At 39.4% G+C, this 115,343-nt stretch carries 103 protein-coding genes (1 of these 103 running past the window's edge); 51 read left to right on the top strand and 52 right to left on the bottom strand.

Annotated features, from left to right (window positions below; genetic code table 11):
- From nuoE to rplU, 7 genes are all read right to left on the bottom strand, one after another.
- Positions 1-463 carry the 5' portion of an NADH-quinone oxidoreductase subunit NuoE gene (nuoE, locus tag FHK89_RS01650; RefSeq protein ID WP_230655960.1) on the bottom strand. 47 nt of this gene lie to the left of the window's left edge, so the window shows 463 of its 510 coding nt (coding positions 1-463); the start codon lies at positions 461-463; its stop codon lies off the left edge, out of view.
- A 112-nt stretch (positions 464-575) separates the two neighbouring features.
- Positions 576-2,354, bottom strand: a complete 1,779-nt coding sequence (gene nuoC / locus FHK89_RS01645; protein WP_442966545.1) for an NADH-quinone oxidoreductase subunit C/D — start codon at positions 2,352-2,354, stop codon at positions 576-578.
- Positions 2,355-2,471: 117 nt separating this feature from the next.
- On the bottom strand, positions 2,472-3,140 hold the full coding sequence (locus FHK89_RS01640) for a NuoB/complex I 20 kDa subunit family protein (RefSeq protein ID WP_230655959.1): 669 nt from the start codon (positions 3,138-3,140) through the stop codon (positions 2,472-2,474).
- Between the two features lie 65 nt (positions 3,141-3,205).
- Positions 3,206-3,835, bottom strand: coding sequence for an NADH-quinone oxidoreductase subunit A (gene ndhC, locus FHK89_RS01635; protein WP_230656042.1), 630 nt, complete (start codon positions 3,833-3,835; stop codon positions 3,206-3,208).
- A gap of 635 nt (positions 3,836-4,470) precedes the next feature.
- Entirely contained in the window at positions 4,471-5,151 is a 681-nt protein-coding gene (gene lolA, locus FHK89_RS01630) for an outer membrane lipoprotein chaperone LolA (protein ID WP_442966543.1), read from the bottom strand.
- Between the two features lie 336 nt (positions 5,152-5,487).
- Positions 5,488-5,739, bottom strand: a complete 252-nt coding sequence (rpmA, locus tag FHK89_RS01625; protein ID WP_230655957.1) for a 50S ribosomal protein L27 — start codon at positions 5,737-5,739, stop codon at positions 5,488-5,490.
- Between the two features lie 68 nt (positions 5,740-5,807).
- On the bottom strand, positions 5,808-6,119 hold the full coding sequence (gene rplU, locus FHK89_RS01620) for a 50S ribosomal protein L21 (RefSeq protein ID WP_230655956.1): 312 nt from the start codon (positions 6,117-6,119) through the stop codon (positions 5,808-5,810).
- A gap of 206 nt (positions 6,120-6,325) precedes the next feature.
- On the opposite strand from rplU, the gene FHK89_RS01615 reads away from it, so the two are divergent.
- From FHK89_RS01615 to FHK89_RS01600, 4 genes are all read left to right on the top strand, one after another.
- The gene (locus tag FHK89_RS01615) at positions 6,326-7,348 is read left to right on the top strand and encodes a polyprenyl synthetase family protein (RefSeq protein ID WP_230655955.1); all 1,023 of its coding nucleotides are present in this window, start codon (positions 6,326-6,328) and stop codon (positions 7,346-7,348) included.
- A 311-nt stretch (positions 7,349-7,659) separates the two neighbouring features.
- Complete coding sequence (locus FHK89_RS01610) at positions 7,660-9,099, top strand: efflux RND transporter periplasmic adaptor subunit (protein WP_230655954.1); 1,440 nt, start codon at positions 7,660-7,662, stop codon at positions 9,097-9,099.
- 9 nt (positions 9,100-9,108) lie between these two features.
- Entirely contained in the window at positions 9,109-12,276 is a 3,168-nt protein-coding gene (locus tag FHK89_RS01605; protein ID WP_230655953.1) for an efflux RND transporter permease subunit, read from the top strand.
- A complete protein-coding gene (locus FHK89_RS01600; protein ID WP_230655952.1) occupies positions 12,276-14,249 on the top strand; it encodes an efflux transporter outer membrane subunit in 1,974 nt (657 codons plus the stop codon). Before FHK89_RS01605 ends, FHK89_RS01600 begins: the two co-directional genes overlap by 1 nt.
- Before the next feature lie 466 nt (positions 14,250-14,715).
- Here FHK89_RS01600 and FHK89_RS01595 read toward each other — a convergent pair whose 3' ends face one another.
- Positions 14,716-15,192 carry a thioesterase family protein gene (locus FHK89_RS01595; RefSeq protein WP_230656040.1) on the bottom strand — a complete coding sequence of 159 codons (477 nt, stop codon included), beginning with the start codon at positions 15,190-15,192 and terminating at the stop codon, positions 14,716-14,718.
- A gap of 208 nt (positions 15,193-15,400) precedes the next feature.
- On the opposite strand from FHK89_RS01595, the gene hemB reads away from it, so the two are divergent.
- The 6 genes from hemB to argB all read left to right on the top strand — a co-directional run bounded on the left by hemB (position 15,401) and on the right by argB (position 23,751).
- Positions 15,401-16,405 (top strand): porphobilinogen synthase, encoded by a 1,005-nt coding sequence (hemB, locus tag FHK89_RS01590; RefSeq protein ID WP_230655951.1) that lies wholly within the window; start codon positions 15,401-15,403, stop codon positions 16,403-16,405.
- 388 nt (positions 16,406-16,793) lie between these two features.
- Entirely contained in the window at positions 16,794-18,827 is a 2,034-nt protein-coding gene (locus tag FHK89_RS01585) for a UvrD-helicase domain-containing protein (protein WP_230655950.1), read from the top strand.
- A gap of 185 nt (positions 18,828-19,012) precedes the next feature.
- Positions 19,013-20,386: a magnesium transporter gene (gene mgtE, locus FHK89_RS01580; RefSeq protein ID WP_230655949.1), complete on the top strand. Its 1,374-nt coding sequence runs from the start codon at positions 19,013-19,015 to the stop codon at positions 20,384-20,386.
- Between the two features lie 39 nt (positions 20,387-20,425).
- Positions 20,426-20,890, top strand: a complete 465-nt coding sequence (dut, locus tag FHK89_RS01575; RefSeq protein ID WP_230655948.1) for a dUTP diphosphatase — start codon at positions 20,426-20,428, stop codon at positions 20,888-20,890.
- 121 nt (positions 20,891-21,011) lie between these two features.
- Entirely contained in the window at positions 21,012-22,778 is a 1,767-nt protein-coding gene (locus FHK89_RS01570) for a phosphomannomutase/phosphoglucomutase (protein WP_230655947.1), read from the top strand.
- 67 nt (positions 22,779-22,845) lie between these two features.
- Positions 22,846-23,751 (top strand): acetylglutamate kinase, encoded by a 906-nt coding sequence (gene argB, locus FHK89_RS01565; protein ID WP_230655946.1) that lies wholly within the window; start codon positions 22,846-22,848, stop codon positions 23,749-23,751.
- 35 nt (positions 23,752-23,786) lie between these two features.
- Here argB and FHK89_RS01560 read toward each other — a convergent pair whose 3' ends face one another.
- The 9 genes from FHK89_RS01560 to FHK89_RS01525 form a co-directional block, all read right to left on the bottom strand.
- Positions 23,787-24,929 carry a hypothetical protein gene (locus FHK89_RS01560; RefSeq protein WP_230655945.1) on the bottom strand — a complete coding sequence of 381 codons (1,143 nt, stop codon included), beginning with the start codon at positions 24,927-24,929 and terminating at the stop codon, positions 23,787-23,789.
- Positions 24,930-25,057: 128 nt separating this feature from the next.
- On the bottom strand, positions 25,058-25,189 hold the full coding sequence (locus FHK89_RS14870) for a hypothetical protein (protein ID WP_268992904.1): 132 nt from the start codon (positions 25,187-25,189) through the stop codon (positions 25,058-25,060).
- A 411-nt stretch (positions 25,190-25,600) separates the two neighbouring features.
- Positions 25,601-27,919: a type II secretion system secretin GspD gene (gene gspD / locus FHK89_RS01555; protein ID WP_442966544.1), complete on the bottom strand. Its 2,319-nt coding sequence runs from the start codon at positions 27,917-27,919 to the stop codon at positions 25,601-25,603.
- A 321-nt stretch (positions 27,920-28,240) separates the two neighbouring features.
- Entirely contained in the window at positions 28,241-29,191 is a 951-nt protein-coding gene (locus FHK89_RS01550) for a type II secretion system protein N (protein WP_230655943.1), read from the bottom strand.
- An 11-nt stretch (positions 29,192-29,202) separates the two neighbouring features.
- Positions 29,203-30,009 carry a type II secretion system protein N gene (gene gspN / locus FHK89_RS01545; protein ID WP_230655942.1) on the bottom strand — a complete coding sequence of 269 codons (807 nt, stop codon included), beginning with the start codon at positions 30,007-30,009 and terminating at the stop codon, positions 29,203-29,205.
- Positions 30,010-30,239: 230 nt separating this feature from the next.
- Entirely contained in the window at positions 30,240-30,563 is a 324-nt protein-coding gene (locus FHK89_RS01540) for an H-NS histone family protein (protein ID WP_230655941.1), read from the bottom strand.
- Between the two features lie 854 nt (positions 30,564-31,417).
- Positions 31,418-32,077: a single-stranded DNA-binding protein gene (gene ssb, locus FHK89_RS01535; protein ID WP_268992903.1), complete on the bottom strand. Its 660-nt coding sequence runs from the start codon at positions 32,075-32,077 to the stop codon at positions 31,418-31,420.
- 213 nt (positions 32,078-32,290) lie between these two features.
- Positions 32,291-33,655, bottom strand: a complete 1,365-nt coding sequence (locus FHK89_RS01530) for an MFS transporter (protein WP_230655940.1) — start codon at positions 33,653-33,655, stop codon at positions 32,291-32,293.
- Between the two features lie 343 nt (positions 33,656-33,998).
- Positions 33,999-34,574, bottom strand: a complete 576-nt coding sequence (locus FHK89_RS01525) for a biliverdin-producing heme oxygenase (RefSeq protein WP_230655939.1) — start codon at positions 34,572-34,574, stop codon at positions 33,999-34,001.
- Between the two features lie 464 nt (positions 34,575-35,038).
- Between FHK89_RS01525 and FHK89_RS01520 the strand changes: the two genes are divergently transcribed.
- The 3 genes from FHK89_RS01520 to FHK89_RS01510 all read left to right on the top strand — a co-directional run bounded on the left by FHK89_RS01520 (position 35,039) and on the right by FHK89_RS01510 (position 37,940).
- A complete protein-coding gene (locus FHK89_RS01520) occupies positions 35,039-36,454 on the top strand; it encodes an Lcl domain-containing protein (protein ID WP_230655938.1) in 1,416 nt (471 codons plus the stop codon).
- 59 nt (positions 36,455-36,513) lie between these two features.
- Positions 36,514-37,245, top strand: coding sequence for an Lcl domain-containing protein (locus FHK89_RS01515; protein WP_230655937.1), 732 nt, complete (start codon positions 36,514-36,516; stop codon positions 37,243-37,245).
- Positions 37,246-37,457: 212 nt separating this feature from the next.
- Positions 37,458-37,940, top strand: a complete 483-nt coding sequence (locus FHK89_RS01510) for a YbaN family protein (RefSeq protein ID WP_230655936.1) — start codon at positions 37,458-37,460, stop codon at positions 37,938-37,940.
- 95 nt (positions 37,941-38,035) lie between these two features.
- Here FHK89_RS01510 and FHK89_RS01505 read toward each other — a convergent pair whose 3' ends face one another.
- Positions 38,036-40,588: a TonB-dependent hemoglobin/transferrin/lactoferrin family receptor gene (locus FHK89_RS01505; RefSeq protein WP_230655935.1), complete on the bottom strand. Its 2,553-nt coding sequence runs from the start codon at positions 40,586-40,588 to the stop codon at positions 38,036-38,038.
- 589 nt (positions 40,589-41,177) lie between these two features.
- Here FHK89_RS01505 and uvrA point away from each other — a divergent pair.
- Positions 41,178-44,159: an excinuclease ABC subunit UvrA gene (uvrA, locus tag FHK89_RS01500; RefSeq protein ID WP_230655934.1), complete on the top strand. Its 2,982-nt coding sequence runs from the start codon at positions 41,178-41,180 to the stop codon at positions 44,157-44,159.
- Positions 44,160-44,182: 23 nt separating this feature from the next.
- Complete coding sequence (gene nadS, locus FHK89_RS01495; protein ID WP_230655933.1) at positions 44,183-44,464, top strand: NadS family protein; 282 nt, start codon at positions 44,183-44,185, stop codon at positions 44,462-44,464.
- Positions 44,465-44,853: 389 nt separating this feature from the next.
- Here nadS and FHK89_RS01490 read toward each other — a convergent pair whose 3' ends face one another.
- The gene (locus FHK89_RS01490) at positions 44,854-45,297 is read right to left on the bottom strand and encodes a DUF4870 domain-containing protein (RefSeq protein WP_230655932.1); all 444 of its coding nucleotides are present in this window, start codon (positions 45,295-45,297) and stop codon (positions 44,854-44,856) included.
- Between the two features lie 65 nt (positions 45,298-45,362).
- A complete protein-coding gene (locus tag FHK89_RS01485) occupies positions 45,363-45,728 on the bottom strand; it encodes a hypothetical protein (RefSeq protein WP_230655931.1) in 366 nt (121 codons plus the stop codon).
- Between the two features lie 561 nt (positions 45,729-46,289).
- Between FHK89_RS01485 and FHK89_RS01480 the strand changes: the two genes are divergently transcribed.
- The 8 genes from FHK89_RS01480 (at position 46,290) to FHK89_RS01445 (ending at position 51,224) form a co-directional block, all read left to right on the top strand.
- Positions 46,290-46,511, top strand: a complete 222-nt coding sequence (locus tag FHK89_RS01480) for a hypothetical protein (protein WP_230655930.1) — start codon at positions 46,290-46,292, stop codon at positions 46,509-46,511.
- Between the two features lie 11 nt (positions 46,512-46,522).
- Positions 46,523-46,726, top strand: a complete 204-nt coding sequence (locus tag FHK89_RS01475) for a hypothetical protein (protein WP_230655929.1) — start codon at positions 46,523-46,525, stop codon at positions 46,724-46,726.
- A gap of 46 nt (positions 46,727-46,772) precedes the next feature.
- Positions 46,773-46,970, top strand: coding sequence for a hypothetical protein (locus FHK89_RS01470; protein WP_230655928.1), 198 nt, complete (start codon positions 46,773-46,775; stop codon positions 46,968-46,970).
- Positions 46,971-47,279: 309 nt separating this feature from the next.
- The gene (locus tag FHK89_RS01465) at positions 47,280-47,513 is read left to right on the top strand and encodes a hypothetical protein (protein WP_230655927.1); all 234 of its coding nucleotides are present in this window, start codon (positions 47,280-47,282) and stop codon (positions 47,511-47,513) included.
- A 2-nt stretch (positions 47,514-47,515) separates the two neighbouring features.
- The gene (locus FHK89_RS01460; protein ID WP_230655926.1) at positions 47,516-48,307 is read left to right on the top strand and encodes a prolipoprotein diacylglyceryl transferase; all 792 of its coding nucleotides are present in this window, start codon (positions 47,516-47,518) and stop codon (positions 48,305-48,307) included.
- A gap of 157 nt (positions 48,308-48,464) precedes the next feature.
- On the top strand, positions 48,465-48,947 hold the full coding sequence (locus FHK89_RS01455) for a helix-turn-helix domain-containing protein (protein ID WP_230655925.1): 483 nt from the start codon (positions 48,465-48,467) through the stop codon (positions 48,945-48,947).
- A 92-nt stretch (positions 48,948-49,039) separates the two neighbouring features.
- Complete coding sequence (locus tag FHK89_RS01450) at positions 49,040-50,677, top strand: radical SAM protein (RefSeq protein WP_230655924.1); 1,638 nt, start codon at positions 49,040-49,042, stop codon at positions 50,675-50,677.
- Between the two features lie 145 nt (positions 50,678-50,822).
- A complete protein-coding gene (locus FHK89_RS01445) occupies positions 50,823-51,224 on the top strand; it encodes a hypothetical protein (protein WP_230655923.1) in 402 nt (133 codons plus the stop codon).
- Positions 51,225-51,328: 104 nt separating this feature from the next.
- Here FHK89_RS01445 and FHK89_RS01440 read toward each other — a convergent pair whose 3' ends face one another.
- The 4 genes from FHK89_RS01440 to FHK89_RS01425 form a co-directional block, all read right to left on the bottom strand.
- Positions 51,329-51,703, bottom strand: coding sequence for a hypothetical protein (locus FHK89_RS01440; protein ID WP_230655922.1), 375 nt, complete (start codon positions 51,701-51,703; stop codon positions 51,329-51,331).
- A gap of 247 nt (positions 51,704-51,950) precedes the next feature.
- Positions 51,951-53,003, bottom strand: a complete 1,053-nt coding sequence (locus tag FHK89_RS01435) for a pyridoxal phosphate-dependent aminotransferase (protein WP_230655921.1) — start codon at positions 53,001-53,003, stop codon at positions 51,951-51,953.
- Positions 53,004-53,269: 266 nt separating this feature from the next.
- Complete coding sequence (locus tag FHK89_RS01430) at positions 53,270-53,971, bottom strand: transglutaminase-like domain-containing protein (protein WP_230655920.1); 702 nt, start codon at positions 53,969-53,971, stop codon at positions 53,270-53,272.
- Positions 53,972-54,500: 529 nt separating this feature from the next.
- Positions 54,501-54,773: a hypothetical protein gene (locus FHK89_RS01425; protein ID WP_230655919.1), complete on the bottom strand. Its 273-nt coding sequence runs from the start codon at positions 54,771-54,773 to the stop codon at positions 54,501-54,503.
- A 203-nt stretch (positions 54,774-54,976) separates the two neighbouring features.
- Between FHK89_RS01425 and FHK89_RS01420 the strand changes: the two genes are divergently transcribed.
- A complete protein-coding gene (locus FHK89_RS01420) occupies positions 54,977-55,300 on the top strand; it encodes a hypothetical protein (protein WP_230655918.1) in 324 nt (107 codons plus the stop codon).
- Positions 55,301-55,574: 274 nt separating this feature from the next.
- On the opposite strand, the gene FHK89_RS01415 is transcribed toward FHK89_RS01420, so the two are convergent.
- Complete coding sequence (locus FHK89_RS01415) at positions 55,575-56,243, bottom strand: SMI1/KNR4 family protein (RefSeq protein ID WP_230655917.1); 669 nt, start codon at positions 56,241-56,243, stop codon at positions 55,575-55,577.
- 435 nt (positions 56,244-56,678) lie between these two features.
- Positions 56,679-58,796, bottom strand: a complete 2,118-nt coding sequence (uvrB, locus tag FHK89_RS01410; RefSeq protein ID WP_230655916.1) for an excinuclease ABC subunit UvrB — start codon at positions 58,794-58,796, stop codon at positions 56,679-56,681.
- Positions 58,797-58,831: 35 nt separating this feature from the next.
- Here uvrB and FHK89_RS01405 point away from each other — a divergent pair, with 35 nt between their 5' ends.
- Genes FHK89_RS01405 through FHK89_RS01390 form a run of 4 tightly spaced genes read left to right on the top strand, consistent with a single transcriptional unit; the run spans position 58,832 to position 60,993 of the window.
- Complete coding sequence (locus FHK89_RS01405) at positions 58,832-59,290, top strand: hypothetical protein (RefSeq protein WP_230655915.1); 459 nt, start codon at positions 58,832-58,834, stop codon at positions 59,288-59,290.
- A gap of 34 nt (positions 59,291-59,324) precedes the next feature.
- Positions 59,325-60,092, top strand: a complete 768-nt coding sequence (locus tag FHK89_RS01400) for a YrhK family protein (RefSeq protein ID WP_230655914.1) — start codon at positions 59,325-59,327, stop codon at positions 60,090-60,092.
- Between the two features lie 12 nt (positions 60,093-60,104).
- On the top strand, positions 60,105-60,662 hold the full coding sequence (locus tag FHK89_RS01395; protein WP_230655913.1) for a hypothetical protein: 558 nt from the start codon (positions 60,105-60,107) through the stop codon (positions 60,660-60,662).
- A 46-nt stretch (positions 60,663-60,708) separates the two neighbouring features.
- Positions 60,709-60,993 carry a hypothetical protein gene (locus FHK89_RS01390; RefSeq protein ID WP_230655912.1) on the top strand — a complete coding sequence of 95 codons (285 nt, stop codon included), beginning with the start codon at positions 60,709-60,711 and terminating at the stop codon, positions 60,991-60,993.
- 197 nt (positions 60,994-61,190) lie between these two features.
- Here FHK89_RS01390 and FHK89_RS01385 read toward each other — a convergent pair whose 3' ends face one another.
- On the bottom strand, positions 61,191-61,988 hold the full coding sequence (locus FHK89_RS01385) for a hypothetical protein (RefSeq protein WP_230655911.1): 798 nt from the start codon (positions 61,986-61,988) through the stop codon (positions 61,191-61,193).
- Positions 61,989-62,335: 347 nt separating this feature from the next.
- Here FHK89_RS01385 and dps point away from each other — a divergent pair, with 347 nt between their 5' ends.
- Positions 62,336-62,821, top strand: a complete 486-nt coding sequence (gene dps / locus FHK89_RS01380) for a DNA starvation/stationary phase protection protein Dps (RefSeq protein WP_230655910.1) — start codon at positions 62,336-62,338, stop codon at positions 62,819-62,821.
- Positions 62,822-63,057: 236 nt separating this feature from the next.
- Here the strand turns inward: dps and FHK89_RS01375 are convergent, their stop codons facing one another.
- From FHK89_RS01375 to FHK89_RS01365, 3 genes are read right to left on the bottom strand one after another with little or no spacing between them, the layout of a single operon-like run.
- A complete protein-coding gene (locus FHK89_RS01375; protein WP_230655909.1) occupies positions 63,058-63,600 on the bottom strand; it encodes a DUF2127 domain-containing protein in 543 nt (180 codons plus the stop codon).
- Positions 63,593-64,777, bottom strand: coding sequence for a dihydroorotase (locus tag FHK89_RS01370; RefSeq protein WP_230655908.1), 1,185 nt, complete (start codon positions 64,775-64,777; stop codon positions 63,593-63,595). Before FHK89_RS01370 ends, FHK89_RS01375 begins: the two co-directional genes overlap by 8 nt.
- Positions 64,778-64,832: 55 nt before the next feature.
- Positions 64,833-65,924, bottom strand: a complete 1,092-nt coding sequence (locus tag FHK89_RS01365) for an aspartate carbamoyltransferase catalytic subunit (protein WP_230655907.1) — start codon at positions 65,922-65,924, stop codon at positions 64,833-64,835.
- Positions 65,925-66,149: 225 nt separating this feature from the next.
- On the opposite strand from FHK89_RS01365, the gene FHK89_RS01360 reads away from it, so the two are divergent.
- Positions 66,150-67,133 (top strand): class 1 fructose-bisphosphatase, encoded by a 984-nt coding sequence (locus FHK89_RS01360; protein ID WP_230655906.1) that lies wholly within the window; start codon positions 66,150-66,152, stop codon positions 67,131-67,133.
- 130 nt (positions 67,134-67,263) lie between these two features.
- On the opposite strand, the gene FHK89_RS01355 is transcribed toward FHK89_RS01360, so the two are convergent.
- The gene (locus tag FHK89_RS01355) at positions 67,264-68,076 is read right to left on the bottom strand and encodes a lysophospholipid acyltransferase family protein (protein WP_442966542.1); all 813 of its coding nucleotides are present in this window, start codon (positions 68,074-68,076) and stop codon (positions 67,264-67,266) included.
- Between the two features lie 705 nt (positions 68,077-68,781).
- Complete coding sequence (acnB, locus tag FHK89_RS01350) at positions 68,782-71,385, bottom strand: bifunctional aconitate hydratase 2/2-methylisocitrate dehydratase (RefSeq protein WP_230655905.1); 2,604 nt, start codon at positions 71,383-71,385, stop codon at positions 68,782-68,784.
- Between the two features lie 610 nt (positions 71,386-71,995).
- Between acnB and lipA the strand changes: the two genes are divergently transcribed.
- A complete protein-coding gene (lipA, locus tag FHK89_RS01345) occupies positions 71,996-73,075 on the top strand; it encodes a lipoyl synthase (RefSeq protein WP_230655904.1) in 1,080 nt (359 codons plus the stop codon).
- 167 nt (positions 73,076-73,242) lie between these two features.
- Positions 73,243-73,635, top strand: coding sequence for an ADP-ribosylation/crystallin J1 (locus tag FHK89_RS01340; RefSeq protein ID WP_230655903.1), 393 nt, complete (start codon positions 73,243-73,245; stop codon positions 73,633-73,635).
- 66 nt (positions 73,636-73,701) lie between these two features.
- On the opposite strand, the gene FHK89_RS01335 is transcribed toward FHK89_RS01340, so the two are convergent.
- The 6 genes from FHK89_RS01335 to FHK89_RS01310 form a co-directional block, all read right to left on the bottom strand.
- The gene (locus FHK89_RS01335) at positions 73,702-74,313 is read right to left on the bottom strand and encodes a Fic/DOC family protein (RefSeq protein WP_230655902.1); all 612 of its coding nucleotides are present in this window, start codon (positions 74,311-74,313) and stop codon (positions 73,702-73,704) included.
- On the bottom strand, positions 74,310-74,588 hold the full coding sequence (locus FHK89_RS01330; protein WP_230655901.1) for a hypothetical protein: 279 nt from the start codon (positions 74,586-74,588) through the stop codon (positions 74,310-74,312). The genes FHK89_RS01335 and FHK89_RS01330 overlap by 4 nt, the downstream gene beginning before the upstream one ends.
- A gap of 110 nt (positions 74,589-74,698) precedes the next feature.
- On the bottom strand, positions 74,699-75,601 hold the full coding sequence (locus FHK89_RS01325) for a zeta toxin family protein (protein WP_230655900.1): 903 nt from the start codon (positions 75,599-75,601) through the stop codon (positions 74,699-74,701).
- A 39-nt stretch (positions 75,602-75,640) separates the two neighbouring features.
- Positions 75,641-75,943 carry a hypothetical protein gene (locus tag FHK89_RS01320; protein ID WP_230655899.1) on the bottom strand — a complete coding sequence of 101 codons (303 nt, stop codon included), beginning with the start codon at positions 75,941-75,943 and terminating at the stop codon, positions 75,641-75,643.
- A 172-nt stretch (positions 75,944-76,115) separates the two neighbouring features.
- On the bottom strand, positions 76,116-76,796 hold the full coding sequence (locus FHK89_RS01315; RefSeq protein WP_230655898.1) for a histidine phosphatase family protein: 681 nt from the start codon (positions 76,794-76,796) through the stop codon (positions 76,116-76,118).
- A gap of 78 nt (positions 76,797-76,874) precedes the next feature.
- Positions 76,875-77,477 (bottom strand): HAD family hydrolase, encoded by a 603-nt coding sequence (locus FHK89_RS01310; protein WP_230655897.1) that lies wholly within the window; start codon positions 77,475-77,477, stop codon positions 76,875-76,877.
- Positions 77,478-77,858: 381 nt separating this feature from the next.
- Between FHK89_RS01310 and FHK89_RS01305 the strand changes: the two genes are divergently transcribed.
- On the top strand, positions 77,859-79,316 hold the full coding sequence (locus FHK89_RS01305) for an anion permease (RefSeq protein WP_230655896.1): 1,458 nt from the start codon (positions 77,859-77,861) through the stop codon (positions 79,314-79,316).
- A gap of 228 nt (positions 79,317-79,544) precedes the next feature.
- Here the strand turns inward: FHK89_RS01305 and FHK89_RS01300 are convergent, their stop codons facing one another.
- Entirely contained in the window at positions 79,545-79,964 is a 420-nt protein-coding gene (locus FHK89_RS01300; protein WP_230655895.1) for a helix-turn-helix domain-containing protein, read from the bottom strand.
- A gap of 745 nt (positions 79,965-80,709) precedes the next feature.
- On the opposite strand from FHK89_RS01300, the gene exaC (FHK89_RS01295) reads away from it, so the two are divergent.
- The 5 genes from exaC (FHK89_RS01295) (at position 80,710) to FHK89_RS01275 (ending at position 86,287) form a co-directional block, all read left to right on the top strand.
- A complete protein-coding gene (gene exaC, locus FHK89_RS01295; protein WP_230655894.1) occupies positions 80,710-82,236 on the top strand; it encodes an acetaldehyde dehydrogenase ExaC in 1,527 nt (508 codons plus the stop codon).
- Between the two features lie 235 nt (positions 82,237-82,471).
- The gene (adhP, locus tag FHK89_RS01290; protein ID WP_230655893.1) at positions 82,472-83,500 is read left to right on the top strand and encodes an alcohol dehydrogenase AdhP; all 1,029 of its coding nucleotides are present in this window, start codon (positions 82,472-82,474) and stop codon (positions 83,498-83,500) included.
- 114 nt (positions 83,501-83,614) lie between these two features.
- Positions 83,615-83,947 (top strand): DUF779 domain-containing protein, encoded by a 333-nt coding sequence (locus FHK89_RS01285; protein WP_230655892.1) that lies wholly within the window; start codon positions 83,615-83,617, stop codon positions 83,945-83,947.
- A 283-nt stretch (positions 83,948-84,230) separates the two neighbouring features.
- A complete protein-coding gene (gene exaC, locus FHK89_RS01280) occupies positions 84,231-85,757 on the top strand; it encodes an acetaldehyde dehydrogenase ExaC (RefSeq protein WP_230655891.1) in 1,527 nt (508 codons plus the stop codon).
- 200 nt (positions 85,758-85,957) lie between these two features.
- On the top strand, positions 85,958-86,287 hold the full coding sequence (locus tag FHK89_RS01275) for a DUF779 domain-containing protein (protein ID WP_230655890.1): 330 nt from the start codon (positions 85,958-85,960) through the stop codon (positions 86,285-86,287).
- 47 nt (positions 86,288-86,334) lie between these two features.
- On the opposite strand, the gene FHK89_RS01270 is transcribed toward FHK89_RS01275, so the two are convergent.
- Positions 86,335-86,829 (bottom strand): hypothetical protein, encoded by a 495-nt coding sequence (locus tag FHK89_RS01270; RefSeq protein ID WP_230655889.1) that lies wholly within the window; start codon positions 86,827-86,829, stop codon positions 86,335-86,337.
- Positions 86,830-86,996: 167 nt separating this feature from the next.
- Between FHK89_RS01270 and FHK89_RS01265 the strand changes: the two genes are divergently transcribed.
- Positions 86,997-87,740: a hypothetical protein gene (locus FHK89_RS01265; RefSeq protein ID WP_230655888.1), complete on the top strand. Its 744-nt coding sequence runs from the start codon at positions 86,997-86,999 to the stop codon at positions 87,738-87,740.
- A 20-nt stretch (positions 87,741-87,760) separates the two neighbouring features.
- Here the strand turns inward: FHK89_RS01265 and FHK89_RS01260 are convergent, their stop codons facing one another.
- Both FHK89_RS01260 and serS read right to left on the bottom strand, forming a co-directional pair.
- Positions 87,761-88,156 (bottom strand): hypothetical protein, encoded by a 396-nt coding sequence (locus FHK89_RS01260; RefSeq protein WP_230655887.1) that lies wholly within the window; start codon positions 88,154-88,156, stop codon positions 87,761-87,763.
- 37 nt (positions 88,157-88,193) lie between these two features.
- The gene (serS, locus tag FHK89_RS01255; RefSeq protein ID WP_230655886.1) at positions 88,194-89,477 is read right to left on the bottom strand and encodes a serine--tRNA ligase; all 1,284 of its coding nucleotides are present in this window, start codon (positions 89,475-89,477) and stop codon (positions 88,194-88,196) included.
- A gap of 274 nt (positions 89,478-89,751) precedes the next feature.
- On the opposite strand from serS, the gene FHK89_RS01250 reads away from it, so the two are divergent.
- Both FHK89_RS01250 and FHK89_RS01245 read left to right on the top strand, forming a co-directional pair.
- Positions 89,752-90,402: a YcxB family protein gene (locus FHK89_RS01250; RefSeq protein WP_230655885.1), complete on the top strand. Its 651-nt coding sequence runs from the start codon at positions 89,752-89,754 to the stop codon at positions 90,400-90,402.
- A 207-nt stretch (positions 90,403-90,609) separates the two neighbouring features.
- Positions 90,610-91,080 carry a Dps family protein gene (locus FHK89_RS01245; RefSeq protein ID WP_230655884.1) on the top strand — a complete coding sequence of 157 codons (471 nt, stop codon included), beginning with the start codon at positions 90,610-90,612 and terminating at the stop codon, positions 91,078-91,080.
- 111 nt (positions 91,081-91,191) lie between these two features.
- Here FHK89_RS01245 and FHK89_RS01240 read toward each other — a convergent pair whose 3' ends face one another.
- The 3 genes from FHK89_RS01240 to FHK89_RS01230 form a co-directional block, all read right to left on the bottom strand.
- A complete protein-coding gene (locus FHK89_RS01240) occupies positions 91,192-91,842 on the bottom strand; it encodes a DUF2057 family protein (RefSeq protein WP_230655883.1) in 651 nt (216 codons plus the stop codon).
- Positions 91,843-91,953: 111 nt separating this feature from the next.
- Positions 91,954-92,760: a DnaA ATPase domain-containing protein gene (locus FHK89_RS01235; protein WP_230656034.1), complete on the bottom strand. Its 807-nt coding sequence runs from the start codon at positions 92,758-92,760 to the stop codon at positions 91,954-91,956.
- Between the two features lie 355 nt (positions 92,761-93,115).
- Positions 93,116-94,222, bottom strand: a complete 1,107-nt coding sequence (locus tag FHK89_RS01230) for an AI-2E family transporter (protein ID WP_230655882.1) — start codon at positions 94,220-94,222, stop codon at positions 93,116-93,118.
- A 266-nt stretch (positions 94,223-94,488) separates the two neighbouring features.
- Here FHK89_RS01230 and purM point away from each other — a divergent pair, with 266 nt between their 5' ends.
- The gene (gene purM, locus FHK89_RS01225) at positions 94,489-95,562 is read left to right on the top strand and encodes a phosphoribosylformylglycinamidine cyclo-ligase (RefSeq protein WP_230655881.1); all 1,074 of its coding nucleotides are present in this window, start codon (positions 94,489-94,491) and stop codon (positions 95,560-95,562) included.
- Positions 95,563-95,616: 54 nt separating this feature from the next.
- Positions 95,617-96,375 (top strand): phosphoribosylglycinamide formyltransferase, encoded by a 759-nt coding sequence (gene purN, locus FHK89_RS01220; RefSeq protein WP_230655880.1) that lies wholly within the window; start codon positions 95,617-95,619, stop codon positions 96,373-96,375.
- A 174-nt stretch (positions 96,376-96,549) separates the two neighbouring features.
- Here purN and FHK89_RS01215 read toward each other — a convergent pair whose 3' ends face one another.
- The 4 genes from FHK89_RS01215 to FHK89_RS01200 all read right to left on the bottom strand — a co-directional run bounded on the left by FHK89_RS01215 (position 96,550) and on the right by FHK89_RS01200 (position 101,342).
- Positions 96,550-96,789 carry a DUF2789 domain-containing protein gene (locus tag FHK89_RS01215; RefSeq protein WP_230655879.1) on the bottom strand — a complete coding sequence of 80 codons (240 nt, stop codon included), beginning with the start codon at positions 96,787-96,789 and terminating at the stop codon, positions 96,550-96,552.
- Positions 96,790-97,017: 228 nt separating this feature from the next.
- Positions 97,018-98,001 carry a malate dehydrogenase gene (locus FHK89_RS01210; protein WP_230655878.1) on the bottom strand — a complete coding sequence of 328 codons (984 nt, stop codon included), beginning with the start codon at positions 97,999-98,001 and terminating at the stop codon, positions 97,018-97,020.
- Positions 98,002-98,340: 339 nt separating this feature from the next.
- Positions 98,341-99,045, bottom strand: a complete 705-nt coding sequence (locus FHK89_RS01205; RefSeq protein WP_230655877.1) for a ribonuclease T2 family protein — start codon at positions 99,043-99,045, stop codon at positions 98,341-98,343.
- A 215-nt stretch (positions 99,046-99,260) separates the two neighbouring features.
- A complete protein-coding gene (locus FHK89_RS01200) occupies positions 99,261-101,342 on the bottom strand; it encodes a lytic transglycosylase domain-containing protein (RefSeq protein ID WP_230655876.1) in 2,082 nt (693 codons plus the stop codon).
- Between the two features lie 887 nt (positions 101,343-102,229).
- Between FHK89_RS01200 and miaB the strand changes: the two genes are divergently transcribed.
- The 4 genes from miaB (at position 102,230) to truD (ending at position 107,914) form a co-directional block, all read left to right on the top strand.
- Positions 102,230-103,690 carry a tRNA (N6-isopentenyl adenosine(37)-C2)-methylthiotransferase MiaB gene (gene miaB / locus FHK89_RS01195; RefSeq protein WP_230656032.1) on the top strand — a complete coding sequence of 487 codons (1,461 nt, stop codon included), beginning with the start codon at positions 102,230-102,232 and terminating at the stop codon, positions 103,688-103,690.
- Positions 103,691-104,097: 407 nt separating this feature from the next.
- Complete coding sequence (gene recA / locus FHK89_RS01190; protein WP_230655875.1) at positions 104,098-105,159, top strand: recombinase RecA; 1,062 nt, start codon at positions 104,098-104,100, stop codon at positions 105,157-105,159.
- A 284-nt stretch (positions 105,160-105,443) separates the two neighbouring features.
- Positions 105,444-106,451 (top strand): regulatory protein RecX, encoded by a 1,008-nt coding sequence (locus FHK89_RS01185; RefSeq protein WP_230655874.1) that lies wholly within the window; start codon positions 105,444-105,446, stop codon positions 106,449-106,451.
- Positions 106,452-106,807: 356 nt separating this feature from the next.
- Complete coding sequence (truD, locus tag FHK89_RS01180; protein ID WP_230655873.1) at positions 106,808-107,914, top strand: tRNA pseudouridine(13) synthase TruD; 1,107 nt, start codon at positions 106,808-106,810, stop codon at positions 107,912-107,914.
- A 224-nt stretch (positions 107,915-108,138) separates the two neighbouring features.
- Here truD and FHK89_RS01175 read toward each other — a convergent pair whose 3' ends face one another.
- Positions 108,139-109,464, bottom strand: a complete 1,326-nt coding sequence (locus FHK89_RS01175) for a GGDEF domain-containing protein (RefSeq protein ID WP_230655872.1) — start codon at positions 109,462-109,464, stop codon at positions 108,139-108,141.
- A gap of 165 nt (positions 109,465-109,629) precedes the next feature.
- Positions 109,630-110,526, bottom strand: coding sequence for a PHP domain-containing protein (locus tag FHK89_RS01170; RefSeq protein ID WP_230655871.1), 897 nt, complete (start codon positions 110,524-110,526; stop codon positions 109,630-109,632).
- Positions 110,527-110,984: 458 nt separating this feature from the next.
- Between FHK89_RS01170 and ispZ the strand changes: the two genes are divergently transcribed.
- The 4 genes from ispZ to mnmC all read left to right on the top strand — a co-directional run bounded on the left by ispZ (position 110,985) and on the right by mnmC (position 114,585).
- Positions 110,985-111,545: a septation protein IspZ gene (gene ispZ, locus FHK89_RS01165; protein ID WP_230655870.1), complete on the top strand. Its 561-nt coding sequence runs from the start codon at positions 110,985-110,987 to the stop codon at positions 111,543-111,545.
- Positions 111,546-111,611: 66 nt separating this feature from the next.
- Complete coding sequence (locus FHK89_RS01160; protein ID WP_230655869.1) at positions 111,612-111,917, top strand: YciI family protein; 306 nt, start codon at positions 111,612-111,614, stop codon at positions 111,915-111,917.
- A gap of 6 nt (positions 111,918-111,923) precedes the next feature.
- Positions 111,924-112,430, top strand: coding sequence for a hypothetical protein (locus FHK89_RS01155; protein WP_230655868.1), 507 nt, complete (start codon positions 111,924-111,926; stop codon positions 112,428-112,430).
- Positions 112,431-112,503: 73 nt separating this feature from the next.
- A complete protein-coding gene (gene mnmC, locus FHK89_RS01150) occupies positions 112,504-114,585 on the top strand; it encodes an FAD-dependent 5-carboxymethylaminomethyl-2-thiouridine(34) oxidoreductase MnmC (protein ID WP_230655867.1) in 2,082 nt (693 codons plus the stop codon).
- 44 nt (positions 114,586-114,629) lie between these two features.
- Here the strand turns inward: mnmC and yiaA are convergent, their stop codons facing one another.
- Complete coding sequence (gene yiaA / locus FHK89_RS01145; RefSeq protein ID WP_230655866.1) at positions 114,630-115,172, bottom strand: inner membrane protein YiaA; 543 nt, start codon at positions 115,170-115,172, stop codon at positions 114,630-114,632.
- Between the last annotated feature and the right edge of the window lie 171 nt (positions 115,173-115,343).

The following is a 115,343-nucleotide window of genomic DNA, read 5'->3' as shown; positions in this document are numbered from 1 at the left end:
GGCCATAAGTGTCTTCATCAATCAATACCGCTGGCCCTTTATCACAGTTGCCTAGGCAGCATATCGGTAACAAAGTGAATCTGCCATCACTGGTTGTCTGACCATACTCAATACCCAACTGATTTTTTAGCTCAGCGGCAAGTGCCTCATATCCAGTTAAATAACAAGCGATGGAATCACAAATCAAGATCACATGCCGTCCTACAGGTGAACGATAAATGCGATTAAAAAAGGTAGCAACCCCTTCTATATCAGTCACTGGTACTTGCAAAATATTGGCAATGGCATTGACCTGTGCATCATCAACCCAACCATTGCGCTTTTGCACCAATTTTAGGGCATCTAAAGAAGCTGCTCGTGACTGCGGATAATGATGCATATATTCATGAATCCCTGCAATCTCTTGTGCCGTCAAAATTTTGCTCACATCAACACTTGGGGTTTTGTCGGTCACAATTCTCATGACAACCTTCCTTTCATGGCAAACTTTCTTTTATAAATTAAGCTAAAGGTAATAACTACACTAAAACGACGAACATGGCGCAACCAATACCGATATAAAAAATTCTTTTATATCAGCGATCTGTATCCGCCATCACAATATCAATCGACGCCAAATAAATAATCAAATCTGAAACCAAACTGCCATTAATCACTGACGGCATCTGCTGCAAATGCGCAAATGTTGGCGTGCGTATGCGCGTACGATAACTCATGGTGGATTTGTCTGAAGTGATATAATAGCTATTGATACCTTTGGTCGCTTCTACCATCATTGATGATTCACCAGCGGGCATCACAGGACCCCACGATACAGAGATAAAGTGATTAATTAACGTCTCAATATCATTTAATGTGCGATCTTTTGGCGGTGGCACTGCCAATGGATGATCGGCTTTATAAGGACCTTCGGGCATATTATCCAAACACTGGCGAATGATGCGTAATGACTGGCGAATCTCTTCAATTTTTACCAAACAGCGGTCATAAGCATCACCGTTATAAAATACGGGCACTTCAAAATCAAAGTTTTCGTAACCCATATAAGGACGTGCTTTACGTAGATCAAACTCCACACCTGTTGCACGTAAACCTGCACCTGTAACACCCCAAGCCAATGCTTGTTTGGCATCATATTGAGCAACATTTTGTGTGCGTGCTTTTAGTACTGAGTTTTTCATCGCTGCTTTGACATATTCATCAAGCCGTTTTGGCATCCAGTCCAAAAACTCACGCACCAAACGGTGCCAGCCACGAGGTAAGTCATGCGCTGTACCACCGATACGGAACCAAGCAGGGTGCATACGATAACCTGTGACTGCTTCAATCACATCATAAGCTTTTTGGCGATCGGTAAACATATAGAATACAGGCGTCATACCACCAGCATCTTGAATAAACGTACCAAAATATAACAAGTTATTGGTGATACGGAAAAACTCACTCATCATGATGCGAATGGTTTGTGCTCTATCAGGCACCTTAATGCCTGCCAGTTTTTCAACCGACATCACATAGGGCAGCTCATTCATCACCCCACCCAAATAATCAATGCGATCGGTATAAGGAATGAATGAATGCCACGTCTGACGCTCAGCCATTTTTTCTGCACCGCGATGGTGATAACCAATATCTGGAATACAATCAATGACTTCTTCACCATCGAGCTGTAGTACTAAGCGAAATGCACCGTGTGCAGAGGGGTGGTTTGGCCCGAGGTTCAAAAACATAAAGTCTTCATCACGACCCGAGCGTTTCATACCCCACTCTTCAGGTACAAAACGCAAGTTTTCTTGCTCAAACTGCTGCTTAGCTGCATTCAAAAAATAGGGAGTAAATTCGGTTGCACGTGCATGATATTCTTTACGTAGAGGGTGTCCTTCCCAATATTTTGGTAATAAAATACGGGTTAAATGTGGATGCCCATCAAAGACAATGCCAAACATATCCCATACTTCACGCTCATACCAATTGGCATTTGGCCAGATCTTGGTGGCTGTTGGCGTATTTAAATCACCTTCTTTTAATGCCACTTTTACCCGAATATCAGAGTTACGCTCAAGTGACATTAAATGATAAAACACAGTAAAGTCACTGTCTGGTAAGCCTTGACGATGTTGGCGCAAACGCTCATCAATAGCAGACAAATCAAGCAACATCACATAAGGTTTTGGTAAAGTACGCAAAAACATGAGTACATTGACAACAATATCTCGTCCTACCCAAATAGTCGGAATATCATCTGCCGTTGTTTGCTGAACATATTTTCCAGCAAATTTATGGTTAAGCTCACGCAATACCATTGGCAGAGAATGGGGGTCTGCACTACGATTACCTTGACTGTTCATGTCCATAACCATAAATAAGGCTATCCCTTGTCAACACTTAAATTAAATATCTATTACACATCATCAAGTGATGGTTATAATATCTTTGCTGTTTAAATACTATTTTTTTGCAATGTCCTGTACTTAAATACTATCAGGACTACGTAAATTTCTAACTGCGATGCGATCAGCTTGTTTGCGATCCCGCTCAGGTAACATCTGTGGCTGATAAATGCCTTGATCTTTAACATGAATTCCCAGCGGACGACGCTCTTTACTGATCGACTCTTGTAGGAGCATTAAAGCTTGGATTAATGCTTCAGGGCGCGGTGGACAACCCGGTACATACACATCCACAGGGATAATCTTATCCACCCCTTGTACCACTGAATAGATATCATACATACCACCAGAGTTGGCACACGAACCCATAGATATCACCCATTTAGGCTCCAGCATTTGCTCATATAATCGTTGGATTACAGGTGCCATTTTCATAAAACAAGTACCCGCCACAATCATCACATCTGCCTGACGAGGAGAAGCCCGAATCACCTCTGCGCCAAATCTTGATAAATCGTGTACTGCTGTCAGTGTGGTGGCGTACTCAACATAACAACAAGATGTACCAAAGTTAAATGGCCATAGTGAATGTTTACGCCCCCAATTTGCTGACGCATTTACCATCTCTTCAAGCTTACCCATAAATACATTTTTATTGACTTCTGACTCAATCGGATCATCTACTGTCTGCCGTGTTTGTGCAGGATAGGCATTGGCATCAGGGTTGGCTCGAGTTAAGGTATATTTCATTACTATCACCTATCATAAAATGGCTAAGCATTTATTAATGTCACTATTAATGTCACGAATACGAATTATTGCTGTGATTGCCGTGGCTTACTATTGTTTGGGGTAGCAAAATCTACCGTAGTAATATTACCTGTGGTATTGATATGATCAATATTATTGAGATGGGCACGATTGACTTCGATGTCATTAGACACATTAATTTGTCCAGAAGACTGTGCTGGTACTTTTCCAGTGGGATCAGTATGTAGCTCATCAATACCATTAAATTTGGTAATATCTGCCAAACTAAAGCCTGTTGGAGCAGCATATAGGCGTTCTTTTTTACGTCGCTTATCAGCAGGTGCCCAATTTAAAGCCCCAATACTCAAGGCATAAACTAATCCTACCAATAAATCCACCACAAACGTAGTGACTGTAATAAACCCTGCCCAGCCCACTTCACGTACTGAGACTGCATAAGCATACAAATACAGTGCTTCTAAATCAAAAATAACAAAGAAAATAGCAACCAGATAAAATTTGGCAGATAAACGGATACGTGCATTGCCTGCACCCACGACACCCGACTCAAATATTTCTTCTTTTTGTTGCCCTTGGGAGCGACCACCAAGAAGACGAGGCACAACCAGCATAAAAATAACCAGCCCAATTGCGGCTAGGATAAACGCTAAGGCTGACCAGTTAAAGGCAGACATCATGATAAGTGCTCCTCACGACATTAAAGATGCAATAAGATGTTATCAGTCATGATAATTAAAGACAGCACCAGTAATAGCAGAGGCGTGCGTATAGGAGAGAAAAAACCCACTATATAGGTTAGATACACCATACATCAAAGTGTATGACTCGCTGGCTATAAAGTACGATTTTTGCCTCTCACATAATCACAACATCTTAAATCAACCCTATCTAAAACATAAGTTTGTAAAAGATAATATGTTGATAATATGTTACAAAAGCATCAATCCTAGCAATAACTGGCATAAATTTGAGACACTACTATACTTTTTTTACCACACAAAAGCTAGTTCTTCATTAGAACTTAAAGAAATTCTTTTTTGTTGAAAAAATAAATTTGACTCAAATACCCCCATTATATACAAACATAAAAAATGGTTGCTTATTTTCTTAAGCAACCATAAGTTATGTAAATAACTAGGGATATTGATAATATCTATACTTCTAAACACCCACATAAATACCATGATAATTTAACCTGCCCAGAGTAAAAATGAAGACATCTTCTATGGAAACTAAAGCAAGTCGAAACTTTTTATTACAAAAAATTTAGCTTTCAAAATGCTGCTAAATGACTAACTCACTTTACTAACTACTGGCTAATCACATCAATACCATCTGGTGGGGTAAAAGCAAACTGTGCACTGGAAATATTGGTATTTAATTTTACATTACTAAATTTAATAGATGTTGTCTGTCCCAATGAATCATTTAACACCATCATCACAGGTTTCTTTTTATTAAAGCTAATTGCCAAGCTTTTAAAATTGGCATCACTGGCTTTTGGGTACAAAACATAATAATTCTTACCAGTATTGGGCTGAGTGATTTTAAAGTTATCAGCAATTTTATTAGGATCTCCAGATAGCAATAACGCTGGTGTATTACCCATTTGTTTATCTACATTTTGACGCGTCGCTTGCTTTATGTCTTTATCATAAATCCACAATCTACTACTATTACCCACAATTAACTGCTCAGCAGGTACTTTGGTCTCCCAACGAAACTGATTTGGTCTTTGTACACTCATACTGCCAGAAAAAGTACCATTTTTTGCACCAGAAGCACTACTTGCACCTTGTGTGGTTTGCGAAAAATTGGCAGTCATACTTTTGGTTTTAGCGAGCAACTCATTTAAGCGATTAGCAGCTGTTATATTATCGGCGGCGGCGGCATTGGCTGTTTGACTCACTACCATCATTGGTATAGTAAATAGCGCTGATGCTGATAACACACTTCCTAAAATGGCTTTGCTTATCTTCTTCATCTTCATGTATATCCTTGTAATCTTATTAAAAAATTAAAAATGATATTACTTAGAGCTGTATCACTTATGGCAAAGATTTTGACACTTTTTTTATTGCCTCGCTAGTCTTAAATTGCAACCAACACTACAGCCTTGTAACTCACTGCATCTAAGTGGCAATTAAGGTGACAGACGTTTTATTTTTTTAAAATATACTGAAAAGTATTAAAAAAATTCAACATTAAAAAACCCCAATCATAGATTTATGACTGGGGCTTTTTGTGATAGCTAAAATTTATCTATACAACATATCTATTTATATTATACATAATGCTATAAATAAAATAGTGCATACCATAAATTTTACTGTACAGAAACGTAACGACGGTTGAATTTACCTTTGGTGTCAAATTTAACCACACCATCTACTAGGGCAAACAACGTGTGATCACGACCCATACCCACACCCACACCAGGATGGAATTCAGTACCACGTTGACGTACGATGATGTTACCAGCAACCACGTCTTGACCACCGAATACTTTAACACCTAGCATTTTAGGATTTGAATCACGACCGTTTCGAGTCGAACCTGCGGCTTTTTTATGTGCCATGAGAAAATCTCCTTGTAAATATGACTTATCGTTTATGCATCAAAAGCAAATAGCATTTTAAAATAAAATTAGGCGTTAATTGCTTTAATTTTTAGCAAAGTATACCATTGGCGATGACCTTGCTCTTTATGATAATGCTTACGACGTCTGTGCTTGATGATGCGGATTTTTTCGCCACGACCATGTGCAATGACTTCAGCTTCTACGCTTGCGCCTTCTACAATAGGTTGACCAATTTTGACATCTGAACCATCAACAACCATCAAGACATCTTCAATCTTGATTGTTTCGCCTTTTTCAGCTTTCAATAGCTCAACTTTTAACGTTTCATCGTTAGTGACGCGATGTTGTTTACCACCACTTTTAATGACTGCGTACATCTTAGACTCCGTTTAACCCGTGTGCCGTGGTTACCGTGATGATAACGCTTTTCTAACGAACACGACAGGGAAAAATATTAAAGGCGAGATTCTACGTAATTTTTAGTATAATTGCAAGAGATGATTGCCATCTTGAGCTATGCTATCATACATAGCAAATTGCAAACAACACCATAATAATCATTCATATTAATTAAGTAGCCTCCATGACATCTTCTTCTTTACCAACAACACTTACTACCCTATCTTATGCAGACATCCAATCTATCGTCGCTCAAGATTTTGCTATCATGGATAAACAAGTCTTTGGTAGTCTCAATTCCAAAGTTCAATTGGTGATGAGTGTCTCCCAGCATGTGATTGATGCTGGTGGCAAACGTATGCGCCCACTCATCACCTTATTATGTTCACGCTTATGCGCTGATATGCAGTCAAAGCCTGCCATGCACTTAGCTGCCATTACTGAGATGCTGCATACTGCCACTCTCGTACATGATGATGTCATTGATGAATCAGGACTACGCCGCGGCAAACCAACCGCTAATGCCACATGGGATAATGCCACGGCGGTATTAGTTGGTGACTATTTAATTGCACGTGCGTTTAATTTATTGGTAGGATTTGATAGTCTGCCTTTACTCAAGCTTTTCTCCGATGGCACGTGTGATATTGCTGAAGGTGAAGTATTACAGCTCCAACATCAACATAACCCCAATGCCACAGAAGACGACTATCTACGTATTATTGATGGTAAAACCTCACGTTTATTTATGATGGCAACTCAAGGGGTAGCTATCTTGCATGATAAGCCAGAGCTTATGGAGGCTTTTGCACAGTTTGGACAACACTTTGGTAATGCCTTTCAGATTATAGATGATGTGCTAGATTATAGTGGTGATAGCGCGGTGATGGGTAAAAATCTCGGTGATGATTTAGCAGAGGGTAAACCAACGCTACCCACCATCAAAGCATTAGAAATACTTAAACAACAAAACTCAGAGCACTATAATACCCTACGTATTGCTGTACAAACAGGCAAAACAGAGGATGTGCACTTTGTTATTAATTTAGTACAACAATCTGGTGCATTAGAGTATTGCCGACAACGGGCACTGCAAGAAACAGCCATGGCGCAAGCCGCTTTAGATGCACTGCCTATAGATAATAATAACTGCTATTTACAAGGATTGTGGCAACTAACTGAACTGGCAAGCTCACGTTTGCTATAACTAAAATAAAGTATATTTTAAATAAAATTGGTCTAAGTGATGATCCAAAGTGCAATATAACTTAGAGATATTAAGCATTAAGCGATGCTAGAGTCAGTAATAGTTGCGCCATTATGTTACTTATACAAATAAAATATTTTATATAATTACTATAATTAAAATTAAGCTTATTATTCCACTTGACTATGGGGTATACCCCATAGCTTACAATGAACAATCTTTTTACTAACTTTACCCTTCAACCCCTATTTTTTAACTTTGTCATATTAGAAATAATAAAGTATAGATACAGCTATTTATTGAGGACTTGCATGAAACACACCCAGACTCTGTTAGCGACTTTCATTGTCGCTATCAGCCTAACCACGACCAGTCTCACCTTGGTAGGCTGTGACAAAAAAGATAGCTCGGCTCAGCAAGCAGCAGCGCAACAACAAATGCCACCAAGTGTGGTCAATGTGATGCCCGTGCAGTTTCAACCAGTCCCCATACAGCAGACCTTCGCTGGACGAACGGCTGCTTATCAGAGTGCCGAAGTACGCCCTCAAGCTTCAGGTATTATTGACGAAGTCTTATTTCAAGAAGGTAGCATGGTAGAAAAAGGACAACCTTTATATCGTATTAACATTGATAATTACCAGTCTGCACGGGTGGGTAATGAAGCGGCTCTACAGCAAGCTCAAGCTAATATTGATACAGCAAAAGCCAGTTATAATAGTACATTAGCAAACCTTAGCTCACAACAAGCATTACAAGAACAAGCTTATGTTGATCTACAAAGAGTACAACCATTACTTGAGATTCAAGCCATCTCACAACAGCAAGTCGACCAAGCGGTGACCAAATACAAAACAGCTCAAGCTGCCGTTGCCAATGCTCAAGCTGCCGTTGATCAGGCTCAAGCTAATATACGTAGTGCGCAAGCCGCCGCCGCCACCGCCCAAGCCAAACTCGATACCAGTACCATTGATTTAAATCGTACCATTGTACGTGCACCTATTTCTGGTAAAACAGGACTTTCGAATGTCACTGCAGGTGCATTGGTCAGTGCCAGTCAAGGAGAACCTTTAGTCACGATTGAACAACTCAATCCTATATATGTTGATATCAGCCAATCATCTGCCGATTTACTCAAACTAAAACAACAACAAGCTACAGGTGAACTGCAAGCAGGTAATAGCACTGTTGAGCTAATGCTAGAAGATGATTCTACTTATCCAGTATTAGGGCAACTATCACTGATAGATGCCAAGGTCAATGCTGATACGGGCGGCGTGACCTTAAGAGCCATCTTCCCAAATGAACAAAACCTGTTGCTTCCAGGTATGTTTGTCACTGCCAAACTGACCCAAGGTGTGCTTAATAATGCTGTTTTGCTACCCCAAAGTGCCATTATGCGTACACCTAAAGGTGATGCCCAGGTTTATATTGTCGATGCAAATAGTAAAATCCAAGTTCGTCCTGTCACCATAGATGGTACATTTGGAAACAAGTGGATTGTCACTGATGGACTAAAATCTGGTGAAAAAGTGGTGATTATGGGGGGGGCAAAAGTCAAACCAGAACAACAAGTGGTTGCTAAGCCAATGCCTCCAGAAGATAGTCATGCACAGGCAGGCACAGCACCTATTAGTCAAGTTGCACCGACTTCTGGTCAAGGACCTATTGCACCAAAGGCAAACAAAGTAACACCCGAAAATAAGAGTAGCTCCGCCACAGATAATAGCAAAGCAACAACACAAACAAACTAGGAGCGTATGATGTCAAAGTTTTTTATTCATCGCCCTATTTTTGCTTGGGTGATCGCCATTTTAATCATGGTAATGGGTGTCATTGCAGTTATCAATCTACCCATTGAGCAGTATCCTCGTATTGCACCACCAACCATTACCATCAGTGCTACCTACCCTGGTGCTAATGCACAGACATTAGAAGATTCAGTGGTACAAATTATTGAGCAACGTATGAAAGGGCTAGATGGCTTAATGTATATGTCATCATCAAGTTCATCAAATGGATCGGCTTCGATAACCCTAACCTTTGAAAATGGTATTGATCCAGATCAAGCACAGGTACAAGTACAAAACAAACTACAAGCCGCCACCAGTCAGCTACCTCAAATCGTACAAAGACAAGGGATCAATGTTGCTAAATCATCCAGTGGTTTTTTGATGGTGCAAGCATTTATCTCAACTAACGGTAACATGGATAGAGCGGATATTGCTGATTATATTAATACCAATATCACCGATCAGCTTAGCCGTGTGGAAGGGGTTGGTGATGTCACTGTGTTTGGTTCTCCTTATGCCATGCGTATTTGGCTTGATCCTGAAAGTCTACGCAACTACCACCTAATGCCCTCAGACATTATCCATGCCATACAGGCACAAAATGCCCAAGTGTCTGCAGGACAACTAGGACAAGCACCTGCTGATGCTGAGCAACAAGTTATTAATGCCACAGTAACAGTACAAAGTTATCTACAAACTCCCGATAATTTTAAAAATATCTTACTAAAAACAGATACAGCTGGTGCACAAGTTCGTTTGGGTGATGTGGCAAGGGTTGAAATTGGTAGTGAAGACTATAGTGTGATATCTTCCTATAATGGAAAACCTGCGGCTGGTATGGGGATTGCTTTAGCCTCAGGAGCAAATGCTTTAGATACCCGAGAAGCGATTGCTGAACGCATGGCTGAGCTAGAGAAAAACTTTCCCTCTGGTTTAGAAGTCAAAGTCCCCTATGACACCACACCATTTGTTAAGTTATCCATTGAGCAAGTAGCTCATACTCTACTAGAAGCCATTGTATTGGTGTTTTTGGTAATGTTCTTGTTTTTACAAAACTGGCGTGCCACCATCATTCCCACACTTGCTGTCCCTGTGGTGTTACTAGGAACATTTGGAGTTCTTTATGCCATTGGTTTTAGTATCAATGTATTAACCATGTTTGCAATGGTACTATCTATTGGTCTACTAGTCGATGATGCCATTGTGGTGGTCGAAAACGTAGAGCGATTGCTTGAGGAAAATTCTGACATTTCTGTCAAAGATGCTACTTTAGAGAGTATGCGAGAGATTAGTAAAGTGGTCATCGGTATTGCAGTCATCTTATCGGCTGTCTTTGTACCCATGGCGTTCTTTGGCGGCTCAACTGGGGTGATTTATCGTCAATTTGCCATCACGCTTATCAGTAGTATGACCTTATCTGCCATTGTGGCATTGATTTTCACTCCTGCATTGTGTGTCACTATCTTAAAACGTGGCAAAAGCCATGACAAACAAGATGAAAATCGTAAAGGATTTTTTGCATGGTTTAACCGTAGCTTTTATAGCTTAAGTAAACGCTATGAGGGCTTTGTTGGCAAAAGCTTTGGCGTAAGATGGTTGTACCTTATTCCTTATGTGCTTATTATTGGCTTGTTGGTTGCTGTATTTATGCGTATTCCAGGTTCATTTTTGCCTGATGAAGACCAAGGCATTATGCTGACATTAGTGCAATTACCAGCAGGCTCAACATTGGATGAAACTCAAGATGTGATGCACACAGTGACTGAATACTTTGAAACTCAAGAAAAAGGGAATGTTTCAGATGTCTTTGCTGTTTCTGGCTTTAGTTTTGCAGGTGCAGGACAGAATATGGGTATTGCCTTCGTGCGCCTCACTGATTGGAGCGAACGTCTTGGTGCAGCAAACTCGGCAAAAACCATTGCTGAAAAAGCCAATGGCTACTTCTTTACTCAGTTTAATAAAGCAACGGTTTATAGCACCATTCCACCTGCCATTCCTGAGCTTGGAGAAGCCAGTGGCTTTGAATTAATACTACAAGACACTGGCAATATTGGACATGAATCCCTCACTGATGCTCGCAATATGCTTATTGGTATGGCAATGCAAAATGAGACCATCGGTCAGATACGTCCAAGTGGTCAAGAAGATGCACCTCAGCTTAAAGTGAATATCAATCAAGACCAAGCGGCGGCTTATGGCTTGTCGATGCAAGACATTAATGGAGTATTAACCACAGCTTGGGGCTCTACTTATGTTAATGACTTTGTCGATCGAGGTCGGATTAAACGTGTCTTTGTTCAAGGACAGCCCAATAGTCGTACCAATCCTGAAGATATTGGTAAATGGTCGGTGCGCAATAACTCTAATGAGATGATTCCCTTTGGTGCCTTTACCAGTACAGAATGGACTTATGGCTCACCAAGACTCACCCGTTATAACAGCTTCTCTTCGATGAAGTTGCAGGGCTCAGCCACACCAGGACTCAGCTCTGGAGATGCCATGACTGCCATGGAGCAGATGGTTGCACAGCTACCTGCTGGGGTTGATTATGAATGGACTGGTATGTCACTTGAAGAGAAAAAATCAGGCGACCAAGCCCCTATGCTATATGCATTATCTATCTTAGTTGTATTTTTGTGTCTGGCGGCATTGTATGAAAGCTGGTCCATTCCTTTTGCAGTGATGTTAGTCATCCCACTGGGTGTCTTGGGTGCTGCCTTAATGACATGGGGACGCGACTTTGCCAATGACGTTTATTTACAAGTTGGCTTATTGACGGTGGTCGGTTTGTCTGCTAAAAATGCTATCTTAATCATTGAATTTGCTAAAGAATACCAAGAAGCGGGCTATAGCCTAAAAGAATCAGTAATGACAGCGGCTAGGCAACGCTTACGTCCTATTATTATGACTTCACTTGCCTTTGGTATCGGTGTTGTGCCATTATTTATCGCCACAGGTGCAGGTTCTGGTAGCCAAAATGCCATCGGTACCAGTGTATTGGGTGGTGTATTAAGTGCTACCTTACTAGGAATTTTCTTTATTCCCATGTTTTATATCTGGGTACGTTCAATATTCCCAAATAAAGTCCATAATAAACCACTCAAGCAACAGCCAACACATTCTGGAGAAAACTTATAATGACGATTGTCCATTTATACTCACGCCATCGTTATACCTGTGCTAAGTGGTTGCGTTTGTCTGGTATCACCGCTTTAGTTGCCAGTATGGCAGCATGTAACAGCATACCAGCGGCACAAAACACCCCTATTGTCGCTCGTCCCAATATTTCTACCAGTGACAGCTATCCTTTGCTTGCTAGCCAAAATAACACACAACCTAGCAGCCAAGCAGCACTACGCTGGCAAGATTTTTATACTGATGACAAACTAAAAGCACTGATTGCTATTGGTTTAGAAAATAACAAAGACATCAGCCAAGCCGCTTTAGCAATTAGAAAAGCACAAGCCCAATATGGTATTAGTGAGACTGATGACCGTATCAGTGTTAATGCCAATGGTGGCTATACCCGCTCTGCAAATCATGCCTTAGATAAAAACCCGAGCGGTGGCTATAACGTCAATCTAGGTATGGCAAGTTATGAGCTAGATTTTTGGGGCAAAATTGCCAATATGAAAGAGCAAGCATTGCAAAACTTTTTGGCAACCACCGCTGCCAAAGATACAGCTCAAGTGAGCCTTATTAGCAATATTGCTGCCAGTTATGTCAACCTAAGCTACCAATTAAAACAATTTGAGTTAGCTGAGCAAACGTATTTAACCCGCCTTGAATCACTACGTATTACCAAAGCTCGCTTAGCAGCAGGTATTGATTCTAAAGCCCCCTCATTACAATCTGAAATTGCCGCAGAAACGGCTCGCATTGCTATCTTGGAGGCACAAAGCAACATCGAAAAAGCCAAAAATGCGCTGCAATACCTCGTTGGTGTACCAATACCAACACAGCTAATGCCTGCCCCTGCTGTACCCAGTATTGCCACTGATAAAATTAATAATCCTGGGTTACCCAGTGAGCTACTGCGTTATCGTCCAGATATCTTACAAGCAGAATATAACCTAAAAGCTGCTGGAGCTAATATTGAAGTGGCTCGCACTGCATATTATCCCAGTATCAGCCTAACAGGACAGCTTGGCTACTCTAGCAGTGATTTGAGCAATCTACTCAAAAACACCTCTACAAGCTGGTCTTTTGGCCCTTCTATTAGCATCCCTATCTTTGATGCAGGCAAACTAGATGCCAATTATGCTATGGCACAAATTGAACGTGAACAAGCATTAAATAACTATGAAAAAGCCATCCAAACTGCTTTTAAAGAAGTCAATGATGTACTGGCAGACAAAGCCACTTTAGCAGCTCGCCTAGATGCACAATACCGCTTACAACAAAGCTATGATGAGCTGTATAATATCTCTGAAGCCCGCTATAAAGCTCAAGTTGATGATTATCTAAGTGTACTTGATGCACAGCGTTCATTGTTTTCTACCCAGCAAAGCATCTTAAACCTGGAACGTGAAAAACTAACCAGTCAAATCGACTTATATAAAGTATTGGGTGGTGGGGCAAATCTCATTGAACCTGTCGCCATACTAACCCCACAGCATCGCAATTTGGTTAACATTTTGACTCCTGAATCCAATGAAACGATTGCTGAAAATGCCATCAAAGCAGCCAGCTCAGCACCTATGATTACTGCTGAAGAGGCCCAAGCCATTGAGCTTGAATCACCCGTAACAATCACTCAGCCTAAAACTTTGGCAAAAGTTGATTTAAACCGTGATTCTAAAGTAGATGCTGCTATTGTTCAGCTAACCCAAGTGAACATACCGCAAGCAAAAATGCTGTTAGAAAATAAAGAAGCTACCAAAGAGACTATGACCAAAGAGACCATGGAAACTGAGACGCCTGTACTCATAGAAGAACCTGTGGTTATAGAAGAAACTTCAGAGACAGAGCAAAATAATATACCCGATGATGTGGCAGTATTTGACAAACAAAAAATGCTATCACTTTTAGAAGAACACCCCATGCCCACCGAAGAGGTTGTCGAAGAAGCTGTTGAAGCTGTTATTGTCACTGTACCAACTGATAAATAACGAACTTAAGTAACCTATCATACTTAAAAACACAAAGGGTTGTCTAAAAAATAGACAGCCCTTTATTCTTATAAAGTATACCCCACTCTCAACTTTATTTGATAAAATCATATATGACCCCTCCCATACCCTCCCCTTGAAGTAAGGGGAGGACTTAAAAACCAGTTCCTCCCCCTTTTTAAGGGGGAGGTTAGGAGGGGGTCTTATAAGTTGAGAGTGGCGTAAAGTATATAAAAATAATGTAGTACTCATAACTGGTGTCTTATTAACCAGCCAAATTTCAAATAAAGCAATGTTAGATTAAGAACCTGTATTCATAATCCAAAATCAGGGGAGTTTTAAACTAAAATTGCGTAATACAAGGCAAATTTTGGGGCGAATAGTCACTCTATTTAACCCAAAATTTAACGCTGTAGTACGTCTATTTTAGGCAAAAAGCCACCATTATGGGTTGTGAATATAGGTTCTAAAAGGCAAAGCTTGCCATACCCACTGCAATTAATTTACCTTCATCATTAACCATTTGCATACGTGTGGTACAGCCTTTGCGTCCCATTCTTATTACCTCAGCAGTCGCAATAAACTGCTTACCTAATCCTGGAGAAATATAATCAATACGCAAATCGACAGTGGCGAGGCGGCTGATTTTTTTCATCTGCTCATTCATATCACCTTGATTGCGGCGCAAAATCTCAAACATCGCCACAACACCACCAATGCTGTCCAACATTGTCGCCGCCACACCACCATGTAGAATATTAAAATTAACATTACCGATGAGCTCTTCTCTGGTATCAAAATAGCCTCGTATCTCACCTTCTTCAAAACGCATTTGCATCTGATTAAACTGTAAATACGGGCTATTATTAAAGACTTCAATCACCTTCTTACCGACAAAATCAAGAAACATAGATGAATCTATTGCATTATTTTGGCTCTGCATAGCTAGCAAAACGTCATGGTCATTCATTAAATCAGAATACTCACTACTTTCACCTACATCATCAGTTTGAGTCGTCATAAAACCTTCCTTAGGCTATAATGGGAAAATAATTCTATCATAACTCAACCCCATCATCTTGTTACTTTATTGACCATTATTTCTATATAAAATATCCACTTACGAATCAATAACTCTCCTAGGAGCTTTTATGTCTTACACTTTTAATCGCCACTATCCACATACACGCCTACGTCGTTTGCGTTTTAATGACAATGTCCGTGCGATGATACGTGAAGCTGAATTACACCCCAAACATCTGATTGCACCAGTATTTGTGCTAGAAGGCACAAACCAACGCGAAGCAGTCAAAAGCATGCCCAAAGTCGAACGTTTATCAATTGATTTATTGATTGATTATGCCAAACAGCTTTTAGCAGAAGGCGTCACCACCGTTGATATATTTCCTGTCATTGACAGCAGCCTAAAAACCAAAGATGGTCAGGCAGCCTTTGACCCTAATGGAGTTGCCTGCCGAGCAGTGAAAGCACTAAAAGATGCGGTGCCTGAGATGGTAGTAATGACCGATGTTGCCTTAGATCCTTATACCTCTCATGGGCAAGATGGCGTACTTGATGAGACTGGCTATGTGGTCAATGATGATACGGTTGAGATACTGGTCAAACAAGCTCTTGCCCATGCCCATGCAGGTGCAGATATCATCTCACCCAGTGATATGATGGATGGACGTATCAAAGCCATTCGTGAAGGCTTGGAATCGGCAGGCTTTGTTAATACTGCAATCATGGCATATTCGGCAAAATACGCCTCTGCTTATTATGGCCCTTTTCGTGATGCGGTTGGCAGTGCTGGCAATCTAAAAGGTGGACATAAAAAACAATACCAAATGGACTTTGGCAATCGTGCTGAGGCACTCCATGAAGTGGCGATGGACATTAGTGAAGGTGCAGACATGGTGATGGTCAAACCTGGTCAGCCGTATTTGGACTTAATCCGTGAGGTTAAAGATACCTTTGGCGTGCCCACTTTTGCCTATCAAGTCTCAGGTGAGTATGCGATGCACATGGCAGCAATCCAAAATGGTTGGCTATCTGAAGCGGTTATTTTAGAGTCACTGATTGGCTTTCGCCGAGCAGGCGCAGATGGCATTTTGACTTATTTTGCCTTAGATGCAGCAAGAATGTTAAATGGCTAATAAGCTATTTTAGTAAATTTTTAGTACATAAAATATATTGGTGGTTTTTTAGCTTTAACATAATAGATGGTATGTTCTATAGCCCCTAAGTGCTTATGCTTATAAAACATCTACCCAAATAAGTAGTACAACTAACCTTTACTACTGACAACTAACAGCAAGCAAACTAAAAAACTGCCAATGCTCACAATTTTTATAAACTCAAAGAAAGTCAATATTTTACAAAACCAATAGCGGCCAATTTATCATTAAAAATCATCTTACAATTAAACGCTACCCACGGTTGTTATTTAACCTGCAACCACTATAATAACCCAGCGGTTATCCATATACATTTTTTTAAAATACAAGTTTACTCTCACTTGCTAATTTACAATAGGTTTATTTTATGAGTCAGCTTAATCCCAAACAACAAGAGGCAATGACCTATGTGTCTGCTCCCCTACTCGTCTTGGCTGGTGCAGGCTCAGGTAAAACTTCTGTTATTACCCGTAAAATTGCCTATCTGATTGAGCAGTGCAACATGCCAGCAGAGCGCATCACCGCAGTGACTTTTACTAACAAAGCGGCGCGTGAAATGAAAGCTCGTGTCAGTAAACTACTATCGAGTGAAAAAACGCGTGGCTTAACTGTCTCTACGTTTCACCAATTTGGGCTACAGTTTTTACGCTATGAGCTTTTACATACGCCATTAAAAGGCAATTTTTCTATCATGGACTCTGATGACAGTAAACGCCTGTTAATGGAATTGATGATGCGTGACAACTTATCAGGGGCAGAAAGTCGGGAGCTTGTTGGTAAAGCAATAAAGATGATTTCTGACTGGAAAAATGATTTGATTGAGCCAGACAAAGCAGCCGAGACTCTCACCAATCCCGAAGACATGATATTTGCTACTCTCTATGCTTTATATGAGCGCAATTTGCGTGCCTATAATGCAGTTGATTTTGATGACTTGATTGTCTTGCCTGCCAAGATATTGCGTGAAAATACCCAACTACGTGATAAATGGCAAAATCGTATCCGCTACTTATTGGTCGATGAATATCAAGATACCAACACAGCTCAGTATGAACTCATCAAGCTATTGGTTGGAGTACAAGGTCGCTTTACCGTCGTTGGTGATGATGACCAATCCATCTACGCATGGCGAGGCGCAAAACCTGAAAACATGGCACTGCTTAAACAAGATTTCCCCAAATTAAAAGTGGTGAAACTTGAGCAAAATTACCGTTCTACCAGTCGTATTTTAAATGCTGCCAACTCGGTGATTACCAATAACGAGCATTTATTTGAAAAAGCTTTGTGGTCTGATAAAGGTGAGGGAGAAAAAATTCGTATTATTAACTGCCGCAACGACGATGATGAAGCCGAACGAGTCGCCAAAGAAATCGTTACGCATAAACTGCGCTTTGGCAATGAATGGGAAGATTACGCCGTATTGTATCGCAGCAACTTTCAGGCACGTATGCTAGAAGCGCAGCTACGCCAATTGCAAGTACCCTATAAGCTATCAGGTGGCACATCTTTTTTTGCTCGTAGTGAAATCAAAGACATCATGGGCTATTTGCGAGTGATATTAAACCCCGAAGATGACAGTGCTTTTTTGCGCATTATTAATACACCAAAGCGCGGCATGGGGCCAGCAACACTCGAAAAATTAGGTCTGTTTGCCCAAGAGCATAATCTATCGCTACTCGCCTCTTGTACTCATGGCGGTCTGGCACATGTATTGCCCAAAAAAGCACACGCATCACTCAAAGAATTTGGGGATTTTATTGAGCATTATACGCGTGAGCTTGACCAGCATCCCGACCCTGTGCCTGTGGTTCGGCAAATGATTGATGAAACTGGCTATATTGATGTGGTCAGAAGTGAAGCCAAAACCCCACAACAAGAGAAGAATCGTCTAGATAACATTGAAGCCCTTTACACCAGCATTCAATCACTGATTAACCGTGCTGAAGACGATGATGAGCGTAATATTGAATCCGTAATTCGCAAGTTAGTACTACTAGATATGCTAGAGCAGCAGCAAGAAGAAGAAAATACCAATAAAGTGAATCTAATGACCCTGCATGCTGCCAAGGGCTTAGAATTTAACTATGTCTATATTATGGGCTTAGAAGAAGAGTTGCTGCCACACCGTAACTCCATCATGGCAGAGACGGTAGAAGAAGAACGCCGCCTGATGTATGTTGGCATCACCCGTGCCAGACGTGAGCTGACCATGACCTTAGCAGCACAGCGACGCACTGGTGGACAAATGCGTCCCACCACGGAGAGTCGATTTTTGGCAGAATTGCCCGAAGATCACATTGACTGGCCTGCCAAAGCCAAAAAGAAACAAGCACAAAAAAACCCACAAAAAGTTGCTGATGAATATCTGGCAAATATTCGAGCCTTACTAAAAAATAAATAACGTTTTATATTCAAGTAAGTAGCATAGTTGCATGACTTATTATGGCAACATTGATTTAACTGAATACTTTTTTAATCAAATACTATTTTAATTTCCTATTTATTTTTGATTAAATACTGCCCTTTACTAAACCCGATGCCTTCACTTAATAAAGGCGTCTATCGCCACATTGGAATATCTGTTTTATGCCAAATATTGACCCTACAGCCAACATCACCTCACTCAATGCTGAAGATAAACTCATTTATCTTCAATCATTGGTTGCAGATGATGACACGCAAGCGATGGCAACATTTTTGGCAGAACAATCTGAATATGAAATTGCCAACCTTTTAGAGTCTTTCCCAAAAGATGACCGCCAACTCATCTGGACACAAGTACCACTGGACATCAAAGGGGAAGTACTTGCCGAAGTCGAAGATGACATTCGTCCCTCGCTGATGTCCAATATGCAAGCAGGTGAAATTGAGACCCTTGCTGAAGACTTAGATGCACAAGACATTGCCGAAATTTTAGATACAGTCGATGACAAAGTACGTGCCGAAGTCATGGCAACACTTGATGAAGATGTGCGTATCCAAGTCAATCAATTAGATACCTATGAAGACTGGGAAGTCGGGGATTATATGGACCCTGACACCATTCAGATTCAAGAATCCATCAGTCTGTCTCAGGTACAAAACTACCTACGTAGTCATGAAGATTTGCTTGATGACCAGACTCAAGAGCTGTTGGTAGTAGATCAAGGACAGCAGCTATTAGGTCTGCTAAGTTTAGTGGATTTAATTAAATATCCACAAAACTCACTGGTATCTGAATGGATTGACCCTGCAATTACCATTCAAGATCGTATGGATATCCAAGATGCTGCGGCAATATTTCGCTCCGAAGACATTCGCTTTGCTCCTGTGGTCAATAGTTTTGGTGAATTGGTTGGACAACTTAATGCTGAAGACATCATGGAAATTATCCAAGATGATGTTGACAGCACCATGAAACACTTAGCTGGTGTTAGTGATGATGAAGAACTGTTTGCTCCGATTATCACCAGTGCCAAAAGTCGTAGTATTTGGCTTGGTATTAATCTGGGTACTGCCCTGCTTGCTGCCGCTGTTATCGGGCAATTTGAAGCCGTATTATCACAAGTGGTTGCCTTGGCAGTACTGATGCCTGTGGTTGCAAGTATGGGCGGCATCTCAGGTAGTCAAACCTTGACCGTGGTCATCCGAGGACTTGCCATGGGACAAATCGGTGGTTCGAACCGCTGGTGGTTATTTAATAAAGAGCTGTGGGTAGGTGCGATTAACGGTATCATCTGGGCCGTTATTATGGCTGTCATTGCACAAGTATGGTTTAAGGACATCACCATCAGCATGGTCATCGGTTTTGCCATTGCCATTAATATGACTGTTGCTAATATATCAGGTATTAGTATTCCATTAATTCTAAAGGAAATGAACATTGACCCTGCCCTTTCTGCCTCCGTTATTTTAACCACAGTGACTGATATCGTTGGCTTTTTATCCTTTTTAGGATTAGCAAGTTTATTGATATTATAAAATTAAAATAAGCATACAACCTAAAATATAGGAAACCTTATGCAATCCGTACAAGTCAAAATTTTAAATGCCAAAATTGGTACACACCCAGATTTTCCCATGCCCACTCGTGCCACAGATGGCTCAGCGGGTATCGATTTACGTGCTTGTATTGATGAGCCACTTGCTATTAAAGCTGGACAAACTCATCTAATCGGCACAGGGCTTGCCATTTATATTGCTGACCCCAATTATGCAGGGCTGATTTTGCCACGCTCGGGATTAGGGCATAAACATGGTATTGTTTTGGGCAATTTGGTGGGATTAATTGATGCGGATTATCAAGGTGAACTGATGGTTAGTATATGGAATCGTAGCAACACCGATTTTATCTTACAACCTGCTGAGCGTATGGCACAATATGTGGTTGTACCTGTAGCACGCCCTGAGTTTGATATTGTTGATGAGTTTAGTAATATCAGCGAGCGGGGTGCAGGTGGCTTTGGGCATTCTGGTAGACAGTAACATTACCAATAATCAATATGAATTCTAATTATAGCAAGTTTATTACACCTTTTAGCAAAGTTCCTGCAACAACCTTGCAGCTTTTTTGCGTTAGCATAAGATATGCTAGGGAGGAATAATCATGTGCCAAATGGTCACTACTAATAACAACGCTACAATGAAACATACAACAACTCAGGTAAAAAAAACTCAGCCAAACAAAGCTCAGGTAAAAAAAAACACCACCATAAACACAACCTACGATTTTAGTCAACAGCAACGTCTATTTCGTGCTTATGACATTCGGGGTGACTATCAATACTTTACCGATGACTTTGTCTATTATTTAGCCCATACGTTTGCCCAGCTTTATACCGAACTTCATGCCACGCAAGTGGTCATTGGCTATGATGTGCGCTATGGCAGTTTAAAGATTGCCACTCAGATTGCCACGGCCCTACAACAACAAAATATCGAAGTCATTTGGCTAGGATTGGTCACTACACCCATCATGGCATATTGGGCAGAGCAGTATACGGGGCACGGGCTGATGGTCACTGCCAGCCATTCCGCCAAAGACGTGCATGGTATAAAATGGCTCATTGCTGGTGAATCACCCAGCAGTGAAGATATTCAAGTCCTCTATCAACGTCTATTATGCCTTGCACAACAAATCTCACCACAAAATCAAGAGCAAGTTACTCAAAATATCACTTTAAACAGCCATCTGAATGTACCCAAACCATCACCTCAGCATCCAAATAGTGACGAAATTGCCAAGCGTTATATTGGACGTATTAATACAGCATTAACAACCATTAACCAATCTTATCAACCACAAAACACCTCCTCCAAGTTGCCTATTAAAGTAGTGCTAGATTGTCTAAATGGTGCAACCAGCTTATATGCACAGCCATTATTTGAGCAGTTTTGTCAGCAGGTGATTTGCTTAAATGACCAACCTGATGGTTCATTTCCACTGGGCAACCCTGACCCTGCTGAAGAAAATCGTCTGCAACAATTGCAACATGCCATCATACAACATCAAGCTGATATTGGACTTGCCTTTGATGGCGATGGTGATCGCTTAATGGTGATTGATAATACAGGCAGACTCATCGCCCCTGATCATCTACTTTATTTATTGGCACAGGTTGCTATCTTTGAAAGCAAACATAAAACGCAATTTGCTAATAATAATCATAGCCCAGAAGTGATTTTTGATGTGAAATGCTCACACCATCTACCCAAACTCATCAAAAATTTACATGCCCGCCCAACCATGAGTAAAACAGGTAGTAGCCTCATGCGTAAAGCCCTACAAACTGGTGGTAGCCATGCCATATTTGCAGGAGAATTATCAGGACATTTTTTATTTAATGATGGTTTTTTTGTACTACATGATGATGCCATGTATGCAGGTCTGCGTTTATTAAATTGGCTGACTCAGCAATCCAATCAAGGTAAAGCTTCTCAACAAAGCTTAGCAGACATCATTAATAAGCTTCCTACCATGGTTAGCACTGCTGATATTTATCTGCCCTTACCTGCCAGTACAATAGCCCAAACATCCTCTAAAAACATCAATAATAAAAATAAAGATCATCAGCTACTGCGACAGATGCGCCAATTATGTCAACAGCTATGCAGCCCTTCATCCAAAAAATACGCACCCACCAATCCATTACCGCAAACAACAATCTTAACCTGTATCGATGGCATACGTTTGGATTTTGCCCGTGGCTTTGGTATTATTCGCCAATCAAACACCAGTAGTAGTTTTACCGTTCGCTTTGCTGGTGATACCCTTGCTGACTTACAACAGGTACAACAGTATTTTATCTCCCTATGTCAGCAATTTGATCCAGATTTTGCCAAGCAGATAGCCAATATCTGTCCAACTGTATAAAATAGTCAGTTGTAGAGCATATTGTATATGGATCATGCTCTTTATTAATCGATACTAGGAACTCACTATGTCCTTAAATCTTGCTGAAGCCAAAACCACCGCAGCAGTATTAACCACTGCCCTTCCTTACATACAACGCTTTGAAGATAAAATTATTGTTGTTAAATATGGCGGCAATGCCATGACTGACCCTGCATTAGAAAGCTCATTTGCTCGTGATATTGTTTTACTCAAAACCGTTGGTCTACATCCTGTGGTGGTACACGGTGGTGGGCCTCAAGTAGATAACTTACTCAAAGAGCTAGGGCGTACATCGGAGCGTATCGATGGTATGCGAGTCACCGACAAAGCAACCATGGATATAGTCGAGATGGTGCTTGGTGGTGGTGTTAATAAATCTATTGTCAGTCTGATTAATAAACATGGTGGACGTGCCATTGGACTAACAGGTAAAGACGCCAACCTTATCCGAGCAAAAAAACTTGCCATGACCACGACCAGCGATGATGGCAATCAAAAAGACATTGATTTAGGCTATGTTGGTGAAGTAGTCAGCGTCAATAAAGATGTAATCATGATGCTTATTCGCTCCAACTTTATCCCTGTCATTGCCCCTTTAGGTGTCGATAATGAGGGTAATAGTTATAATATTAATGCTGACCTTGTCGCAGGTAAAGTTGCCGAATTTTTGCAAGCAGAAAAACTGATGTTACTCACCAATATTAAAGGCGTACTGGGTAAAGATGGTGAGGTAATGACGGGACTTACACCGAAAAAAGTAGATGCACTCATTGCAGAAGGGATAATCTCTGGTGGCATGATACCAAAAATACAGTGCGCGCTTGATGCAGTACGAGGTGGAGTAAAAAGTGCCGTTATCGTTGATGGACGTGTACCCAATGCCACTTTATTAGAAATCTTTACCACCAAAGGTGTGGGAACTTTAATTAGCCGAGATATTGAGGCGCAATAAACAAACGACTACCCAAAAATCATGTCAGGAAATAACTACTCATAAGCAAGCTGCTTGACAATAATGGGCATGATACCCATACCATCTCCATTATTGTCGCTGTCCACTGTATCTGTATGACTGACATCCCCTGTATTATTTATAGTATCAATATTTACATTTATCCCCTTACCTACCTGATACTGGGGTTTGAGCATATTATTAATCACCTCATAAGGTACAACCAACTCTATTATCTCATTGAGATTATTATTATCTAACACTTTATCTGTATGATATATGTCCAATGTTTGTTCTATCATTTCACCAGGTTGATACAATAAGTGCAAGCCTAAATCATCCATATACCACTGTGCAGGCAAATCTACAGGCAAGTGATAAACCGGCTCTAATCCAGATTGTGATGCTTTAGGTATTCGTTGTAACAGAGCTAATAAAGCCTCTTTATTATAGTTTTTATCTAAGATATCACTCAAAGTAAGCTGTCGTTGTTGACTCATATCAACCATCTTATAATAGATATAATTTAATCTTGGAGAATGCTCAAAACGTTGCTGTACTGAATCTATCTTTAGATAACCCGTGTCATTTTTATTGATTGCAAATTCAGTATTGATATATTGATAAATTGGTAAATTAATAGCAGAAGTTTGCAGCCCTTTAATTTGTCTTAGCATCATTCTTACAGCAATTTTTGCTGATCCACCCTCACTACTCAAGGTTTTATCTGGCACTGCTTGATAGGCTATGGTTTGCCACATAATATTGCTCAACCACGGTTGTGATGGAGAAAAATCTAACGTATTAAGCTCAAATTTAATACAAGGAGATAGTGCCCCATGTTGGGTTTTTTCTAATGTAACGGGAGCTAACGTCTCTGATGTTAACGAGGTGGGTTCTACTGGTTGTGATAAACAATGCGGTGATTGTACTTTTGTTTGCCAAGCGCTGACTTCTAGTTTTTCTGAGGAGGAAGGTACACTTAAATACTGCACAACTTCTTGTGTTGACTCAATGGCAGGATCAACATAAGCACCATCCATACCAGATCTAGTAACATCTTGTGATACCTCTACAACCTTCTCTAAGTCATCAGAATTAGGAGCAATATACTCATCACTCTCTCGATTAGGGTCACTACAGCCACCGATTGTTACCATCAACGTAGCAATGGACATATAGTAAGATATCTTGAAACATCGCGGTAAGACATGATGCCTATCTTTTTTAGCACATACATTGGCTAAGGTTATTGGTATGCAATGATGATAGTTTTTAAACATAAAATATATGACTTATCCGCTGATTATTTGTCAATAGGTTTGTTCTTATCTGGGTCAGAATTTTGTGCCAACCTATCTGACTTACTACTACGTCTAGGTAGTAATAATAAAATAGCGCCCACCATACTTAACTTAAAAAATGTTGACTTACGCACGTCTACTCCCTAAATATTACTTTAAAATATTTAGTTAATATTTTAAAAGTCAATTAAATTAATCCAACTAAAAAAATAAACTTAGATATTTCTATAGTAAAGGTAATATATCGCAAACTTTCATTTAATAGAATATCTATATTTGTACTTCACTCTATTTTTTATCTAAAATAAACTTATGATATTATAAATAGTTAACTCAAAATAATAAGTACATAGGATAACTAAAATTTGCTGGACGATATGTATTAGAATGTTACTAATCCAATAGTTTTGTTCAAAAATGGTGAAACAAGTTTAAAGACAGATAATAAAAAGCATAAAAAAAAGCCTCTAGCAGATTTTACTGGCTAGAGGCTCATTCATTAATTTTAAAAAAATTAATATTATATAATTATTTATTAATAAAGCCTATTCAATATTGATACTAGAATCAAGTGGTATAGGCTCAATTAGTACCGGTGTCTCAATAAGGGGCGTTACCTCCACGTTAGTCGTTGGCACGTCTGAATTAAGATTGGTATTAGAATAAGTGGCGTTATTACCATAATTGGTTTCAATACGTTGAATGGCGGGTGGAGTACTTTGTACTACTGGTGGCTGTAATGGATTTAATGGCATTAAATCATAATTTGTATTGGTGTCCTCACCCCAATTACCCGTACCAGATAATGGAATCTTTTTAATGGTGCCATTTTTATCAATGACTAATTGCATCACACGCATTTGGTTATATTTACGCTCAGTCACACTTGCCACTGCACCACCATCACGCAATATGGTTGGTTGTAAAAATATAATCAAATTGCTTTTGTCAGTTTTAGTATTATCAGAGCGGAACAATCTCCCCACCACAGGTATATTACCCAAACCTGGTACTTTTTGCTGACCATTAGTAGTATTGTCACGCATCAAACCACCAAGCGCAATTGTCTGCTGATCATCTGCCAAGATAGTCGTATTAATCAAGCTTTTATTGGTGATTAAGCCTGCAGCATCACCCGCAGAGCTATTCACTACTGAAGATACCTCTTGTGATACCTCTAAACGAACGGTGCCATTTTCACCAATATGCGGAATAACATTCAGGTTTATACCCACATCTTTACGATCGATGGTTTGAAATGGATTGGTAGAAGAGTTGCCCGCAGTGGTATAAGAGCCTGTTACAAAAGGTACATTTTGTCCAACTAAAATGCTCGCTTTTTCATTATCTAAGGTTAAAATGGAAGGCATGGACAATAAATTTGCACTGGTTGTTGAGTCTAGCGCTTGTAGCACCGCACCATAAAACTGCGTATTACCATTAGAGTCTTTGCTTACATTCCCAGCCCCTAACAACGCACCTGCAATAGAGCCAGCTGCTTTACTAGCCCCTCCCGTTAATGCTGCTGCTGCTAAGGCTGTCGCACTTGCACCAACATTATCAAAATTAATAATGCCATAACCACTATTAGCATTACCCAATGCCCATTGTACCCCCAATTGCTTAACATCATTACCTGAGACTTCAACGATGGCTGCTTGTATGAGCACCTGCGCTCGACGTGTGTCTAATTGCTCAATTGCCGTTTCAATCTCAACCATCAACTCAGGATCCGCATTGACAATGACAGAATTTTGGGTCTCATCAGCAATAATGCTAAATGGATGTGAACCAGCTCCTCGATTCACACTACTAGAGCCACTTGAGCTTGCTGAGGAGGAAGATGAGATACTAGGTGCTGATACGACATTATTACTTGTGCCACTTGATCCCGTACCAGTAGCGCTACTATTATCTAATAGTGAGGCTGACTCCAAGGTCGATGTTGCACCTGTGCTATTAATTGACTGATTTGACAATAACCCTCGTAGCATATCAGCAATATGACTGGCACTGGCATACTTTAACCGAAATACACGTAGACCACTAAGACGCTTAGAAGGGATGGTATCAAGCTGCTGCACAATTTGTTGAATTCTTGCAATGGTCTCAGGGCTACCTTTCACCAGTAGACGATCACTGGCAGTATCTGCAATGACTTTTAATTGTTGACCACCACCACCTTCTGCACCACCGCTGCTGGCTGTACCTGTCAGCCCACTGATGAGATCCATCATGCGCTCAGCATCAACATGATATAAAGGAATGACCACTAAAGTATCATTATTACTACTGTCCAAATCATTAATTAATGCGGTAATTTGGTTTAAATTATCAGCACGATCTGACAAAACCAACGCATTGAGATCGGGTACAGCGGCAGCATGGGCTGATTGCGGCATCAACGGTCTAATAACCGTCAAAATCTCGGCAGCTTGCGTATTATTCAAATATAAAATACGCGTCTTCATCTCTTCACCAACGCTATCACCACGCAAATCTACTGTAATACCAGTTTGCTTGGCAATATTGTCAGGCACTAACTTGATGGTTGTTCCTGTATCTATCGCTGCAATTCCATTGACTTGCATTACCCCCAAAAATAGTTGGTAAATTTCTTCTTTTGATAAAGCACGATTAGAAATGACAGTCACATTACCATTGATGCGAGGGTCTAAAACAAAATTTTGATCAGTGATGGTTGCGACTTCATTAATAAATGCCTTGATATCTGCATCCTGCAAATTAACTTTCCAACTCTCTGCGTATGCTGACTCAACACCAACAAACCAGAAAGGGGAAGACAAGCACAGTATGCGCACTGTTTTCAAAATTGGTTGTCGCAAGCGCAATAAAACACTCATCTTGCCAGAACGCCCAGGCACTATTATCTGCCGAGAAATAGGCGCAGTATTATTAAAAATACGTAATTTAGACCTTATCATCATTATCCACTGTGTTATCTGACTGTGATTTTATATATTCAACATATTGAACAAAAAAGTATTGCTTGTGCCTTTATGATTGGACACGTATTGAAGCATAATTTTGTCATTTTTTCATTGTCTAAAGTCAAAATCAGCTCAACTACTTATTAAAGTTTTTATAAAACTGACTAAAATGATGTCATATCATCATCGCTACTATCACTACTTAGCCCACTGTGAGTTTGATCAAGACAAACATTAAAACTGTTGCCGAATACTTATGGTTTGATCACCACGTTGCACTTCAATCTGAGCCTCACCTGAACGTTTGACCTGTTGTAATAAATCTGCATCTTGTGCAGGATCACTACCAACACGCTGACCATTAACAGACATTACTCGATCACCTGTCTCTAACCCTAAACGCTCTCTAATATTGGCTGGCATGGCATCTGTAACCTGATATCCCTCTCCTGTTGCCATCACACCCATTTGACTTAGATAACTGGCAGGATTTTGTTTCAATGCTTCACTGGCATTATTGATCGTATCTTCTATTTCAGGCGGCTGAAAATCATCTGCTGGGGCTTCGGAGTTCATCTCCAAGTCCATCGCATCTGACGCATCCATTCTCTCATCTGCTTGATTGTCTGCCGATAATCCATCAAAGTCTGATGCATCTGAAGCATTAGGTAAGCGTTGATTGCTAATATTTCCCGAAGCGGAATTGGCATTAATACCTTGATTCATATTTAACGGTGGTGGCATATCAATAACTACCTGATTATCATTATCATCTGCAATAATAACCTGATTCCAAGATACATCAATAAGTTTATAACCTGACTGACCTAAAGGCTTGCCAATTCGATAATTTAATACTTGACCATCAAACTCTAGCATTGCAGAAGACAAACTATCTGGACTGGCTATCATCACCCCTTTTAATACCACTTGTGGTGGTGGGGCTTTTGGTGCAGTCGGTTCACTAGGTGGGGTCATAAAAATATTTAAAGCGCTGCTGGTATTTGTCGTAGGGGCGGGGCTAGATTGCTGCTCAGCAACTGGTAAAGCAGGGGCTATGGGAGGTGCTAAAAATAGCCAAAAAATTCTTGCTAAGCTCCAACACAACCAAATAATAGCAAGTAGTAATAACCAACCAGATAAGCGATTTAACCATGCTGTTGCTGTTTTTATTCCATTACTCATGACTACCGCCATTAAGAACCCCCCAATAATGGCTGGCGCACATTAACCACTGCGGTATCCGCTGGTGCACTGCCTTCATACTCAGGCATGTTTTCTAAGAAACGCTGTGTTAAACTCACATCAAGCATCGCATCATTATCGATATATATATCACCAAAACGCTTTCCATCCTGACTGACCAAATTGGCATGCAATACTTGTTGGCCATCTTTTTGCTCATTACTCAAATCTGCTCGCATGGCAGGTAATAAAATCTGATAGGTTTTAGCACCACTAGGATAACCTAAATCTCCTCCAACCCATGTTAACTGACCACTCACCTCTTCAAAGCCAATGTCATCTACTTGATTTAAAGAAACCGCATTCACTTGGATAGGTGCATCTGGTAATTGCCAATTAACAAAAGAAGCCAGTGTTTGTTTATCAATCTTACCTGACCAATCGCGTAACTGCCATTGACTCAAACTTCGGTTGACTTGTCCATGTAGCTGAGACTGTCCAGACTCAATATCAATGTCTGCACCTAGTTTACCTAAAAATAAAGCCAGTGGTCGCCATTGCCAAGTAATTGAAGCGGGTATAGGTGAAGTCGCAGTAGTGGTGAATGATTCTGGCATTTGCACAATGGCAGATCCGTGCCAAATATTACCAGATATCTGTTGAATGCTATTATTATCTGGGGCAAATTTATTGAATAACCATATTGCTGGTAACTGCACAAAAACACACAAAGCAAGCACAACCACCGCTACCAACCACCATATTTTTCGGGGTCTCTCACTTTGAGCTGATTTAGAAGAGGAGGACGTCAAAGACACAATACAAAATACCTATATCTAATTTATAATATTTTTAGTCATGTGCTAAAAAATATGCATCTAACAATAGTATGCAGTATATAACAACTGACACTTGCCATTAAATCTTCATATGCAATATAACCTACCACGTAAGATTTTGCTATAAATTATAGCCAATAAAAATGCCATTATCATAACAGACAATGGCATTAATATGAAAATAGTTAGTGAATTAATAGCAGCTGATACTATACAGCAAAGTCTTCAAGGCTTTTGCCACTTTCTATTGCATCAACTAACCAAGTCGGCTTACGTCCTCTACCAATCCATGTTTCCTCTGGATTTTTTGGATTGCGATATTTAATACTACGCTCTTTTTCTAGCTCCTCACCCGCTTGTAAAATTTCATCAATAGTTGAATTACACTTCTCGGCAATGTCTTCAAATTTTTGATAAGCATCTAATAAACGCTGTTGCTGTTTTTCAACAATCAGTTTTTTTGCATTTTCAGTGATTGCCTGTAGTTCATCTACATCAAAACTTGTTAGATCTACTTTCATTTGTTTATTCATTATTTAGTTACCTTAAGTTTAGTGAAAAAAATTATCGATAATATCAATTAAACATACACTATAAACTGACTGTTTAATTGACGCACTGTCTAGCAAACCATGCAAACCTTAATTCACCTATAGAGACCATTTGAAGCTTAGATATATAAAGCTTCATAAAGTAAAGTATTCACCTAAGATGATACCTAAAGATTCATTATTTTTAGTTAAAACTCATAACTGCATAAGACAATATCATAATAATTCAAATATCATAATCATCTTAGATCTAACTTACTCAATAGCTATCCATTTTAAAGTGATTCAGCTAATCCAAAATATTATATGATAATAGAGTAGCACATTTATGGTTAACACTGTAATCCATATTGCCATCCATGTTTTATTATAAACACTATAATAACCTTTGTTTTTGTTATTTTCCAGTTTATTCTTGTTTTCTTATTTCATAGTTTATTGTACTAAATAACTGATACCCCTTATTGTATCGTATTAAAGTAGATTTAAAACATTTGATTTTAATTGATTAAATTAGAACAATAATACTAGCGTTGCTAGAGATAAGGTATCACTACCTATTTTTATACTTATTCTTATATAACTAAAAATTCTTAATACATCATTAGAGTATTTTAGTACAAAAATATAAGTTATGATATTAAAAGAGCTTATATGAATATAATGATATAGATATTTACGATACCTATCTTCTTATATAAAATTTTGATTACCTATCTTCTAGTTCCACATCAATAAAAAAACCTCTAATCATTGTTAGAGGTTTTAATAATTAAATATTCAATTGTATTTTATGAATTTATGAATTTATGAATTTATAAAACAAGCCATGAGGTTTAAAAAGGGATGTCATCATCTACTGGTGCATCAGACATTGGCATATTATTATTATTTTGGGCAGGCTGCCCATTATTATTACTTGTACTTGTACTTGTATTGCCTGAATTATTAGCAAAGCTATTTTGATTACCTTGATTATTATAAGCAGTTGCATTGTTAGGCATATTATCAGGCACATTGTTAGACATATTGTTATTTGGATTGTTTTGATAACCCGTGTGTGCTTGATTTGTATTCATGGCATTGTTATAACCAAAGTTATTGTTTGACATGGGTGTATTATTTGATGGTTGATTATTTTGATAACCACCACCTGTCTGACCAGCACTGTCTAACATTTGCATCTGATCGGCACGTATTTCAGTTGTATAACGATCTTGACCATTCTGGTCTTGCCATTTACGAGTACGCAGGCTACCTTCAATATAGACTTTACTGCCTTTGCGCAAATACTGTGCTGCAATCTCACCCAAACGATTAAATAAAGCGATACGATGCCATTCTGTCGCTTCTCTTTTCTCACCTGTTTGTTTGTCTGTCCACTGTTCAGAAGTAGCGACTGAAATATTGGTCACACTGCCACCATTACTAAATTGACGTGACTCTGGATCTGCACCAAGATTACCAATGATAATGACTTTATTAACTCCACGCATAATTATGTCCTTAAATCCAATTATAAATACAATATTTGTATATATAGTAGTTGATAGTAAAATACAAAATGATATTAAAAAACCATACGACTTATATGTTTAATATTAATGTACATAAAAAACAGATAAGAACATATATATTGTTATTGACTCATAAATAACAATCATATTTTTAATCACTTACCTTTATATGCCACTTTACCCAAATTTTATTTAAATATCCAGTTTGGTTGGTGTCATTTGCGACAGCTGTTGTCGTGTTATATCATCTATCTGCTGCTTATCTAGCTTTAAATAAGCAACACCCTCTTTATCCATGACCACAATATCTTCAATAGCATCCATTGCCATCAACTGTTGAGACCAAGTATGGATATCCACTCCTTTGGGTATACTCAAAGTTGTACTGCTTAGATAAGGCGGGTGCTCAATCGGAAAAATAAAGGCTAAGGCTATTGCCATTATGACTGCTAATATGCCCCATGCCAAAAATGGTGACTGTGTCAGCAACATACCACCCAATGCCCCACCCACAAAAGCACCAAAAAACTGACTGGAGGAATTGATGCCCATTGCTGTGGCTTTATTAGCCACTGGCGCTTTTTTAGATATCCATGAAGGTATGGTTGCTTCTAATAAATTAAAACCAATAAAATACAAACCAAGACTAACAATTAATCCTGCACCCCATTGATGAAACAATGCCAAACTAACTAATGCCATAACCATTGCTGCCACTGCTGCAACAAAAACTTGACGCATTTTTTGCCGTTTTTCTGCTACTATAATGAATGGAATGGCTATCGCAAACCCTATAAATAACAGTGGTAAATAAACATAACCTTGCTGACGCACATTTAATCCTAGTACATGTGACAACTGCTGTGGCAATAGCACAAAAATTGCTGTCATGGTTAAGTGTAGTGCAAATACACCAAAGTGTAGTCGATTGAGATCAGTAACACTCAATACATCTTTAAGCTGCTGAATAATCCCTTTATCTGCTAAATTATGTTTCAAGACACGTAGAGGGGTTGGTACAACCAATAACAGCAACATAGCTGCAATGGCAAATACAACCGTTAGCCAAAATAAACCTGACATATCAAGCACATCAACAAACATAGGGCCAAAGGCAAATGCCAACATAATAGAAGTAGCAATGGTCAATCCCATTGTTGCCATCGCTTTGGTGCGTGATTGCTCTGTAGTCACATCCGCAAGCAATGCCATTAATACTGCTGAGACTGCACCACTTCCTGCCAAGGCTCTACCAATAATAACTTGATAAATACTATCAGCAGTAGCAGCAGCCGTCCCTCCAATGGCAAATAAAAGTAATCCCAAAAAAATCATTGGTTTACGTGGGAATTTATCTGCTGCCAAACTCATGGGGATTTGAAAAATTGCTTGTCCCAAACCATAAATACCAACAGCCAGTCCAATCAAAAAAGGGGTCGCATGATCATACTGATTGCCATATACCGAAAAAACGGGAACAATCATAAACAATCCAATCATACGCAGGGCAAAGATTCCCCCTACCCCTGCTACGGCACGTTTTTCTATGGCATTCATGCGCTTGCTCTACTTAAACTATATAATGACAAACCACTATTATAATAGAATCTCAAAAAGATATGCGGTTAGATTTTATATTGAAGAAAATTGAAAAAAGTTGCTGATACTTTTTTGTCCATAATGACATTTAGTATCAACAACTTTAACTGATGAGATAATATAACTCTTAATAACAATATTTTGATATTGATAGGGTCTGTTGAACAGTCATCTTCATAGGAAAAATTTAGCCAATTTTTACATGAAAGTAAGAAATAGCTGTATCCATTATGGATATTAGCCTAACGGGGTGAAAGCTCAACAGACCCTAATAAAGTTACTGAATTATTATCATATTATTTTAGGCATATACTTTTTGAATCAAAGTTTTAAAATAACCAAAAGCTTCATCAGCACCTTGCTTTGCTTGCTGCTTTTGCTCATCAGTCAGATTAAGACCATCCAGTTTTTCTTTAAAAGCCCGCCAATGACGCATACGTCCATCAGGGTGTGCTGCCAAATGCAGGGCACCTTTCTCGTCACTTAGATCAATCTTACCAGCCTCTTTATAAAGTATGGCTGCACCAACATTCGAACCCTCAGCACAATACAACCAACCTATACGTGCTGCCCCTGTGGGTGTGGGTCGAGCAATATCTATCTGTGCAGGCTCAACACTAAGCTCTCTCATATCCGCCAAAACCATATCAGCCCGTGATAGTGCTTCTAAATCCTGAATATCTTCATTTAGTTGCTCATCTTGATAACTGTCTCTTAATGTCTCATGAAACTCATGCTGAGCTTGCAAAAACTTGCCATAATTTTCCACCGAAGCAAATGGTTGCTTAGACATTACCAACTCATCAACACTATCATGTGTAGTTCTTGAATGTTGTTTTAGCTCATCACTAAAAGCAACTTGGGCGTTATCTACCATATCGACTTTCCTTTTATTTTTAATCGATTGATTCTGTCAATTAACAAAAAAAATTAACTGTATCTTATTTTTTTTGTAACTTTATATTATATAAAATTACAAAGAACTTTTAAGATCTATAAATTAACTATGTTTCTGATATTGTATAATTTATTACAAATAATACAGCATAATTATAGCAAATATCTAAACAAAAAAGTTAAAATATTTTATTCACAAAAAACAATAATAAATATACCGATAATAATTATCGTTTACTTATTACTCAAGTGATGTTACTATATCTAAAGAGATATGTAAACGATAGGTAAATAAAACTTAACACCAAGTCGTTGAACTGCATTTTATTCTCGGACATTCAAAATGTAAGATTTCTCTAGACTCCTTGTTAACCCCTTAGTCATCCTGTCCTATTACTTAACAATTCTACCTTATTAGAAGGTAAAAAATTTAAGGCAATCCTTATGAAAGTATATTCACAATTGAAAATCCCAACCCTACTTGCTGCTAGCTTGTCATGCCTAATGCTTGCTGGTTGCGGTACTGATGATAAACCCTCTATTCCTAGCTCCACTCAACAGGATAACGGTAAAGACGATAACAACGGCGGCGGTAAAGACGATACCAAAGAAAATAAAGACATTACATTTAGATTAGCCAATCAAAGTAAATCTGAAAGTAAATTTATTGATGGCAAAGTTACATTATATGCAAATAGTACAGATACAGAATGTGATTTTGGGTCAGAAACTTGTGGTGCTATCAAATTCTCAACCACTATTGATGAATATCAAGTTCTACCAGAGATAACAAAAGAAAAACCTGCTACTGTTACATATAAACTGTCTAGCCCACAAGGTGACGTTGCAGATATTTTAAAAGATCCTTCTCAAGTAACCGGTACAATTACTATTCATGCTGACCCAACACCAGAAAAAATTACTCCATTTGGACCTCCTAGCCCACTTGTTACCATTCCTTTAAAAGAAGATGCTAAAAATACTGGTAATTGGGTTGTAACTGTTACTTTAATGGATCCAAAAAACCCACTTGCTGAGGCAAAAATTGCAAATACACTTGAGTATATTGTTGTTAATTCAGATGGCAGTAATAAAGTCATGGCAAAAGTCAATGACACAGGTATAACTTTTTCAGGTAACAACCTAAAAGGAAATAAAACTGATTGTGATAATACCATGACATCAAAACAAGACTGTAATACAGGTCGTGATGCCATGTATCCACCTACGGATGCGGCTAATAATATTAATGGCTGGGCAGGCTTTGACTTTACCAAACTTGATAAAGATGGAAAAGATTTAGCAGTTGATGCGACTGATTGGAGTTGTGTTCGTGATAATGTCACTGGTAAGGTTTGGGAACGTAAAACCTATGCTGAAAAAGAAGCAGATAGAGACTATCGTGATGTTGCATGGAATTATAGCTATTATAATAGTGAACAAGAGCTTGGATCACCAACATATCTAAATGACTCTGAATTCAGCGCTATTTGTGATCAAGAGGATACTAAAACCAACTGCACTACTGAAGCTTATACACAACGAGTTAATCAAGAAAAACTATGTGGTATTAGTAATTGGAGACTACCAAGTCGTAATGAATTATTTGGTATACAAAACCTAAATGGCTTAGATGCAAGCGAAGTTATGCATGCTGATTGGCTGTTTAGTTCTAGTGAGAAACTCCCGATTTACTTCTGGACAGACTCTATTGCAGCTTTTTCAAAATACGGTGATCCTTTTAACTTTGATGCTCTTTGGGTAATATCTTCTAAAGGAAGTTTTAATAGAAATCAAGCTAGTGGTAGTTACTCTACTGATACCAATGGCGTAATCTTAGTTAGTGATGCTAAAGAATAACCTCCAATCACTCCACATTTGTACAAAATAGATATGCCATTAAGGACTAACATATGAACATGAATATATTAAAAAATAGCAAACAAACCAAGTATGTATTGACTATTAGTGCTTTACTCATAGCCAGTACAGCTGTCGCTGCTACTCTAACCACTTTACATGCACCTGATAAATTTACTCCAGCCACTCCCACAGATAGTTTTAAACTTGCAGATGGTACAGCCACTGTAGAAGTAAGCCAATTAGAGTGGGCACGTTGCTTGGTTGGTCAAACTTTCAGTAATGGTACATGTACTGGTGACGCAACTAAATTTGAGACTTGGGAAGCAGCTCTAGCTGCAGCCGGTACACAGGCTGCTGAAGGCTGGAGAGTTCCTAATATTAAAGAGCTAATGTTTATTACTGAAAATACACAAGCATTTCCTGCAATTAATACCGAAGTATTTCCATTTGCTAAACAGTTTGAGTTTTCAGATGATGGTTCGTATCAACGTCTTCCAACAGCTCCTTCTTCATCTTATATTTGGTCATCAACACCTGTAAAAGTAAAAACTGTTAAACATGATGATGAAGGTAACAAACTACCTGAATCAGAATATGCAGCAGCCACTGAAAAAGCACGTGAAAATACAGACTTTACCTATGCTTTAGATCTTGGCTTAGGTCAGCCACAAGAAGTTCATCGTAGTGGAGAAACTATTGGTGAGCGTTATACTAAGCCATATGGAAACTCCGATCCTAATCATGTGAAAAAAGCTCGTTATGTTTTATTAGTTAAAGATGTTTCTTAATTTAAATTAGTTAGTAGAGCATAATTTACTATAAATTATTCTATAATAAGACCAACACCGATGCTGCACTGGCACATCGGTGTTTTATTATAAATATTATTGATAAATAATTTAATATTAAACAAAAGTTAAATTACCTATATAAATCAAGCTATTTATATAGGTAATCTAGCCATTATAATTACATAACTCTTTTTAGATATGACAACATCATGACCACCAAATACCCTCAGGATGCAGAGAACTCCCTACCTACAAATAATATCACCTCTACTATTGATAGTGGAGATACACCATCTATAACGCAAACCAGCCAAATACACAGCAACCGTCTAATACGCTGGTTATTTCTTTTTTTGGGAACGTTATTTTTTGTACTAGGGTTAATTGGTGTGGTATTACCTGTATTGCCAACCACACCATTTGTACTCTTGGCAGCAGCTTGCTGGGCAAAAGGATCAGATAAATTTCATCACTGGCTGGTGAATCACCGTATATTTGGTAAAATGGTCACTGATTGGCAGCAAAAGCGTGCCATTCCACGCTATGGTAAATATCTAGCATGGACAATGATGACTGCCTCTTGTGTGATGTTGTTTTACCGTCTACAAGGTGACTGGGCGTGGCTAGCATGGGTCACAGCTGCTGTATGCTTAGCAACGGCTATTTGGATGGCACGTCTACCTGATGCCTAATATTTCTATCTGTTAATTTTCTTTAGCCAATAAAAAACGCTAGAACAAACATCCCAGCGTTTTTTTAATTTAAATTTTTATTGTACTATTAAGCTTTAAAACTCATAAGTTAGTGAAACAGAATAGTTACGTCCAGGTGCTGTATAACGCTTAATGCCAACACCCTTATCATCAACCATTGAGTTAACATTTAATATTGCTAAGCTCTGCAAACTGCTCCAAGGTACATACTCTTTATCAAAAATATTATATATCCCTGCCGATACTTTCAAACCATTATTAAATGACTTACTACCATATAAGTCATAAACAAAAGCAGATTTACTAGCATCAATATGCTCATAAGGTTCTATAACTTCCTGTCTAAGCTTATAAACATCAACCTTATTATCTTCCCACTTAAGTGTTAGAACCTTCGCATCTTCAGCTTTTTTTGCACCCAAATAACGTAATTTTGCATGAATTTGGTAATCTTCATTTGGTGATAAGTAGTTAAGACCAAATACACCAGTTAAAGGCTGAGTTACTAAAAGGTTAATTCCCTTGCTTGTACTATCTTTTGCATAATTAACATCACCGGTTAACTGTAAGCTTCCATCTGTATTTGTCAGCTTAGAAATATCCCATGCACCGCCTAAACGTACACCATAAGTTTTTGCCTTATCGATATTTTGTGCACTAACAAAGTTTGCAGGTACCATTGGATGATGTGGATTACACGTCTTTTCTAAAACGCCATTTTTTTTCTCTGGCCAACAGTTTTCGACCATTTTTTCATAATTAAGGGTTTGAATAAAATCAGTGTAATCTGTATAAAATCCTGTTGCATTAATAGCAAAAGTCTCAAAATTACCTTGTAATGATAACTCATGATTTAAAGACTTTTCAGGGTTTAGATCTGTATTGGTAGTAAGTCTGTTTCCCAAGATTTCATAAGCTGAATACATCTGGCTCACAGAAGGTGCCAAAAAGCCTGTTGAAGCTTTATAACCTACTTGCCAATTTGGTGTAAATTGATAATTTAATGCTAATAATCCACCGAGATTACTCATTTTTCGGTTCTTATCAAACTCACCTTCTCTATAAAGAATTTTGGGGTAGTAAGTATCTGCCTCACTCACTTCACCCAAACTGAATTTATTAATCTCAGACATATAAGGTTTATAAGCATGGTAGTCATAACGAATACCAACTTTTGCCTCTAATTTATCATTAACTTCTATATCATCAGCTACTGCAAGGCTATAAATATCTTTTTTAACTGATGGTCCAACAAATTTAAACCCATACTCACCTGGTTTATTGAATTTACTCCATTCTTTTAAGATAAGCTCATGATCTGTATTTGCATAGCTACCCACTACCGATACAGTATGACTACCTAAATTGTCTGTTTGTATAGGTAGTAAGTATCCTTCAACATTCAGTTGTGTGGTTGTATCATACTGAGGGCGATATTCGTTAATCCAAAGATTACTATCATTATAGGGTGCGTCATAAACATAAGTATTGGCAATGCCAACAATTTCTTGGTAACTCAAATCTGCATTAATTTCATCAACTAATTCACTATCTAATGGCAAATAGCGATAGTTGATACCTGCTGCTTTTAACTCACCTTCATCATAGCCAATACGACGCCCAACAGATGTACTTTTAGTAAAGTTATTAGATTTATTTAAACTATACTGATAGCTGCCTTGAGCACCAACTCTATGTTCATCATTAATATTGTAATAAAGTTTTGCTAAAGTAGCATGGCTTTCATAGTGTTGAGGATCAGGTAAAATTGCTGCTTTTTCATCTTTATAAGATGAACTTTGAGAATAACTATAGTCCGGATCCTGTTCAAAATCATAGGATTGATCAAGTTTATCTTTATTAAAGCCAACCATATCATGATTTTTGAGTTCATGTCCGTCACGGTATACATAGTTAACCAAGGCCTCTACTTTACCTATACTACCTGCGGCTCCAACTGCTGTCATGATCTCTTCATTTTTACTGGTATATCCCGTTTTAGCATAACCACCAATGTGCTTACCAGACTCAATCAAATCACGAGGCTCTTTACTTTTATAATTTACTGCACCACCAACTGCACCACTACCTGAGGTAAATGAATCTGCCCCCACTTGTAGGCTAACATCAGATAATAGTTCAGTATCAGGACTAAAACGCCCTTCATACATATAGCCATAAGGAGAGAAGAACTCATTAATCTGCTGATCAGGTAAACTCACACCATCATAGCTCATGGCAACACGGTTACCATCAACACCACGAATGGCAAAGCCTTTTGAGCCATAACGCCCTACCTCAGCGACACTAATTTCAGGGTTATAGCGTACGAGATCTTGTTGACTGTTAATCTGGTTGTCTTGGATGTTTTTGGAGGTAACTATCGTTTTAGTGGCTTCATTTGCAGCATCGGGTGCTGCTGTTACCACAATGGTATCTACTTGTGTTGATGGCACATAGTCTTGTGACTCGCCAGACTCTACAACAACAACTGTTTCTGCCAATGCCAATTGCGACATCAGCACAGATACAAGAATACAAAGTGGGCGTTTTGTGTGTTTTGTAACCTGAGAAAAAGAGATATTATTGGTATCAACTACGGATAAGGGGGGAGTTAATTGGTTCATATATAGCCTTTTTACATAATAAATTTGCAGCAAATAAATGCTCAAAAGATGCACTTTTGTTTCAGACAAGCGCAACTATGTGACAATTATGTATAAAAACTTCACAAAAGTAAATGATAATAATTTTCATTTTTGAAGAAAACTCATCAGTTCTACCCAAATACCTTGAATATTTCTTATTAATAACAATAGATTAAAAACTATTTGTCCAATCTAAATTTTGAAAAAAAATATTTTTTTATTTGTAACAAAAACAGTAAAACTCACTTTTATGACCCACTTTATCTATAAATAATTTACTTATCTGCTCAAATATATTTAATCAATAAGTGATATATTCCTAAACTACTATCTATATTTGTATTTATTCAGTTTACTTAAAGAATCTCACATACAGTCAAGAAAGCGAATGTATCATATATTATAGTCACTACTTTTATAAAGCATCTATATGATTAACTATGACTAACACCAGAAGAAACGACTAACGACAGCGTATAATAGAAGTTAACCTTATCAAAATAGAACCCTATATAACCTTCAGATATACCACTCAATTAAACAAACAAATAAAAGAGACAACTATTTTATGGCACATGAACACATAAAAATACGCGGTGCACGCACCCATAATCTCAAAAACATCAGTCTTGATATTCCCCGTGATAAGTTTGTCGTCATCACCGGGCTATCAGGATCAGGCAAATCCTCACTGGCATTTGATACGTTGTATGCCGAAGGGCAACGCCGCTATGTCGAAAGCCTGTCGGCGTATGCGCGCCAGTTTTTATCACAGATGGATAAGCCCGAAGTTGATAGCATCGAAGGCTTGTCTCCTGCCATTGCCATTGAGCAAAAATCCACCAACCATAACCCCCGCTCGACAGTCGGGACAATTACCGAGATTTATGACTATCTCAGGTTATTGTATGCACGTGTGGGTACGCCCTACTGTCCTATACATGGCGAACCAATGGTGGCACAGACCATCACTGAGATGGTCGATGACATCATGACGCTGCCAGAAGGCACGAAACTAATGATACTTGCGCCTGTGGTACGCGAGCGTAAAGGTGAACATATCGTCTTACTTGAGCAGCTTGTTGCACAAGGTTTCATACGGGTGCGAGTCGATGGTAATGTCTATGATATGGATGAATTGCCTGCCCTAGAGAAGAACAAAAAGCACAGCATCGAAGTGGTGGTTGACCGCTTTAAGGTACGAGATGATTTGGGCAATCGGGTTGCCGAAAGTTTAGAAACGGCATTACGACTCGGCAATGACCTTGCCATCTTGCATTATATGGATGGCAATCCCAATCCTGATGCCTCATCAGTGAATGAAGACGTCAATAGCGATGATCAAATACTATCTGCCAAACACAGCTGCCCTGTGTGTGACCGAGCGGTGTCAGAGCTAGAGCCTCGCCTGTTTAGTTTTAACAATCCTTATGGCGCATGTCCATCCTGTGATGGTCTGGGTAAACGTCAGTATTTTTCTGCTGAAAAACTGATTACCCATCCCGATAAGTCGCTCAATCAAGGAGCGATTAATGGCTGGGACAAACGTCATGCCTATTATTTTGGGCTATTGACCACTGTCTGCAACCATTTTGATATTGATATGGATGCGCCATGGAAAGATTTGGATAAAAAACATAAAGACATTATTTTGCAAGGTTCAGGCAAAGAAAAGCTATTATTTCACTTTACCGATGAGCGTGGGCGTAAAACCAAAAAGACCACGGCTTTTGAAGGGGTGTTGCCCTATTTAGAGCGTCGCTATGCTAAGACTCAAAGTAACTTAGTACGAGATGAATTGGCAAAATATCTGGCGGACACCACCTGTAATGTATGTGATGGCGCAAGACTTAATGAGATTGCCCGCAATGTACGCGTAGATGGACGCAATATTGCTGAAATTGTGCGGCTATCAATCGGTGATGCGGCGGACTATTATGCCAGTCTTAAAATGGACGGGGCAAAAGGAGAAGTTGCTGCCAAAATCTTTAAAGAGATTAATGAGCGGTTGACCTTTTTGGTAAGTGTTGGCTTAGATTATCTCACTCTTGCGCGCTCGGCAGAAACGCTGTCAGGTGGTGAGGCACAACGTATTCGCCTTGCCAGCCAAATTGGCGCAGGCTTAATGGGGGTCATGTATGTATTAGATGAGCCATCTATTGGCTTGCATCAACGGGATAATGACCGCTTATTACAAACGCTGACTCGCCTGCGTGACCTTGGTAATACGGTACTGGTGGTGGAGCATGATGAAGATGCAATCCGTCAAGCCGATCATATCATCGACATCGGTGTCGGTGCGGGTGTGCATGGTGGACGGGTGATTGCTCAAGGCTCGGCAAAAGACATTGCCAATACCAAAGAATCGCTCACTGGGCAGTATCTATCAGGTGAGAAAAAAATTGCCGTCCCCAAAGTACGCCATACCGCTAAAACTATTGATCTCAATAATCCGCCTGCCAAAGTCAGCATCATGCCAGTAGGCAAAGCCAAAGCAGCAGCTAATAAAAAAGCGGCTGCTAACCGTAAAGAGAAGCCCAAAAATATTGTGCCAATGCAAATTGAGCTAAAAGGCGCATCGGGTAATAACTTAAAAGAGGTCGATTTAACCATTCCTGTAGGGGTGATGACTTGTATCACTGGGGTATCAGGCTCAGGTAAATCTACCCTGATTAACCGTACTTTGATGCCATTGGCGGCTACTCAACTTAACAATGCGTCAACGCTCGTGCCCGATACATTTGAGAGTATATCAGGACTGGAATATCTGGATAAAATGGTTGATATTGACCAAAGCCCGATAGGACGTACACCACGCTCAAACCCTGCAACCTATACAGGGGTATTTACTCCGATTCGTGATTTGTTTGCACAGACGCAAGAGGCAAAAGCGCGCGGCTATAAGGCAGGACGTTTTAGCTTTAATGTCAAAGGCGGACGCTGTGAGACGTGTCAGGGTGATGGTTTAATCAAAGTTGAGATGCACTTTTTGCCTGATATGTATGTGCCTTGTGATAGCTGCCATGGCAAACGCTACAATCGTGAAACCCTAGAAATCCACTATAAAGGCAAAAACATTGCCGATGTGCTAGAGATGACGGTGGAAGATGCCACCGAGTTCTTCTCTGCCATTCCACCAATTCATCGCAGACTTGAGGCATTGATGGACGTGGGATTAAGCTATATTCGTTTGGGACAGTCCGCCCCTACTCTCTCTGGTGGTGAGGCTCAACGGGTAAAACTGGCACGTGAGCTGGCAAAACGTGACACAGGGCAAACGCTATATATCCTCGATGAGCCGACCACTGGCTTGCACTTCCATGATATTGCCAAACTACTCAATATCTTGCATGCGCTGCGTGATAAGGGTAATACCATTGTGGTGATTGAGCATAATTTGGATGTGATTAAGACAGCAGATTGGATTGTTGATTTAGGCCCTGAAGGTGGTAGCGGTGGCGGCATGATTATCGCTGAGGGTACGCCTGAGCAAGTAGCGGAAGTGAAAGCGTCATTTACGGGACAGTTTTTAAAGGGAATGTTGGGGTAAAAAAACCAAACAGGAATTTAAAAATGGATAATAAACTTTTTGATGACTTGCTTTCCTCTTTAAAAGAAGCAGGGGCTATCCATCGTGGTGAGCTAGAACCAAGCCGTACATTTGCCTATGAAATACCTGATGTCAAAAGTATTCGCGAAAAGACAGGCTTAACGCAAGTTGAGTTTGCTAATAAACTGCATATCAGCCCTCGTACCCTGCAAAATTGGGAGCAAGGTCACCGTAATCCGACAGGACCTGCGATGACGTTAATTAAGTTGATTGATAAAAAGCCTGATTTATTGGATTTGGCGTAGTAGCCCTTAGCATAGTAGCCTACTGTGTTATGTAGCTAATAGTAATAGGGTTAAATCTGTAGAGAGTGTCGCCTTGTGGTGCGATTTAGCCCCGATTGTAGCGGTTATCCTACTCAGCTAGGCGAGTTGCAGTGGCTAGAGTCTGAGAGAGTGTCGAGGCAACAGCAATCTATCAGCTCGTGCCACTGCCTCGCCTAGTCGGGTAGATATAAGCGAAAAGCGGGATTGGCTACCATTCCCGATTTTTGATGTTTCATGATTATACTGCAATGTTGTAATGACAGTTAACACGCCACTTTTTTGCCTGTTTTATTGATGGTAAACATAAAAATTCCTTTTAATTTAATTTATAAAAGTTTGGCACCAGTAATCAGTCTTTATTTATTTATTTACTTAATCAAACGAATATTAAATGGCACTTTAAAGTCTTGTCCTGATGAACACTTCACTGCGCCCATGATACAAAAAATAGGGTGCAAAAAACCAGATAATATGAATATTATCATAGGAATAACTGCTAATGGCGCAAAAACCATCCCTAAAATAAAGCCTAATACCATCACCGCTATCCATAAACAGAGATAGCCTATAAAAAAAGTAATTGACCAGTTTAATGCCTCTTTGGATTGCTGCTGCACATAGGCATCATCTTTTTGGGTTAAAAATAATACCAATGGTGGAATAAAACCAAAAAATAGACAGCCCAACCAGTTAATCAATGCCATATTTTTGGAGTCTTGGCTTATAACAGGGGCTGTTGTATTTTGTATTGGCATGGGTGTATTTTCTTTGCTAAGTTTGATGGCGTCATTTGTTTTATTTTCATTATTCATGTTCGTCTCTTATATCACTATGACTTTTTGTAGTTCATATTTTTTAAAAATATATCAATCTCAATCTACTGCCCTAGTACCCATTCATCATTCACTTTGTAGACTTTAAAGGCAGCTTTGTTGGTAGTGGTATTACCATTGATACTTTGGGTAATCTCTGCTGTGCAGCGATAGGTATTTTTTTCATCGGTTGAGTCACAGTTGATATCATCAACATCTTCAAGCTTTGGCATCATACTTGCCATCATATTTTTCATCATATCCCCTGCTGCACCACTTGTATTATTAGCTAGACTCTCACCCATGCTATTGGCTTGTTCATATTGGTCTTCAATCAGCTCTTCGACGGTACTCTCTGAGGGTGCGCCTGAGCAAGCGGTTAGTAAGGGAGCTGCCAATAGGATAACGCCACATAATTTAATAATTTTCATAACTTCCTCGTTTTTTTGTTGGTCCACTGCATTATTATTTTCAGATGAATCCTTTAATTAACTATCCACTAAATATAAGAATTTTAATATCTTATGTTTAAAAGGTATGATGTTAGTACTGCTAGATAATAAGAAAATAGTCCTAATATTGGCATTTAAGTTTGTCAGCTTTTAAGCAAGGTTGCAAGTAATAAAAACACCAAAACGACAATAATTGTCGTCTTGGTTTAAGGTATATAAGAACCTGTATTCACAACCCACAATGGTCGCTTTTTGCCTAAGATAGACATACTACTGCGTTAAATTTTGGATTATGAATACAGGTTCTAACAATATATTAAGACTTACGTAGTTTCATAGGTTATTAGCGTCTGGTAATCATTGTTTTTTATCAAGTGGGCTGTACGTCGTTCCAGAGGCTTCATACAAATTGCTCGCCGCTTTATTCAGACAAATATCGTACTTTTGCGTAAGTCCTATTATTTTTATGTTTGCTTTGCTGTATTATGCTGTACTTACTTAAACTATATGGCATAACCATCTCCACCATGAGCCTTATTTATGATTGAAAATATTTTAGCACCTTTGTTTATGGGGCTACTCGCCCTTTCTAATGTCATCTTAATTGTTGCCGTCATCTTTGCATTACTGGGTTATTTTGGCAAAGTAGAAAGCGATAAAGCCAAACATTATGCAATGGCTGGTAAGTTACTACTTATCTATGCGTTGATAATGCTTATCGGTCTTGGAAGCTGCTTGACATTGGTACTCGCTGGAGCTTAGCTAGAATCATCATGACCACACTTTATTTTTCAATATTGCCCATTGGTTTTGGTATCATGAGCTTGGTGGTAAGCTTGATATGCTTTGTGGGTTTTATCACTACCCATGACATTGATACCAAGCGCAAATTGTATCCTTGGTTTGCACGCTGTTTATTAGTGGCATTTATCTTATTGCCTATGGGTATATTTTTTACCGCAAAATATTTTATTTAATGCTCAAAATCAGCAGTAATCATAATAACTTTTCAATGAGAAAAAAATGAATGAGACAGGGTGGACAGGCTTTGTTTTAATTATGTCCAGTTTAGCCATTATGGTGATATTTGGCATTATCGCTGCTTTATGCCGAGCTTTTAATGTGGACAGCAAAAAAACAGATCCATTTTTTAAAGTTATTGGCATTATAAGCATTTTGATACTGTTGGTAGGTAGTGGATATTGTTATCGACTTTTTTAATTAGAAACTCTAATCCTCTTTATTAGTGTCTTTGCCATGAGTAATATCTTAGAACCATTATTTATCCTGTTACTTTTAATCAGTGCTTTATCAGTGTTGTTATTGATTATATTAAGTATTACTCTCTTCTTCATCAAAGATAAAAATAAGAAACAATGGATTAAAAAATTACTTAAAGTAACGCTATTAGTTTACATCATTACCTTCTGTATTGGTTTTGGGCTATGTACTTATAGCGTTAGTCAAATTACTTCATGGCATTAGATATTAGGAATTAACTACTTTTTATTCTCAAAAAAGGAAATCTAAATGCACACATTGAATAGCATCATTACTACTATATTCTTCCCAGTGATGCTCATCTGTGCTGCTGCTTTTTTAGTAGGACTTATTATTATTGCTATTGCTCCCAAAAAGCAAGATAAAACAGAGCATGAACAAATGCTCAAACAAGCCAAAATAATGACACTGCTCTCGGGGTTTATTTTTTGTGTTGGTTTTGGTTGGTGTATTCATGAACTCTCATTAAAGACATTGCATTAAACATGACCATTCCCTACTTTCCCCTCTCTGCCCAAACGGCACACATTGTTCATTTTATCTTTGAATGGCTGGCACTGATTGTTGGCGTACAAAGCTATCGGCTGATAAAAAAGCAGCATGTCAAAAATAACCCAAACTCACCACAACCAGCAGGTATTTTATCCAAAGACAGTTTTGTGGTTGCCATTGGTTGTATTTTGGGGGCGGGCATCGGCAATAAGTTGTTATTTTTAATCGAAGTACCACAAGCATGGGCAGAATATGGGGTAATATCACTGGCATTGGGACAGACCATTGTTGGTGGTATGATTGGTGGTCTTATCGGTATTGAGATTGCCAAAAAACTGGCGGGTATTCGCTATTCGACAGGGGATTTATTTATTGTGCCGTTTTGTTTGGGGTTAATGGTTGGGCGCATTGGCTGTTATTTGGCAGGGCTACATGATGGTACTTATGGGGTGGCAACCAGCTTACCTTGGGGTATTAATTTTGGTGATGGCATATTGCGTCATCCTACCCAGATTTATGATATGGTGTGGGCAATGGCGATGCTGATTTTCTTTTACTTTGCTTACCCTAAACTCAAAGCCGTTAGTGGGCTAAGTTTTAAGTTATTGTTTATCAGCTATATGCTGTGGCGATTGCTGGTTGATGGCATCAAACCTGTACCCTATACTTATTGGCTTGGTTTATCAGGGATACAATGGGCTTGTTTGCTGGCAGTGATCTGTTATTTACCTTTTGTGTGGCGAGATATCAGGCGTTTAATGTGGTTAAAAAAACAACCACAGTAAAATAGATGGGACAGCTTCTTTTTAAAAAATGCTTTTGTAAGTACAGCAAATAAGGGCAACATCAGTAGTTGTTTAGCAATTTATTAACTATAGATAATAAATTTTGTCTGCCCATCAAACTTCTAACCAAAATGAACGTGAAAGTTTGGATTAACCCATGACTCAATCTATCAACTATCTACTCATCGGTGAGCTTGCCAAGCAAGCAAATACCACCAAAGATACCATTCGTCATTATAATGAATTGGGCTTGTTAAAATCGCGCAAACGCCAAGCAGGGTCACGTTTTTATACTGAGTTTCATCCGCAATGTATTGAGCGTATCCGAGTCATCAAAATAGGTCAAAATTTGGGCTATACGTTATCGCAAATTGCCCTGTATTTAGATGACCACTTTAATAATCAAATCAGCATTGAGCAACGACTCAAAAATATCCATGAACGCTTAGAGCAAGCCAAAGAGCAACAACGCCATATTGAAATGGTCATTAATACCTTAACCAATTATATTCATGTATTACAAGAGCTTAAATCCTCTGATTTGGATATAAGTGAGCAAAGAGAATATCTATCTAAGATGCAAAAAGAGTATCTCACCAAGTTAAATCCATCCTCTACAAATGACCCAGCCAGCAACTAAACAACACCTCTAAACATATCAGTCAAGCCAATCCGCCGTCTAACACAAACGCTCACTATGACGGTAACAATGAATGGTAATAAGGATAGCTAATGTCACGCAAAAATCGCCCTTATGAGTTTTATGACACCACAAGCTCAGTCTGTAGCACCTGTCTGTATCCTGTGGAAGCCAAAATCATCTTTAAAAACAACCATGTGTATATGGATAAATGGTGTCCTGTGCATGGCAATGAACGGGTACTGATGATGGACGATGTGGACTATTATCGCTCCTGCCGAGAGGTGTATGTCAAACGCCCTGAGATGCCCAAAACTTTTAGTACTCCGATGCAATACGGTTGTCCCTATGATTGCGGTTTGTGTCCTGACCACATGCAACACTCATGCTTAACCATCGTTGAGATTACCGATGTGTGCAATCTTGATTGTCCTGTGTGCTTTGCTGACTCGGGCATGAGTCGTGAAGTGAATCTGCCGCACCTATCCTATAAGCATAAGTCGCTAGCAACCGTCAAAGCGATGTTAGATACGGTGGTCGCCTGTGAGGGTGAGCCTGATGTGGTGCAACTCTCTGGTGGTGAGCCAACTTTGCACCCTGAGCTATTTGCAATTTTGGATTATATCCAAACCTTGCCCATTCGCCATGTGATGATTAATACCAATGGTATCCGCTTGGCAAAAGAGCCTGAGTTTGTCACACTCCTTGCTGACTATGCCTATCGGCTAAAGAACCAAAATACAGCTAAAGTGCAAGGCTTAGAGATTTATCTGCAATTTGACTCGCTTGATGATGCTCATATTAAGGTGCTACGTGGGGCAAATCTTGCCCGCATTCATCAGCAAGCCCTAACCAATTTGGAAACCCATAATCTATCCACTACCCTCGTGGCGACGATTAAAAAAGGGCTCAATGATGGCGAGATGGGTCGTATCATTGAGCATGGTTTAAGTTATCGCTGTGTACGTGGGGTCAGCTTTCAGCCGTTATCAGAATCAGGACGCATTGGGCTAGATGATGCCTTGCTTGATGCCAGTAAACAACGCCTAACCATCTCACAGATGCGTCGGCAAATTGCGGAGCAGTCAGCGGTATTTACCTTAGATGACATTGTGCCTGTGCCCTGTAACCCTGATACGCTGGCGATGGGTTATGCGTTAAAGACGCATAATAATCATGACGTAAATAACACAAGCAAACCAACCGTTTCCCCTACTGTTGAAGTTACCCCCCTCACCCGTTATTTGACCCCTGATGTGATTATGAATGGCGGTGGCAATACCATCTTATTTGAGCAAAATCCTGATGTGCAAGCACAAGCCAAAAATCAGCTGATTAAAGTGCTCAGTACCAATCACTCACCTGAGTCACAAGCAGACTGTTTATCCGAATTGCTGTGCTGTCTACCCAAAATTGATGCCCCGCATTTGAGCTATGATAATGTGTTTCGGGTGATGATTGTGCAGTTTATGGATGCACAAAATCTGGACATTCGGGCGTTAAAAAAATCCTGTATTCACTTTGCTCAGCCTGATGGCAAAATGATACCGTTTGAGAGTTTTAATATTTTTTATCGGGATGATAAAGTAGAAAAACTGGCACAAATACGCAAGACGTTAGAAGCACAGTTTATGGCTCGCAGGACAGCCGTCGATAAAGTGGAAGATACGGTAATAGGTGCTGATAGCAAACTGACTAATGATAAGTCGATTGCGGTGATTTCGGTTTAGGCAACTGAAGCAAACAGATGAAACTCATAAATGGCGAAACAGCATAATAGGCTAAATAACTGATAGTAAAAAGATAAATCAGTTAGGTTGCTGCTGAGACATGTTAAAATAACAACTACTTTTATTAATACAAACGGACATAACCATGCAAAATCGCTTTACCCAAAACGCCATCATTACCATGATAGTTATCACATTTGCACTCACTGGCTGTTCAACAACAGGTGTCAATAATAATGCAGCGAATAATGGCATCAATACTGCCAGCAATATTGGTATGAATATATTTAAAGTAGCCATTGATAACAAATGCCGTAGCGAGTTGTCTCAGCATAAAGCATGGCGTATTGCACGTATGGCAATGACACAAAATCAAGAAAATGTATTACAAAACAAAATTTGTGGTTGTGTCAGTGAGCAAGCACCTCAGCACATTACTTTTAATGACATGGCCCAAGCCATCATAGACTCAGAATATCGGACAAAATTGGCTACCAAAGTGGTGGTCAAGTCATTACAAAGTTGTTATGGTAGCTTTATGCAGTAATATTTGTGTTAACATTTAATGACACTAAAAAAGAAGCGTCATCAAATAGATAACGCTTCTTTTGGTACACTGCTATATTGCTAATGACACAAATTACTCAGCATTTATATTGATTTTTTTGGTGCATCTATTACTAAAGGTGCTGTTGATGGCAAAACAATTTCATCATGAAAATATCTAGATTTCTTCTCAATAATATCATTCACATCATCGACCAAATCTGAGATAACATCATCATACAACCCATGACTCAACTCTCTTTCAAATGCGGTAAATGGGTGTTTGCGAGCGGCTGAGCGAACATCTGTTATATCATGTTTGCTATAAAAAATATCAACTCTACCATCACTATTTAACACACAAATTAACCGACCACCATCGATGTCTAACTCTATGCGTTCTGGCATAAAAATATAATCATCGACATCAAGCAATTCCTTTTCTACACTTCGTTTTAATAATGATTTAATATCAAACATAATTTTGTTCCTATTATCTATAAATTATTTATTTACTGATGATTGTACTATCTTACAAATACTTAGATAACAATCCAACATTTAAGCCACCAAATACATACAACACAAATTTTATGCAAATAAATACTCAACTTAACTGAATACGATTGGATTGGGTTTAGTAAGCATATACTATTAACAGACAACTTCCCAGTAGCAAGCGTTAAACAACCCTATTCCATGATGAATTGTTTAACTCATCCTCAAATTATATCCAACCTTGTCGACGAAAAGATTTTAAGACAGCAATAAATACTGCCATTTCATCAGCTGTGCCAAGAGTCAAGCGACTAAAACCTTCAATGGGTGGAAATTCACGACCAACAACGATGTTATTTTCACGCATTTTTTTGATATAAGTGGCGACCTCACCTTTGATTTCATGAAAAATAAAATTGGCTTGTGAAGGTAGATAACGCAGCTCAAGCTCGTCTAAAACCTCTTCAATCATTTGTCGAGATTGGTTAGTGGTACGCAAACTCCGCTCTAAATACTCTTGATCCTCTAGGGTAGCTAACGCTGCCACTGCCCCTGACAAATTGGTATTGTCTATCGACATAAATGCTTCAAGCGAAGCTATGGTCTGTGGGCTTGCAATGGCATATCCCAGACGCATACCTGCTAGGGCACATAATTTTGAAAAAGTACGCACGACAATCAGATTATTGGACAAGTCCTGACGCACCCACTCAATACCACTTTCAAAGCTGGGGGCAGTGACATATTCAGCGTACGCCTCATCCAATAAAAAATAATGGTTTTCTGGCGAACATGCCACCCAGTTTTTTAATGCAACAGTATCAGCAATGGTCGCTGTTGGGTTATTGGGGTTACAGAGGTAAAATAAGCTGATACCATCAAAATCATCAGCCACTTTTTGCAAATTCTGTAAGTCCAAATCATAATTTTCAGGCATCAGTGGTACTTTAACCACTGGTACGCCAAGTCTGACAGCATACAATTCTGCATAAGCAAATGTCGGATGAGGCACGACTACTTGAAACCGCTTGCCTGTATTTAAGGCTTTATTTAGCAGCATTTGTACAACAGTACGAATATTTTCACTTGAGCCATCGCCTAATGAAATCTGATTTTCTGCCACACTATTGATACTGGCAATTTTGCTAATTAATTGCGCTCGCTGATCATCAGGATAGCGAAAGCCAATATCTAAGGTATTTATGATGGCTTGTCTGGCGGAATCTGCCATGCCAAGGGAGTTTTCGTTAGAGTTTAACTCTAGTAATTGATTGATTTGCAAAACGGTCCATACACCTAGTTATTAAAGGGAAAATTTTTACCATATTAATTTGCATTGACTGATATTACAAGTGGTCTGGCATATCTTAGATGTATGGACATGATTTGCACAGCACTTGTAGGATGGGTTAGTCACTGTGTAACATGGCTATTGATATGATTGTTATAATTTTGGTGGATTAAGCCGCCACTTACCTATCCTACCGTTATCAGAGTTTTCATTTTTTTATGCTTTACTATTAAATTTATAAATTCACGCTTTATTGGTTATAGTCTCTCTCTAATTTTTCTTACATTTTTATTCATTTGCTGTCTTACAATATTTCTATAAACCCATTGTTTGAATGGATTTAATTTTTGTTGATACTGTTTATAAAATTCATCAGGGGTAGCAAACAATCCAAAATCTTGATTTATTCCCTTGTCTTGAATATACGTATCATTTAAATTCCAGTCGATATTTGGGTTTTTAAAATTATCTGTATAAGCGCCAAAACCACAAAAAGTTGTTTTACAGTCAGCAAACTTATTTTGTAGAGCGACCAAATATTTTTTATCAAGAATAACACCTTCTAAACTATACCATCTGCCATCTATATTAACTTCAACCCAGCTATGTAAAATATTTTTTGGTGAAAATTGATACCAAATTCCACTAATCGCTCCTTTTTGTAGTGCTTTATCTATTGTAAATCCATGCAACCTATTTTTAATGCCAACACCTCGCAGCAATGCCATCAATAAAGTTGATTTGGTATTACATTGTCCATAACCATCTTCCAAAACTTTTGAAGCTGAAATATTATCGTTGGTGTTATATCCAAATTCAATTTCGTCTCTTACAAAGTTATAAATGGACTTCACTTTTTCAACATCATTTAACTGATCCCACCCCCTATCTTTAATCAAATTCTGAATATTATGGTGAGAATAATCTAAGATCTTGGTTTCCTGTAGTAATTTATCCATCTTCTTGTAATCCTTTTTATCATATTTTTTTGATTCTAAAATTAAAATATTCAATTACTATAAAATAACTTATTCTAATAACTATATTTTATTAATTTTAAGGCATGTCAGCAACTACATAACATATTTATTGCTATAATTAACATAATTTCAGTGGGTTATACCTTACTAACCCACCCTACTGTCAATTTAATACAAACTTAATACTTGCTACAATGGCTTATCAATAAAAAAATAAGAGGTTAATTATGGCTATCTTAGAAGAGTTTTATCGTGAATTTGAAACACTGCCTGAGAGTATGCAAGCCGATGTCATGCAATATGTTAATTTTTTGTAGTATCAATTAAAAAATAACCAAAAAAAGACAGCTTAATAGAGCAACTAACACAATCTTATACTAATAAGCAACAGCGTCTATTTAAGTTAATGACTCAAACCGCAGAACGGGGAACAGCATTTTCTGAAGTAGACGTGTTGGATTGGCAAACACAACAGCGTCAAGATAAACCATTGGTATTATGTGAGTAGTCATAAACAATACTGTTGCCAATAGTCACAGTCGTTATCTGCCCGTCTCTCTTGTATGGTTTTGGCGTGTTTGCTATTGCCATAGAATTTGCGCGGATTGCCACACATCCAGCAAGAACATCTGGCAGGGGTAATGATATGTTGGTGAATGGGGACGATTTGGGCAGTTTCACCAGTGGTAGTATAGGTTAAATGGCTATGATAATTACGGTCGTATTTACGTTTGTGTTTTAGGCGTTGTAGATGGTGACGGCGTAAGGATTTGGGTTTCATAAATTATATCCCATTAATAAACCAGTATTTATATAATGTGCTAACAACTATATAACACATCTATTGCTATAATTAATATCATTGTGGTAGTTTACGCTTTGTTAACCTATCCTACTGCAACTAAGATAACTACTATTACCATTCCACAAGATAATTTAGTAAATACGTTCTCTGAGCGAACAAAAATTAGATAAGGATTTATTATGTATTACGTTTATTTATGGGATAGAAGTAGATATTGTCCTGATAATATGAGAATTATTAAAGAGTACAAAATTGATAAAGCACTTGCAGAATCTTTCTTTATATTAGACTCTGCGACTTATCCAATTCTATCTGAACTTAGTTATGTTGATTTTGATCTATATTTCGGAGATTTATTATATGAGTTAAAGCAAGATCTAAATAATTATTTGACCTCGGAAAATAAATTTCATAGTGAAGTAGAGAAAATAATATCATTTGTAGATGAAGCGATAAATACAGAAAAATCTATTTTATTTGATCCATTTCGAATGGATAATTAAATTTGTAAAAGGTATTTCGCGGTCTATAGAGAAATAGCAAACTTAGACAACCAATAATAGGGTATCCTTCCCAAAGAAAAATAACCATGAGTAAAAAATTTAACCGCTATAGTATAGAATTTAAAAATTTGTAGGACAAGCCAGCAACTGCGCAACATATCTATTGCTATGATTGATATCATTGTGGTAGTTTACGCTTTACTAACTACATCTTACTGTCATCTAATTGATAAGTTGATTGTGATATATTCGGCTTAAATGTCGTTTTATTAACTTATAAAAATATATCTAACCATGTCTCATACCATGTTAAGAAATCTGCCTGTTCAGCAAAATCAGGACAAATATTATAATCAAATGGAGCATAAATCACTTTACCATAATATGAGCCTGAAACGATTAATGCATAACAACTACCACATCCTTCTGTAGCAATACAAATCAGTCCAGAATAATACTCAACCATTCTTTTTTCATGTATTACATCTTGAGTTGTATAGTCTTGGTCTGCTAAGTCTTCAACAAAAATATAGGGAATAATTTCTTGACTCCACAGCTCTTGATTAAAGGTTGAATTGAGTTTTGATGGTACTTTTAAACAATTCAATCCATTGTCAATATAAGTATCCAAATGTGTGCCGAGTGGATAGATACCATAACCCACCCCTGCACCACCATTACCCATATAATGTAAAAATGCGCCATATTCGCTGGGTAAACTAATGCCTGCTTGTTGTTCAAACGCACGAAGGGTTTCTAAAGATACTGGTGGATTTAGCTTAAAGCCATGTTTCTGATAGGTAGATTTCAGAATCTGCATCAAGTTCTTTTGACTATATTTATCACTACTAAAAGAATAGTCATGGTCATTAATCTTTTGTCTAATTATCGTAAGTTTGCTTTTTAGTCGCTCTATCTGTGGCAAATGTTGTTGATAGTCCATAGCTGTCATTCCCTGTATAACTATCTCTTAACTCAGGCTTAATAAATCGTTGAGCGTTGGTGTGGCAAGGCTTTTTAGCCCCGATTGTAGCGGTTAGCCTACTCGGCTAGGCGAGTTGCGTGGCTAGAGTCTGAGAGAGTATCGAGGCAACAGCAATCTATCAGCTCGTGCCACTGCCTCGCCTAGTCGGGTAGATATGAGCGGAAAGCGGGATTAGCTACTTAGAACCTGTATTCACAACCCACAATGGTCGCTTTTTGCCTAAGATAGACGTACTACTGCGTTAAATTTTGGATTAAATAGAATGACTATTCGCCCCAAAACTTGCCTTGTATTACGCCATTTTAGTCTAAAAATCCCCTGATTTTGGATTATGAATACAGGTTCTTAAAATAGAGACTTAGAAAATAAAAAACTTAGAAAAAGAAAAACCCATCACTGCACTATATATTCTTTTAATTCCAATACTTTATCACGTACTTTTGCCGCCTCTTCAAATTTTAAATCGCGGGATAGCTGTTTCATTTCTTTTTCTAGGCGGTTGATTTCTTTGGCAAGTAAATCAGGGCTACGCAAGATTTCGATATCAACATCAGGTAAGCCACTGCTACTGGGGATAGACTGGTTGTCGTTTAATTCGTCCTCAACTTCACCTGTGTCAATCTTATCGGTGATACTGCGTCTTGCCGAGGTGGGGGTGATGTTATGCTCTAGGTTAAAGGCGATTTGTTTTTCGCGGCGACGGTCGGTTTCTTCGATGGCTTTTTCCATGCTTGGGGTGATGCGGTCAGCATAGAGAATGGCTTTACCGTTGATATGGCGGGCGGCTCGTCCGATGGTCTGAATCAATGAACGCTCTGAACGTAAAAAGCCTTCTTTATCAGCATCAAAGATAGCAACCAGTGACACTTCGGGCATGTCCAAGCCTTCACGCAATAGGTTAATGCCGACCAATACGTCATGTACGCCTGTCCGCAGTTCGTGAATGATTTGCATACGCTCAACAGTGTCGATGTCTGAGTGTAGGTAGGCGACTTTGATGTCGTATTCTTTTAGGTAGCTGGTCAAGTCCTCTGCCATGCGTTTGGTCAAGGTGGTGATAAGCACCCGCTCGTCCAGCTCTCGACGTTTGGTAATCTCGGATAATACGTCATCGACTTGGGTAAGAACGGGACGGATTTCGATTTCAGGGTCGATGAGTCCTGTGGGTCGCACCACTTGTTCGACCACTTGCTCGCTTTGCTCAAGCTCGTATTGGGCAGGAGTGGCGGTGACAAAGATGGTGGCAGGGCGAATACGTTCCCATTCTTCAAATTTCATTGGGCGGTTGTCGATGGCACTGGGCAGGCGAAAGCCATAATTAATCAGGTTTTCTTTGCGTGAGCGGTCGCCTTTATACATCGCTCCGATTTGCGGTACGGTGACATGCGATTCGTCAATAAATAATAGGGCGTCTGGTGGAATATAGTCAAAAAGTGTGGGTGGTGCTTCGCCAGCAGGACGCCCTGAGAGGTGGCGAGAGTAGTTTTCAATGCCGTTACAGTAACCAAGCTGTTGTATCATCTCAAGGTCATATTGGGTACGCTCTTTGATACGTTGAGCCTCGATAAGTTTGTTATTGTCTCGAAAATATTCCAGACGCTCTTCTAGCTCATCTCGAATGGTATGACTGGCAGCCTCTAGGCGTTCTCGGGGGGTGACATAGTGCGATTTTGGATAGATGGTAATGCGTGGCACACTACGCACATTTTTACCAGTGAGTGGGTCAAACCATGTGATTTTTTCAATCTCATCGTCAAACATGCTGATACGAACGGCAAGCTGTTCTGATTCAGCAGGATAGATGTCGAGTAGCTCACCACGTAAGCGGTATGTACCACGTCCAAAGTCCAGCTCGTTACGGATATATTGTAACTCCACCAGTCGCTTTATCATTGCGGTGCGGTCAACTCTATCACCAACTACGATATGCAGTAGCATTTTTAGGTAGCTTTCAGGGTCGCCCAAACCATAAATGGAGGACACTGAGGCAACGATAATGGCATCACGACGCTCTAGCAATGCCCTTGTGGCAGACAGTCGCATTTGGTCGATGTGGTCGTTAATGGCACTGTCTTTTTCGATAAAGGTATCACTGGCAGCAACGTAAGCCTCGGGCTGATAGTAGTCATAATAGCTGACAAAGTATTCCACCGCATTGTTGGGAAAAAAGGCTTTAAATTCACCATAAAGCTGGGCGGCTAAGGTTTTGTTGTGTGCCATGATGATGGTGGGGCGTTGGCATTGGCTAATGACTTTTGCCATGGTGTAGGTTTTGCCTGAGCCTGTCACCCCAAGCAATAGCTGATTGTCCATACCTGCCTCAACACCATGCACCAGCTTTTCGATGGCTTGCGGTTGGTCGCCTGCGGGGGAAAAATCGGTGACCATCTCAAAGGCTCGGCTCGCAATTTGTGTACCTGAGGCATTGACACCAGTAATTTCGGCTTCGTTTTGTAATTGGCTGGCAAGTTGGTTTAATTGACGAGAGGAACGGGGTTCGGGCATACGCATAATATGTTTGTCTTTTTTAGGAGTTTTCAGCTATATTGGGATTATTTTCATTAAATCAAACCATAGATACAGTTATGTTTAGAGAATTTTTTACACAATTATTTACATTGCAAAGCTTAAATGCATTAATAATAAGTATTATTGCAATGACAATCCCCAAAATATATAACACTGTTACTAACTGGCTTAAATCTATGCCTAGTAACTTCAAGAAACTATTGAGATTTTACAAACTTAGATATTTAAGAAAAATTAGAAAAAATCGTAATAATCCATATAAAATAAATTATGAAATAGCTAAAGCACAAAATAGATTTTGGCTTTTTATTTTTATGGGGCTTATACAGGTCATATTAATGATTCTAATTAAAGATTTTCCTAAACTATCAAGCCTTATGATTTACATATATCTATTACCAACACTTATTTTAGAAATTATATGGTTAAACCAAGATAGCTATGTTAAGGATTTAATCAAATATAGCAAAACTTAGAAATATTATATACAATAAAAAATCAGGACAACCTATGCCCCACCTAGTCACCAGTCGTGAACGTGTCTCCGATAATAAAACCAGTCTTTTTAACCTTTCATGGACAGTATTTAGCGCATGGATTTATAAAATTGGCGGGATACTATTTGTTTTAGGCAGTGTGCTGTTTTTTCCTATATTTAGTCACTATCAGGATATTGGCGTTTGGCTGTTTATTATTGGCTCAATCTTGTATTTGATTGTCACTGGTCATGATTTACTAGAAACCCAAGCCTATTGGCGATTGCACCCAACCCATAGCAAAGCGGATATCATCGAAAAAGTGGCTAATATTAATTATGTATTTGGTAGTGTGTTATTTACCGTTGGTAGCGTTTGTTTTTTATCACAGATAGATGATGCTATTTTTGGGTCATGGTGCTTTATTATTGGGTCGATTTTATTTGTGATTGGTGGTTGTGCCAATTTGTTACAACTGCCCTCTGCCCCATCTTTTACTTATTTGCAGTTATTTAATTTTACTTTGGTAACCTTTATTGTTGGTTCGGCATTGTTTATTTTTGCTACCATTCCTTATTTACAACATTATAAAATGCCGATTGACCAAACACAGATTGATAATTTGTCTGCGTTGATGTTTACCATTGGCAGTTTGTTATTTTGGCTCGGTGGGGTGATGATTTTTTGGCGACAATCTTTGCAAAATAAACTCAGCGACCAAACCCACCCCAGCCGTTTTGGACATAATTTTATTTTAGCGGTACAACAAGAGATTATGAGTGAACAGCAGGGTAAAAAGTAGAAAGATGAGTTTATGAATCACGACTTTAGACAGTCCTTTGTTATATCAGAATTTATTAGAAATGGTTATTTTGATTTTGTACAAACGGATATAGCACACCTTGGTGACTATTGTGATGAAATGTTTTGTGATAAACACCTTCCCTCACCACAATCAGTCATCTATTATTTTTATTATTCTGGCTATCGTATTTGTATAATTGACAACATTACAGACAATAATATTTATCAACAGATTGAAATTTATAGTACAGAAAAAGTTAAAGATAATACATTAAAAAATTTGCTATTTTTTTCAAATTTTATCAACAACCTTGATGGTTATTTTATTAAATATATTGATGTCTTGATTAAAATTGAAATTCAAAATATTTACCAAGATAAAAATGAAATCGTGGTCATATTAGAAAATGGGGCAATGCTATATTATAATAAAGTCAGTTATAATACAGCCAGTCAACAATCTAGTGACGACTTTATTTTAAGCAAAATGATTGAATATCATCAGCCATCTGAAGAGTTACTCAAAACATGCTGGCAAGACGTAACAAATAAATATCTCACTGTATAACCCAAACAACCTAAACAACCTAAACAACCCAGAGTAAATCGACCCTATGGATATATTTCTCGCCATTATTTGGATATTGGCAATGGTGCTATATAGCTTTTCTAGCGATTATGCCCTCACCTTTCCACAGCACAAAAATAAAGCCCTACCCTTTATCCGTTGGGGCTCATTATTGATGGCTATGGGGCTATCAGCTTATCTGGCATCTGCTTATCAACAGCACCTACAAGGCAATGGACTGTGGGTATTTGTCATTGTCGTTTTTGTGGTGATTATCACCGCCAAGTTGATTTTTAAATGGGTGATTAGACGTCGGCATAGGTCGGCATAGTTAAGTTAAGACAGTTAATCAGCACAGTTAGCTGATTAACAGTTCCGCCCAATAACTGATGCTCAATAACGCTAATAAATATATGCAACTTACGATCTAGTCAACGAAGTCTAAAACAGATACAAGGCGACCGAGTGAAGATAGTACGGTTGTACAGCAAACGAGGGCAACACCGTAGCTGTTTAGTAGTTCGTTGACTATAGATATCCTGCGATTCCCTGCTCACTGATGATACTACTGGGATAGTCATCGAACTTATTTATATCCTCACCCGTCCATGCTGCACACAACCGCATGACATCGTCTTCATCAGGCAAATTGATGGTGGCTGTAGTATTTGCATGGGTATTTGAGTCAATTTTTTCCTCTTCAGCAAACATGGTATCAACCGCTTGCTCATTATCTAACCCAGATAAGTTGAGTAGGTTTAATTTAGCCTCTTCTACCGTTTGCTCTCCTTCATTATGATAGACCACCCCATCGGCATAACTAAAATAACGTATCGTGTTACCTGATTTAACTTGTCGCCACGCCACTGCACCACAAACCCGATAACTGGCAAAGGCATAATAATCCAAATCTACCGTTGGCAAGACATCTTCTAATAAATCCAAATGTTCAGACACACTGCTAATAATATAGATCCAACCATCAACGGCAGGAGTAATAAAAACTCGGCAACGCCTATCTTGTAGTGAGAAATCATAGGCATGACTCACACCGTCATTCCATGACATTGGCTGTTGTTGCTGTATATTAATGGCATTGGCAAGCCCATCTAAGCTGATATCCTTCGCAACCAACTCTGCCTCTTTTAGCATATACCAGTTTATTTTATAGCCAAAGCCTTTGAGCCACTGCTTTGACTCTACATTTATCCACTGCTCAAGCTCTGCTTGGGTGCGCATATTGCCTTGCTTGTCAACAAAACCAGATGACTGTTTATCTGCATTGGAATGCCATATTTTGTTCATTAATTTGGTTAAAATTTTCATCTTTGTCTCTTTTTAAACAAATATAGATATGCCATAAACCCTATGTATATCAATAAAGCAAAGAACTGACATGTTACATTTATATATTACATAAAATCAATAACGCATAAAATCAATAAATTAGTCAAACTTTTATAAAGCCTTACAATTAGCAACATTAAGCATATCAAACACCTAACAACTTACCTTCCTTTCGATAATTCTAATTGTTATGATTTATATCAAGTTGAATAAGTAATTATTCAATATTTCCCCTTTTAGCTAACTCTAAGCTAAGAGGATGCAATTATTAAAAAAACCTTATATATAAATTAGTACACAAACAAACACATAACAAGGAGAATAACATGAGAGAACGCTATGCAAGCGGACTTGATGATAATACCGCTCAACAAATGACAGACTTATTAAACGCAAACCTAGCGAATGTGATTGACTTAACTTTAGATGGCAAACAGTGCCATTGGAATTTGCAAGGTCAGGGCTTTATTGGCGTCCATCAACTACTTGATGAAACCACTGATCGGCTTCGTGAAATTTCTGATACCATCGCAGAGCGTATTGTGATTTTAGGTGGTCAACCAAACGGACTAACTAGTCGCGTGGCAAAAGACTCTATCTTAGCAGACTATCCTACTGATATCACAGAGGTATCGCAACACGTACGTGAGCTCACCAATCGCTACAAACAAGTCGCTGAGACACTGCGTAAAGCCATCGAAACAGCAGGTGAAGCTGGTGATGAAGACACGGCGGACTTATTTACTGAAGCCAGCCGTATTATTGATAAAGATGCGTGGTTTATCGGTGCAAATGCGCCAAAAAGCACCTAATTCTAATTATTAATGAGTTAGATATTCATAAGTAATACATCAAAAAGTACCATTAGCACCATTGTCAAAAGGCAATGGTGCTTTTTAGTATTTTGTATATCACAATATTTTCTATAATTATTTTCAATTTTCGATGAAAACAAATTTCAATGAAAACCAACCAATTTTATTTTAAGTAGAATGATGCATCCAGTTGAGTATTGATTAAAAAAGATACTATTTAACTGACTATTTCATTATCCTAACAACCCTTTGCGCTTCATATTACGATAAACAACAATCACAATAACCACGTTTAAAATAAAGATTGCCAATTTAAACCAGTCAAATGGCTTAGTGATGAGATAATACAGCTCAATAGGAACAAATACCCCATAACCAAGCACACTGTACCAATATGCCCACGTTTTATCTTTCCACAGCCCATACGCTTCAATAAAGCGCAAACTGGCATAGCCAATAATCAGCCAAAAGGCAATCGTCCAATGGCGACTGGCACGCTCCACATTGCCCACCAAACCATCAATTTGAGTAATTAATAACTGCCCAAAATAATAATGCCACAACCGAGTCACTGAGCTTAGCCATGTACTGATATCAGTATGCCAGTGCCATAAAGCCACTGCTGCAAATAAGGAAGCAACACCTTTAGCAACTTCATAAATAGCAACTGCTTTAATAGACTCGCTGGACTCTACCTCCGCTTCGGTGTCTTTGATGGCGGTGAAAGTGTCTGGCTGTTGCTTAGGCGCAGATTCAAATTTAGGTGGTTTAGTCAAAAAAGGTCTCCACCACTTTGCCAGTTAAAGTTTGCCCGATAAATGGTGTATTTTTACCCGCTGAACTCATCGACTCGGTGGTAACCTGCCATGTGTGGTTAGGGTCAACCAATACTGCACCACCAATCTGCTCATACTGCTCGCTAATACCTGCAATCTTAGCAGGATTAAGGCAGATTTTTTCTACTAGCTCACTTGGGGTTAACACTCCATCTCGTACCAATGCACAACCAAGTGCCATAAAGGTATCAAAGTTTGAGATGCCTGCCAAGCAGTCAGCAAATGGGGCTTTTTTGGCAGTGTGATTAAGCGGCTCATGATGGCTACAAATGGCATCAATCACCCCATCTTTAAGCCCTGCTCGCAGTGCTTGTTGGTCAGTATTACTACGCAGTGGTGGCATGACATAGGCAAGCGCATTAAAGCCTTCTAGGTTATCGTCGGTAAGATGCAATTGGTGCATGGCAACGTCACAGGTAACTGGCAAACCTTTTTCTTTTGCCCAGCGCATCAGCTCTACTGAAGATTTGCAACTAAGCTGACTAAAATGAGCCGATATGCCGGTTTCTTCAACCATCAAAAGCTGCTTGGATAACGCCACCGTTTCAGCAATCCACGGGATACCTTGTAAGCCATGAAACGAGGCGATATAACCATCATGTGCCACACCTTCTGCCACAAGGCTTGGCTCATTGGGATAAAAGAACACTTTTAAGTCAAAAGTGGCCGCATATTCTAGGGTACGCAACATCACCAAATCATTGCTAAACGGTCGCCCTGCGTTTGATACAGCGATACAACCGCCACGTTGCAAGCCTGCGACATTAGCAGGGCGTTCACCTTCTAGTCCAGCCGTCAATGCACCTAATACATGTAAGTGAATGCCACCATCTTGCAATGCCCGCTCACGCAAGCCTTTTAGCAATGAGCCATTTTCTAAAACAGGATTGGTATCTGGTGGTACAACAACGTGTAAAAAGCCATTGCTACGAGCGCATTGCCCTTCACTGGCTAGGGTGCCATGTTGTTGCTGCCCCGGCTCACGCAGACGGGCACATAAATCTACCAATGGTGGTAGTAGCCATTTATCTTCATTGTTGTCTGCGCTATTGGCTGAGCTATCAACTGAACCATTAAGCTTAGGGTGAACAAAGTTTTGGGGTAGTAGGTTTTGCATACGGTATCCTATTGAATATCTCTTATTTATTATTGTGTATGGCTCAATGTAATGCTTATTTTTGCTGTGCAAGTTGCTGACGATAATCACGCTGCCCTTGCATGGCCAATGATAATACTGCCATACGAATGGCGATGCCGTTATTCACTTGTTTAAGTATCACTGATTGCGCACCATCGGCAACACTGGATGCGATTTCGATGCCACGATTCATCGGGCCCGGGTGCATCACAATGGCATCAGGTTTGGCACGAGCCACCCGCTCTGGAGTAATGCCATAATGCTTAAAATATTCGCTAGAAGATGCCAATAAAGGTGAGCCAATGCGTTCATTTTGGATACGCAGACCCATAATCACGTCACAATCTGCAACCCCTACATCAATGTCCTCATAAACGGTAACGCCATAACGCTCGATACCTTTGGGTAATAAGGTACGTGGGGCGATGACTCGTATGTCTTGCACCCCTAATGTTTTAAGCGCACTGATGTCGGAGCGGGCTACTCGGGAGTGTTTGATGTCACCAATAATGGCAATGGATAATTCCTCAAAGGGTCTCGGGGCTTCACGGTGTATGGTGAGCATATCGAGCATACCTTGAGTGGGGTGTGCATGCCAGCCATCACCCCCATTGATGATGGCAATATCTGGGGTCACTTCGGTTGCCATAAAATGTGCGGCACCCGAAGCAGAATGACGTACCACAAAAATATCGGCGGTCATCGCTTGTAAATTCCATAGGGTATCTCGTAAGCTTTCACCTTTTTTGGTACTAGAACGAGCAATGTCGATATTAAGTACGTTTGCGCCAAGGCGTTTTTCAGCAACCTCAAAGGTGGTGCGGGTACGAGTTGAGGGTTCAAAAAACAAATTCATCACCGTACAGCCTTCAAGCTCAGGGCTATTAATGAGCTGCCCTTGCGCATCAAAAAAAGTTTCGGCTTTGGCGATGATGGCTTGCAGTTGTGCTTTATCTAGCCCTTCCACCCCCAAAAAATGGCGCAAATGTCCGTCTTTATTGAGCTGAGGGCGGCTTAGCGAGGTGTCTAATTTGTATTGTATTTGCTGAGCATCGTAGGGAGTTTTTGCAGTTTGAGTTTGAGTAATTGCAGTTTTAGAAGATTGCGGCTGGGTATCCGTTGGCATGATGGCTCGCCTTTTGTTGTTTGTTATTTATGAATGAATGTAGGGATAAAATAAGCATTAATTTTTATATGCTATTTTTTATGCACTATAGTGTAGCTGATTTTTTGCATAGCAAAAAGTAAAACCTAATCCATGTTAATATTGGCAGTTATCAAGGGCATGGCTGTTATCTGCCTATTTTAGAATTTTTATATCAACTTTATGTATCGCTTTAAGGACAATAATATGACTTCTTTGCAAGACTATTTAAACCAAAAATCTACTAATACCGCAGTGAATGAGGTAATTTTAACCATTGCTGAGGTGGGTAAAACCATCAATCATTTATTACAACGAGGCGCATTTGCCGATATTTTGGGAGAAGCTGGCAACCAAAACGTACAAGGCGAAGAGCAAAAAAAGCTCGATGTGATTGCCAATGACTTACTGCTTGAGGCATTGACTGACTGTAACCACTGTGCGGGGGTAGCCAGCGAGGAGCTCGACGATGCCACCCCTGCCAATAGTGAGGGTGATTTGTTGGTATTATTTGACCCATTAGATGGTTCATCAAATATTGATATTAATATGGCAGTGGGGACAATTTTTTCTATTTTACCCTATCAGCGTCAAGGGCAAACAGCCACCAATGCAGACTTTTTGCAAAAAGGTGACGCTCAGCTTGCGGCAGGATATTTACTGTATGGCCCTGCGACCATGTTAGCAGTTAGTACAGGTGATGGTGTAGCCATGTTTGGCTATGACCCACAGCAACAAGAATATTTGCTAATAAAAGATGGCGTTCGCATTGATGAAGATACCAAAGAGTATGCCATTAATGGCTCAAACTATCGCCACTGGCAACAGCCAATGCAGCAATATGTTGATGAGGTGATAGCGGGTAAATCTGGCGTACGTGGCAAAGACTTTAATACACGCTGGGTAGCGGCAATGGTGGGTGATGTGCATCGCATTTTGTGCCGTGGTGGGGTATTTATGTATCCGTTTGACAGCAAAGACCCCAACAAAGCAGGTAAATTGCGCTTAATGTATGAAGCCAATCCGATGAGCTTACTAATTGAGCAAGCAGGTGGCAGTTCAACCACAGCGACACAGCGTATTATGGATATCGAGCCCAATGACATTCATCAACGTGTGCCTGTGATATTAGGCAGTAAAAATGAGGTTGAATATATTGAGCAGTTACACAAAAATGCACTTAAAGCCTAATTTGTAATTAGCATTAGCAATTTAACTAGCAAAAAAAATCCCCCTCAAATCGTATTTAGCAGTATTGAGGGGGATTTTTTACATCTTTATCTTTAATAACTTTTTTATCTTTATCTTTAATAACTTTAATCTATGCCTCAGACAACACAGCTTGAGGCACTTTTTTTAATACTCGGCGATGCAGCTCTTCTAATCCTAATTGCATGTGCTGTTGTAGCTCATTTGTCAACTCAGATTTAGTCTTACCTTGAGTTTCTAAAGGCAATAAGGGCAACACATAAGCAGTGGTATCTTTACTGTCCATCACTTTTTTAAGACTCTGTGCCATGGTCATTTTGCCATAATAGGGAATAGACTCATCAAGTTCACCTTGTTTATTCACATAACAAACCACGATAGGCTGCACAGGTTTATCAGCATCAATGGCAGCTTGCAATAATTTACCATGAATACGCTTGATTTTTGTACCATCAGTTGTCGTTGCTTCTGGAAAAAATAATATGGAATAACCCTCAAGCAAAAACTCAGTCATCTGCTCACTAATCGAACCTGCATCGCCTGAGCCACGCTGAATAAATAATGTCCCTGCTGCGGTGGCTAAGCGTCCAAATATCGGCCACTCCCCTATCTCAGCTTTGGATAAGAAAAATGCAGGCGCAACACTACCCATCACAGGAATGTCCATCCATGAGATATGATTAGATGCCCATAGCGCATGTGTCTGTGGCACAGGCTCTACTTGCACAACAGTCACTCCAAATGAAGCTGCCATTTTGCGACAAAAGACTTGTATATAGCGAGGCAGAATTTCTCGTGGCGGTTCTTTAAATGCACCAATACGCTGCGCTGCTCGAAACCCACCTGCAATGGTGGTCATCATACCTGTCACTTTTTTACCGCGGGCAATATTTTTGCGTATTGAAGGTCTTTTTATGTATTGCATATCATTCCTTGAATTGATAAGAACTAAGTATTATTAAAACTGTATACAACCACTCAAACATTTGTTTGGCAGATTGCCAATATAGTCAATCTAATATAATTTCACCACAAGGCAACCGAGTGAAGATAGTACAAGTAGTACATCGAGTGAGATTAACACCGTGGTGGATTTATATTAGGCAGACTATAGATAAATAGATAAAACCTATTCGTACATAAGCAGCGAAGCAGCATAGTATACCCCACTCTCAACTTTATTTTATAAAATCATATATGACCCCTCCCATACCCTCCCCTTGAAGTAAGGGGAGGACTTAAAAACCAGTTTCTCCCCCTTTTTAAGGGGGAGGTTAGGAGGGGGTCTTATAAGTTGAGAGTGGCGTATAGTATAGCAAATTATACCATTTCTATTAATTAACCTATCGAGGAAAACGAATGCAAGCACTACAACAAGTATTACAAATAGTAGGCTAAGCGAGTTTGACAAAGATAGGTTATTTTAGAGAATTGGTATTACAATTATTATACACCGCCTTTGTGTATCACTGTACACTCAAATTTATAGAATCATCTCTATCATGGCACAATATCCTGCCACAAAGGTCATACTATAAACTCATACCACAAAAAAATCCCCCACCTTAAATCTAAGACAGGGGATTTTACGACAGTTGCAATAAAATCTAACTAAGCTCATTCATTAGCATTATGCCAATTGTGCCACGTTAATTTTATCTGCTTCTTCGGTATAGTCTTCCATACGGTCAAAGTTCATGTAGCGATAGACTTCATCACCCATGCTATTTAACATACCTGCATACTGCTGATATTCTTCGTTGGTTGGCAGTTTACCTAAAACTGCTGCCACAGAAGCAAGTTCAGCCGAAGCTAAGAATACGTTTGCACCTTGACCTAGACGGTTCGGGAAGTTACGAGTTGATGTTGATACGGCAGTAGACTTAGGCGCAATACGTGCTTGGTTACCCATACATAGTGAACAACCGGGCATCTCAGTACGTGCACCTGCTTGTGCATAGACGTTATAGTAACCTTCTTCCATCAACTGGCGCGCATCCATTTTAGTTGGTGGTGCAATCCATAGACGAGTTTTTAGGCTACCTGCGGGTACTTCTTTTAGCAGTTTACCTGCGGCACGGAAGTGACCAATGTTAGTCATACATGAGCCGATAAATACTTCATCAATGTGCTCGCCTGCCACATCAGCTAAGGTTTTGGCATCATCAGGGTCATTCGGGCAGCAAAGAATTGGCTCTTTGATTTCAGACATATCAATAGTCATATCAATCACATACTCAGCGTCATCATCTGCACGCATGAGGCTTGGGTTTTCTAACCAAGCTTGCATTGCTTCAACACGACGACTAATGGTACGAGCATCGCCATAACCTTCAGAAATCATCCATTTTAATAGAGTGATGTTTGAGTTCAGATATTCTTTTACTGACTCTTCTGACAAAGTAATGGTACAACCTGCGGCACTACGCTCAGCCGACGCATCAGATAATTCAAATGCCTGTTCAACAGTTAAGTCTTCTAGACCTTCAATCTCTAAGATACGACCATTAAACTCGTTGATTTTACCTTTTTTATCAACGGTCAAATAGCCCTCTTTGATGGCTTGCAATGGAATGGCATGTACTAGGTCACGTAAAGTGATGCCTTCTTGACGCTCACCAACAAAACGCACACGTACCGACTCAGGCATATCTAGTGGCATGACACCAGTTGCTGCTGCGAATGCGACCAAACCAGAACCTGCTGGGAATGAAATACCCATTGGGAAACGAGTATGTGAATCACCACCAGTACCAACGGTATCAGGTAGCAACATACGGTTTAGCCAACTGTGGATGATACCATCACCAGGGCGTAAACTAACACCACCACGGTTCATGATAAAGTCTGGTAGGGTATGCTGTGTTTCCACATCAACTGGCTTTGGATAAGCGGCAGTGTGACAAAATGACTGCATCACTAAATCGGCTTGGAAACCCAAACATGCCAAATCTTTTAGCTCATCACGAGTCATCGGACCTGTGGTATCCTGACTGCCCACCGTGGTCATCTTAGGCTCACAGTACATACCCGGACGCACACCTTCTAGACCACAAGCTTTACCAACCATTTTTTGAGCCAAAGTAAAGCCTTTACCAGTATCAGCTGGCTGCTCAGGTTTAGCAAATACATCTGAATGCTCTAGACCTAGATATTCACGCGCACGATTGGTCAAACCACGACCAACGATTAAGGGAATACGTCCACCAGCACGAACTTCATCCAAAAGCGTGGGTGAATTTAGTTTAAAGGTTGACAACACTTCATCAGAATCATGTTTAGTGATTTTGCCATCATGGGGATAAATATCAAATACGTCACCCATCTCAATGCCATTCACATCAACATTTTCGATTGGTAATGCGCCTGAATCTTCCATGGTATTAAAGAAAATTGGGGCAATTTTGCCACCCAATACCAAACCACCTGCACGTTTATTAGGTACATTAGGAATGTCTTCACCCATCAGCCATAATACTGAGTTGGTTGCTGATTTACGGCTTGAACCTGTACCAACAACATCACCCACATAAGCAAGCGGATGACCTTTTTCTTTTAGCTCATCAATTAGCGTCATGGGACCACGCACACCCTCTTCATCAGCAGTGATGCCGTCACGAGAGTTTTTGTGCATCGCAAGTGAATGTAGTGGAATATCGGGGCGACTCCACGCATCTTGAGCTGGTGATAAATCATCAGTATTGGTTTCACCAGTGACTTTAAATGCAGTATAAGTCGCCTTTTGTGGTACTTCTGGACGGTTTAAAAACCACTCAGCGTCGGCCCAAGATTGAATCACTTCTTTGGCTTTTTCATTGCCTGCTTCAGCTTTTTCGGTGACATCATTAAAGGCATCAAATACCAATAGTGTCTTTTTCAATGCTGTCGCAGCTTCTTCAGCCACTTCAGGAATATCTAAGGCTTCAACCAATGGCAAGACGTTATAACCACCTTGCATCGTACCTAAAATTTCAATGGCTCTTTTTTTGCTAATCAAAGGGGATTCTGCTTCGCCTTTGACAATGGCAGCCAAAAATGCAGCTTTTACATAAGCGGCTTGGTCAACACCAGCAGGCACACGGTCTACCAACAAATCCATTAAGAATTCTTCTTCACCGGCAGGAGGATTTTTGATTAACTCAACCAAATCTGCAACTTGATATTCTGTTAATGGCAGTGGAACTGTCCCTAGTTCTGCACGTTCTGCAACATGTTTGCGGTAAGCTTCTAACACAATAGACATCCTCTTAGTTATGATGAGAATACAAGCGTTGAGTGGTCATCCTGATAAGATAACTGCCTTATACGCTTGTAAGAAGGGGTTTATAATCCCTAATAATATAGCGTAAAACAAGCAAAAAGTTAATGACTAAACTGTAATGATGTGCTGACGGCACACATATTCACCATTTATTTTTGAAATGTTGTTATATTTTATTGCTTGTAAATAAGAATGAAAATCAGTCATCAATAAATTAAGACAAAATATGCTTTAAAACACCGATAAACAGCGGTAATACAAGTGATAATCATTAACAAAATTTTTTGTAACAATCTCTATCCAAGGCTATTTTTAGCTAGTTTTGACCATAAATATAAACCAACTGGGGTTACGTTAGCCATTCAATAAATAAATACCTAAAATTGCTTGTGCCTTTAATCACTTTCAAAACTTTGTCTAACTGTTTACTATTAGCAGTTGCAAAACCATCGTTTCACCCAATATCTATAAATCTGTTATAATCTGTGCCAATATGACTCAATTATTCAGCATTAAATTCATAAGACTAAAACCAACTAATAAAGCATAAAACCCTACAAAATATAAGGGTTAGGATATTGTTATGAGCGAAATTGCTATCAAGCGTGAGCCAACCACTCGTATTGCCAGTGTGCAAACTCACATTCCTGAAGCAAAACCCAAGCCCAAAAAAGCGGTAAAGGGTGAAAAATTACGTGGCTACGATAAAGTTGCCCGGATCCCAATTAAGGTAATTCCCACCGTAGAAGCACCAAAAAAACCTGACTGGATTCGGGTAAAAATGTCGTCTCCTGCTGAGGTTGACCGCATCAAAAAAACCTTGCGTAAGCAAAAACTTTATACTGTGTGTGAAGAAGCGGCCTGCCCTAACTTACCACAATGCTTTGGTGATGGGACGGCAACCTTTATGATTATGGGTGATATCTGTACCCGTCGCTGTCCGTTTTGTGATGTGGCACATGGTCGCCCCAATGAGCTAGATGCCGATGAGCCTCGCCACACAGCCGAAACCATTCAAGGGCTTGGACTAAAATATGCCGTTATTACCTCTGTCGATAGAGATGACTTAAAAGATGGTGGCGCACAGCATTTTGTCGATGTCATTAATGAGTCTAAAGCGCTAAGCCCCAACTGCTTAATTGAAATCCTTGTGCCTGATTTTCGCGGACGTATGGAAGTGGCGTTAGACTTGCTATGTGAGACACCGCCTGATGTGTTTAACCACAACATCGAAACTGTACCCCGTTTATACAAAGCCTTCCGCCCCGGTTCGGACTATCAGCACTCATTGACTTTGCTAAAAGAATATAAAGCACGCCGTCCTGATATTGCCACCAAATGCGGCTTTATGGTGGGCTTAGGTGAAACCGAAGAGGAAATCTATGCTCTACTCGATGACCTCAAAGCGCATGATGTAGATATGATTACCATCGGGCAGTATCTTGCACCCAGTAAAAGCCATGCGCCTGTTGACCGCTATGTCCATCCCGATGAGTTCCAGCGTTATATGGACTATGGCAAAAAAATCGGCTTCTTTAGCATCTGGGCCGGTCCTATGGTGCGCTCAAGCTACTTTGCTGACCGCCAATATTATGGCGAAGATTGCCCCAAACCCATCCGCAGTAAACGGGCATTAGAAGCAGAAGGTAAATTTGGCTGTTAAAACGGTTAGGTTAGACTATACCAACCAACAGCTTAACGATATAACTTTAAGAGAGTTAACCAAATATAAAAACACCAGTACAAATATTTTGTGCTGGTGTTTTTTTGGGGTATGATAAACCTCAATAATAGTTGATAACTATTTAACATATAATTTAGGAAAAAATCATGAAACTTTATCGCCCAGTTGGCTTAAAAGAATTACAGCTTATTATAGAGGCTGATTTTACCGCCTTTCCACCTCGCTTGCCGCAGCAACCTATTTTTTATCCTGTGTTAAATGCTACCTATGCCCGCCAAATTGCCGAGCGTTGGAATACCGTTGATGCCATGTCTGGCTATGTGGGCTTTATCACTGAATTTGATATTGATGATGACTTTGCCAAACGCTACCCTGTACAGCTTGCAGGTGATAAAGATGTGCATCAAGAACTTTGGGTGCCAAGTGAAGAGCTAGAGCAATTTAATCAACATATCGTTGGCAAAATAAAAGTGATTGAGCATTTTGTTGGCGAACAATGTGGCGTAACCATCGATAAAGATAGCCATTTACCTGTTTAGTATTTAGCTTAGTTTGGCTTAAATTGTCTTGATTTATTCTTAATTTATATTGTCAGGCTTATTATTTTATTTTGAACTTGGAATAATCATTGCTAAAGAAAGAATATTTTCAAACCCTTGATAAGTTGCAAATAAATGGGCTTCTTCAGCAGATTGATACCATGAACTTCTATCAAATTTATTCATATCAATAAGAAACCCAGCTTTATCAGCAATAATGGCTAATACTTCTCTTTGCGTTCTACCATTGCCATCTATAAAAGGGTGAATGGCATTTAATTCGCCAATAAATTCCGCCGTCATTTTAATAAAATCTTGCTTATTCATATTAGGGTGAATTTGCTGGTTAAGTTTGTTATAAAGCTTTGCTAAATTAGCCTCAATATATTGCGGCAAACAAAAAGGCACGCCTCGCCCTGTTGTATAATCTCGATAAGTCCCTGCCCACGCATAAACATCGCCAAACATCTCTTTATGCATCTGCTTTAAGCCATCTGCTGATAACACTTGGGCTTGTTTAGAAAATCCTTGTTTATGTGCCATTTCTACATAGAATGCTTCTGCTTTATCCAACATGGCTTGCTGAGTAATACCCAACTTATTAATCATTGGACTAAAGCCCACTTCACCTTGAAAGTAAGATTTTGCACGCACAAGGTCTGACTTTATAGAGCTCATTGAGGTTTACCAACTTGAAGGTAGTTTAAGACTGCCTGCTTAAATGCCTCTTTTGGCATATCCAAGGCGATACTATCCATAAACTTTTTATCTTCATTGGACAAAATAACGCCCTCAATGGCATTCGATGCCCTTGCCCAAGCCTGACGGTATCTGACAGCATCTTCAAGTTTTGATGAGTGCCAATCTTTTGCTAAGTTAGCAAAATCAATCTCTATACCTGTAATTTCTCGCATCGTCATTTTCTGAGTACTGTTCTCAGTATTATTTTTCATTTTTGCTTCCATCAACCAAAAGATAAAGTAAAGCTTTATTAAAATTCAGCAATTAACTGTATTTTCAATTAATAAAAAATTCTAATATAAAAATATCAAATATGTAACATTTAATATTTAACTTCTATACCTTTTTTATCTAACACAGCCAATTCATTTTTTAACTCATTAACAAAATCAACATCATCTGTATCAGATGCACGCTGTTTTGTTTTAGCAATATTTTTATGCCACTGCTCAATTAGCAATAGTTTTTCTTTATTATCCATCTCTCGATTTCTTTCTGCGATAAAAATATCAATGGCACTTTGGGGATTATCCCAACTGCCATTAATTAAGCGACTATCATACAGCACATCACCGTTTTTATTATAAATCACAATACGGTTAACCCATTTATAATCCTGTGCCTGTTTGACCGAATCTGCAACGCCATCAAAGGATTGCTGTTGATAATATTTGGGTACAAAACGACCACCACCCACCGAACCACCAGCATTTTCATAGCGTCCATAAATACGCACCTGACTGACCTCAAATGCCACTGCCATCACATGCAATTCTAATTGATACGGGCTTAAACGATGGTGCAACTGCTCATGCAACCGCTTGACACTGCTGGGATTGGCTGAAGTTTGGTCATAAATAATATTTAGGTGATTTTTGGTAGCAACTTCTGCCACCCTATGTCCAATTTTTGCCGAAAATGGTGTGGTCACTTCACTGGACTTAACCCCATAAACTCGCTGAATCTCTTCAAAGTCTGGGTGGGTTTTTCTAAACCTATCGACATCGACCACCACCACACCACCTTGCTGTTGTAGCTGTTGCGAGAATTTTTTGGTGATTGAGGATTTACCTGCTCCCGATTGTCCAACCGTAATAATGGCAGTAGGGTTTTGTTGTGGCTCAATATTTGCAATTTCATTGGCGACTATTTTTTTGATTAATTGATAAAATAGCTCATTATCAGGCTTGTATTTTAATCTTGCTTCTTTGATATCATCGTTCATTTTAACAGCTTCCAAAATTATTTTTTAATATCAATATTTTTAAATATTTAGAATAAATTTATCTATTTCTATTCTTGTATTATCACGTAAATCTATTAATCCATTAATATCATAATCCAGTAGGTTTTTAGATAAATTATTTAATACTTGTATTTTTTCATTAATCATATTTTCTTTATCTACTATGTTCTCTTTAACTACATTGCTATCTTTTATCGAAATCTCCATTAATTTTCGATACAAAATACCAATCAAATCATTTAACACTTCATCAGTGGCTTCCATCTGCAAACTTCGCTCACTTAATACAGGTACAAAGCCATTATTAAGTTGATTTTCCATGTGAATTATTCCTTTTACCAATTTATCACTGACAACATGATTATCCAACTATAGTCGGCTCAATACAAAACTGTTACGTCGTCAAACTCGCTCGCAGTACTATCTGTACACCTTCGCTCGTTTTCCTCGTAACAGTATTATCTTGAATTGACTATATCTCAATCTGACTTTATTACTCTATCGGATTAAGACTACGCACTTTGGTAATCATTGGTGGTAAATTCATGCCATCAATGCCATTCATAACATCACTGTCATCTAATAGCGTTAAACAAAACACTTCACAATTTTTGGCACGAATCGGTAGCTCAAATTGTACGAACTTTTGCATGGTGCGACTGTTATCTTTAGTCTGCCCCAAAATCTGCCAAATCAGCATACTAATCCATAAGCCATGTGTAAATGCCACATGATTGCCCGCAGGTAATTGGCGAAAATAGGTAAGCACCTGCCCAACCCGCTCACAAAAATTATGATAAGTTTCACCATCACCACCATGCATCTCATCAGGGCTATGGGTTATCCAATAATCTTCTGCCATTTGTCGGCGCTCATCAAGGGTTGTACCATCAATTTTGGCAAAGCTTAAATAATCAAACTCTTGTAAGCCCTCGACTACAGTTGGAGTAATACCTAGCTTATCTACTAACGGTTGGGCAGTTTGATGAGTACGTAAAAACTTCGATACCATAATAGAGTCAATGTTATCGCCCAGCGTTTCATACAGCCAATAAGCGACCTGCTCGGCTTGATGTTGCCCCAGTTCAGTTAACGGAATATCGGCATTAATCATCGCCTCACCACCTGCATTAGAATGGCTTTGTCCATGTCTGACCAGATAGATTTTTTTCATAAAAGTGTGCCTATATTAATGTTTAAAAAATGGTAGTAAAAAGCGGCTGAAGTTGGGAACAATGTCTAAAAATGATGTCTAAAAATACTGATAATAACGATGGTCAGCAAGGCTTAACATCTCTTTATCCTGATAAGTATCACCATACGCATAAATTTGTTGATAGTCGGATAAATCATAAGCATCTTTGATACGATTAACTTTTTCTTGTGAGCTACAATGTGGGGTTGCCAGTTGTCCTGTGAGCTTTCCTTGGGCGATTTGTGCTGCTGTGCACACCTGAGCCTCTGTACATAATAGCGCCAAGCCATGTTGCTGACACCATGGTTGCAAATACACATCTAAAGATGCCGAAACAACGACGATTTTATCACCTCGCTGTTTGTGCCAATCAATGCGCTGCATGGCAGACGCTCGCAAATGCTTTGGAATAATCTCATTGGCAAAATTGATGCCTTGTTGTTGCAATCTATCTGCTGCTACCCCTGCAAACGCATGAGCAACCATTTTACTATAGATGCGTCTGCTATGCGCTAGGCGTAATTTATAGGCTATCAATTCTGGTAATAGTTTGATTCGACCTGACTTTAGTCGACGCTTATCAGTGGCATAAAAGATAAATTGAGTAAACATATCACTATCAGTAATCGTACCATCAAAATCAAATAATGCTAAATCCATAAACTTCAATTCCCTATTTTTACCCTCTCTCGTTTAACCATTCATTATTAACTGTTCATTGCTATCATCAAAAGATAAGCAAACAATGATGGTATTGATTTTATTATTTTACTGCTGAGCAAATTCATACTTATCACACCCAAAAAACCAAACAAAAGTTGTTTAAAATTAAATAGTTAAATACCTTTTATTTTGTAAGGAATTACAGCAGCATAAGAGGTATAATCATCTAATAAATTTTGTAAAAACATCTGTTTATAGTAACTCGCAGATAGCTTTCAACATACTGTCACTTATCTTCAATATAGTCAAAGTCAACATCACTGAAAGCTTACGATAAACAATTTTGCACAATAATAAATAACAATAACGAGGTATCTTATGCCATTCAAACCCATTCCCGCCGTTATCTCAATCTTAATCGGACTTATTATCTGGTTTGTAATTCCTGTACCAGAAGGCGTCAGTCCCGATGCATGGCACTTATTAGCACTATTTGTTGCCACCATCGCTGCCATTATTGGTAAAGTATTGCCCATCGGTGCAATTGCCATCATTGCAGTGATGCTAGTCGCCATTACAGGTGTCACCAACGACACACCCAAAGGCGCAATCAGCGATGCATTATCCAGCTTTTCTAGTCCATTAATCTGGCTGATTGGTATTGCAGTGATGATATCACGTGGTCTGATCAAAACAGGGTTGGGCGCACGCATTGCCTATTATTTTATTTCAGTATTTGGCAAAAAAACCATCGGTATCGCCTACTCTTTATCCATTGCTGAGCTGTTGATTGCCCCCATTACTCCTTCTAATACAGCGCGTGGTGGTGGTATTATTCACCCGATTATGAAGTCGATTGCACATAGCTTTCACTCCACGCCCGAGGAAGGCACCCAAAATAAAATCGGTCGCTACTTATCCTTGGTTAATTTCCAAGCCAACCCCATCACCTCAGGTATGTTTATCACTGCCACTGCACCTAACCCATTGGTGGTAGATTTAATCGCTAATGCCACTGGCAATGACATTCATCTAAGCTGGACAACATGGGCTGTCGCCATGTTTGTTCCTGGTATGTTGTGTATTTTACTGATGCCATTGGTCATTTATTTGGTGTATCCTCCCGAAATCAAAGAGACCCCCGATGCCAAAGGCTTTGCACAAGAAAACTTAGCCAAACTGGGCAAAGTAAGCAAACAAGAAAAAATCATGCTCGGTGTTTTTGCATTAATGCTAATTTTATGGGCAAATATACCTGCACTATTACTGGGCGATGCTTATATGGTTGATGCCACCACCACAGCATTTTTAGGCTTATCTTTGCTTATCTTGACAGGTGTTTTAACTTGGGAAGATGTACTAAAAGAAAAATCTGCTTGGGATACCATCGTTTGGTTTGGTGCGCTGATTATGATGGCGTCTTTTTTGAATAAGCTTGGGCTTATTGAGTGGTTTTCAGCCAATATCAATTCAGCGATTGCCACCACTGGCTTTGGCTGGGTGGGTGCTGTGGCAATCTTAACTTTGGTCTATTTATATATCCATTACTTTTTTGCCAGTACTACCGCTCATATTACAGCGATGTTTGCCGCTTTTTATGCGGTCGGACTTGCTCTTGGTGCACCGCCAATGCTTTATGCACTCATACTGGCTGCCACAGGTAATATCATGATGAGTCTTACCCACTATGCCACAGGAACAGCGCCCGTTATTTATAACTCAGGCTACACCACACTAGGCGAATGGTGGATCACAGGTGCGATTATGAGTGTGGTTAATATGATTGTATGGATTGGTGCAGGCTTAATCTGGTGGAAGTTGTTGGGATATTACTAATATAGATACCTCACTCTCAACTTCTGTGACTATACCGATTTTTCTAGGGTTAAAGTTATTCAAGCATTTTGGTATAAAATTTGACGCTAGTAAAATCAATAGATTAGAAAAACAAGTTGAGAGTGGAGTTATAGATAGAATAATCCATAGTCAAATCAATAAAAAACCGTGCAGTGTAAAATGCCCTGCACGGTCACAGCTATAATCATTCATCAATACAAATTACGATTAAGCAGGTTGACGATAATGGTTGATAATAATCAGCAGTAATGTTGCCCCAAGCACCCACAGCAACGGCACAACATAACCCATGAGCATATCTGCATTATTAAAATATGCCACCCCCATCACTGCCACATAATACATAATGCTGATATACCAACGCCGCAATTTGCGTACTGCTTTCAATGCTTTAGCTTCTTCATCAGCAAATTGTGAGTTTTCTACAACCGTATTCATATCACTTTCTTCTTGTATCTCATTAATGGTTGTATCAAACACCGCAGCAAGGGATTTCCATGATTCTAGTCCCGCACGCTGACCACGCTCAATGCGCTGAATAGTACGTGTGCTTAAGCCTGCCATTTCCGCAAGTTGCTCTTGCGACCAGCCATTAGCATCACGCATTGCTTTCACTTTAGACTGCACTGATTTTCTCCTTAGTTTTACGTCTAACCCTATTTTTATTCAGCTTAAATTTTATACCCAACCTATATTATTTATGGTCAACTAATATCATATTGCTAGACAGTACCGATAATAGCGTGATACTGCACATCATATCTAAGCAAACACAATATAAACACGACACCAGCACGACAAATACCCGACAGAAATCACAAAATACTGATTTAGAACCTGTATTCACAACCCATAATGGTAGCTTTTTGCCTAAAATAGACGTACTACGGCGTTAAATTTTGGGTTAAATAGAGTGACTATTCGCCCCCAAATTTGCCTTGTATTACGCAATTTTAGTTTAAAATTCCCCTGATTTTGGACTATGAATACAGGTTCTTAAATAGATAGGACTTACACCAAAGTACAATATTTATCTTAATAAACTGGGAGTTATTTACGAAGCCTCTGCAACTACGTACAGCCAGCGAGTAAATGATTACCAGCTGCTAATAATCTATGAAACCGCGTAAGTCCTATAGAAAAACCATGTACATGACTTAAACCTTAAACAACTTAAACGAACCAAAAAATTCCATTATTCCATGAATTTAATAATTTATGAATAATAAATATTTGTTATGAATAATCTAAACTTACATATAAATTGTAATTATTAATTTGCAAAAATTAGGCGTACTATTGAAAGTCTAGGGTATCTTGTATGTTCTAGGCTTTAGTTTGATATAAATAACCATAACAAGGAGTGTTATCCATGCAATATAAATATCCCAATACCTCTGACAGCCCAGTACAATTTAAAGAAAAATATGACAATTTTATCAACGGTGAATGGGTCGCTCCAGCCGATGGTGAGTACTTTGAAAATAGCAGCCCCGTCACTGGTAAAGTTTTTTGTCAAGTTGCACGCTCAAAAGAAGCAGATATCGAAAAAGCCCTTGATGCTGCTCATGCTGCCAAAGATGCTTGGGCTAAAACCAGCGTCACTGAACGCAGCAATATTCTGCTAAAAATTGCCGATAAAATTGAAGAAAACCTAGAAGCCATTGCCATTGCCGAAACCTTTGATAATGGTAAGCCTGTACGTGAAACACTGGCTGCTGATATCCCTTTAGCCGTAGATCATTTTCGCTACTATGCAGGGGTGATTCGGGCGCAAGAAGGTGGTATTAGTCAAATAGATGACGATACCGTTGCCTATCATTTTCATGAGCCACTTGGCGTAGTCGGACAGATTATCCCTTGGAACTTCCCAATTTTAATGGCGGTATGGAAAATTGCACCTGCATTAGCTGCTGGTAACTGTATTGTCTTAAAACCTGCAGAACAAACCCCCGCCTCTATTATGTTTTTGCTAGAAACCATTGGTATGGCAGACATACTACCCAAAGGTGTACTCAATGTGGTCAATGGCTTTGGTGTCGAAGCAGGTAAACCACTAGCATCAAACCCACGCATTAACAAAGTTGCGTTTACAGGAGAGACCACCACAGGTCGCCTTATCATGCAATACGCCAGTGAAAACATCATTCCTGTCACCCTAGAGCTTGGTGGCAAAAGCCCCAATATCTTCTTTGAAGATGTGATGAATGCCGATGATGATTACCTTGATAAAGCCATCGAAGGCTTGGTGATGTTTGCTCTAAACCAAGGCGAAGTCTGTACTTGCCCCTCTCGTGCCTTAATACATGAGAGTATTTATGACAAATTTATCGAGCGTTGTGTTGAGCGGGTGAAAGCCATCAAGTTGGGTAATCCGCTTGATACCGATACCATGGTCGGCGCGCAAGCCAGCTCTGATCAGTTAGAAAAAATATTATCTTATCTAGACATTGGTAAAAAAGAAGGTGCAGAAGTATTGGTCGGTGGTGAACAAGCCAAACATGATGGTGATCTGAGTGAAGGCTACTATGTGCAGCCCACTATCTTTAAAGGCACCAATGACATGCGAGTCTTTCAAGAAGAAATCTTTGGGCCGGTGCTGTCTGTCACCACCTTTAAAGATGATGATGAAGCCATGCAAATTGCTAATGATACTTTATATGGGCTCGGTGCAGGCGTTTGGACTCGCAGTATAAATAAAGCCTATCGCTTTGGTCGTGGTATCCAAGCAGGTCGTGTATGGACAAACTGCTACCATCTCTATCCTGCCCATGCTGCCTTTGGTGGATACAAGCAATCTGGGATTGGACGTGAAAACCATAAGATGATGTTAGAGCATTATCAGCAAACCAAAAACATATTAGTATCGTATAGCCCTAAAGCAATGGGATTTTTCTAAAAAGATCTGTTGAATACTTATAGTGGCAAATAAGATTTTAGTTGTCATATCGCTACAAAGCAGAAACTCTCAGCTATGTAGAGACTGTGCTGGCTAAATGAGAGATGGTTGTATCGCAGTTAAGCGAGTTGATTGACTGTTTTTTGTATGACTCTATGACATAAATCATATACCACAACCATCAAATATAAGCTGAATTATTCAGCTTTTAACCAAGGAAGGCAAGGAGATAATCATGTCAAACAAAATGAAAGCTGCCGTTGTTCATGAATTCGGCAAACCATTAAGCATCGAAGAAGTAGATATCCCCACTCCAAGCGATGGTGAGATTGTTGTCAATATTCAAGCCTCTGGTGTCTGTCATACTGACTTGCACGCTGCTGAGGGTGATTGGCCTGTCAAACCTAAACCTCCATTTATCCCTGGACATGAAGGTGTAGGCTTTGTTTCTGCTGTTGGTCGTGGTGTCACTCATGTCAAAGAAGGCGATAGAGTCGGTGTACCTTGGCTATATTCTGCCTGTGGTTATTGTGAGCACTGCTTAGGCGGCTGGGAAACTTTATGCGAATCCCAAGAAAACACTGGCTACTCTGTCAATGGTGGCTTTGCAGAATATGCCTTAGCCGATGCCAATTATGTTGGTCACCTCCCAGACAGTGTTGACTTTATTGAAGTCGCTCCCGTATTGTGTGCTGGAGTCACCGTCTATAAAGGCTTAAAAATGACAGAAACCAAACCAGGTCAATGGGTGGTCATCTCAGGCATCGGCGGTTTAGGACATATGGCGGTACAATATGCCAAAGCTATGGGAATGAATGTGGCAGCGGTTGATATTGATGACAACAAACTAAAACTGGCTGAACGCTTAGGGGCAACTGTTACGGTAAACGCCAAAAAGACTGACCCTGGCGCTTTTTTGAAAAAAGAAATCGGTGGCGCTCATGGCGCATTGATTACGGCTGTCTCGCCCAAAGCATTTGAGCAAGCATTAACCATGGTACGCCGTGGCGGTACTATAGCTATGAATGGCTTACCACCAGGTGATTTCCCACTACCCATTTTTGATATGATATTAAATGGCATCACGGTTCGTGGTTCAATTGTAGGTACACGCCTTGATTTACAAGAATCACTAAACATGGCTGGAGAAAATAAAGTAAAAGCCACAGTTGCCAGTGAGCCATTAGAAAATATCAATGATATTTTTGAGCGTATGCGTCAAGGACAAATCGAAGGACGTATCGTGCTAGATATGAACGCATAAATTTTGGGCAACGCCAATAATACGTACTAAAACATTGTATTTTAAAATAAAAAATGTCCTATTACTCTTATAGGACATTTTTATTTAAAACCTATATCCATTCAAGGAAAAATCATGAAAGTCATTGCCACTAATGCTTGTAAACAACTGATTAACCAACTGAAATCCAAACATGGTGAGTTGATGTTTCATCAATCTGGTGGCTGTTGTGATGGTAGCTCGCCGATGTGCTATCCACTCGGTGAATTTAAAGTTGGCGGTGCTGATGTGTTGGTTGGAGAATTAGAAGGCTGTCCTTTTTATATGGGCAAAGCACAATATGAATTATGGAAACATACAGACTTAACCATCGATGTGGTCAACGGGCGTGGCGCAAGTTTTTCATTAGAAATTCCTGAGGGTAAGCGGTTTATTGTACGTTCTGATATATGTGCTAAAAACTCATAAATATTCTTTATACAAAAACACAAAGATAATTATCAATTTCTACTATCTATTTATCCAAAAAATTAGTACGATGAAAGGGCAGTTTAAAAATAAAATATGTAATAGTTCCAATGATATACACATGGATAGTTGCCCTAATAAAAACTGCATACCCACAAGCCTATCCACTGGTAGGAAATATCACTTAATTTATCATTCCATAAATATCAAGTTCTTTACTGATACTCTACCTAATATACTGACGGAATTATTTTCATTATAATGAGCAATAAGGAATATAAATATGCAATATGATTATCCAAATACCTCAAATAGCCCAGTACAATTTAAAGAAAAATACGGCAACTTTATTAATAATGAATGGGTAGAACCTGCTGATGGTGAATACTTTGAAAGTACCAGCCCAATTAACGGTTCAGTTGTATGTCAAGTCGCACGCTCAAAAGAAGCGGACATTGAAAAAGCCCTAGACGCCGCTCATGCTGCCAAAGACGCTTGGGGCAAAACCAAAGTAGCTGACCGTGCCAATATCCTACTTAAAATTGCTGATAAAATCGAAGAAAACTTAGAAGCCATCGCCATTGCCGAAAGCTTTGAAAATGGCAAACCGGTTCGTGAAACACTGGCAGCTGATATTCCACTTGCTGTTGACCAACTGCGTTATTTTGCAGGGGCAATTCGCGCCCAAGAAGGCGGTATTAGCCAAATTGATGAAGACACCGTTGCCTATCACTTTCATGAGCCGCTTGGTGTAGTCGGACAGATTATCCCGTGGAACTTCCCTATTTTGATGGCAATCTGGAAAATCGCTCCTGCTCTAGCGGCGGGTAACTGTGTTATCTTAAAACCTGCCGAGCAAACACCCGCTTCTATCTTATTCTTACTAGACACCATTGGTATTGCAGATATCCTGCCCAAAGGCGTACTCAACGTGGTCAATGGCTTTGGTGTTGAAGCAGGTAAACCATTGGCATCAAACCCTCGCATTAATAAAGTTGCGTTTACTGGAGAGACCACCACAGGTCGCCTCATCATGCAATACGCCAGTGAAAACATCATTCCTGTCACTCTAGAGCTTGGTGGCAAAAGCCCCAATATCTTCTTTGAAGATGTGATGGACGCCGACGATGACTACCTTGATAAAGCCATCGAAGGCTTGGTAATGTTTGCCCTAAACCAAGGTGAAGTATGTACTTGCCCCTCTCGTGCTTTAGTGCATGAAAGCATTTATGACAAGTTTATCGAGCGTTGTGTTGAGCGGGTGAAAGCCATCAAACAAGGCAACCCACTTGATACTGAAACCATGATTGGTGCGCAAGCCAGCTCAGACCAACTTGAGAAAATCCTCTCTTACCTAGATATTGGTAAAAAAGAAGGTGCAGAAGTATTGGTCGGTGGTGAGCAAGCCAAACATGACGGCGAGCTAAGTGAAGGCTACTATGTGCAGCCCACCATCTTTAAAGGTACCAATGACATGCGTGTCTTCCAAGAAGAAATCTTTGGACCTGTACTGGCAGTCACCACCTTTAAAGATGATGAAGAAGCCATGGAAATTGCCAATGATACCTTGTATGGTCTAGGTGCGGCAGTATGGACTCGTGATATTAATCGTGCCTACCGCTTTGGTCGTGGTATCCAAGCAGGTCGTGTGTGGACAAACTGCTATCATGTCTATCCTGCACATGCTGCCTTTGGTGGCTACAAAAAATCTGGTATCGGACGTGAAACCCACAAAATGATGCTTGACCACTATCAGCAAACCAAAAATATCTTGGTTTCGTACAGCACCAAAGCACAGGGTTTCTTCTAATACCAGTTCTCTAAAGTAACCTATCTTTGTCAAACTCGCTTAGCCTACTAATTGTAGTACTTGCACTCGTTTTTCTCGATAGGTTAATTAATAGAAATGGTATCAAACTTACGACAGTGATGTGTCTAACGGTTAAATTTAAAATGCAATCTGTCGGCTGATGGATTGCATTTTTTATTCATTAAACTTAGGGAAAACTTATGCAATTAATAGCAACGGATGCCTGTAAAGAACTCATAACATTATTAAAGTCTAAGCATGGTGAGCTGATGTTTCACCAATCTGGTGGCTGCTGCGATGGTAGTTCGCCAATGTGTTATCCACTCGGTGAATTTAAAGTCGGTGCGGTTGATGAGTTGGTCGGTGAACTAGAAGGCTGTCCTTTTTATATGGATAAGGCTCAATATAAACTATGGCAACATACTGATTTGACCATTGATGTGGTCAATGGGCGTGGGGCAAGTTTTTCGTTAGAAATTCCTGAAGGCAAGCGCTTTATTGTGCGCTCGGATGTGTGTGTTATTAACTAAATGTTATCATATTGATGTTGATGGATTTGATAGTAGATGTATTCAAGTTAAGAACAGTTATTTATTACTTCTATAAATATAGGTTGTGAAAATTTTTCAATATTATCAATACTATAAACTACTTCATTAGCTCTATTACGGTGAAAAGTGAATGTTGCCAACTTACCCATTTCATCATCTTGAAAACCAACTATCGTAGTGATAGGCTGATTTGGGAATTGTTTTGTCCATTGCATACGAAATAGTTTAGCAAAGAGGATAGCCTGTATAAATACATTATTTTGAGTGAAATCTTCGATATGAAATTTATTTACAAAACTTTCAAACCCAGAATAATCACGATATATTGCCGAATCATATAATTGGTCAAAATCTATGTCCATATAATTTTTAGGAAATATTTCTCTTAAAAACACACAGTCTTCTAATCGATAAAAACCTTTATTAATTACTTCCAATAACATAGAATCTAAAGAACTTTTAGCAATTAAATCTTTTTTATTTTTTAAAAACTCTTGCATACTACTATTTGTATACAACATATTTATTATCCTAACCAACTTATTTTTCTTTAAACCTTAATCATCCAAGGTTTAGACTCAATTATCCAAGTGACGATACTAACCACCCCTTCACCGAGTATACCTTTTAGAGTTGATATCAATGACATAATTTGCTAATTATAAAATATTTGTTTGAGAATATAACCATGAATAATAATACCACCTCAATCAAAAGAAAATCAAAATCACTCAGATTATATTTTTTTCTAATAATCTTTACTATTTTTATCATTATTTTTTACGCTATTTATAAATCTCAGCAAAAAGATGAATTTCTTTTAATCACCTATGATTTATGTCGGCAACAACAAATATCCATTCTTGCCAGTCAGCTCGGGATAGATTATAAAATGGCAGCGGGTGATGCTTTTGAATTTCCCACGTTACGTATTATTGGTAACACCGCAGACATGCAAAATTTTCGTCATTTATACCATCAAACTTATGCTGATGATAAATTTTGGAATTATTATACCTATGATACAGACACCATAAATAATGAATGTCACTTATATAATATGAAATATCATGTCGATAACATCAATAACAAATTACTGCCCTTTATTCCTAACAATGCCGACCATGTCAGCTATAACCCAAATGATGATAGTGCAGTTTACTGCTATTATCTAGCAGGGGAAAAAGGTGGCTCACAATGTTATTTCATTAGCCTGCATGATGATATTTTGCAAAAAGATGATATTAGCGATATGGAACGGGCAAACTTAGAAAAACTCAATCAGCTATATTCTTTGCGTCAAGATATGGATAATTTTCGTTTTATACGCTCACAAGTTTATGACTGGAACAGTAATCCAACACAGCTTTATGGATTTAGATTGCACACCAACTATGAGGTCAACCGTTGGGGAATAGTAGAAAGATATTAAGTTTTTGCACCCCTATATACCTATCTCGCTACTATTTTCCCTGTTACCCCCAGTATTGGACCACTACGAGTCACATAATAAAAATGCAACTCATCATCAACCCACTCAATATGATGCTTTTCAAACTCAAGGTAACGAATGTATTTAAGCCATTTCTGTTGCAAATAATCCGCCATAAACTGCCCACTTACCTCCTCAGCAAACCGACAATGCAACACCAACATACAATCAGGATTATCCAATCGCTGTTCACTCACAAAAAAGCAAACCTCTTCATCACAAATATAAGCACTCACATCTATTGTGAAGCCGAGCAAATTATCACCCTGACTTTGACCATAGATTAAATATTGTGAATAACGCAGTTGCTGACAAGTCGTATCAACTTGCCAGCTATTGTGATCAGGCTCATGCATTTGATGCCCCTTGCTTTATTTTAACAAGAATAACTGGCTAACCAATTTTCTCACTTCCACCCATAAATGGACGTAATACCTCAGGAATAGTGATACTGCCATCTGCATTTTGATGATTTTCCATCACTGCAAGCAAAGTACGACCCACTGCTAAACCAGAACCATTTAGCGTATGTGCCAGCTCCGTCTTTTTGCCATCTTTTACTCGTGTACCCATACGCCGTGCCTGAAAGTCACCACAGTTTGAGCAGCTAGAGATTTCACGATACGTATCTTGGCTAGGTAACCATACTTCAATATCATAAGTCTTTTGCGCACTAAAACCCATATCACCGGTACATAACTGCACCACACGATATGGCAATTCTAACTGCTGTAAAATATACTCCGCCTGCCCTGTCATCGCCTCTAGTAGCTCATCAGACTGAGCCGCTGTCGCAATATTAACCATCTCTACTTTTTCAAACTGATGTTGGCGAATTAGTCCACGTGTATCGCGCCCATGTGAGCCAGCCTCACTACGAAAACAGGGCGTATGTGCAGTAAATTTCAGTGGTAATTCACCAGCTTCCAGACGCTCACCACGTACCAAGTTAGTCATGGGTACTTCAGCAGTCGGAATCAGATAAAAGCCCATCTCATCGTTATTGGTATGATTGGTCAGTTTAAACAAATCTTCTTCAAATTTTGGCAACTGCCCTGTGCCTTGCAGGCTGTCTGAGTTGACAATATACGGCACATAAGTTTCGATATAGCCATATTTTTGCGTATGCGTGTTAAGCATAAACTGGATTAATGCACGGTGCATCTGTGCCAGTTGTCCTTTTAATACATTAAAACGGCTACCTGTCAGCTTTGCTGCCGCTTCAAAGTCTAATAACCCAAGCTGCTCACCCATATCACTATGGTCTTTGATTGCAAAGTCAAACTTACGTGGCTCACCCCAACGACGAATTTCGACATTCTCGCTCTCATCTGCGCCAACAGGCACACCCTCAGCAGGCAGATTAGGTATTTGCAGCGCAGCGGTATTGATACGCTCCTGTAGACTGCGCAAATCTTCTTCGGCTTGCTTAATATCACCACTAATTGCCTGCATCTGCTCTAATAGCTCACTGGCATCTTCGCCATTTTTTTTCAGCACACCGACTTGTTTCGCCCCTGCATTGCGCTTGGCTTGTAATTCTTCAGTCCTTACCTGTAATGACTTACGCTCTGACTCCACTTGTTGCCAAAAGTCAGTATCTAACTCATAACCACGGGTAGCTAGACGTTGTTTTAAGGTGTCTAAATCTTGACGTAATAATTTTGGGTCAATCATAAATATACCTACTGTAATTGCAAATAAATAGCCGTTAATAATCTAATAATAATGAGCTTAACATGTTAAACTTTTAACCCACTATCATAGCAAGCCACACTGTTTTTGACTACTTTTACTCCTCCTACTGGTTGTTTTACTTATTGCTTTGGCTAAGTTTATGCTTATAGGTTTCATTTAAAGCACGATTTCGGTAAGATACACGCTAACAAACTATTTCATCGTTCCTCTTTCATATTTTTCTTATTATTGATATTTGACACTGAGCATACCCATGGCATTGTATCCCTATACCCTACAACCTATTGCCTTAAACCTCACAGAAGATGAGTTTCAACAAGCACAATTTGAGCTATTTGAACAAAGCAATCCTCCCTACACCCTAAAAAGCCTTAAAACCAAAGAATGGATTGTCATTGCTGTTGTCGTTGCTTTAGCGATTGCAGGCTTATTATTAGTCTCAGGCTATTCAACCGCTATTTTTTGGTTAATGTTAATATTAGTGGTGGTTTACTTGCTTGTCAGAACCATTGGGCTACGCTGGTATGTTAAAAAAGAATTTGAAAAACAAATGGCAGAACAACAAATGCCAGAAGAGATGAAAGCATTAAAAATTGGTGTGCAACAACATGGTTTGGTCATGTCAATGCCAGCACCTAACGCTGGTGTACAACCTAAAGCCATGCGTGGTATGCAGATGCGTGGAGGTCAGCAGCAACAAGCCGTGATACCTTGGAATGCCATCAAAAACTGGGAAGAGACCGATGATTACATCTTTATGCTATTTGAAATAAAAGGACAGCAAGGTAGCCAAATCATTCCCAAACGTCTACAACAACAAAAATTCCCCATTGATTCTGTACGCAAACATTTACAAGAAGCTGTCCCAGTTCGTGGACTACAACCAGAAACAATAACCAAATAATTCTAACACTATCATCACTCAAATTTGCTGTATGCTTGCTTCAACCTGAATGGTCTATGGTCGTAGCAAGCTTATTTATTAGTAAAACATATCATAAATATAAAAATGATTTATTTTACTAAATATTAGTCTGTTGTTAATATAATAACCATCAAACGCTACTGGCGTTTTTCAAACACTTAAACTCAAAACTAAAAGGTGAAAATAATGACTACCAATCAAATCGGTTTAGAAACAAAAGACATGAGCAGCGTTATCGAAAAACTAAATGACTTGCTATCAAGCTACCACATTTTTTATATTAATGTACGTGGATACCACTGGAATGTAAAAGGTGAGCACTTTTTCTCATTGCATGTAAAATTTGAAGAACTTTATACTGCATTGCAGCTTCAAATTGATGAGATTGCAGAGCGCATCTTAACTTTAGGTGGCACCCCACTACACGCTTATAGCGACTTTGCTCAACACTCTAGTATCAAAGAAGACAAAAATGTCTTTGATGGTCGCAAATGCGTTGAAGGTTTGGTGAATGGCTTACAAGAGCTAATTAAAGAACAGCGTGAAGTTGCCGAAGCTGCTGAAGCCGTTGAAGACCAAGGTTCTTCTGACCTAGTGACTGAATATGTACAAGAGCAAGAAAAACTTATCTGGATGTATAATGCATTCTTAGGCTAATTTTTGCTAAATGTGCTATTAAAAACGCAAAGTTAAAGTATAAAAAATGCCCGTCTTAACAGATGGGCATTTTTTGTACTGAAAATTTAAAATGAATATTCTTTTATATCATCATTCTTGTATCCACTGGCGAATCTTTTCACGCTCCTCAGGAGTCGCTTGCAACCAAAGCTGCATAAACTTATCTAAGGTACTGGTATTATTGGCATTAACAGCCGTTGACGATGCATTGGGGGTCTCAAGCGCAGCAATGGCTTGTTGATTGGCTGTCTGTGCATTACCACCACCAAACATACCACCGATTGCACTGGAGATACCAGAGAACAGACCACCACCAGAACCATTCACACTTTCTTGCTGAGCAATGACTTGATTATCTTGTTCAATGGCTAAGGTTGGGTGCTCAGCATATTTTCTTGCTTCTCGATAGGCTTCTGGCTGACCGGGCATGGTCAAACGATAGGTTTGATTGTCTGCCAATTCAGCGGTTACACTGACATTATTTGAACGCAGATAGTCATGATTATCACCTGATAAATCATAAAGTCGGTCATATTTGGCAGTAATGACATGTTTACCAGACTCTAAAGTAAACTGCTTGGTTAATGGCTGAAACAGACCTTGTTTGATTTCTTGTCCATTGATTGCAGTTACTTTGATATTATCATCAACCAATAAAGTCACTGCTGCTTGGGCTGAAACAGTCATTAGCATGGTAGCAGTACAAAGTGAAAGAGCGCCTACTAAGGTTTGATATTTCATACATTATCCTAAAATTTATTATAAAAAAGTTTGGTCCCTGATTAGCAATGACACATCAGCAAAACGAGGGTGAAAAAAGAAATACTATTAGCCAATAATCATTGATAGATATTAAAAATCAAACGTCATATTATCATCATCAAGCTGGCTTTTTTCACGATAATCCGCTTGTATTTCTTGATGAATGTCTGCCAATTCAGCAGTCAATGTCTGCTCATCAATCAAACGAATGGCATCATTAATAACCGCTTTTGAGACATACGCTCGATTTAGATTTGAAAACATGGGCTGAATAAAATTTAAAATATCTATCATACCACCGATACGATGCGGCCCTTCATTAAGCAGATGCTCAGTGATACGCTGATCAAACTGCCAACCACGGCGGCGTAAGATTGAATTGAGCATCGCTTGCCTATCTTCTAATGTATGCCCTTCAGGCACACGAAACGCGGGCGCTTGAATCAAACGAGTGAGCAAATCATGCAATTCAAATGGCAACTCACTAGCAGGTGTATGTGCAGCAAAAACCAATTGACTATGCCCTTCACGACTACGATTGATCAGATGAAAAATGGCTTCTTGCCATACTCGGCTATGACGAATTGCCTCTAAATCATCTATTGCAATGACTTCAAAACTCTCAAGTGATGCTAATACACTCACATCTGTATGAATCAGCTCACTTAAAGATAAGCAAATGGCTGATCTGTCCATTTCTACATAAGACTCACAAATAGCAGACAATAGATGTGATTTTCCTGTTGCAGGACTGCCATATATATAAAGCTGTCTGATAAGCCCTACATGCAATTGGCGTATGGCATCAATAATCGTCGACCACCCTGGTCCTGCAAAGTCACTTAAACTTGCATCTCGTTTTATATCCAGATTCAGACTAAGCTGAGCATCTACCATATTTAAAGTACTCATTATGATTATGATCGGCACAAGATGTTTTATCGTTGATTATCATTATGACTTAATGATTTCTATTATATTTGTTGATGGTTATAAAGACTCCATTTATACCACACTATGACTATGATTGACAAAGCACAAATACTGTCAGCCAAATAATTCAACTCAATCTAAACAATGTCTTTACACTAATACACTGAATGGCTATTTAATACTATCCATCAATAATAGCGCATCTGTATGTCAGCTTAATTAAGCCTTCATCAACAATGGTATTATTATAACAATACCATGCTGATAAACCCATGCCATCTGGCTGAGCAAGTCTCTCTCATCTATCTTACTTCATCCATCAATCAAATAAACGTAATTGACGGCGACCTGCATACAGTTCACTCTTCCGATAAGCGGCATAAGCATGTTGGAATAGCACATTAATAATCGCTGATACAGGTAGCGCAATAAGCATACCCACAAAGCCTAATAAGGCCGCACCTGCCAGTACTGAAAAGATGACCCATAAAGGAGATAGTCCAATTTTATCACCTAACAATAAAGGCTGAAGAATATAACCTTCAACTGCCTGCCCAACCAAAAATGCACCGACTATCAAGCTCAAATGTACCCAGTCTGTACCAAACTGGAATAAACCTGCAATGATGGCAGCAATAAATCCAATACCAAAACCAAGATAAGGGACAAAGCTTGCGATACCTGCCACCATACCGATGATTAGCCCAAGCTCCAATCCAATTAATTGTAACTGCACCGCATAAACAATGCCAAGTAAGATCATCACCAAAAGTTGACCTTTAACAAACGCCATCAATGCTTTGTCACAATCGTGAGCAATCTCAATAATTTTTGGTGCATATTGGCGCGGCAAAGCCATTCTCCACTGCTGCAATCGTTTATCCCAATTAAACAAAAAGTAAAAGGTCAAAATAGGGACAAGTACCAGCATACCTGTATTATTTATCACCGCCATTCCTGAGTTTAGTAACTTGCTAATCATTGATTGGGCATCAATTACTTTATAGTTCACACTCAGATAATCCACCAGACTCTCAGAGAGCATACGCGACTCAAGCGGTGGCAGATCAAAGCGATTATGACTATGACTCACCACCCATTTGCGTACCACATCGTTATACCATGACAATGCTTGGGGTATATAGTCCCAAGCAGCTTGTAGCTGCATCCAAATGGTGGGCACTAACCACCATAACAACACAGCTACTCCCAATATAATAGACAAATAGACTAAGATAATCGCTATCCAACGACGCATATAACGACTAAGGCGTTTAACGATGGGATTAAATAGATAAGCTAAGATAAACGCTGATAAAAAAGGAATGATAACTGGTGTCAGAAGGTATAAAAGGTACAAACTAATAAGAATCGCTGTTACAATAAAAAGACGGCGAAAAAAAGGATCGATGGTTTTTATAATCATGGCGATTGTACCAATGAAAAAGAAAATTAGGTTTTTAAAAACAGCACATTATCGCAAAAACAAATGACTTTTCGTCTTTTTTTGTTGCCAGAGCCATTTTTTGACTCATAAGCTGCTAAGCATAATGGGTTTTTAGTAGAGTTTCCATAGCCAGATTGCGTATAATAACCCAATATATGAACACATATCATTTGGTTATGTAATTTTTCATACAATAACACTCATATTTCCTCTTATCACTTTATATTAAAAGGCAATCTACCCTCATGAGCAATCCAAACGCTACCCCCTCTTCTACTTCTCTTAGTTATAAAGATGCTGGTGTCGATATTGATGCTGGTGATGCATTGGTTCAACGTATTAAATCGGTAGCACGTGCAACATCACGTCCAGAAGTTGTCGGTGGACTTGGTGGCTTTGGAGCATTGTGCCGTATCCCACAAGGTTATCGCTCACCCTTGCTCGTTTCTGGTACAGACGGTGTGGGTACAAAACTTAAACTGGCCTTAGCATTACAGATGCACGATAGCATTGGTATTGATTTGGTCGCCATGTGTGTCAATGATTTATTGGTTTGCGGTGCTGAGCCGTTATTTTTCTTAGACTACTATGCCACAGGCAAGCTAGATGTAGACACTGCCACCGCTGTCGTGACAGGAATTGGTAAAGGTTGTCAGCAAGCAGGCTGCGCCCTTATTGGGGGTGAAACAGCAGAAATGCCCGGTATGTATCAAGCTGACGACTATGACTTAGCTGGATTTTGTGTCGGTGTCGTTGAAGAAGATGAGGTCATCACTGGAGAGTCTGTTGCCAAAGGTGATGCCCTTATTGCCATCGCTTCAAGCGGTGCACACTCTAACGGCTATTCGTTAATCCGTAAAGTTATTGAAGTTAGTGGCGTAGATATTACTAACACCAATGAAACTCTTGATGGCGTTCCATTAGCACAAGCATTAATGGCACCTACCAAAATCTACGTTAAAGCCATTCAAGCACTACAAAAAGTACTGGGTAATGATAATTTACACGCCATGTCACACATCACTGGTGGCGGCTTGACCGAAAACTTACCCCGTGTATTACCAGAATCTCTAGCGGCGCAAATTAATACACAAAGCTGGCAGATGCCTGAACTATTTAACTGGTTACAACAAAATGGCAATATTGCTCAATCTGAGATGTATCGCACCTTTAACTGTGGGGTGGGCTTCGTCGTAGTTGTCCCTGCCAAGCACGCACAAACTGCAATTGATACCCTAACACAGGCTGGTGAAACAGCATGGCAACTTGGTGAAATGGTCAACCGTGCAGCAGACACAGATGCTGTTATCTATCGTTAATGTAGAGCAGAAACTGTAGCGCAGACTCTTATGACAACCTCAAGTGAACATAATATGAGCCAATCTATCACCACTCCTGCTTACTTTGTACAACAAAACATCACCACATCGCCATTAAAAGTGGCGGTACTGGTATCTGGCAATGGTAGCAATCTACAAGTATTAATCGATAGCATGCAAGCAGGCAAACTGCCCATTGAAATTGTCGGGGTGATTAGTAATAAACAAGATGCCTATGCGGTCACACGTGCACAGCAAGCAGGAATAAACACGGCTATTTTCTCCCACATTCAAAGTGGTGAAAAAGCAGGTAAACGCATGGGGATTCGTACCTTTGAACGCCATGCGCTTAAGCAGCTACAAGCATGGCAACCTGACTTGATTGTATTAGCAGGGTTTATGCGGGTATTGGGTGCTGAGTTTATTGCTGCTGCCCCTGCTCCGATGATTAACCTACACCCATCACTTTTGCCTGCCTATAAAGGTCTAGATACGCATCAGCGGGTATTAAATGCAGGAGATCGTTATCATGGTTGTAGTGTGCATGTAGTTACCGCTGAGCTAGACGCAGGTACAGTGTTGACGCAAGCGGTGCTAGAAGTAGCAGAAAATGAAGATGCCACCACGCTACAGTCTCGAGTACAAAAGCGTGAGCATGTGCTATTGCCGTGGACAATACAGCTGATTGCTAGTGGCGTTCTGCCCTACTCTGTTTTAGCCCCTGCCTCTAGCAAACAGACTGAAGCTGGGCGTAATACTGATAACAGTACTGCTGTCTATACACCACCATTGCCATTACAGTTTTTTGGCTAAAGGATATTTATTTTTTAGAAAGTAGACTGTATCTTTTATTTCTTTAATATCATTTAAAACTGTCCTAAAATAGAAAAAGCGGATGATTGATGCCTATCAATCACCCGCCTATTGCTCACCTTGCTTACTAACCTAATCTGATCAGATTAGGTTGAGCTATCTCGCTTAGTCTATCTACGCATCTGGATGCAAACGCACATTTAACTCATCAATCACTTCTACCCATACTGCGTCTAATTGCCATTCTTCTTTTAAGAACATACGCTGTTTTTCATTCCAAAAATCTGCATCAATCAGTTCTTCATCTTTATCTAACTGATGCTCAGCAATAAACTGTTCAATGGCTTCATCTGAGCTCTCTAACCCAAGCTGAGCAAACAAATCATTCATGGTATATTCTGGTTCACCTAACATATTAATTCCTTTTTTTGGCTGTGAATTGTGGCTATAAAAAACTAACAAGCTTGTATCATAATACAATAAAATTTACTTTTATCGCTATTAAGCAACCATAGCTATTTGTGTAACTTATGTTAATGGCGTTTATAGTGTTAATCATAACGCCATTTTACATATAAAAAAGCCCATCTTACGACAGGCTTCTTATCAGTTTTAAAAAATCAAAAATACTGCTACGACTTACTATGGAAGTAGATGTGCAACTGCATCACGCTCTTCTGTTAGCTCTTGCTCAGTAGCTTTCATTTTTTCTTTAGAGAAGTCAGATGATACATCAACACCTTCTACAATGCTCCAATCGCCATCTTTAGTGGTACATGGGAATGAATAGATAAGACCTTCGGTAATGCCATACTCACCATTTGAGTACACACCCATAGAGACCCAATCATTCTCATCGCTACCAAGTGCCCAAGTACGCATATGCGCAATGGCAGCATTGGCAGCAGAAGCAGCAGATGATGCACCGCGCGCTTCAATAATGGCTGCACCACGTTTTTGTACGCTTGGGATATAGCTGTTTTCGTACCAATCACGATCTACTTGATCAAGTGCAGGCTTACCGTTAACAGTACACTCGGTTAAATCAGGATACTGAGTTGAAGAGTGGTTGCCCCAAATGATCATTTTTTTCACGTCATTAACAGTGCTGTTAGTCTCTTCTGCAAGCTGTGCCATACCACGGTTGTGATCAAGGCGAGTCATGGCAGTGAAGTTACGTGGATCTAGATCTGGTGCATTGCGCTGAGCAATTAAAGCATTGGTATTAGCAGGGTTACCAACGACCAATACTTTTACATCACGGCTAGCAACGTCATTCAATGCTTTACCTTGGGCAGAGAAAATCGCAGCATTGGCTTCAAGCAAATCTTTACGCTCCATACCAGGTCCACGAGGACGTGCACCTACTAATAAGGCATAATCCGCATCTTTGAATGCCACGTTCGCATCATCTGTCTGTACGATACCTGCAAGTAATGGAAAAGCACAGTCTTCAAGCTCCATAACCACGCCTTTTAGGGCATCAAGCGCAGGAGTAATTTCTAATAGTTGTAAAATAACGGGCTGATCTTTGCCTAGCATTTCACCAGAAGCAATACGAAATAGCATGGCATAGCTGATATTACCAGCAGCACCAGTAACGGCAACGCGAACAGGTTGTTTCATAGAGTTTTCCTCATTGTGTGTTATTAAGATAAAAGAATAAATCGTGTATGGACAAGTCCACAACACTTAAATACAAGGATGAATAGTGTGCTCGTGTGCAGTCCATCGTCTTATTATATATGTTCTACACGCTCTAGTTGTGATAACCAACACCGCCATAACTAACTTGCATCATTATAAATAAAACTAACTAAATCTGATGCAATATTAACAGTCATACAACCAGCTTATTAAGTATAGTACGCACCTCTTTCCCTGAAAGTACAGCGGATTAAATATAACATTGAACTAACATCGAACCAAGCTAAGTGTAACATCGAAAAAACCTTGGTGCTAGACTTATCCAGAATTCCCCCAAATTGTTATCTGATCTTGACAGGCATCTGCCATTTTAGGGCAATTATTATGATTATTATTGGCGTAACATATCTCTATTTTGGTTAAGATAGACTTTTGTTGCGCCTGCTGACAGCTAAAGTAAATTTGATTAATACCAATATCAGGATTTAGACGCTTAAATTTTTGAGTAAACGCGTTTTTATCAACGCGATATTGACCCGTTTCGGTCAGCTCCGTTGGCAGCCTTAATTTACTGCTATAACGTGTTACCAAACGAAAATATTCACTGGCACTATAGGGGCTACACGCACCATATCGCCGCCACGCTTGTCTGATAAAGGTGTCATCAGGCATGATACGATGGACGACTTTTTCTTGCACAGGAGACAACACTGGTGTGGTGCTCGATACACAATCATAGCCCAAATCCAAAGTTTCTACAGTAACTCGATAACCTTCTTGGCATTGGCGCATCTGTGTACGTGATGGATAAAATAGACACATGGCGGGTGTCATCTCTAGCACTAATACATGATTACGATTTTGATTAGGAAGTCTTGCCTCACTGGCACCCGCATTCATACTTGCTAATATCGCACCACACCCTAACACAAAAACATTTTTTAATAAAAATAGCAAACGCTGGCTTCTGGCTTTTTTTTGACGGTGTGTATTTTTATTAAGACTTGACTGTACAATACCCATAATTATCCTAAAGCACACTAAAACTATTGATCCAAAAACAATGATTCAAAAAAAGTATCTAGAATTTATTATAACTATTGTATCTGCCTCTAAGCTTTATAATGTCAGGTAATTTGTAATGCTATGGTTAATATATTTATTTACTGACCTAGCATGACTTTAATTTTATATCAATACATAATAAATGTTGTTAACCAATGGTTTTAAGCTTAAGCCTAAAAACTTGCTGGAATAACCCCCATACGCTGACTGATGGGTATTGGGTGCCCTAATAAGCTGCTATAAATAGTGGCGTTTTCCATCACTCGTTTAACATAATTGCGTGTCTCAGGGTACGCAATGGTTTCCACATATTGATCCGCCGCTAATTGTCCATAGTTTGGCTGCCAGCGTTTTGCTTTATTGGGCCCAGCATTATAGCCTGCGGTGGCTAAAACTGGCTGATAATTTAATTTTGCCAAAATATCACTCATATACCAAGTACCATAACGGATATTGGTATCTCCATTATTGGCACGACTTGAGCTATATGGCTCACCAAGATTACGAGCAATATATTTTGCTGTCGCAGGCATGATTTGCATCAAGCCACTTGCACCAACCCCTGAACGTGCTGAGGATACAAAGCGACTCTCTTGACGCATGATGCCATAAGCCCAAGCAGGATCAATACCTGCCATTTGGCTATAACGAACAACCGAGTCTTGATATGGCATTGGATGTGATAAAGCCAGAGCATTGATGGTATCAGTGCTATCAATGGCATAGATGGCCCGATCTAGCCAGCCCTTATCATAAGCCAAACGGGCGGCGGCAATAATCAGCGCATTATCCCAATTATCTCGTGCCTTTTTGACTGCCCAATTCCATTCTCGATTGGCATAGCCACGCTCTGCACCTGCATCATATAATGTAAACGCACGTGCAAAATTGGGATCTTGCATCACTCGCTGGCGATCATAATCGGTTACCACAGGCATGCGTTGCCCACCTTGCTCAGCAGCATTATAACGCAGACCAATCTTATCTTTTGCCAATAGTCCATAGTAGTCATTTGAGCGCGCAAGGGTTTGATACATCTGCTTTGCCAAGGATTTTTTGCTGGCATCTCCAACTTGCTCATAAGCTCGCGCTAACCAATACTGCCAGATGGATTCTTTTTGCGTCTCTGTGCTCATACTACTAATAGCCGTCACCAAGTCTGCCCACTGTCCAAAACGTATGGCAGCTTGAGCATAGTCTTCTGCTTCTTCAAAATTAAATGGCTGTCCCAAACTTTGACGAAACCACTCCACTGCCTCATTACTAAAACCATCATCGGTATTATAGTTCATACGTTTCACACCAATGATACGATAGGCATATTGGCGAGTGGCATCGGTTAATAACGGCTGAATTCGCATACTATCTTCACGCACATCATAATTTAATTGCGCCGCCGCTTCCCGATATGACTTATCTGCCATACGTCCAATAGCGTATAAATATAGATATTGATTTAGCTGACTTGGAGGTTGGCTTTTAAAGCGATTTAAAAATGTGTTGGGATTTAGCTGAATCTCTGCCAAACTCGCATAGTCAATCGGCACCCCTAAACGAGATGATAAGGCAATGATGTCACCCGTTTTTCCAACTCTAAGCATACGCTTTAGACGCTCTAAGCGATCTTGGTTGCTAATCATTGGATTGCTATTTAGCTCAGTGGCAAGCCGTACACACAAATCAGGCTGTTTTTTGGTGGTCAACCAAACTTCATCTTTTATTGCCATCGTACGCATCGTATCACCACTTTGGTTATAACCTAACCCAATGGCACATTTTTCACTATCATCGGCATTAATAACCAGATTTGCCACTTGTCGTACCGCAGCATAATCACCCGATCTTGCTTTGGTTTCAGCATAATCGGCTGCTAACTTCTCTGCCATCACGCTACCATTATATTGCCGAGCAAACTGTGCAATGGCTGCTGAGCTTTGTGATTCTAGATCATCATTAAGCCGCCAATATGCAGGATAAACGGCAAACAATCCATTGCCCATCATTTGCTCATAATTATACAACGCACCAATATCCCCCCGTTTCGCTGCCACTGCTGCTTGGTTAAAATAAGTGATACTGGCATCATTGCTATAATTTGTGGCTGTGGGTTGATAGGATTGCTGGGCACACGCTACTTGTCCAAGCCCCAATATACTGATGGCAGACACCACCACGCCATATTTTTTTGACTGGCGCAATAAAGCATTTATATTATGGCTCGATAAAGGTCTGGAAAATTCTAAGTAAGTTTTCATAATTCCATTAATATTTAATAAGTTAATTTTTAAGTAAGTGAATAAGTGATATTTATTTGACATAAACGATTTAATATCAATCAAACTAAATGTGCCTAATCTATTTTTTATTGCTCGATTGCGACCTTGCTAAAATAAACACTTAGGCTATCTGGCATAAAAAAAAGTGGTCAGGCTGGTCCTTTTTTATGAATATTAGCAAAATCCTTTTCATTAACAATGAAACAAATAATGAAACACCTATTTATTTTTTTAAGCAGTCATATAAAAAATAAAAATAGAATTTTAGTTGAATGACAAAATATACCGTAGTTATACTAATAAAAACAGATGTTTGACACAATTTGTCGCAAATTTTTCTGTATCATCTGTCATTTAGAAAAAATTTGAGCGACTGTCGTTACTTTAAAAAAGCTACGCAGACAATAGAAAAAATATTATCAGCAAAAACAACGTCTTTTCATTTATCATTTAAATAATACAGGTAAATGCTGCAAATTTTGTACCATTTTTATATTGATTCAACCATAGATTCATCCACCCTAAGCATAGCTTATGTTAGACCTAAAACCATAGCTGTCTAAAGATACGTTATCTAACATGGCTTTCTGCGCTGTACAAAACGTGTAACTGCCTTATGAGTAAACTAACGCTATGTGCAGAACAACTTAACAGCATTTATGATGACTTATCCTGCCTATGATATAATGGTGAGTTATGTTGAATGGCTCTATTTAGATTTTATGGAGTTATTCTACCCAAAGTTTTGATTTTGCCAGCCAATTAATAAATAACGGACAGCCTTTATGAGTGTAACTGTATTCGACCCTGCCACCCATGCTAAAAACCATGCGGCGCATGCGTACGATTCGTCCTATTCTGCTGATATGGACAATATAGACAATGCCAATATGGATAATGCCGCCCATGACGCTGCTATACCTGTAAAAAAGGTATTTATTGCAACCCAAGGTTGCCAAATGAACGTCTATGACTCAGAAAAAATGGGCAATGTACTTGGCGACTCTCATGGCATGATTGTGACCACAGACATCAATGAAGCTGATGTACTGATTATGAATACCTGCTCTATCCGTGAAAAAGCACAAGAAAAAGTGTTTTCGGAGCTAGGACGCTGGCGCAAGTTAAAAGAAAAGAACCCTAACTTAGTTATTGGTGTCGGCGGCTGTGTGGCATCACAAGAAGGTGACAATATTCAGCAACGTGCGCCTTATGTCGATATGGTGTTTGGTCCACAGACGCTGCACCGCCTGCCCGAATTGTATGACCAATCTGCCAAACAGCAACACATTACGCCAAAAAATCGTATTGGTACAGTTGATGTCTCTTTTCCTAGCATTGAAAAGTTTGATTTTTTACCTGAGCCAACGGTTGAGGGCTATCGTGCTTTTGTCTCTATTATGGAGGGCTGCTCAAAATATTGCTCATTTTGTGTCGTTCCCTACACTCGTGGCGAAGAGTTGTCGCGCCCGTTAGATGATGTACTTGCAGAAATCGATAGCCTAGCAGAGCAAGGGGTGCGTGAGGTCACCTTATTGGGTCAAAATGTCAATGGCTATCGTGGTGAAAAAGACGATGGCAGTATTTGTCGCTTTGCTGAGCTGCTACATTATGTGGCACATATCGATGGCATTGAGCGTATTCGTTACACCACCAGCCATCCATTAGAATTTACCGATGACATCATTGATGCTTATGCCAAGCTACCACAGCTAGTTTCACACTTACATCTGCCTGTTCAAAGTGGCTCAAACAAAGTCTTGGCAGCGATGAAACGCAATCACACCATTGATGTGTATATTAACCAAATTAATAAACTCAAAGCAGTTCGTCCTGACATACATTTATCCAGTGACTTTATTATTGGCTTTCCTGGTGAAACTGATGCAGACTTTCAAGAAACACTACAGCTTGCCAAAGACCTAGATTTTGACCACTCTTATAGCTTTGTGTATTCAAAGCGTCCCGGTACACCTGCTGCTGAGCTATATGACGATGTCAGTCTAGATACTAAAAAACAACGCTTGGCAGTGTTTCAAGAGGTTATTAAACAATCAACCTTAAAGAAAACACAACAGATGGTCGGGCAAACAGTTCGCGTCTTGGTTGAGCAAATTGCCAATCGTCACCCTGATAATCTTCTGGGTACAGCCGATAATACCCGCTCTGTGATGTTTGCCAATCCACATTATGCAGCAAATAATGAGGCTGATAATAACAGTGACTGTGCAGAAGATGCGCTGGTGGGTCATTTTGTCATGGTCAAAGTGACGGATTTTGTTAGTCCACATATGGTGAAAGGGGAATTGGTCGAGATATTAGACTAAGAGCTATAAGCAAATTATAGATAAATTACATATAGGCAGATTATGATATTAATCTGCCTGATTTTTTTAGTTGCTAATTCACCATCTCACCACTTTATTTTATTTTCTCTCTCTAGAGCCTGTTGAACATTCACCCCTTTGGGCTAATATCTACAAGGGATATAGCTGTTTTTTACTTTCATATAAAAATTAATAATTCTTATAAATGAATAAGCTATGGCTGTCTAAAAGCTCATCATGATTCTAAACGACAGTATATGTCGCATAGACAACAAACGACTCTATCTTCTCTGCATTGCTTTGCTTATAATGATGCCATCACAAACAATTTATTAAATAAGTTAACCCCAACTTCCATTATAGGTATGACTTACTTCACTAAGTTACAACACACATAGGATATTATTATGGACGAGAATAAAGCAAAAGCACTCAAAGCGGCACTGGGTCAAATTGAAAAGCAATTTGGTAAAAACACCATCATGCACTTAGGTGATGACTCAGCAACACTAGATGTCGATGTAGTCTCAACAGGCTCACTTGGGCTAGATATCGCTCTTGGTATTGGCGGTTTACCCAAAGGTCGTATCATTGAGATTTATGGCCCTGAAAGTTCAGGTAAGACAACGCTAACGCTACAAGCCATTGCCGAGTGTCAAAAGCAAGGCGGTACATGTGCCTTTATCGATGCAGAGCACGCCCTAGACCCAATTTATGCACGTAAACTTGGCGTAAATACCGACGATTTATTGGTATCTCAACCTGATAATGGTGAGCAAGCGTTAGAAATTACCGATATGTTAGTACGCTCAGGTGCGCTTGATATGATAGTGATTGACTCGGTTGCTGCCCTAACACCTCGTGCCGAGATTGAGGGTGAAATGGGTGATAGCCATATGGGTCTACAAGCCCGCCTGATGAGTCAAGCCTTGCGTAAAATCACTGGTAATGCCAAACGCTCTAATTGTATGGTTATCTTTATCAACCAAATTCGGATGAAAATTGGGGTGATGTTTGGCTCTCCAGAGACCACCACTGGTGGTAATGCCTTGAAGTTTTATGCCTCAGTACGTCTTGATATTCGCCGTATTGGTTCAGTTAAAAATGGTGATGAAGTCGTCGGTAACCAAACTCGAGTAAAAGTGATTAAAAATAAAATGGCACCACCGTTTCGTCAGGCAGAGTTTGAAATTACCTATGGCGAAGGCACTAACCACTTAGCCGAAGTGGTTGACCTTGGCGTCGATATTGGTGTGGTTGGCAAAGCGGGTGCATGGTATAGCTATGGTGATGATAAAATTGGTCAAGGTAAAGCCAATTCTGTCATTTATCTAAAAGAAAACCCTGCCATCGCTGAAGAAATTGAAGCTAAGATACGAGCAGAAAAACTCAATACAGGTGAGAAGGCTTCCGAGGAAAACGACAGCGAAACTGACCCAACTGTGATGCAAGATGATACTGAGCAATAAACTTAGCATCTACTTTAATTGATATTAGATATCACATTGAATAGATATCGGATATAGTCAATCTAATATAATTTCACCACAAGGCAACCGAGTGAAGATAGTACACGTAGTCCATCTAGCGAGACACCGTGGTGGATTTATAGTAGGCAGACTATAGAAGGTGTGGCAATGTACCCTACAAGCCATAAACAAAGTAAAGTATAGCGGTAGAGTACATTGTTTTACACACCCTCAACAAACATGATTAAGATTAAATAGACATGATTAGATATTAGGTAACCTCAATGCAGATTAAAACATTGGCAGAAATCTTAGCAGAGAACTCTAATCCATCTTCTCACTCTAATGATGATGATAAAAAAAATAACCCTCATAAGAACATTCAGCAGCCTACAAATTATCATACAAGCTCCCCCCCTATAAATCATCACGCGTCCAAACAAAAACGCCCAATTCAGCACTCCAACAAAGATGCTGCTAAGTTTGACAACCACAAATCCGTCAAGAAAAAATCAACTCAGCAAAAAAGCAGCAAAAAACAAAAAAAATTCCACCCTGCTACCAACTATCAACCGAAAACTGACATAGACACCACCTATACTGCCCCCGATGCACCAACCATCAAAAGTATCTTAACGCAAGCTCGTACGGAAAATGATACATCGACAACAACCGTAACGGAGTCGTCCGTCTCACTGCATGAATTGCCCCCTGCTCTACATGCGTATTTAAAAACTCCTGAGCAACGAGCCGCTGCAATAGAACAAATAAAAGCAGATAGCCGCCTACGTTGGCTGGCATTTTATTATTTATCTTGCCGAGAACACTCAGCAGCCGAATTAAAACAAAAACTGCTCGATAAAGAACAAGACCCTGCTAAAATTGACGCCCTATTGATAGAGTTTGCCGAAAAAGGCTACCAAAGCGAGATGCGTACTGCTTTGATGCTTATCCGAGAAGGTATCCGTAAACATCGAGGACGCACCCGGATCAAGCAAGAATTTTATCAACGCCAAGTTGACATTCCCTGTAATATTGATGAACTAATTGATATGGCAAATGCAGAGTCAAAGACATTTACTGATATGATGGCAACAGATGACTTAGTAGAGGGTGTGGACTGGCTAAAGCTGGCAGTAGAAGCTCGGGTAAAAAAATATGGTGAGGACATTCCTAGCACACCCAAAGACAAAGCACGTCAGCTTAGGTTTTTGCAGTACCGCGGCTTTCAAGCCGATATTTGCTTTGATGCCATCAAATATAATCTATCAACCTTAGATGAACGCTTTTAACAATCATAGGATTTACGCATTGTTCTAGATTATGAGCGGCTGCAAATCATTATTTTTTTATCAAGTAGACTGGCTGTACATAGTTTTAGAGGCGCAATATCATTCCCAGTCGCTTTTTAAGGTTAATATCGTATTTTTGCGTAAGTACTAGCCAAATAACCTCCTATCCCCTATTATTTCTTTTTTAGGACTTACGCAGTTTCATAGATTATTAGCGTCTGGTAATCATTTACTCGCTGGCTGTACGTAGTTCCAGAGGCTTCATAAATAATTCCCAGCCGCTTGATTAAGACAAATATTGTACGTTTGCGTAAGTCCTATTTTTGATAAATTTCTTGATAAAAGCAGACATCATAATGAATACAACGATAGATATAAATTCAATTGACATACAAAACCTGCCGCAACCAACAAAAGCAAGCATCGTTTCAGCTCACTACAAACAAAGTGCTGAAGATTTTATCGTCAATGAAATACTCAATATCGACTTTAGTGAAGAAGGTGAGCATCTATGGCTATACATCGAAAAAAGAGGTATGAATACAACCTTTGTGGCTAATGCTTTGGCAGACTGGGCAAATATATCACGGCGTGATGTTGGCTATTCAGGATTAAAAGATCGCCATGCCATCACACGACAATGGTTTAGCTTAAGACTACCCAAACGCCAGCTACCCGCTACTTCCTTTACCTTAGATGAACCAGAAAAATCTGAATACGCCAAAGTATTAGATACGCATTGGCATAACAAAAAGCTCAATCGTGGTACTCATAAATACAATGAGTTTATCCTGACTTTACGTGATGTGATGGGCGATAAACAACAAATTGAAGCCCAGCTAACACACATTGCAAAACATGGCGTACCCAACTATTTTGGTGAACAGCGTTTTGGTATTGCAGGTAGAAATATTGCACAAGCATTAGAATGGTTTGAACATGGCACCATCAATGGCAGACCCAGCCACGGCAAAAAAAACCGTGATACTCAATCCATATTGTTATCGGCTGCCCGTAGCTTAATATTTAATCAAATTTTAGCAGCACGTATTGTCAATGATACATGGCAGACAGGTATGGATGGTGATGCTTTTAACCTCAATGGTAGTGGCTCTATCTTTGCTACTGAATGTATGGATGAAACGTTAAAACAACGCCTAGCTGAAGGGGACATTCATCCAACGGCAGTGATGTGGGGCAAAAACAATGACAAAGTACAAGGCAGCGTCAAAGATCTAGAGCAACATATTGTTGCTTCATCTGAGCTATTAACACGATTAGCAAATGGTATAGAAAATCAAGGCATCAAAGCCAGTCGGCGCGCACTACGACTACCTCTCACCAAGCTAACATGGCAATGGCAAGATGATTCTACTAAAACTAATGAGACATTACTGGTTTTAAATTTTTGTCTACCCACAGGTAGTTATGCCACCAGTGTACTGTCTGCACTGATAAAATAACTAATATATATCAATGGTAGGAATTACGTAAGAATGCGATATTAGTCTTATAAGGGAACTGGGAGTTATTTACGAAGCCTCTGGAACTACGTACAGCCAGCGAGTAAATAATTACCAGTCGCCGATAACCTATAAAACTGTGTAAGTCCTAGCTAAATATATCAATGGTAAATTTCACATAAATCCATCATATTGAGTAAAGTACACTAGCAAACTTGAAAACGTTACTTCATCAACACTGGCTCACTTTGTACCTGATTACGCCCAAGTGATTTGGCTTGATACAAAGCTTGATCTGCCTGACTGATGAGACGCTTTAGAGTGTCATCTACCTCAGAGCTGATCATCGTAATATTTAAGGTATGACGCTTTTGAGTGTTAAAATTCTGTCTGATTTCATTGAGTAAAGCTAAGTCTAAAGTAGCCACACCAAAGCTTGCCGTTATATTTAGTGTGACCGAATCCTCAATAGCAATGGCAGATTGCGCAAACTGTAACTGTAAGTTTTTGGCAATACGAATTGCCTGAGCTTGTGAGCTATTCGGCAATAATACTAAAAACTCCTCACCACCATAGCGACCTGTGCTACAGCCATTTGGTAATTGCTTATTAAGCTGAATACCGACCCACTTGAGTACTTCATCACCAACCAAATGTCCATACACATCATTGATTTTTTTAAAATAATCTAAGTCAATTAAAATAATACTCATGTCATCATAATTATCCTGATCACAGATTTGCTGACGCATAATATGATAAATACTACGACGATTTTTAAGATCTGTCAGTTCATCATGCTCAGCTTGATACTGAAAACTGGCTTTATTTTGATCAAAGACATCGAGCAGTTTTTTCATCACATAGATAATAACAATGGCTTTTGGAAACGCAAAATATATATAACACAAATGCCAAAATAGCTGGCCCTGTCTTGACATCAGCTCAGGCAAACGAGCACTTGCTAATTCTGCATACCACCATCGCAGCTCCAATGCTTCTGGCTGTTGATATAAGATGGTAAATAAAATGGTACGTTTAAGGGAGGGAAGCTCAATACTACAATACGGCGTAATAACATAGATGATCGATAAAATACATTGTATTAAAAATCCCCACAAAACAATCCGCCGATCGATGAGCATCATCGCCAATATGGTGCCACCAATAAGCGCAACTCCCGAGACAAAACTATCTTGCCCGACCAATTTCATCACTATTGAGATATATAAACTGTAGATAATAAATAAAAAAAGCTGGTAGCGAAATAACTGAGATGCGCTGTTTTTTATTTTTAGGAATTGGGCAGTCAATACAGAAAATATCAGAATAAAAACACTGCAACCAATAAATACTGAGGGGATTAAGTCAATATCCACAAAGGGGCTGACATGTGCAGAGTTAAGCCAAATAAATAATAACCAACACCAATGCATCAGTGTTTCTATTAAAATAAAAGAGCCTAACAAGACCGCTTTATCGGCAGCCTTCCAATATAAAAAAACTGGTACTAGATTGTCACGCAAATAGTCATAAAATCTACTAATCATAAGCAATGGCAACTTGGCTGCGGATACAACTTAAAAAATTAAATATAAAAGATAGGGATGATAATATTTTTATATAAAAATTACTATTATTAATTAATTAACAATGATTTAAATAAAGCCGCTTTAAATAGAGCAATTTTTATACCAAAAACAATGCCTTCAGCATTACAAACTAAGAGTGATCAGTCTTTGTGACTCTGCCAATTTAGGCACATCGCCTAAACGTCGCCAAGGCATGGTCGTCCCATGAAAATCACTACCTGTAGATACCGCAAGTCCATGCTCTGCCACACTACGATCAACCATTTTGCGGGTACTAATAGGCTCATCAGCACTTGGTAGCTCACACGCATCGCCACCCATCTGGGCAAAATCAGCGATGAGTTTGCGTACACGAGTTGCAGATAATTGATAGCGTGTTGGATGTGCCAATACTGCCTTGCCACCACAAGCATGGATTAACTCAATGGTATCTGCCATACTCAGCGATTCAATGGCAACATAAGCAGGCTTGTTATCTGCCAAATATTTATCAAAAGCTTGCTGCATGGTTTTGACAATGCCCCGCTCATAAAGCACTTTGGCAATATGTGCACGCCCTACTGCCTTGGCATTGCCTTCTGCCTTTGTCAATACCGATGCCCATAACTCTGCGACGGGTAGCTGAGTAATCTTTGCAAGTTTCTCTACAATTGCATACCCACGATTGGCTCGGCTCGTCTGGATTTTACTAAGCGTCGCATTCATTTGTGTAAAATCTGTAAAACCCAATCCTAATACATGAATGACTTTTTGTTTGGCTTTATTTTTACCATAACCCCCCGTCAAAATATGCTCACAACTGATCTCCACTCCACTAATTAATTGAATATCATGACATTTTGCGGCAGTCTGTGCCTCGGCTATACCTGTTAAAGTATCATGATCAGTCAAAGCAAATACCTTAATACCTGCTTCTTTGGCAAGATTAAGTAACTGTGTGGGGGTATAAGTACCATCTGAGAAGGTACTGTGACTGTGTAAATCTGTTTTTACTGCAGCAGAGCTAAAGGTGGTTGACATAAAAATTGGCATAACATAGATAATGGGTTTATGGCAGTGTATTTTTATTTTATAGTGAAAGCAAATGATTATAGTCATTATTAATAAATTTAATAACTTAAACAGTCTTAGAACCTGTATTCACAACCCATAATGGTGGCTTTTTGCCTAAAATAGACGTACTACGGCGTTAAATTTTGGGTTAAATAGAGTGACTATTCGCCCCAAAATTTGCCTTGTATTAAACAATTTTAGTTTAAAACTCCCCTGATTTTGGATTATGAATACAGGTTCTTAATGATGACGTTGTCTTGATTGAGAATGGGTGCAGTTATGCATAGGGTTTGTTACCTGTTTATCTTTATAGGACTGACGCAATTTTATAGATTGTTGGTGGGTCTTTGCGTGGGTTACTTTTTTTTATAACGACAGAAGTGTAAACTACGCCTTAATCAACTTAATTTAGGTTCTTTGTGCGTATGAAAGCTCTTTTAGATTTTATACCGTTAATCGCTTTTTTTATTGCTGCCAAACAATATGGCATCTTAGCTGGAGCAGGCGCTTTATTGGTAGCAACACTTGCTGTCTATTCCTTACATTTACTAAAGCAAAAAGGAAAACTTGATAAACAACAATGGGTCACTTTAATTTTGACCATTTTATTTTGTGGTTTGACTCTTATTTTACGTGATAAAATTTTTCTACAGTGGAAATCCACTGTTATTAATGCAATCTTTGCAGTTGCCTTAATTATCAGTGTGATAGTTAACCGCCCTTTATTACAAATGGCGATGAAAACTGTTTTTCGTCTAACTCCTTCAGGCTGGAATAAACTAACTTTGGCTTGGGCAGGCTATTTTATTTTGATGGCAGGATTACAATATTATTTTGCTTTTTATACCTCTGAACAAACTTGGATTGATTTTAAAACTTATGGCTGGATACCCTTTATGTTGGTCTTTATGATTGGACAATTTGTCATCTTAAAAAACCATCTTAATCCAGAGATTACCGAACAAAAACAACCACCAAAAGACTAAATGTATTCATAATCTCTTATATTGTTACATTTATTAGATTTCTACATCATCATATAGGACAGTAATATGCCATTATTTGTTATCATCGGATACGATGTTGCCAATTCTACCAAGCAGCGACAAGCCACTCGCCCTGAGCACATTAAACGCCTTCAAGAGCTTGAGGCACAAGGCCGGCTAATCATTGCAGGCCCTACGCCGATTATACATGGTGAACCTGAGATGTCGGGCAGTGTGGTGATTGCTAAGTTTGAAGATATTGCAGCAGCACAAGCGTGGGTCAATGATGAGCCTTATCTACAGGCTGGCGTGTATAGCCATGTTGATGTCAAACCTTTTATTCAAGCCCTACCTACTGCGACGGAATCTTAATCACTCATGATATCTCAGCGTAACAACCCTCACCTATATCACCATACCATACAAAATAAATTAACAAAAAGAATGGGAACATTGGCTATAGTCAGTATTCTACCTTTCCTGTCATTCTTACCCTTAACAGTCGTTACCTCTGCAATGGCTGAACCCACTGTCATAGTCAATAATGACGCACCTAATAATACAGCTAACAGTTCAGCAAATAATGCAGTGAATAACAGCCCCAATAGTACAGGTACTAATGCTGCAAATACCAATACAAACAACAATACCTTAGCAAGTCAGCTACAACCCACACCAAGTGAGTTATCTGAAGCCAATCAACAACTGCTTAGCCGTAATGCACAATTACAAAGAGATGTTAATGACTTGCAAACGCAAGTGAATGTCTTGGTCAATGAGCGTAGTGGACAGCTTTATATGTATGGGGCAATGACCGTGGTTGCCGGTATATTGGTGGGCATATTTATTGGTTGGTTGGTGTTTGCGCGCCGTGAACGTTGGTAATTGCTCATTGAAATTTAAGAGTTAGTAGTTAATCGTTAGCTGGTAGCCGCTAACAGGCTAAAAGGTGGTATTTATGTCTGAGTCCTCATCTATTATTACCCCTGCAAAACTTGATTGGAGGTACGATGAGCTAGGTAATGAGGTGCCTTTTTCTAATGATTTTGGTGATGTCTATTACTCTATTGTCGATGGACTTGCTGAAAGCCGCTATGTATTTGTCCAACAAAACCAATTAGCCAAGCGTTTCTCTCAACTCTCTCAACTAACAGGGCAGCAAACTTTTACCATCGCTGAGCTTGGTTTTGGTACAGGACTAAACTTCTTAGTCACATGGCAGTTATGGCGACAGATACATACTAGTGCAGACACTCAAAGTCAATCTTCCCCACGTCTGCATTTTATCAGTACCGAAAAATATCCTTTAACTCGCGCTGATTTGCAGCGGGCATTGGCATGTTGGCAAAAACAAGACCCAACCCTTGTTCCCCTTATTGAGCAGTTAATCAACCAGTATCCAACCTTGGTCGCTGGTTGTCATCGCTTGCATCTAGAAGCCGATGTTATTGTAGATTTATGGCTAGGTGATGCTAATGAAAGTCTTGCCAAACTCGATAATAGTCATGGCGCAAGCGTTGATGCGTGGTTTTTAGATGGCTTTGCTCCTGCATGCAATGAATCTTTGTGGGCGCAGCAAATTTTTACCCAAATGCAGCGTTTATCAAAAGCGACGACAACAGCAGCCACCTTTAGCTGTGCAGGGGTGGTGAAAAGAGGGCTAAAAGAAGCAGGATTTGCAATAAAAAAAGTCAAAGGCTTTGGGCGTAAACGTGAAATGCTCACAGCCATTTATACTCAGCCTGATATGCTGTGTAATGACACACCCATAGAAAATAGCAGCATTGCTAACAGTGCCAACAGTGCCAACAGCAACACTTCTATTGCCATTATTGGGGCAGGTATCTCAGGGCTAATGACGGCGTGGTCATTAGCGCAGCGGGGCATGGCAGTCACTATCTTTGACAAAACAGCCCCGTTGGCAGGGGCATCGGGAAATCCTCGGGCATTACTTGCACCCAAGATGACACCTATCCATCATGTGGCAGAGCATTTGCACAGCATTGGTTATTTATATAGTGGCAGACTTTATCGGCAATTTGACCACGAAACCCCATACCCTATATTGATTGCCACTGCAGCGGTTGATTTATTACACAAAGCCAATGTCAATATCGAGCAGATTGCAGATTATCCAGATGAGATGGCAACTACCTTAGAGGAAGCACAAGCCAAGCAGCTAACAGGTCTGTGTCAGCAACCTCTCAAGAATAATTTATATTTACCGCAGGCAGGACTGGTCAATCCTTATGCCTTAGCGCAGTTTATCCTTGCGCATCCATTAATTAACTTTCAGCAGCGGCATATCATGGCTATTCACCAGTTAGCAGATAATAGTATCCAGCTATGCTTGCAAGACAGTGATTTAAAAGACACTGATTTAAAAGTTGCCATTAATCCAGATTTATCCCAAGAAACCGATAATAAAAATAATAAAATTAGCATAGATAAGGTCATTATTGCTGCCGCTTATGCCAGCCATCTGTTAGATACACGCATTTTTGATTGCCGTAAAATACGTGGGCAATTGTCATGGTTTATGCCCACTACCGAGCAGCTAAACAAGCTCTCCAAACTGCCACTCAAATATGGTGGCTATTGTGCCTTATTTACCCCGCAACAAGGCGATGACAAGCTAAATCCTGTCGTTGTAGACAAACCACAATTTTTATTGGGCGCAAGTTTTGTGCGCAATGATACTGACACAGATATCCGCCACAATGAACACCAAACCAACTATGATAAGTTGATAGCCGCGATACCTGAACTTAGCGACGTAGACAGCGATATGGCAATAAGTGCATGGCAGGCTCGGGTGGGTATCAGGGCGCAAACACCTGATTATCACCCCATCGTCGGGCAGCTAGATGATGCAGGTCATATTTGGACAATTTGTGCCATGGGCTCAAAGGGCTTTGCGTTTGCCCCCATTTGTGCCGAAGCGTTAGCAGATAACATGACAGGACAATTTCCCCCTTTGTCCACTCAGATGCTGAATCAAATATCACCACAACGGCAACGGCTGCAAACGCCATTATAGAATTAATATAACTTATCGTTGGTATAAAATATAATAGATAGCTTTTATTTATCTGGCACTTTAGAGCGAATGCTACCAAATAATGAGCCTTCTTCTTGCGATGACTGCTGTTCAACTAGGTGGGTTGTATTTACATCTGTTGTAGAACTAGTGGCAACTAAAGCTTGGATTTGGGCAGTATCACGAGTATTTTTTTGAATGGTAATAGCAGCAAATAAACTCATGGTAAATGACATTAAGTAAAATCCTTTTTCACTTAAGCTCAAGCTTCCTGCATTAAATAAACCTAAAATAATTAACACCACAGATAATGCCAAAGCTGTCCAACTAATCCAATAATATAAGTTTGTGGTTGGTATACCCTCAGACTTATCACGTAAGGTTTTTTGCAGACTAATAGCGGCATATAATCCCAGTGCTAATACTGCCAGATAATAGCCCTTTTCGTTCATTTGCATGCTTGCTGCATTCCATAAACCAAATAAAAAAGCCAAAATTCCAACAAGCATTACTGCCCAAGATGCCCCTACATAAGCTGCTGTTGGCTGATAAGCACTTAACTGATGTTTATCAATAGAGTTATTCATGATTTTCCTTATTTATCATAACTTATTTTGATTATTTATATATGGTATATACCTCACTCTCAACTTTATTTTATAAAATCATATATGACCCCTCCCATACCCTCCCCTTGAAGTAAGGGGAGGACTTAAAAACCAGTTCCTCCCCCTTTTTAAGGGGGAGGTTAGGAGGGG

This window comes from Psychrobacter sp. I-STPA10 (assembly GCF_021012795.1).
Lineage (GTDB): Bacteria > Pseudomonadota > Gammaproteobacteria > Pseudomonadales > Moraxellaceae > Psychrobacter.
This window is presented reverse-complemented; position numbering and strand designations above follow the sequence as displayed.

Coding starts and splice junctions, on each gene's coding strand:
- hemB (WP_230655951.1), top strand. CDS start 15,401: ATGTCTTACACTTTTAATCGCCACTATCCACATACACGCCTACGTCGT.
- FHK89_RS01465 (WP_230655927.1), top strand. CDS start 47,280: ATGCACACATTGAATAGCATCATTACTACTATATTCTTCCCAGTGATG.
- FHK89_RS01505 (WP_230655935.1), bottom strand. CDS start 40,588: ATGAACCAATTAACTCCCCCCTTATCCGTAGTTGATACCAATAATATC.
- lolA (WP_442966543.1), bottom strand. CDS start 5,151: ATGAAGATGAAGAAGATAAGCAAAGCCATTTTAGGAAGTGTGTTATCA.
- FHK89_RS01560 (WP_230655945.1), bottom strand. CDS start 24,929: ATGTCCATTGCTACGTTGATGGTAACAATCGGTGGCTGTAGTGACCCT.
- yiaA (WP_230655866.1), bottom strand. CDS start 115,172: ATGAATAACTCTATTGATAAACATCAGTTAAGTGCTTATCAGCCAACA.
- argB (WP_230655946.1), top strand. CDS start 22,846: ATGTCCTTAAATCTTGCTGAAGCCAAAACCACCGCAGCAGTATTAACC.
- purN (WP_230655880.1), top strand. CDS start 95,617: ATGAGCCAATCTATCACCACTCCTGCTTACTTTGTACAACAAAACATC.
- exaC (WP_230655894.1), top strand. CDS start 80,710: ATGCAATATAAATATCCCAATACCTCTGACAGCCCAGTACAATTTAAA.
- FHK89_RS01475 (WP_230655929.1), top strand. CDS start 46,523: ATGACCACACTTTATTTTTCAATATTGCCCATTGGTTTTGGTATCATG.
- FHK89_RS01445 (WP_230655923.1), top strand. CDS start 50,823: ATGCAAAATCGCTTTACCCAAAACGCCATCATTACCATGATAGTTATC.
- FHK89_RS01600 (WP_230655952.1), top strand. CDS start 12,276: ATGACGATTGTCCATTTATACTCACGCCATCGTTATACCTGTGCTAAG.
- FHK89_RS01160 (WP_230655869.1), top strand. CDS start 111,612: ATGCCATTATTTGTTATCATCGGATACGATGTTGCCAATTCTACCAAG.
- FHK89_RS01585 (WP_230655950.1), top strand. CDS start 16,794: ATGAGTCAGCTTAATCCCAAACAACAAGAGGCAATGACCTATGTGTCT.
- rplU (WP_230655956.1), bottom strand. CDS start 6,119: ATGTACGCAGTCATTAAAAGTGGTGGTAAACAACATCGCGTCACTAAC.
- lipA (WP_230655904.1), top strand. CDS start 71,996: ATGAGCGAAATTGCTATCAAGCGTGAGCCAACCACTCGTATTGCCAGT.
- purM (WP_230655881.1), top strand. CDS start 94,489: ATGAGCAATCCAAACGCTACCCCCTCTTCTACTTCTCTTAGTTATAAA.
- recA (WP_230655875.1), top strand. CDS start 104,098: ATGGACGAGAATAAAGCAAAAGCACTCAAAGCGGCACTGGGTCAAATT.
- FHK89_RS01440 (WP_230655922.1), bottom strand. CDS start 51,703: ATGTTTGATATTAAATCATTATTAAAACGAAGTGTAGAAAAGGAATTG.
- FHK89_RS01310 (WP_230655897.1), bottom strand. CDS start 77,477: ATGGATTTAGCATTATTTGATTTTGATGGTACGATTACTGATAGTGAT.
- FHK89_RS01285 (WP_230655892.1), top strand. CDS start 83,615: ATGAAAGTCATTGCCACTAATGCTTGTAAACAACTGATTAACCAACTG.
- FHK89_RS01360 (WP_230655906.1), top strand. CDS start 66,150: ATGACTTCTTTGCAAGACTATTTAAACCAAAAATCTACTAATACCGCA.
- FHK89_RS01305 (WP_230655896.1), top strand. CDS start 77,859: ATGCCATTCAAACCCATTCCCGCCGTTATCTCAATCTTAATCGGACTT.
- ispZ (WP_230655870.1), top strand. CDS start 110,985: ATGAAAGCTCTTTTAGATTTTATACCGTTAATCGCTTTTTTTATTGCT.
- FHK89_RS01230 (WP_230655882.1), bottom strand. CDS start 94,222: ATGATTATAAAAACCATCGATCCTTTTTTTCGCCGTCTTTTTATTGTA.
- FHK89_RS01240 (WP_230655883.1), bottom strand. CDS start 91,842: ATGAAATATCAAACCTTAGTAGGCGCTCTTTCACTTTGTACTGCTACC.
- uvrA (WP_230655934.1), top strand. CDS start 41,178: ATGGCACATGAACACATAAAAATACGCGGTGCACGCACCCATAATCTC.
- FHK89_RS01340 (WP_230655903.1), top strand. CDS start 73,243: ATGAAACTTTATCGCCCAGTTGGCTTAAAAGAATTACAGCTTATTATA.
- FHK89_RS01385 (WP_230655911.1), bottom strand. CDS start 61,988: ATGAAAATTTTAACCAAATTAATGAACAAAATATGGCATTCCAATGCA.
- FHK89_RS01275 (WP_230655890.1), top strand. CDS start 85,958: ATGCAATTAATAGCAACGGATGCCTGTAAAGAACTCATAACATTATTA.
- FHK89_RS01480 (WP_230655930.1), top strand. CDS start 46,290: ATGATTGAAAATATTTTAGCACCTTTGTTTATGGGGCTACTCGCCCTT.
- FHK89_RS01270 (WP_230655889.1), bottom strand. CDS start 86,829: ATGTTGTATACAAATAGTAGTATGCAAGAGTTTTTAAAAAATAAAAAA.
- FHK89_RS01170 (WP_230655871.1), bottom strand. CDS start 110,526: ATGTCAACCACCTTTAGCTCTGCTGCAGTAAAAACAGATTTACACAGT.
- FHK89_RS01610 (WP_230655954.1), top strand. CDS start 7,660: ATGAAACACACCCAGACTCTGTTAGCGACTTTCATTGTCGCTATCAGC.
- FHK89_RS01425 (WP_230655919.1), bottom strand. CDS start 54,773: ATGAAACCCAAATCCTTACGCCGTCACCATCTACAACGCCTAAAACAC.
- FHK89_RS01330 (WP_230655901.1), bottom strand. CDS start 74,588: ATGAAAAATAATACTGAGAACAGTACTCAGAAAATGACGATGCGAGAA.
- FHK89_RS01510 (WP_230655936.1), top strand. CDS start 37,458: ATGACCACCAAATACCCTCAGGATGCAGAGAACTCCCTACCTACAAAT.
- gspD (WP_442966544.1), bottom strand. CDS start 27,919: ATGAGTGTTTTATTGCGCTTGCGACAACCAATTTTGAAAACAGTGCGC.
- nadS (WP_230655933.1), top strand. CDS start 44,183: ATGGATAATAAACTTTTTGATGACTTGCTTTCCTCTTTAAAAGAAGCA.
- uvrB (WP_230655916.1), bottom strand. CDS start 58,796: ATGCGTATGCCCGAACCCCGTTCCTCTCGTCAATTAAACCAACTTGCC.
- FHK89_RS01490 (WP_230655932.1), bottom strand. CDS start 45,297: ATGAATAATGAAAATAAAACAAATGACGCCATCAAACTTAGCAAAGAA.
- FHK89_RS01615 (WP_230655955.1), top strand. CDS start 6,326: ATGACATCTTCTTCTTTACCAACAACACTTACTACCCTATCTTATGCA.
- FHK89_RS01335 (WP_230655902.1), bottom strand. CDS start 74,313: ATGAGCTCTATAAAGTCAGACCTTGTGCGTGCAAAATCTTACTTTCAA.
- FHK89_RS01450 (WP_230655924.1), top strand. CDS start 49,040: ATGTCACGCAAAAATCGCCCTTATGAGTTTTATGACACCACAAGCTCA.
- FHK89_RS01420 (WP_230655918.1), top strand. CDS start 54,977: ATGTATTACGTTTATTTATGGGATAGAAGTAGATATTGTCCTGATAAT.
- FHK89_RS01265 (WP_230655888.1), top strand. CDS start 86,997: ATGAATAATAATACCACCTCAATCAAAAGAAAATCAAAATCACTCAGA.
- FHK89_RS01400 (WP_230655914.1), top strand. CDS start 59,325: ATGCCCCACCTAGTCACCAGTCGTGAACGTGTCTCCGATAATAAAACC.
- FHK89_RS01175 (WP_230655872.1), bottom strand. CDS start 109,464: ATGATTAGTAGATTTTATGACTATTTGCGTGACAATCTAGTACCAGTT.
- truD (WP_230655873.1), top strand. CDS start 106,808: ATGAATACAACGATAGATATAAATTCAATTGACATACAAAACCTGCCG.
- adhP (WP_230655893.1), top strand. CDS start 82,472: ATGTCAAACAAAATGAAAGCTGCCGTTGTTCATGAATTCGGCAAACCA.
- FHK89_RS01550 (WP_230655943.1), bottom strand. CDS start 29,191: ATGAGTAATGGAATAAAAACAGCAACAGCATGGTTAAATCGCTTATCT.
- mnmC (WP_230655867.1), top strand. CDS start 112,504: ATGTCTGAGTCCTCATCTATTATTACCCCTGCAAAACTTGATTGGAGG.
- FHK89_RS01370 (WP_230655908.1), bottom strand. CDS start 64,777: ATGCAAAACCTACTACCCCAAAACTTTGTTCACCCTAAGCTTAATGGT.
- FHK89_RS01365 (WP_230655907.1), bottom strand. CDS start 65,924: ATGCCAACGGATACCCAGCCGCAATCTTCTAAAACTGCAATTACTCAA.
- FHK89_RS01215 (WP_230655879.1), bottom strand. CDS start 96,789: ATGTTAGGTGAACCAGAATATACCATGAATGATTTGTTTGCTCAGCTT.
- serS (WP_230655886.1), bottom strand. CDS start 89,477: ATGATTGACCCAAAATTATTACGTCAAGATTTAGACACCTTAAAACAA.
- FHK89_RS01155 (WP_230655868.1), top strand. CDS start 111,924: ATGATATCTCAGCGTAACAACCCTCACCTATATCACCATACCATACAA.
- mgtE (WP_230655949.1), top strand. CDS start 19,013: ATGCCAAATATTGACCCTACAGCCAACATCACCTCACTCAATGCTGAA.
- FHK89_RS01245 (WP_230655884.1), top strand. CDS start 90,610: ATGACTACCAATCAAATCGGTTTAGAAACAAAAGACATGAGCAGCGTT.
- FHK89_RS01325 (WP_230655900.1), bottom strand. CDS start 75,601: ATGAACGATGATATCAAAGAAGCAAGATTAAAATACAAGCCTGATAAT.
- FHK89_RS01570 (WP_230655947.1), top strand. CDS start 21,012: ATGTGCCAAATGGTCACTACTAATAACAACGCTACAATGAAACATACA.
- ssb (WP_268992903.1), bottom strand. CDS start 32,077: ATGCGTGGAGTTAATAAAGTCATTATCATTGGTAATCTTGGTGCAGAT.
- FHK89_RS01460 (WP_230655926.1), top strand. CDS start 47,516: ATGACCATTCCCTACTTTCCCCTCTCTGCCCAAACGGCACACATTGTT.
- exaC (WP_230655891.1), top strand. CDS start 84,231: ATGCAATATGATTATCCAAATACCTCAAATAGCCCAGTACAATTTAAA.
- FHK89_RS01595 (WP_230656040.1), bottom strand. CDS start 15,192: ATGCAGAGCCAAAATAATGCAATAGATTCATCTATGTTTCTTGATTTT.
- rpmA (WP_230655957.1), bottom strand. CDS start 5,739: ATGGCACATAAAAAAGCCGCAGGTTCGACTCGAAACGGTCGTGATTCA.
- FHK89_RS01470 (WP_230655928.1), top strand. CDS start 46,773: ATGAATGAGACAGGGTGGACAGGCTTTGTTTTAATTATGTCCAGTTTA.
- FHK89_RS01520 (WP_230655938.1), top strand. CDS start 35,039: ATGAAAGTATATTCACAATTGAAAATCCCAACCCTACTTGCTGCTAGC.
- FHK89_RS01185 (WP_230655874.1), top strand. CDS start 105,444: ATGCAGATTAAAACATTGGCAGAAATCTTAGCAGAGAACTCTAATCCA.
- FHK89_RS01315 (WP_230655898.1), bottom strand. CDS start 76,796: ATGAAAAAAATCTATCTGGTCAGACATGGACAAAGCCATTCTAATGCA.
- FHK89_RS01485 (WP_230655931.1), bottom strand. CDS start 45,728: ATGAAAATTATTAAATTATGTGGCGTTATCCTATTGGCAGCTCCCTTA.
- FHK89_RS01210 (WP_230655878.1), bottom strand. CDS start 98,001: ATGAAACAACCTGTTCGCGTTGCCGTTACTGGTGCTGCTGGTAATATC.
- miaB (WP_230656032.1), top strand. CDS start 102,230: ATGGACAATATAGACAATGCCAATATGGATAATGCCGCCCATGACGCT.
- FHK89_RS01205 (WP_230655877.1), bottom strand. CDS start 99,045: ATGGGTATTGTACAGTCAAGTCTTAATAAAAATACACACCGTCAAAAA.
- FHK89_RS01455 (WP_230655925.1), top strand. CDS start 48,465: ATGACTCAATCTATCAACTATCTACTCATCGGTGAGCTTGCCAAGCAA.
- FHK89_RS01235 (WP_230656034.1), bottom strand. CDS start 92,760: ATGGTAGATGCTCAGCTTAGTCTGAATCTGGATATAAAACGAGATGCA.
- FHK89_RS01355 (WP_442966542.1), bottom strand. CDS start 68,076: ATGCAATACATAAAAAGACCTTCAATACGCAAAAATATTGCCCGCGGT.
- FHK89_RS01515 (WP_230655937.1), top strand. CDS start 36,514: ATGAATATATTAAAAAATAGCAAACAAACCAAGTATGTATTGACTATT.
- FHK89_RS01415 (WP_230655917.1), bottom strand. CDS start 56,243: ATGGACTATCAACAACATTTGCCACAGATAGAGCGACTAAAAAGCAAA.
- FHK89_RS01395 (WP_230655913.1), top strand. CDS start 60,105: ATGAATCACGACTTTAGACAGTCCTTTGTTATATCAGAATTTATTAGA.
- FHK89_RS01640 (WP_230655959.1), bottom strand. CDS start 3,140: ATGAAATATACCTTAACTCGAGCCAACCCTGATGCCAATGCCTATCCT.
- ndhC (WP_230656042.1), bottom strand. CDS start 3,835: ATGTCTGCCTTTAACTGGTCAGCCTTAGCGTTTATCCTAGCCGCAATT.
- FHK89_RS01540 (WP_230655941.1), bottom strand. CDS start 30,563: ATGAATAAACAAATGAAAGTAGATCTAACAAGTTTTGATGTAGATGAA.
- dps (WP_230655910.1), top strand. CDS start 62,336: ATGAGAGAACGCTATGCAAGCGGACTTGATGATAATACCGCTCAACAA.
- FHK89_RS01200 (WP_230655876.1), bottom strand. CDS start 101,342: ATGAAAACTTACTTAGAATTTTCCAGACCTTTATCGAGCCATAATATA.
- dut (WP_230655948.1), top strand. CDS start 20,426: ATGCAATCCGTACAAGTCAAAATTTTAAATGCCAAAATTGGTACACAC.
- FHK89_RS01530 (WP_230655940.1), bottom strand. CDS start 33,655: ATGAATGCCATAGAAAAACGTGCCGTAGCAGGGGTAGGGGGAATCTTT.
- FHK89_RS01390 (WP_230655912.1), top strand. CDS start 60,709: ATGGATATATTTCTCGCCATTATTTGGATATTGGCAATGGTGCTATAT.
- FHK89_RS01525 (WP_230655939.1), bottom strand. CDS start 34,574: ATGGTAGATAACGCCCAAGTTGCTTTTAGTGATGAGCTAAAACAACAT.
- FHK89_RS01320 (WP_230655899.1), bottom strand. CDS start 75,943: ATGGAAAATCAACTTAATAATGGCTTTGTACCTGTATTAAGTGAGCGA.
- FHK89_RS01430 (WP_230655920.1), bottom strand. CDS start 53,971: ATGGATAAATTACTACAGGAAACCAAGATCTTAGATTATTCTCACCAT.
- FHK89_RS01605 (WP_230655953.1), top strand. CDS start 9,109: ATGTCAAAGTTTTTTATTCATCGCCCTATTTTTGCTTGGGTGATCGCC.
- nuoC (WP_442966545.1), bottom strand. CDS start 2,354: ATGGACATGAACAGTCAAGGTAATCGTAGTGCAGACCCCCATTCTCTG.
- FHK89_RS01260 (WP_230655887.1), bottom strand. CDS start 88,156: ATGCATGAGCCTGATCACAATAGCTGGCAAGTTGATACGACTTGTCAG.
- FHK89_RS01250 (WP_230655885.1), top strand. CDS start 89,752: ATGGCATTGTATCCCTATACCCTACAACCTATTGCCTTAAACCTCACA.